This window comes from Pseudomonas sp. 1L-C-7-B-C1 (assembly GCF_057291635.1).
The window spans coordinates 1-115,343 of sequence record NZ_JBXAWH010000006.1 but is presented as its reverse complement, the minus strand read 5'-3'; the positions used below and the strand labels follow the sequence as shown (position 1 = coordinate 115,343).

Here is a 115,343-nt window from a genome sequence, read left to right as displayed (position 1 = left end):
TTCCATCACCCAGCTGGAGGTGTTATCGACTGCGAGCGATGTGGCGTTGGCGATGTTGCCGGTCAGGCTGGCGTTGTTGGAAAGCGTAAAGTGCCCGGTGGATCCCTGCGCGACCTGTACATCGCCAACCAGCTGGCTGTTGTCCACACCGACATAGCCCGTTGCGTCGTTTGTGATTTCCAGCGCAACGCCATTGCCCCCGGACAGCGTGGAATGGTTGCGGATATCCACAAACACGTCCTTGTCGGCGCTCCCTGAATGGGTGATGACAATCGCACTGCCATTGATCCCTGCAATCGTGGAATTATCGACTTCCGTACGTGGCGATACCTCCAGCGCCCCAGTTGCATCAGCCCAGGTGACCAAGCCATTGTTGTCGCCTTGCACCAGACTATTCTGGTTGATCGACGCGTAGGCCCCTGCCACCACCAGACCTGCCCCGCCAGTGACAAAGCCGCTACCGGAACTGCCTGCGTGCCCCTCTACGCGAGAGTTGCTCAGCACCAATGTCGCGCTGTCCGTCACGTTGATGCCGCGATCGATCCCGGACACGAAGCTGTTGCTGACCTGAGCGCTGGAGGCCTGCTCGAAGCCCGACAGGCGGATGCCGAAGCTGCTGGCGCCTGGGTTCGCTGGATTGGCGGAGGCGATGATGACGCTGTCATTGATGACAGCGCTGCTATTGAAAAGCGCAACGGCAGGTGCGCCTGTTGCGGTGATCTTGCCGCCGTCCATCTCGAGCCAGGACTTGTTATCGGCAAAAATGCGGCCAGTCTCACCGCCCGCACTGATCATCAGGCCCGAGGCGTTCAGATTGAACTCGAAGACCCCGCTTCCTTCGCCGATTTCAACGGTCTGCCCGGGCGGAACGGTGATAGGTGCCGCATTGATGTTCATCGATACCCAACTCAACGCCAGTACCGCCCAACCTACTTGCTTCTCTAACCGTTTCATGTGCCTCTCAATCCCGGGAATAATCGAGGGCACATTGGATAGAAAAGGACTACAGAACGAGTTCAGGCATTTCGTCAGCAGTTGTAGGAAGTTTCCCTAAATGACACACACCGTTACTCAAGTAGGCCCCAGCGGCTTCGCTGCTTCAACTCGGAATGCTCACCAAGGAAGTGCTCACCATACGTATCGAAGCCCTACGTTCACGCCCCATGGCTGATCGATATTCTTGCCGGTGCCGTAATCAACATCGGCATGCAATTGCATGACCTCAGTGATTTGCGCTGCAATGCCTGCGCCCAGCTCACCCCTACTCCCGGACAGATCATCGCTGAAGGTGGTGCGATTGACACGCACCTCATTGCTGCGGGCGAACTCATGGGCCAGCGCAACTTTTACGTATGGCTGGACAAAACCGCCCGACTTGATGGGAATATTGCGTCCAACATGAGTGCCGACCTTTCCGAGCAGCGAGTCAGCATTGTTGCTTCTGGCCTGCAGGCCGTTGTCCAGGCTGTAGTCCTCCCCGCTGACCCACAGCGCCGAGGCTTGGCCATAGGGCTCAACGAACCAGCCGTCACCCCAGTCGATATGCTTGCCGACCTCCACCGAGCCACCCACGCCGTGATTGTCATAATTGCCTTTGGCCTTGACCCCGTCGCTCATGCGCACATCGGCCTTGTTCCTGAAGCGGTTGGCCTTGATTATGGCATCGACGTAATAGCCGCTGTCTGACAGCCAGGTGCTGTAGACACCCGCGTAGTAACTGTCGACTTCGCCGTCGGTGCCGAGCCTCATGTCCAGGTCAGAACGGCTGTAACCGCCCAGTACACCGATCAGCCACTTGCCATCACTTTGGACGGCGGTATCGACACCCAGCGAAACCCCCTGCTGGATCTGGCTGTAATGCACCTGATCCTGAGCCGAGACGTTGTATTTGTTGCCATAGCTACGGGCCCAGAAACCACCGCCTTCATTGCCGTTACGCAGCTCGCCCATGCGGCTTCGCAATGTGCTGAGTTCGCCGTACCACACCGTTGGTGCCGCACTGAAGATTCCGATCACCGCCCGGGCACTGGGGCTGATGATCGGGTTGCCGCCCGGGGTTTCTCCGCCACCGCCGGGATCGACCGGAGTTTCGCCGCCTCCACCCGGTTCGCCAGGATCAACCGGAGTTTCGCCGCCTCCACCCGGTTCGCCAGGATCAACCGGAATTTCGCCGCCTCCACCCGGTTCGCCGGGATCGACCGGAATTTCGCCGCCTCCACCCGGTTCGCCAGGATCAACCGGAATTTCGCCGCCTCCACCGGTGTCGGTTCTGGCCTGTGCGAGGTACCAATTGGTCCCGCGCTGTTCCAGCCTATAAACGAAAGTCCCGACGTCCACCTGCCCCCCGACGACCGAGAAGGTGGCAGGGCCGCTGCCGGTGTGTACGACCTGCTGGGCGTAGGTTTCTTCGATTGGATCGACACCCGTATTGCGGATGCTAAGCGCATGGCTGCCGCTTGCCTGCCCGGTGATGTTAACCAGGTCGCTCAGATGGCCTGCCAGATCAGTGCCCATCGCGAACGTGCCGTTGCCTGCCAGCGTCGAGGCATTGAGCGTTCGGAATGCGCCATTGCCACCGCGTAAATTGACGGTGCCTCCGCCCATCGTCAGCGCCCCGACGTTCGAATCGTTGACCATGTCGAAGGTCGAGTTGGTGCCGACCGAGAGGCTTCGCGCGCCCGTCACAGTGCCTGTCAGACGTCCTCCGTTGGTCAACGTCAGGTAGGCAGGGGTCTGGGCATCCTGAACAATGTCACCGGTCATCTGGCTGTTATCGATGTTGAGGCTGCCGATATTGGTCATGGATCCGGTGAAGGACGAGCCCACAGCCATCGAGACAGGCGCGGTGGAGCCTGAAAGCTCGACCAGATTGCCCGCCACACTGCTGGCGTTCATGTCGAGGCTGCTGATGTTGCTCATCGTCCCGGTCAGCGTGGCACCGTTGAGCATCACAATGTCGGCAGTCGAACCGGCAAGGGCCTGGATGTTCCCGGTCAGATCGCTGTCGTCGACCGTAAAGACAGCACCCGTTGTCGAGCCGGCAGGTGACGTCGCAAGCCCAACCTCAAGCAACACGCCGTTACCTGCATTCAGCGTGGAGCCATTAAGCACTTCGATTGCGGCGTTCATGGGCGTAGCGCCGAGATTGCCAACCAGAATGGCACTGCCTGTACCCGAACTCAGCGTAGAGGCGTCGAGCACCAAATGTGGCGCGGTCGTGAATTCGGTATTGGAGAACACACCAGCGCCGCGCGTGCTTCCCGTGGCCTGACTGCCCTCAAGCAAGGCCTCTCCGCCGATGATGGAAATCCCCAGGCCATCCCCCGCAACCGATGCACCGACTGCACCGGTGCCCGTAATTTGAGAGCCGATGACCCTGGCTGTGCTGCCCCCCGAAACATTCAGCCCCCGACCCGCTGCGGTAATACGGCTGTTGGTGACGGTGGCCGTGGAGCCGCGGACGGTGTCGTCGACGCCGCGAACCACGGATAACCCGGTATTTGAGGTGGACACCAGGGTCGAGTCATTGATGACTGCATCGCTTTCGGTCAACACCAGCGCGCGCAACGACGTTGCCGAAACTGATGCGCCATTTAAAGTAACGGAGGAGCCGGCGTTGGTGAAAATATTCAGCGTCTGCCCGCCCGGATTCACAGTCAAACTCGCAGCGTTTAATGTCCAGGATTGTGCCGGTTCGCCAGGCTCAACTGTTGCGGATGTACCCGGCGAAAGCGTGACAGCACTCACCTGCTCACTGGATGTAAGTATTGTAAGTGCCAGCATCAGATTGGCACCTGAGCAGCCAGACTCGCGATAATTCATATTTCCTCCTCCCTGAGTGCAAAGCATTACTCCCATGGGCGCGACTTCGGAACGGTCGTCAGCGTTTTTCCAGCAGCAGTACAACTAACTAAGTTGACCAGGAGCTGACTGTCAAGTTAGAGCCCCCAGGTTAGCGACCCACTCGCCAACTGTTTCGCGATAACCGTTATCGCGAAACACTCTATCCAGGCTAATCAATTACTTAGCGCCGGACTGTCATTATTGACAGTGGCCTGATTCCAAACTTGTCGTTACTGTTAAACCGCTATAACCACTCCGACAATCGCAAATTGGATGACAAGGAGTCACAGCAATGGAGCAGAAAAAGAAGTTTAACTCGCTTAAATCAAGGGCTGATCTTCCGTCCGTGGAAGTCCCTGGCGTTCTCGAAGATGGAAGGGTGCCGGCTGAGATGCTGAACGCTGACCTGGATGTGTTGATACCGACCTTCGCTGGGCTTAAGAAGGACGACACCCTGACGCTGTATATCAACACTGTGCCGTCAGAGACGGTAACGGTGACGGAGTCTCAAGCACAGGACCCCGATTTCAAGGCAGCATTTACGATCAGCCAGGAGAATTACCCTGCCCCGGGTAAGTACTTTGAAGTTTCACTGGACTATGTGTACGTCGACTCTGCAACGCAGGAAAGTAGCCGCTCAGGCGCACCTCTGAAAGTGATATTCGACCGTGAGCCACCCGGAGGCGACTCACTGAGAGCCTTGGACTTCAGTCAAGTAGCGGGAGACGTGATCACCGAAGACGACCTTGTTGAAGGTAATCTGGTCGTCAAAGCTTACGCCTGGTATGGCATGGAAACGGGCGATGTGATCACTGGATGGGCCAGCGATTCCCCGCCGACACCAGAATCGATAGCGCAGTTTCTGATTCCCGACTCTGCAGTAACGGTTGGAGAACCAGGATCACCCTTTCCGCCGGGCAACTCCGTTGAGCTGAAGTTTCCTCGTGCGTCATTCGACGGAACAGGCACTCGCTACTTTGGCTACCAGCTCAAAGATAAATTAAACAACATTTCTGCGCTTTCGCCCTATGTCGAAAAGCCAGTCGATCTGGCACTTACGGACCTCAACTAACTTCCAGGCAGGACATGAACATGACAACCACCTCTGATTATGCACGTGCAATTAGCCCCAATAAGACGCTGGCCGACCTTCCCTCTGTCACGGTTCCGGTAGCAGATCCCGCAACAGGGATTATCAAAATCTCCGAGTTGACCAACGACATCGAAGTTATCGTTCCAAGATCAGACAACATGAGATCCTCTGACTCTATCGTTCTCACGTGGAATAAGGTAGAGGTAAGCGCGCGTCTGGACCTTTCTACAGTCGACTTGACTGACCCAAACCTTACCGAATTTACACTGCTCTTCCTCAAGGCAGAGTTTCCTGTACAGGGAACCGACGTGTTAGTCCCTTTGACGTATTATCTTTTCGATTCGGTATCTGAAGATGGCCAGTATGCACCAATCCCGACAACGGTTCGATTTGATCAACTCGCCCCCGGGGGCGCTCAGCTTCCGCCACTGTACTTTACACCAGCCCAGCAGTCCGGCATCACCGTCGCTGACATTGTTAACGGCGTGCTGCCATTTTGGGTCGATCCGTATTTTGGAAGTGAAACCCGTGACTTCGTAGAGCTGTGGCTTGGCACTGACGAAAACACGGGGGTTTACCTTGCCCCGACGGTCGAGGTCACTGACCCTAAAGGCCGGACCGCCGTCAGCATTTCAGAAACAGACTTGAATGTTACGCCGGATGGCGAAAAATGGTTTGGCTATAGAGCCACGGATTTCGCGGGTAACGTAAGTCAGTTATCCGAGCTGACCATGCTTCCGGTTTATCTGAATCTGCCGACGCTGGACGCACCGATTGTGCCGGAGTATGACGACACCTCCCTGATTACCTACACCGACGCCTATCCCGACGTCGGCGTGGATATCCCTACTTATGATGGCGCCGCCGTCGGCGACACCATTTACGTCATGTGGGGGACCACTACATTAGCGCCCTATACGCTTACGGCCAGCGATGTCGGCAACACTCCGATTCTGACGACGATTCTTGTGCCTTACGCGACCGTTTTGGCCGTCGGCAATGGCGCCAGTATCCCGGTGAGCTACTTCCTCCGGAGAGCAGATGGCCAGCGGGTCGACTCCCCCGCTACCACTGTTGCGGTGAACCTGGAAACACCCGGCGGCACTGACCCGGATCCCGATCCAGAGACCCCTGAGAACGACAACATCAAGCCGCCGGAACTGAATTGCGGATCAAGCCCGGTCAATACCATTCTGCCCGGTGACTTTGGCAAGGACGCAGTCGTCACGATTTATCGAGCCAGGGTTAAGGACAACAACCCCATTTGGAAGGTAGGTGACATCATCCAGTTTTACTATGGCAACATCGGAGATCCGCTGATTCCCGCTGTGCCGGTCACTACTCTCAATGAACCAGCGAATATCACCATCCCTGTTCCTTTTACCGACGTCATCGAGGCCCTAGGCGTGGGGGACATCCCTATCTATTTCACCGTGACCCGACAACTGGACCCGCAAAACGCTGTGACGGTTGAGTCGCCCAGACCGAACGTGGAGGTCACTTCTGCAGGTGAGTTGCCAGGCGATGGGGCACTTGCCCAAGGTGAGTTCCCTGAAGTGAAGGTTGGCACCAACACCATCATCCGCAGGGTGACATGGGACGGCACCACTTTCCAAATCCCGTTGGCCGGGGTCTCAAATATCGAACTCACCAAGTCTCCAAAATTGAGCTACAACTTTGTAGGCCTTGCAAGCGGCGATTCCGAAGTTCCTATTGGCGCCCCTATCGACGGGACGGAACAGGAGGGGGTTGATATCGCCATTACCCAGGCGATGATCACCACCGGATATTTTGAGTTGCTCCTCCCGTGGTCACTGCTTTACAAGATCTGCCGCAATGGGGCGACACTGGACTACTCGCTCAGTAATGATTCCGGGACGGTACAAGCTCCGACCAGATTTGTGCGCATGGCACTTAACCCGGGCGGAGGTACTTGCGAGCTTGATAATCCTCCGGCTCAACCCTAAGCACGTGCAGGGATTGCACTAACAGGTATTGAATCGCTCGATGCATGTCATTGAGCGATTCATAACTTTTCAATAAGAAAAACAGTTTTGCGTAATCGGAATCAGATTTGCTGCATGCTGTTTAGCGACGGAAAGTGGTCATATTCAATAGACCGGGGACAGATCAATTTACGGTGAAGCCTTGTTAATGGATCTGTCCCCATTTCCACGCAGCTTTATCCCAGCCATCGCCTGTCCAAGCGCTTTGAAGGATATCCACCCACTCGCAACATCAAGGACGATCTACATGAACATCAACAATCTCCCCACCCATCCTGCAGGCGGCAAGGCTCTGAATCCGTTGGTGTTCTCATCCATCGATGACTCGCCCAATAACCCGCGCCTCGGTTTGGGGTATGCGCAGTTGTTCGATGAAACCAGACCCGTACCGCTGGTGGCGAAGTTACCCGATGTCACACGCGTCGGCGACAGCATCACCTTGTATTGGGACGACGAGGATATTCAGAACTATTCGCTGGACGCCCTGACCATCGAAAAAGGCTGGCTGAGTTTCTCGGTTGCGCCGTCGTTGATCAAAGACCCGCAGGGCAAGGTGTATTACACGCTGTACGATCACGTTTCCGATAACCTGCAGACATCTGCAACGCGCACTATCGTAGTCAACCGCCAGGTACCCGGCGGGCTGGACCCAGACACCGATACGGTAATCAACGAAGACTTGCTTGCTCTCATCGTCAGGCCTGAGCGAATCGACAACGCCAATACGCCTGTGACGGTGGAAGTACCGATCTGGCGGCACATGGAACCTGGCGACGAGCTGACCGTGATGTGGAACGGCATCCGGGTTCAAGCGGCGCCGCTGAATCAAAAAACCCTGGGGCAACTGCTGCGAAATGTTGCCGGGGCGCGCTCGTTGAAAATACTGGTGCGCTCGTTGAAAACACTGATATTTCAAGGATTTACCCAGCGAATTCGGCGCAGGTCTGGCGCCCCGGCCGCCATCAACGAACCGCAAATCGTACCGATCCCCAAAGACGTGATCGAGCGAGGCGGCAACAGCAAAACCATTCTGGTCAATTACGAGATTCGCGACATCGTCGACAACTACTCGCTGATGTCCAACCCCGCCTACGCTGACGTGGATATCGATCCGGACGCCCTTCCGGCGCCACTGCTGCTGGACAAAGACCCGCTGACCGGCATGATTGACCTTGAAGTGCTGGGCCTGGCGGACGCCCGCGTGAGGGTGCTCACGGCAACTCTTTCGTATGGCAGCAGGGTGACGGTGACGTGGATCGGCAGAACCCCGAATCACCAGTACACCGAAACTTTGCCAACACAAACGGTTGGCATTCCCGGCGTCGAAGACCTGACGTTCACCATCGCCAACGACAAAGTGCTGGACATTGCAGGGGGCTGGCTCAGCGTCAGCTACAAGCTCGGAGACCGGTTCTCCCGAAACGCAGACGCCATGGTCAGCGAGCAAATCGTTCACCTTGCAGTTCCGACCATTCAGGGCGTGACAGGTGATGTGATCGATCTGGCGACAATGACCTCGAATCCGGTGATCGTTCACGCAGCGGCATACCTTGGGCAGGCTGTAGGGGACCGTATTTCGCTGACTTGGGCAGGCATCACTGGCGCTGGCGTACCCATGAACTACAGTGCCGAATACGACGTGCAGGCCGGACAGCAAGGGCGCGAGGTCAGTTTTCAGGTGCTGCGCGAAATTCTCGCACCTCTGGGTGATGGCACGTTAACGCTGACCTATACGGTGACGAAAACCGGCACAGGGTTGACCCTGACCTCACCTTCGACGCTCTGCACCGTCAAGGCCCTTGCCCTGGTTCTGCCTGCGCCCACCGTGCCCGAGGCCAACGGCAATGTCCTTGATCCAATGAACGTGCGTGCCGGAGCAACGTTCGAGGTCAGGTATAACGGCATGATGCCCCAACACGTGATTGTGCCGATTTGGAACGGAATAGCCGATACCATCCCATGGTCGCTGGGTTCTGTGACGGGCATGATTTACGCCATCGTGCCCCCCGCGATGATTGGCGCGGTCATCGGCAAAACTATCGACGTGCTGTATGACGTCTTGCAAGACGATCAAGGATTTGCCTCGGCAGTTCTGAGACTGACGGTGATGCCCATTTCGCAAACGGCCCTTCCCACACCGGTCATCTCCGAAGCTCAAGGCGCTGCCCTCAATGTCACTGATCTTTCTGCTGATGCCCACCTGACCGTGGACGCATGGCCCTACATCGCGACCGGGCAGCGGCTCTGGCTGCGACTGGAAGGGACCGCCGAAAGTGGCGCGGCGCACAACCTCGAACTGCCCGACTGGCAAGGCTATGCGATCACCTCGGACGGACAGCAGAGCACCCGCGTGCCGCTGGACTATCTGACTGCACTCAAAGACGGTTCGCCATTACGACTACTGCTTCACGTCACGTTCGACGGTTCGCTGGATCGACTCAGCGCACAGGCTTTCCCGGTGCAGAGCTACGCCGTGTTGCACAAGCCTGAGGTGGTGGTGCCTGTGATTACCGCGGTGACCACGCCGCAGGGGGCAACCATCCCGGATAACGGCTCTACCACCTCGACCACCTTGATAGTGGCCGGCGCCGCAGGCCCTGGCACTCAGGTCAGGATTTACGACGGCGCGGCGGCCTTGACTGTGGTTAACGTTGACGCTCAGGGACGCTGGACTTACCAGGCATCTGGCCTGGCGGTTTCAAGCCACAGCTTTACGGCCAGGGTGGTGGGCATGGAAGAAGTGGCATCTGACACGTGGGTGGTGCACATCGCCAACGTTCCACTCGTTATCGATACCAGCACACTTGTACTCAGCGGACACCTTGTGCGTTCGGGCCGCACGCCAACGCATCCGCCAGCAGGCACCACGGCCACGCGAGTGGCGACCGGTGGTACTCCGCCTTACCGGTATTCGGTCGACTCGAATGCGGTGGACATCAACATGAACACCGGAACTGTCATTTCCTATCGAAACCGGCAAGGCGTAGTCACCGTTACCGATAGCAAAAACCAGACAGCCCGTTACACGGTCAGCGTTTCCAATGTGCTGGAAATCGACGGGTGGAACGGGCAGCAGGTCTACCGGGACGCGGTCACTAACGCGGCTAACTATGGCGGCCGGGTTCCTACGCTTTATGAATGGCGTGACTTCCGCTCGGCATACGGCGGGGACCCGCAATTGCCTTCCGGCGCCAACGAGCATGCCTGGTCCAGCACCTCTGCCGGAGGGAAATACTATTACACCATCATCCCCAACAATGGCGCCGAGGGTACTCAGCCTAATCAATCATTCATTATCGGCGGCCGCGGCGCGGCGAAGGGTTGGGCCATCGTCGTGCGGTCCTGAGTTGACAGAGGTCGTTAATGGGTCTGGTTTATTTATACCTTTTAAATGAATCAGCCCCTTTATTGAGGAGACGTTTACATCCGTTTAGATCTTTTGTTCATAACTTCAATTTCGATCTGCGATAAGTAACAACACACCGCTGCTTTACCTAACTTATTCCATCGCGCATCAAAAAAGCACTGTCATTTCTGACAGCAGTCAACTCGTCAATCCGCGCTAATACTTAATTCAGAAACACTCCGATCAAGGACGATTCCCATGAAAATAGAAAACCTCACCCGCGCGCCCCGTCAGCCAAACGGCTCGGCTAGCCCCAGAGCAATTAACCCTCTGGTCTTCAGCTCTTTCGATGACACCCCAGACAACCCGCGCCCCGGTCTGGGTTATCAGCAACTGTTCGACCGCACCCGGCCAGTGACGCTGACAGCCAAACTGCCCGACGTCACGCGCGTGGGCGATACCATCAAGCTGTTCTGGGATGATGATGCGGTGCCCGTCCAGACCTACGACCTGGATCAGGCCACCATTGACAAAGGCTGGCTGAGTTTCAGCGTGAGCGTTGACGTCATCAAGGCGCCCGAGGGCAAGGCCTATTACACGCTGTTCGATCATCAAGCCGAGAATCTGCAGACCTCTGACACCCGTACGGTCAAGGTCAATCGCAACGTGCCAGGCGGGCTTGATCCCGACACCGACACCGCGATCAACGAGGCCCTGGCGCCACTGACGGTCAGCCCTTCAACCATCAACAGCCCGGACACCCAGGTGACTGTGACGGTGCAGCCTTGGGCGCACATGGAAGCAGGCGATGAGCTGACCGTGTATTGGAATGGCATCCCGGTCGTCGCCCCGCAACTCACAGCCCCAGCGATAGGGTATCCGCAAACGGTCCTGATTCCCAAGGCGGTGCTTGAAGCAGGCGGCAGCAGTGACCAGTTGATGGTCTATTACGAGATTCGTGACATCGTCGATAATTTCTCTCTGCCCTCGCCACCGACGTATGTGGCCGTGAACGTCGACCGCGATGCACTGGCAGCACCTCGCGTACAGGAAGCGAATCAAGCCACGCTGGTGCTGGACCTCGAAGCGCTGGGCGACGGGGACGGCCATGTGCTTATCCCCGCTTTTATTGGGGATGGCACGCCCTATACGGTCACGCTGGAATGGGTCGGCAAAACCCCGACCACCGAAATCCGGCTCACGCTGGACCCGCAGCCGGTTACCGACCCCGGCTTTGATCACGCCACTTTCGTCATCCCCAACGCTGACCTGAAAGACCTCGCCGGCGGCTCGGCGGTGGTGCGCTACAGTCTGGTTCAGACGGGCGCAACAAAGCTTTCAAAAACCACGAGTATTACCCTCACCGGGTTGCCCGTGCAGCTGGCGGCCCTGGAACTGATCGGAGCAACGGCGGGCGTCATTGATCTTGGCGTCGTGACCGGCGACCCGTTGATCGTCAGTGCCCCGGCGTACGTCGGACAAAAAGCCGGGGACAGGATTTTATTGTCATGGGCCGGCACCAGCGCAACGGGAGTACCGGTCAACTACCCAGACGAGTACACCGTGCAGGTGGGCGAGGAAGCGGAGGAAATTTATTTCGAAGTCCCGCGCCAGAACCTGGAACCTCTGGGCGGCGGCACGCTGCAGTTGAGTTATCAGGTGGTCAGGGCAGGCGGCGGTACGCAGAATTCTCCGGTCACGGAGTACAGCGTCACGGCTGTCGCGTTGGTATTCCCGGCGCCGGTGATTGTGCAGGCACCAGGCGGCGTGTTGAGTCCAATGGATGTGCAGGCTGGAGCGACCTTCCGGGTGACTTACACCGGCATGCGCGACGCCGACATCATCGTGCCCATCTGGAACAAAATCTCCGACACCATTCCGTGGATGGATGGCAAACCTGGTGGCGTTCCCCCGAATACGGTTGAGTCCACTGTTCCGGCTGCGCTGATTGGAGCGGTTATCGGCAAGACGATTGACGTGGTGTACGGCGTGCTCCGGAAGGAGCAGGGGGAGGATATGTGGTATTTCTCCGACGTTTTGAAGCTGACCGTTGACGCGATTCCCCTTGCATCACTGCCAACGCCGCAAATCACCCAGGCATCAAGCGGGTTACTGGACGTTGGGGCGCTGCAAGGCGATGCCGATCTCACGGTGCAGCCGTGGCCGTTTATCGCGGTAGGGCAAAAAATGTGGATGAGGCTTGAAGGCTCGAGCAATCTGGGTTTACCTGCTTGGCAGGAGTATGCGATCACCACAACTAATGCTCAAACGACCAAGGTGCCTCTGACTTTCCTGCAAGGACTTACAGACGGCTCGCAATTGCGGCTGGTACTGGAAGTCTCATTTGATGGAGGGCTGACGCGTCAGGCGTTTCCGGTGCAGAGTTATTCGGTGGTCGCTATACCCGATATTCAACCAGTCATAACCAACGTCGTTGATACCGATGCGGACGAGATCCCAAACAATGGAAGTACGTACAGCACCTCAGTAACCATTTCCGGAAAAGCGTCACCCGACAAGGATGTCGAACTATTCGACGGCGGACGTTCTCTGGGCACTGCCCAGATTAATGCTGCTGGTGATTGGAGCTTATTCATACCTGGGTTAGAAATAAAAAGCTATTCAATCACAGTAAAGGCCCTCTATGGATCACAGCCTATTTCCACACCTCGGGGTTTCACCAGAATAACGGCGCTATATGACTTTACCGACTTTCAGGACACTTTCCGGAACGGGTGGCAAGCCGGCTATGGCGTACCAAGCTCTAATGACTTGAGAATAGGATCACAGGGAACCAACATCTACCTATCCAATGCAACCGAGATAATCAATGCAAACGAAGGAGTAATACTACTCAAACTTATGCGCAACCTAATTATCGGAAAACGTTACCATTTTTCGATACGAGCGCAACGTAACGGAACTCTGGGAAGTGCGCCAACACTCTCATTAGTAACCGCTCAACAAGTGACAGGGGGCCACATATCGGTTACCGGACCCGTGACACTAAGTAACTCATGGGTGGAAATTTCCGGAACGGTTCAGGCATACGCCGAACAACTTTTCTTCATGGTATACAGCCACGTCTATACAGGAGCGGGTAACGACTACAATATGGATGACCTTCTCATTCGATCACTCTGATTTGGTTTAGAACGGCAAAGGCGGCAAAGGGGCAACAAAGGGGTCTGGTTTATTTAAATCCTTAAATACATCAGCCCCCTCACGTTAAGCCTTAGACCATTTCCTCCTAACGCTAATTCCGATCCGCGATAGACAGCCGCCAGGCCCTTGCTCTGTCTGGTGAATGTTCAATTAAGCCACGGCCGTACTGTCAGTTCTGACAGCAGACAGCTCGTCAATCCGCGCTAATACTTAAACCCGATATCACCGCTTCAAGGACGATTCCCATGAAAATAGAAAACCTCCCCCGCGCGCCCCGTCAGCCAGACGGCTCGGCTAGCCCCAGAGCACTTAACCCCCTGGTCTTCAACTCTTTCGATGACACCCCAGACAACCCGCGCCCAGGTCTGGGTTATCAGCAACTGTTCGACCGCACCCGGCCAGTGACGCTGACAGCCAAACTGCCCGACGTGACGCGCGTGGGCGATACCGTCGAGCTGTTCTGGGATGATGATGATGTGCCCGTCCAAACCTACAACCTGGATCAGGCCACCATTGACAAAGGCTGGCTGAGTTTCAGCGTGAGCGTTGACGTCATCAAGGCACCCTTGGGCAAGGTGCATTACACGCTGTTCGATCATGAAGCCCAGGATCTGCAGACCTCTGACACCCGTACGGTCAAGGTCAATCGCAACGTGCCCGGCGGACTTGACCCCGACACTGACACGGCCATCAATGAAGGATTGACCGCCGCAACGGTCAGGCCTTCGGCGATCACCGATCCTGCAACACCGGTCACCGTTATCGTCCCTGCCTGGTTGCACATGGAAGCGGGCGATGAACTGGTGGTGCTGTGGAACGGGATACGGGTGAGTGCCCCCGTCTTGACGCAGGCAGGCGTCGGCATGCCGCAGGTCGTCAGCATTCCTCAGACGGTGGTGGAACAGGGCGGCAGCAGCGAGAAGCTGCCGGTTAACTACGAGATTCGCGACATCGTCGATAACTATTCGTTGCTGTCACCCACCACCTTTGTCGATGTCAACATCGACCCCAACGCGCTGCCCGCGCCCCGTCTGGCGGACGCCAATGCGGCCACAAACCAGATTGACCTGGAGGTGCTGGGCGCCAAAGACGCTCGGGTGCAGGTGCAGACCGGTGCTTTGACCGCAGGCAATGTGGTCACCCTGACATGGACCGGCCGCACGCCCACTACCGAGTTGAGCGAAACGCTGCCGAGTCAAACTGTCACCGACCCAGGCTTTGAGGTACTGCTGTTCAACATTCCCAACGCCAAGGTTGTCGCATTCGCGGGCGGCTCTATCAGCGCCAAATACACGGTGGGTGCCAAAGTTTCAAAAAGCGCCAACGCCACCCTCAGCGGTCTGGTCATTCCATTGACCGCGCCGGAGCTGGAGGGCGCAGTGGGCGGCGTCATTGATCTTGGCGTCGTGACCGGCGATCCGCTGATCGTCAGTGCCCCGGCGTACGTCGGACAAAAAGCCGGGGACAGGATTTTATTGTCATGGGCCGGCACCAGCGCAACGGGAGTACCGGTCAACTACCCAGACGAGTACACCGTGCAGGTGGGCGAGGAAGCGGAGGAAGTTTATTTCGAAGTCCCGCGCCAGAACCTGGAACCCCTGGGCGGCGGCACGCTGCAGTTGAGTTATCAGGTGGTCAGGGCGTCGGGCGTTACTCAGAACTCGCCGATCACTGCATATCAAGTTAGAGCGGAGCCCGTCGTAGTCTTCGATGCTCCTCAAGTCAGAGAGGCGACTTTTTCCGCAATCGATACTCAGTGGCTGGACTACTATGAAGTCAACGATGACATACATATCATCGTTCCGATTACGCAACTAGCGCCTAATGACACCGTTAACGTATTCTGGGTTGGTAGGAATACAACGATCAAGTCGGAAACCTTGACTGTCGAAACATCACCTGAACCATTGGAGTTTGTTATTTCTAAATACGAAGTTATAGATGTCATCGGCTATGCCACCACCGACATCTACTACACCGTGAAAAAACAAGGAATTTCGGACACCTATACATCTAACCATTTGAAGCTAAGCGTTACCGGTCACAGCTTCACAATCAAGGCCCCCACGATAAATAGCAGTAACAAAAACCTCTTCGTCTGGAGACAAGATAAATTCAACGACACAACGACCGCTCGGGTCAGAGCAATTGGCGTAACAGATTGGGAAGTCGAGCACAACCAGAAGTTCGGCGCGGAAAAATATCTTAACTTTCCTATCGACCCCGCCTGGCTCGCCGCCAATCGTGGTCACTCGGTAGTGTTCGATTACAGTTTGCGTTTAAACACTGGTGATACTCGTTGGTTGTTTTCTCAATTATTGAGAGTCAACCCTCTATAGAAAAAAGCAATGGATAGCTCAACCAACGTGTACGCATATAGCGCCCTAGGCCACGTCGTTCTATGTGGGTACAACCTTATCAATAACAAAGTTGTACAACACTGCTCAAAGATAAATAAAGATGAAGGGGTCTGATTTATTTAAAACCCGGAACAGAACCATCGCGGCTACGCTGATCCTTCCCAAGGACGGAGGATCAGTCATGCCCCGCACTGCTCGTATCGTGTTGCCCGGTCACCCTCATCATATTGTCCAGCGCGGCTACAACCGGCAAACGGTGTTTGCCCATGAGGACGATTTCGCGCGTTATCTGGATGATCTGCAGGAACTCAAAGACGTGTTTGACGTGAAGGTGTTTGCGTTCTGCCTGATGACCAACCATGTGCACTTACAGCTAGCCCCTTCATGCGCTGAAGGGTTAGGGAAGTTGATGAAGGCGCTTGCTGCGCGCATGACGCGGTATCGCAATAAGCTGGAGGGGCGGTCTGGAACGCTATGGGAGAGTCGTTACAAGTCTAGCGTTGTGCAGTCCGTGGATATTTTCTGGCGTGCAGTCGGTATATCGAACTCAATCCTTTGAGGGCCGGAATGGTTGAGCGCGTGGAGGAGTATCGATGGTCAAGCTTTGGGTTGCGGTTCACAACGAATGTGCAGCACGACTGGCTGGATGTTCATTCCTGTTACGAGGCGTTGGGGCTGACACAGCTTGGTCGGCAACAGGCGTATCGGGCGTTTTTTGAGGCGCCGGCGGCTGATGGCGAGTTGAGACTGATTCGGGATGCAGTGCAGAGGGGGCAATTGACCGGGGGACGGCAGTTTACTGATGAGGTTAAACAAGTGTTGGGGCGACGGGTTCAATACCGGGGCCGGGGTCGGCCTCAGGGTGTATTGGGTACTTGATCAGGGATGGATCAGATCGGATTTGGCACGCGGGGACATGGCACGCGCGGCACTTGGGGACAGATTAATTTACGGTGAAACGTTGTAAATAAATCAGTCCCCTTTCCACTCTCTTTCCACTCCTACCTACTGTTATTGGCTGCGGAAGAGCTCGCCGGGGGTGAGTCCGAACAGGCTTTTGAATGCGGCGATAAACGCCGATGTTGAATCGTAACCGGACGCCAGCGCCGTACTGGTCACGCTAGTGCCCTCCTCCAGCGCGTTAAGTGAGGAAAGCAATCGGGCACGTTGTCGCCAGCCCCGAAAGCTCAGACCGGTCTCCCGCTGGAACAGGCGCATGAGGGTTTTCTCGGACATGCTCAGCCGCGCCGCCCACTCGGTCAGGGTGATGAGCTGGTGGGGTTGTTCTATCAATTCGTTGCACAGACTGAGCAAGCGCCCATGCCTTGGCAGCGGCAGTGAAAAACCCACCTCGGGCAGACTTGCCAATTGATCGAGCAGCACCTGCACGAGGCGCGTTTCTCGGGTGTCGGCCTGTGGATACTCCGCCGGCAGTTGGCAGAACGCTTTGATCAACTCCTTTGCCAACGGCGTGACCTCCAGCACACGGCAGCGGTCCGGCGCCCACTCGCAGTCTTCTTTGCGTACATACAGGCTGCGCATCTCGGCGCGGGTTGACGTGACCACCTCATGGTCGAGACCGGCCGGAATCCATACGCCCCACTGCGGCGGCGCGAAGAAGCTGCCATGCGGGGTGTGAACGCCAAGTACGCCACTGATCGCGTAGGAAAACTGCACCCAGTCGTGGCAGTGCGTGGGGGTCCATGAGCCTTGGCTCAGACTTTCGGCTCGGGCGTAGAGCGGGCGCGGGAGGGCGTCGAGCGCCGGGATTTGACGCTGGGTATCGGGGCTGCGTGAGGTGTGTATGTCAGTTGCCATCGCTAGAGCCTGTGCGGGGGATGACAGCTTATGCAAAATCGGGCTGCCGCAGTGTATTTCTAAAGGGGTCTGATTTATTTGATTTTCTTGAGACGGGGACAGATTAATTTACGGTGAAGTGTTGTAAATAAAGCAGTCCCCTTTTAGGCACCATGGTGTCCGGCATGTGGCGGACCCAGTGCGACTCGGTCATCCTGATAGCTGTCATCGGCAGCGCGGTGCTGCTGGCGGTGATACTGCTGATGAATACCAGCACCGCCAAACTGGTGAAATTCAATCACGCGGACAAAATCGCCCCGGTATTCTGCGCCAGGAAAAAATCCCTTCCCGCCGGTGCGCCCAGGGCCGCGCTGATCTTTCGCGACAACCCTGGGTTAGGCCTGATTCTGCTGCCGATCATGATCTGCCATCCGCTGCAGCTGATCGTGTGCTCGGTGATGGATGAGGCGTACCCCACCCGGCCAAGCAGCAGTTGTCAAAAGAAGCGATTGAGGATGCGCAGGCGGCGTAACGTGTGTCGGAGCGAGACTTGCCTGCGAACGGTGTGCGACTGAAGGTTGTTCCAATGTTTCGGGGACAATCCTTGCCCCGGTTCCAATCATCATCTCGGCGCAAAACGTCGGTCGCTCCTACATGTCGCTTATAGCGGGTTGTTATAAATGTAATCACTGCAAGTTGTCGCTTATCGCCGATACTGCTAACACTCTCTAACAACAAAGAACTATTGCATTACCACTGCAACTTTTACTGGCACCACTGTCACTCCTGACAGTAGCGCACGTGGAGACCAAGACCTAAACTAAACTTGTTAAAAAAAACCAGGGACAAAAGTCATGAAATGGATAGTTCTCGCATTATCAACAATGGTTGTATGCGCACCTGTTGCTCATTCTAAAACTCAAGACGCCCCGTCGCCCCGCTCTGCCTCTACAAATTTCTATACTGCTGACGGCCCTACGGTCGTGGCGCAATTGACTGATGCTTACTTTGACACACGGGAAAACTGCGGGAAGCTTTCAACCCCAGCTTTTTTATGCACCGGCGTTTTGCTTCGCGGAACTGGTCAGTCTGATTCACACCATGCGTGGAATCCAAGGCCAGGGAGCAAAGGTGTGTCATTCTCCTATATCAGGAAAGATGCGAACTTTGACCGACTCGTGTGGGGCATCGCGCATGGGTTTATTTTTTATCCCTATCTCAATGCGCCGGCTGGCAAAGTGCATCCTGAGGTACTGTGTTCATTTCCAATTGAGGCATATACATGGGTCAGAAATGGATGCGGCCCTACCAGCTACCATCCCGTTGACAGCGACGTCTGCCAGAAGCAAGGCATCACTACTGCGGCACAATGGAAGGTGCATATTGAAAAAGGTCCCCTTGGCGGCGGAGACGGCATTTATACCTATGTGTGTGGCTTTGACGTTCGGAATGCTTTGAATGAGGCAGGAGGTCCGGCCTTTTATCAATCATTGCGGGCAATGCATGAAATACCCAAGGAGGTGGCCAGTAGATATAACGAACTCTTGCTTCAGCCTTGGGCCCAGGATATCCCGACTTCTTTGCCCATACAGGCATTCTTCTACCTGGAGGGCGGACTCGCGAGGGCACAACTTGATCAGGCAGATTTCTATACCTCAACTGGCGGTATGGTTATTCCGATCATTAAGATCACCTTGCCTGCAGTGGTGACAGGCGACGCCAAGTTTGAGTACTTTCCTGCTGATCAAAAATATGGAGGTTAAGACAGTGGCTAGCGCGACCCGGCAAACTCCAGCTCTCCAAAAAAAGTGATCGAGGATGCGCAGGCGGCAAGGGAGTGTTGGGGCGAGGCTTTGATCGTGCCCACGCTCCGCGCGGGTATGCATCCGCGGAGGCTCCGCGTCGATACGGTGACGCGGAGCGTCACGGGCGGCGTTACCACGCAGAGCGTGGGAACGATCCATCCAGGATCGACTTCACCGCTCAATAATCGCCGTGACGCCCTGGCCACCCGCGGCGCAGATGGAGATCAACCCGCGCCCTCCCCCTTTCTTGCTCAGCAGTTTCGCGAGGTTCGCCACAATCCGCCCACCCGTTGCGGCAAACGGATGTCCGGCCGCCAGCGAGCTGCCTTTCACATTCAGTTTGCTGCGATCAATCGCTCCCAACGGCGCATCAAGGCCCAGACGAGTTTTGCAGTATTCGGGGTCTTCCCACGCCTTCAACGCACACAGCACCTGCGCGGCGAAGGCTTCGTGAATTTCGTAGTAATCGAAGTCTTGCAGCGTCAAACCGTTACGCGCAAGCAAACGGGGGACGGCGTAGACCGGGGCCATCAGCAGCCCTTCGTCGCCGCGCACGAAATCCACGGCGGCGGCTTCGCCATCCCGCCAATAGGCCAGAATCGGCAAGCCACGCTCACGCGCCCACTCTTCGCTGGCGAGCAACACCAGCGAGGCGCCATCGGTCAGCGGTGTCGAGTTGCCCGCCGTCAGTGTGCCCTTGGCGCTGCGCTCGTAAGCAGGCTTGAGCGAGGTGAGTTTTTCCAGGCTCGCGTCGGGCCGCAAATTGTTGTCCCGCGTCAGGCCGAGGAACGGCGTAAGCAGATCGTCCTGCCAGCCTTCAGCATAAGCCGCAGCCATTTTTTGGTGGCTCTCCAAGGCCAACTGATCTTGCGCCTCGCGAGGGATGCCCCAGGTTTGCGCCATCAGTTCGCAGTGCTGGCCCATCGACAAACCGGTGCGCGGTTCGCCATTGCGCGGCAGTTCCGGCTTGAGGTTATGCGGGCGCAATTGCGTCAGCGCCTTGAGCTTGTCGGCCGTGGTTTTGCTGCGATTCACCCGCAACAGGATCTGGCGCAGGTCTTCGTTGACGCCGATGGGCGCGTCAGACGTGGTGTCGACGCCGCCAGCGATGCCGCACTCGATCTGGCCAAGGGCGATTTTGTTCGCCACCAGCAGCGCCGCTTCGAGACCGGTGCCGCAAGCTTGTTGAATGTCGTAGGCCGGGGTTTGCGGCGACAGCCTTGAGCCGAGCACGCATTCACGGGTGAGGTTGAAATCACGGGAGTGCTTGAGTACCGCGCCGGCGGCGACTTCGCCCATGCGCAGGCCATGCAGGTTGAAGCGCTCGATCAAACCTTCCAACGTAGCGGTCAGCATTTCCTGATTGCTGGCCGTGGCATATGCGCCGTTGGAACGTGCGAACGGTATGCGGTTGCCGCCGACAATGGCCACGCGTCGTGTCTGAATCATCGAAATCTCCTTTCTCTTGTTTGGATCTTGCAGGCATCAGTTGCGCAAGCACGGCCGTTGCAGACCAAGCGTTGCTGTGCCGCCTAACGAAAAGCGATCGCGAGCAAGCTCACTCCTACAGGGTTTGGCAGCTGACAGCGTAGGACCTATTACCCACCCACGCGGTCCACTGATTCGAACCCAGACGCAAGGAGAGTGTTCCATGGCATCCGATCACTACATTGACTTCGTCAACTCTGACCTCGGCCGCAAGCTGGTCGGCGCCGTCGGATTGCCTGCTCCCGCACGGCTGGAGCGCTGGCAGGCGGGTCGGTTGCGTCCAGTGGAGGGCGCGTTGTTGCTGAGCACAGGGCCACTGGCCGAGCGGGTCAGCAACTTTGCGCCGCGCCTGACCGACGTGCTTCTCAGTGCTGGCGGCGAAGTCACTGGCGCTCACCCCTGGACTGCCGAGCAGAGCGCGAAGATCAAGGCCGTGGTGTTCGACGCCAGCGCGCTGCTGCACACCTCCCAACTGAATCAGTTGCGCGAATTCTTTCAGCCAGTCCTGCGTCATCTGGATAACAGCGCCCACGTCGTCATTCTCTCGCGAGCGCCGGAGGTTCAATCCGATCCATTGGCCGCGAGCACGCAGCAAGCCATCGAAGGGTTCAGCCGCTCGCTGGCCAAGGAAATGCGCAACGGCGGCACGGTTCAGCTGTTGCAAGTAAAGGACGGTGCCGAAGACCAGCTGGAAGGCGCGCTTCGGTTTTTCCTGTCGCCAAAGAGCGCGTTCATCTCCGGCCAGGTCATTCGCCTAAGTGTCTGCCGTCAGCAGGTTCAGGACTGGACCCGCCCACTGGCCGGACGCAAAGCGCTGGTGACCGGCGCAGCCCGAGGCATCGGCGCCGCTATCGCTGAAACCCTCGCCCGCGATGGTGCAGAGGTCGTCTTGCTGGACGTGCCCCAAGCCAAATCCGATCTCGATGCGCTGGCGGCGCGTCTGGGTGGACAGGCGCTGGTGCTGGACATCTGCGCGCCGGACGCGGCGGCTCAGTTGATTGAACACCTGCCCGGCGGCCTGGATATCGTCGTGCACAACGCCGGCATCACCCGGGACAAGACGCTGGCCAACATGCCGGCGGACTTCTGGGACTCGGTGCTCGACGTCAACCTCAACGCGCCGCAGGTGCTGACTCAGGCGCTGATCGACAGCGGCGCGCTGCATGAAAACGGCCGTGTGATTCTGCTGGCGTCGATCAGCGGGCTGGCGGGCAATCGCGGGCAAACCAACTACACCACCAGCAAAGCCGGCCTGATCGGCTATGCCCGGGCCATGGCGCCGACGCTCAAAGCGCGGGGCATCAGCATCAACGCCGTGGCGCCGGGCTTCATCGAAACCAGCATGACGGCGCACATGCCTTTTGCACTGCGCGAAGCGGGCCGACGCATGAGCTCGTTGGGCCAGGGCGGGCAGCCGCAAGACGTGGCGGAAGCAGTGGCCTGGCTCGGTCAACCGGGCTCCGGCGCAATAAGCGGCCAGGTGCTGCGGGTGTGCGGCCAGAGTGTGCTTGGCGCATGAGTGAGCGTCGACACGATCAGCGTTTGAACAGCTGCGCCGACGAATGGCGGCGTGCCTGATCTGCAGCATGACCACAGGAGAAGTTCGATGAGTGCGCACTGGCGGTATCTAGACACTCCCCCGGCCCTGCCCGGCCTGTTCATGCAAGCGGTGCTGCGGCGCAAAGTCAACGGCACGCAACTGCCCGATCAGGGGCTGCGGTGCTGGATGTCGGTGGACCCCGACAAGGTCAAGGCGTTTGCCGACGTCTGCGGGTTCGTGCCCGGCAGCCTGTTGCCGCCCACTTACCCCCACGTGCTGGCCTTCCCACTGCAGATGAAGCTGCTCACCGACAAGGACTTTCCCTTCCCGCTCCTGGGGCTGGTGCACCTGCGTAACCGGATCAGCATCCGCCGGCCCCTCGGCAGCGTGATCAAGGTGCAGGTCAGCGTGCGTGTCGACCGTCTCAAGCCCCACGCCAAAGGCGCGACGTTCAGTCTGATCACACAGATCGAGGATGCGCTGGGCCTGCTATGGGAGGAAGAGAGCACGATGCTGTGCCAGGGCGTTCACGTGGACGGCGAGATGGAAGGCGATTACGAACCCGCGCCCCTGCCGATGACGGAATTGGCAACGTGGTCGGCGCCGTCGGACATTGGTCGTCGGTACGCAAAGGTCAGTGGCGATTACAACCCGATTCACCTGAGTGACAGCAGCGCCAGGCTGTTCGGTTTTCCCAAAGCGATTGCCCACGGGCTGTGGATAAAAAGCCGGGCGCTGGCTGCCCTTGAAGATCACCTGCCGGCCTCGAATGTGGAGATATGGGTGGAATTTCACAAACCGGTGCGACTGCCCAGCGGGGTGACGTTTTCCGCCAGCGCGGCGGGGTCGCACGGGCAGTTCAAGCTGGAAGGGGCGGAAGGGATCGTGCATATGCTGGGGAATTGGCAGCCTGCGACGGAGTGATTCTCCAAGAGGTTCCCCTTCGTCCAGGCGCCGCGCTTTCGCGCCTCAAACACAATCCCGGTGGGAGTGAGCTTGCTCGCGAAGACTTTATGACTGCCGCAGAAAATTTAGCGGATTCACTAGCCTCTTCGCGAGCAAGCTCGCTCCCACCGATCGTGTATGGACAGATACATCTCCAACGTTGTCATGTTTGCTGAGAGCGTGCGCCCGCCACCACGCCAAGCGACTGCGCATCGCGCCCCCTTGCGTCTATCTCTTATCCCCCTGAAGCTACGCACCTTCAGGAGACCCCCATGAACCTCGACGAACTCACCCAACGCCTGCATCGCATCCGCGATAACAACGACTGGAACCAATTTCACAGCCCGAAAAACCTGGCCATGGCCGCCAGTGTGGAAATGGCCGAGCTGGTGGAGATATTCCAGTGGAAGACCGAGGATCAGTCGCGTCAGCTGCCGGCTGATGAGCTGGCCCACGCCGGGCAGGAAGTCGGGGATATCGTGCTTTACCTGCTGCTGTTGTGCAGCGAGTTGGGGCTGGACATGGATGAAGTGGTGCGCGCGAAACTGACCGACAGCGAACGGCGGTTCAGCCAATGAGCGACCGTCATTTCGATCAACTGGCGACGCGCTTCGCTGAAAAAATCTACGGCGGCGCCAAAGGTGCAATTCGGTTGGCGGTGCTACAAGCTGACCTTATCGAAAGCCTGCCGGACCGTCCGTTGCGCGTGCTGGACATCGGCGCCGGGCTTGGGCACATGTCGCTGTGGCTGGCCGAGCGCGGGCATGACGTGACGCTGGCCGAACCCGCCGCCCCCATGCTTGAAGGCGCTCGCCAGCGCTTTGCCGACGCGGGGCAGACGGCGAATTTCATTCAGGCGCCGTGGCAAGCACTGCCCGACATTCTGACCGAGCGGTACGACCTGGTGATCTGCCATGCCGTGCTGGAATGGCTGGACGAACCGTTCACGATTCTGCCGGTGCTGCATCAGTTGACCAAGCCCGAAGGCTGGCTGTCGCTGGCGTTCTACAACCGCGACGCGCTGATTTACCGCAACCTGCTCAAGGGCCACTTCCGCAAAATGCGCAAGAACACCCTGGCCGGCGAGAAACAGAGCCTGACGCCCCAAGAGCCCCTTGATCCCCGCGAATTGGCGGCGCAACTTGGCACCTTGTGGCGAGTCGAAACCCAGAGTGGCGTTCGGGTTTTTCACGATTACATGCCGGTCGAGTTTCAGGCCAGAGCCGACCTTGCGGACCTCTTGGAAATGGAGCTCGCCCATCGTCGCCACCCGGCATTCGCCGGACTGGGACGCTACCTGCACTGGATGTGCCGCCCCTTATAACAGACGCTGGTTTACTCGCTGCTTAACGCACGCTGCGGAGACCCTCATGAAACGCCGTCTCGCTTTGCTTTCCCTATGCCTGGGCCTCGCCGCCTGCCAGAGCCCCAACCCTTATCGCGCCGTGTCCGCGGCCATCCCACCGGCGCCGCCTCACGCCGCCAATGCTGTCGACATGAGCGCCTACCCTGCGGCGCCGCGCGATTATGGCCGCTATCGCAACTGGACCTGGCTGAACGGCCAACTGCCGCCAGGCACGCTCTGGGCTGACTCTGCTCAACTGGCCGAAGCCGTCAGCAACGGGCTGGACCAGCGCGGCTTGCGGCCTTCGCAGAACCCGCAGGTGGCAGACCTGCGCGTGGCCGCCGATGCACACGCCGAAACCCGCATTCGCCAGGTGCGCGATGACTATTACGATCCGTACTATGGCGGTTCAGGCGTGGGCTATTACGGCGGCAATGGCTACCGTAACGGTTACGGCGGTTATGCCAGCGTCCCGATCGTGCGCACGTATCAAGAGCAGGTGGTTGTGGTGCGCATCAGTCTGTTCGATGCGCGCAGCGGCCAGCCGGTCTGGAGCGCGAGCGCCGAAACCGCGGGCGGCGGCGATCAGTCGGCCCGCGCCAAAGCCCTGCGCCAGGCCGTTCAACAAGCACTGACGGCTTACCCGCCGTCCTGATTTCGCGCCCCTTGGCGTTTTGTTTTCACGCTGGAGAAATCCCATGTATCGCCGCATTGCTGTCCTCTGTGTCGCCCTGCTGCTCGGCGCCTGCCAGACCGACCGGGTCAACCGCGACTTCGACGCCCAGCGCGATTTCGGCGCCTACCGCTCTTGGGCGTGGAAGGAGCCTGGTTTGCAATATCAGCCCAACGATCCGCGCATCAAGAGTGACCTCACCGAGCAGCGAATCCGCCAGGCAGTCGGCGATCAATTGGAGCAGCGCGGCCTGCGCATGGCAGCGCCCGGCGTGAAAGCGGACGTGCAACTGCAGGCATGGCTGATCGTTGAAAACCGCCAGCAGACGGTCACCACCAACTATGGCGGCGGTGGCGGTTATTGGGGCAACCCGTGGGGCGGCTACTGGGGCGGCCCGATTGGCACCGAGACGCGTAATGTCGATTACAAGGTGTCGACCCTGCAGATCGACATGCTCGACGGCAAGGACGGCAAGCTGGTCTGGCGTGGCAGCACTGAACAGATGGTGAGCGACAGCAACGCCAATCCTGCTGCGCGCGAACAGGCGTTGCGCCAGACGGTGCAGAAGATCCTGCAGCAGTACCCGCCGCATTGAGGGGTTGGCCCATTCGCGAGCAAGCTCGCTCCCACAATCCGTGTTTGAACAGACACATCTGCGGCGTCCTCTGACACCGCGCTATCTCGCAGCCGACACATCGCATGTGGGAGTGAGCTTGCTCACGAAGACGGAAATGGAGTCCAAACCCCTGCCTTAATCCACCACACTGAACTCCACCCGGGCGGTCTGTCCGCTTTCATCCAGCACGCTGAGTTGGTAGCGCCCCAAGCGGGTGAAGGTGTGGGTGTAGCTGTCCTGACTGGCGGTGTCGCCCACCGGCGTGCCATCAATGAACCACCAACGTCGACCACTTCCGCCCAGCGCTGACAGCGTGAGCCGCAACAGCTGCTGACTGCCGGCTGGCAAGCGCAACTGATCGCCCTCTCGCACGCCCACCACCGACAACGGCGGCGCCAGGCTCAGTCCCTGGGGCGGGCATGAGGGGTCGACCTCCGGCAAACGTGCCTCGCGCCGCTCGTTCTTCGGCAGCCAGGGCTCAAGCGGCGCCGGCCAGAGGGCGATTTCTTTGGGTTGAGCCTGTGGACAACTTGCCGCGACACGCAGGCCCTTATCGTTCAGCCAGACTTTCTCCGTGAGCCCCAACCCCAGCGGCTGATCGGTCGCCTGCAAGGTCGGTGGCGTCGTGCCATCCAGAGTCCAGGCGAAACGCTGACGCCGGCAGTTCGGATCGCTTTTGCTCATCGGCTGCCCCAACGGCCAGCAGATCGCCGCGACACCCACATTGAGCGGCACCGGCAACACGGGCGGCAGGATGTTGCGCTGGGCGTCGCGATTCACCAGCAGATCGTGAACCTGCAGCATCAACGGCGCTGCCGACGCCAGCCCGAACTGCCCGGGCACCGGGGTGCCGTCGGGCCGGCCGATCCACACGCCAATCAGAAACCTCGGCCCCACGCCAATCGACCAAGCATCTCGAAAGCCGTAACTGGTGCCGGTTTTCCAAGCCAGTTGCGGGCGCTGCACCAGTTCCGCGTGAGGATCGAGGTCGGGCCGTGACTGGCCGCTGAGAATCCGCCGAATGATCCAAGCCGCGCCGGGCGACATCATCGGCCGGTCACGCAGGCGATCATCGGGCTGCAAGCGAATATCAGCGCTGCGCCCGCCCCGCGCGAAGGCGCTGTAGCCGCCGACCAGGTCTTCCAGCCGACTGCCCGCGCCGCCGAGAATCAGCGCCAGATTGGGTTCGGCCAGAGGCGGCAGGGTCAGCGGCACGCCGCCATTGCGCAACTCCGCCGCGAAGCGCTTGGGTCCATAGGCTTCCAGCAGCTGCACCGCCGGCAGATTGAGCGACATCGACAGCGCCGAACTCGCCGCCACCGCACCGTTGAACCCTGAGGAGAAATTGCCGGGACGATAGTCGCCATAGCGCCGCGGTACGTCCTGCAGCAAGGACTCGGAATGGATCAGGCCGGCGTCGATGGCCTTGCCGTAGAGAAAGGGTTTCAGCGTTGAGCCGGGTGAACGCAGCGCGCTGACCATGTCGACATGACCAAAGCGTTTTGCATCGCCGATGTCCACCGAGCCAACGTAGGCGCGCACGGCCATGTTCTGCGCCTCCACCACCAGAATCGCGGCGGACGTGCGCTCAGGCAGACGCGCGCGCCAGCCCAGCAGCAGGTCTTCGAGACGTCGCTGCAGACCGGCGTCCAGCGTGGTGCGGATCAGCGGCGGGCTGTTCGGGCGGTTCAGGCGCCGGGCCAGCAACGGCGCCAGGCTCGGTTCCTGACGAGGCGCGAGCAGCAGCGGTTCTTCCAGCGCTTCATCAACCGCACCCTGGGGCCATGTGCCGAACTCCGCCAGACGCCGCAGCACTTTGTCCCGTGCGGCTTGGGCACGTTGCGCGTGGCGATCCGGACGCAGACGACTCGGCGCCTGGGGCAGCACCGCCAACAGCGCCGCGTCGGCACGGGTCAGTTGCTGCGGGGACTTGCCCAGGTAGGCCCAACTGGCGGCGGCGACGCCCTGCAACGTGCCGCCAAAAGGGGCGCGATTGAGGTACAGCACAAGGATGTCCTGTTTGGACAGGTGCCATTCCAGCTGCGCGGTGCGCCAGAGCTGTCGAAGTTTGCCCGCCAGCGTGCGCGAATGGGGGTCGAGCAATCGGGCCACCTGCATCGACAGCGTGCTGCCCCCCGACACCACGTGGCCGCCGCTGAGGTTTTGCCAGGCGGCGCGCGCCAGCGCCATGGGGTTCACGCCGGGATGCTGATAGAACCAGCGATCTTCGTAGGTCAGCAGCGCTTCAAGGTAATACGGCGACACCTGATCGACCGTCACCGGGTAGCGCCAGACGCCATTGGTATCGGCGAAGCGCCACAGCGGCGTGCCGTCTTCGGCGAGCACCACGCGGGCCAGATCGTCCTTGGGCAAGGGCAGCGGCCAGATCCGGTCAGCGAGCCAGAGCAGCAGGCACACGCTGAGCAGGCTGCCGAGGAGCCAAGCGCACGCGCGGGCAAAGCGTCGCCCCATTCGCGAGCAAGCTCGCTCCCACAATCCCGAGGAGGTCGGCCGTAGCAATAATCGGGTGATCTTCACAGAAAGCCTTTACCCGACAGGGAACTCGCCCGGACAATCGACAGCCAAAGCGAGCAATGCCGTTTTTGGTCCACGCCCCTCATCAGGAAGCAGATATGCAGGTAGAAAGCGTTTTCGAATGGCTCGGCCAAGTGATTGGCGCCGTGATCCGCTTCGTCGTCGACGGCTTAAGCTGGTTGTTCAACATGTTCACTCACGCGGGCGGCAATTTCGTTGATGGCCTGTCGCGCACGCTGGGCATGGACACTTCAATCGTCAGCATCGTGGCCCTGATCGTCGGGTTGATGCTGCTGTATTCAGCGATCCGCGCCTTCATGCGCGCCTCGATCATCATGGGGATCATCTGGCTGTTTCTGGGGTTGTGGCTGTTGAGCTGGATTATTCATTGATCGCTTGATGCCGATCGTTCCCGAGCGGCGCTGATCGTCCGCTCGGCGCTGATCGTTCCGACGCTCCGCGTGGGAACGCAGCCCAAGACGCTCCGCGTCCCCTGACGCAAAGCGTCGACCGAGGTGCTACCACGCAGAGCGTGGGAGCGACCATCAGCGTAATCCCTATTTCTTGCCCTTCACCACCAACTGCGCCGGCGCTTCGCCCAAAGCCTGCCAGTTCGGCCGATACATCGACTCCACTTGCGGCGGCGGCACGCGGTACACGCCCGGCGTCACAGCCCGCGCCAGATACAGCAGGTGCACCGTGTTGAAACCCTCCAGATCCACCGCCGCCACATAACGATCGCCACGGAATTCCTGATGCTTCACGCCAGCGTTTTCCATCGATTCGCGCCACTGTTTCACCGACTCGCTGGCGTCCTCCAGACTGGCCGAACTCTGCGCCAGGTTCTGGTTTTCAATCTCCAGACCGGCCGGCAGCAGGTCCACCACCAATGCGTCAGGCACACGCTCCTTGGCCTTGAGCTCAAGATGCACCAACACCAGTTCGCCGCTTTTCAGCCCATTGAGGTTCAGTGCCTCCCCGTCCATACCCAGGTAATCACGGCTGATCGACAGGTTCTCGCCCCCGGCCGCAGGCGGCTGCGACGGATAACCGGAAATCGTCATCTGCTGATACAGCGTGTCGCCACCGGTGTTCTGCACCGTCAATGGCGCGGCCAGCACTGAACTGTCGAGTTTGACGCCCGGCTGATCGTTGCTCAGCTCGCGATTGTTGCTGCCGCTGGTCAAGGTCGCCGCCCATTTGGCTTCAGGCTTGCCGAGCAGATCTCGACCGGCAAGGAACAGGGAGTTGCGCTCTTGGGTCGACAGATAGCGGTTCGCCGCGACCTGATCAGACAGCGCAAACAGCCGCTCTTCGACCTTCTCCGGTGCCAGTTTGTTTTCTTCCAGCAGTGACAAAATCAACGCCTGATCACGCAACGGGCTGCCGTAATCGGCGAGCCAGTCGTTGGCCTTGCGACCCGCCGCCAGCCCGGCGAGCAAGGCTTGATCGGCGCGTGGCTTGTCGCCCATTTTCTCCAGCGCGATGGACAGCTGCACCAGTGGCAGCCCCGATCGCGCATCGCTGCGGCGCTCGAAGAGGCTGCGCAACGCACCCAGCGGCGCCTGCTGACTGCGCGACAACACCAGACCGGCGTAGGCCTGTACCGCGAAGCGGGTGTGCTCAGCGTTTTCGCTGTAATTGACCTCGATCTGATTGCGCTCCTGCAAGTAACGCAGCAGCCGCTCGTTGGCTTTCTTCAGCGCATCCGGCGGCACGGCAAAGCCTTGGTCGCGGGCGCGCAGCAGGAAGTCGGTCACGTATGCAGTCAGCCAGTATTCCTCTTCGCCGTCCGCCGCCCACAGGCCGAAGCTGCCGTTGTAGCGCTGCATACCGATCATTCGCTCGATGCCCAGCTCGATCTTGCGCTTGCGGTCGGCATCGGATTCGCCTTGCAGGCCCAGACGCTTGAGCGTCGCGGCGTCGGCGTACAACGACGGGTACAAGCCGCTGGTGGTCTGCTCCAGGCAACCGTAGGGATAGGCTTTCAGCGCGCGAATCTGTTCGCCGAGGTTGAGCGGCGGACGGCTCGACACCGACAGCAGCGCCTCGCGCCCCGCTGGCTCGAATGCCTCAAGGGCGCCCTCCGGCAGGCTCCATGCCTGATCCTTGAGCACCGCGCGGTACTGCTTGAGCATCGCCGGGTATGCAGGGCGCACGCCGATGGTCCATTCGCGGCTGAACGCCGGCAGGTTCTCGCCCGGCAGGTCCAGGCCATTGACCGTCACCCGAATAACGCCCTGACCGAAACCGCCCAGCGCTTTGACCGGAATCTGCAACGTGGTGCGTTGCCCCTGATTCAGGCTGACAGCTTTGGCGCTGTCGCCTTCGGCGAGACTCAACTGCCCTTCCGCCACGACCTGCACGTTAAGCTTCTGCGCCTTGCCGGACAGGTTCGACAGGTCCAGCGCCACCTTGGTCTGGTCGCCCCCCGCCAGGAAACGCGGGGCTGACAGCTCGGCAATCAGCGGCGCCGCCACCACGGTTTTGGCTTCCGCCATGCCGTAGCGCTCATCGGTCCAGGCTTGGGCCATGATGCGCAGCTCGCCGTTGAAATCCGGGATATCGACGCTAACTTCCGCGTCGCCCTGCTCGTTCAGGGTCACCGGCGCGCTTTGCAGGGCGACGATGGTGACGCTGGTTTCCGGCCGCTTGCCACCTTTGGCCAGGGCCGCGTCGCCACCGAACGCCAGGCTGGCGAGACGATTACGCCCGGCCTCGATCAACTGCCCGTAGATGTCCAGTTGATCGGCGCCATATTCCTTGCGCCCGAACATCGCCGCGAACGGATCCGGCGTGGCGTACTCGGTGATATTGAGGATGCCCACGTCCACGGCCGCGACCAGCACATGCACGCTCTTCGGGATCGTGCCGTCTGCATTCTTCGCGTTGACGTTGAGCTTGAGCGGCTGCTTGGGCCGCATTTTTTCGGGTGCCGTGACGGTCAGCGCCAGCTTGCGCTGCGAGCGGTCCAGCGGCAGGTGCAGGACGCCCACGGCGCGTTTCGGCGTCACATTGGCTTTGCGTTCGCCAGGACGAATCACCAGCGCGCTGACGTAGAGGTCATGCCGCGCCCATTTCTTGTCCATCGGGATGTCGTAGGTTTTACCTTCGGCGGGCACGTCGATCTCTTGCCACCACAGCGGCCCTTCGCTCGATTCCACCAACAGATAGCCCTTGCCCGCCGACGGCGGCGTCACCGTCACTTTCGCGGTGTCGCCGTCGGCATAGGCCGGTTTGTCCAGCGCCAGCTTGACCTGATCGGGACGCACGGCGCCGCCTTCGGCATTGTCCTGCCAGCGGTAACCGGCCCAGAAACGCACGCTGCTGATCAGGCCGGTGGCCGGATCTTCGACCTCGACGCGATAAGGCCCCCACTCGACCGGAAAGCTGATTTTCGCCGTCGAGTCCTTCTTCACGCTGAGGGTTTCTTCGGACAGGTTGAGAAACTTCTCGTTGAAGTGGTAGCTCCAGCCATCGCTGTCGGAGTAGTTCCAGTAGTAATCGCGGCGCTCGCGGACCAGTCGCACCTTGAGGTTGTCGGCGGCCAGCTTGTGGCCTTGGGCGTCGGCCATCAGCACTTCGAACTCAACCGGGCCGTCGCCGTCGGTGGCTTCATCGTCGAATAAACCGCGCAGGCCCGGCATTGCGTCAGCGGGCCAGACCGGCTGGGTCAGACGCCGCGTGATCGGACGCCCGCCCGATTCCTGCAGACTGGCCTGCAGGACCAGTTCCAGCGGTGAACGGGCCTTGGCCCACTGGCTGTCGATACTCAGGTCGAGCTTGCCGTTGGCATCCAGCGTGCTGTCTTCGATTTCCAGGTCCTGCTTGAGGTCTTCCTCGGTCACCGAGCCGAACTGATAACCCGGCAGCCCAGGCACCGCTTCACGTAGCGGGCGCACATAGAGCTGACCGTTCAGGCGATTGCCCGACGCCGGTGCGCCATAGAGGTATCGCCCGGTGATCGCCACATCGAACGGCGCATCGGGGGCCAGCGGGGTGTCGCTGCCCTTGAGCTCCAGGGCCATGCGTTCTGGCAGGAAGTCTTCGACCTGGAATTCATACAACTGCGGCTTGCCGTCACCCAGATCAAACACCAACTGCCAGCGACCTGTCGGTGCTTCTTCCGACAGCTGCAATTGATATTGATAGAGCCCGGTGGCGTCAGCGTCCCACACGAATTTGCGACTGACCTGCTCATCCGGACGACGCACTTCCACGGTGATCGGCTGAGGCTTCACGCTCTTGCCGTCGCTGTCACGCAGCAAGCCGTTAAGCAGCACCACTTCGCCCGGGCGATAGAGATCGCGCGGGCCGAAAATAAAGAATTGCAGCGGGTGGGCCTTGGGGCCGGTGATATCGAATTCGGCCAGATCCAAAGCAGCGCTGTTCAGGCGCAGCATGCTGGTCTGCTCACCCTGATGGGCCAGCAGCACTTCAGCCTTGGCCGGCAATGGCAGCTCGGCGTGGCCGGCGTTGTCGGTTTTGCCCTGGCCGATCACGCGGCCTTTCTCGTCATACAGCTCGACGTCAACGCCGCTCAGGGCTTTGCCGCCCTCCAGCGCCTGGGTGAATACGTCCAAGCGATTGGCGTAACGGTGCGCCGACAGGCCGATGTCGCTGAGGGTGAACAGCGTGGCAGGTTGGGTGTAGTTGTAGGTCCCGGAGGCGCGCATCACGGCGAGATAAACGCCCGGCTGTTGCAGCGGTTTGAGGCCTGAGATCGGCAGCAGCACGGTCTCGCGGGTGTTGCGCGCAGGATTCAGGTCGAAACGGCCGCTGTAGACCAGATCGGCCAAGGGCAACAATTCTTTGGATTGGTAACTCTCCAGACTGGACGAGCCTTCCCACGAACCCAGAAACGCCGGCAATGACTCAGGCTTGATGCGGAAGAATTCGACGTCGACTTTATCGACGTTGAGGGCGATTACCGGCAGGCCTTCAGCGAGCCGGGTCGGCAGCAGACTGCCACGACTGGCGAATCCCACGGTCGCTTGCAGGTCAGCCGTTTCGATCCGCGCGGAATACTCGGCTGCCAAGGTGTTGTTGTTCACCGCCACCAGACCCGGGTCGATGGTCAGCACCAGCTTGCGCTTGGGTTCGAGGTGACGAAGGCGCAGCTCCATGAGGTTGTCCGACAGCTCCCAGGCCCCATCCACCTTGCCGTCCTTGCTGTCGACCAGATGCACTTTTTCAGCGAATTTCTGATCAGGGTTCAATGGCACCGAGAAGCTCAACGACAGCGTGCTGGCGCCATCGAGCTGAACTTCGGAAACGTTCACCACCGTCAACTCGCGCCCGGCGTAACGCTTGCTCAACGCGGGAATGTCCACCGCAGGCTTGGGCTTGGCATCGGCGGGGCCCGGTTGCGCAGCTGTAGCAGCCGGCGAAGCGGGGACAGGGACGGGTTTGTCGGAGGAAGAGGAATCGCAGGCACTGAGCAGTACCAGCGCGCAGGCCAGGAACAATCCTTTGTTTAGCATGAGGCACTCATTTGGACGGCAGCGATGAGGGAGCAGAAGTTATAGCACCGCTTTGGCAATCGTAAAGCGCGGCGCGCAGATAGACCGTGGGTTTGTGCGTTTGTTCTCGCTACACTCGCGCGCTTGCCCGGGAGCCTTCATGTCCAACTTTTTCAACGACTGGTGTCAGCGTGCGACGCATCGGCAAGTGTGGGCGCTGGCGGCGCCGATGATCCTGTCGAATATCTCCGTGCCGCTGGTTTCACTGGTGGACAGCACGGTCATCGGTCACCTGCCCCACGCACACCAGCTCGGCGCTGTGGCGGTCGGCGGCACGCTGTACAGCTTTCTCGCCTGGGCCATGGGTTTCCTGCGCATGGGCACGACCGGTTTCGCGGCCCAGGCCGCCGGGCGCAACGACGGCGCGGCGCTGCGTCAGGTGCTGTTGCAGGGCTTGCTGCTGGCGATGGGATTTTCCGTGCTGCTGGGGCTGATCGGCCTGCCGTTCCAGCACCTGGCGCTGGAAATGATGCAGCCCTCGGACGATCTCAACGAGCTGACCCGCGACTTTTTCCATACCCGCCTGTTCGGGTTACCCGCCGCGCTGGCCAGTTACGCGCTGGTCGGCTGGTTCCTCGGGCTGCAGAACGCCCGAGCGCCGCTGGCCATTCTGCTGACCACCAACCTCGTCAACATCGCCCTGAACCTGTGGTTCGTCATGGGCCTGGACTGGGGCGTGGTGGGCAGCGCGCGGGCATCGGTCATCGCCGAATGGGCTGGCGCGCTGCTTGGCCTCGCCCTCACCCACAGAGGCCTGCGCGCGTATCCGGGGCACTTGGCGTTATCTGCCCTCAAGCGCTGGCAGAGCTGGCGGCCGCTGCTCACGGTCAATCGCGATATCTTCATTCGCAGCCTGATCCTGCAATCGGTGTTCTTTTTGATCACGGTGCAAGGCGCGCGACTGGGCGATGCCACTGTGGCGGCTAACGCGCTGTTGCTCAATGGCCTGTTGCTGATGGCCCACGCGCTCGACGGCCTGGCCCATGCCGTCGAAGCCCTCTGCGGGCACGCCATCGGCGCACGGGATCGCGACGCGCTGAGGCGCTCGTTGAATGTCTCCGGAGGCTGGTCGCTGATCTGCAGCGTCGCGTTTGTAGGGCTGTTCCTGCTCGGCGGGCACCTGTTCATCGAGATGCAAACCGACATCACCGCAGTGCGTGACATCGCCTTCGTTTATCTCCCTTATCTCGCCGTGCTGCCCTTTGTCGCGGTCTGGAGTTATTTGCTCGACGGCTTGTTCATCGGCGCCACCCGTGCCCGCGAGATGCGCAACGCGATGGGCGTCACGGCATTGATCACCGCACCGTTCGCCTGGCTGGCAAGCGGGTTCGGCAATCATGGTCTGTGGCTGGCTTTTTTGCTTTTCATGGCATTAAGGGCGCTGACGCTGGGGTATCTGGCGTTGAAGCTCAACCGCAGCGGCGCCTGGTTCAATGGCTGACCGAGACGCTCGACACCTGCGCCTGATCCTGGGCGTGGATAAACGCTGCGACCTCCTCCAGTACCGGCGCCAAGCTGCGTAATGGGCGGGCAAGTGCACCCACCAGCGTGCGGTGACTGGTGCGGGAAAAATACACCTCGCGCACTGACACGCCCTGAGCGCCCAACCGACTGGCCATGCCCCCCGTGTTGCGTTGCGGGTTGACCTCCGTGTCGTCGACGGAAGCGATCAGCAATGCCGGCGGTGACGCTGCGCTGACATGGTTGATGGGCTGGGAGTCGGGTGGTGAATTCGGGAAGTAAAACACTGGCTTCACTTCCGGATCTTCGATGGGCAGAAAATCATAGGGTCCGGCCAGACCGATCCAGCCCTTGATGATGGAAGGTGTCGTGCCCGCCGCAGCCAGCCACTGCGGATCCAGGGCCAGCATCGCCGCGTTGTAAGCCCCGGCACTGTGACCCATCACGTACAACTTTGCCGGATCACCGCCGAACTGACGAATGTGCGCGTGGGTCCAGCCCACCGCCTGGGCGCTGTCCCGCAGCAGCTCCTGATAATGCACTTGCGGGTACAACCGGTAATCGGCAAGTACCGCAACGATGCCCCGGGACGCCAGCGCCTCACCGACGAAGGCGTAATCACCCCGCGATCCGCTGATCCAGCTGCCGCCATAGAAAAACACGACGACGGGCGCGTCCGGCGCTGCATCTTTGGGCGTGTAGATGTCGAGTTCATTGCGCGGGTCCGGGCCGTACGCCAGATCGGACGTTCTGCTGAACGTGTCGCCCGGGTTAAACGCGTTGAGCACCTTCAATGGCGAGCAGGCCATCAACAAGGTCATCAGCCAGGCGGCGAACACTGCTTTGAGCGCCAGTTTGATCATCGTTCATGCTCCCGAAACAGTGAAAGACGCCTGACGGTGGAGACAACGAAAACGGGCCACAAGGGCCCGTTTTTTGGAGTCGCTACATCATCACGACGACAGGTAGGACGACCGCGTCAGGCCCAGACGCAAGGCGTCCAGAAACTGGGTGCGCTCGCGCGGGGTGATCTTGGCGCTAGCGACTTTGTCCCGGTAATGGGTCATCAGTTCTTCCGGCGACAAGTGCACGTAGCGCAGCATGTCTTCGATGGTGTCGTGGGTTTCGATCCCTGCCGAATACGCGCTGCCATCCTGGTTCTGATAGATATTCACCGAGTCGGTGTCACCAAACAGGTTGTGCATGTCGCCCAGAATTTCCTGATAGGCGCCGACCAGGAACACGCCCAGCAAGTAATCCTCGCCTTCCTTCAATGCGTGAACCGGCAGGCTGGTCTCGATGCTCTGCTCGTCGACGTACTGATTGATCTTGCCGTCGGAGTCGCAGGTCAGGTCTTGCAGCACGGCGCGACGCAGCGGCTCTTCGTCCAGACGATGCAGCGGAATGATCGGCAGCACCTGATCAATCGCCCAGGTGTCCGGCAGGCTCTGGAACACCGAGAAATTGCAGATGTACTTGTCGGCCAGCTTGTCGTTGAGCTCGTCGAGCACCTGACGATGAGAGCGCTGACGGGCTTTCAGCGAGTTGTGCAAACGGCGGCACACCGCGAAGTAGCACTGCTCGCCCAGGGCCTTTTGCGCCAGGGTGATCTTGCCATCGGAATACTGGGTAGCGATGTCACTCATGTAGTGCGTGGCGCGCCAGTAGGTCTCGGTGACCATTTCGATGTCGGTCGGGCCGAGCAGGTCGATCAGCCACTGCAGGGTTTCCGGCAGGCTTTCCTTGTCGGTGATTTCCGGCACTTCGTCGTTGTGACGCTCGACGTCCGTGACCTGGATCACCAGCATGGCGTGGTGCGCGGTCAGCGAGCGGCCGCTTTCCGAGAAGATATGCGGATGCGGCAGGCCCTGCGCGTCGCAGAACTCCTTGAGCATCCCGACCACGACACCAGCGTAATCGTCCATGTCATAGTTGATCGAACTGGCGTTGCGCGAATGCGTGCCGTCGTAGTCGACACCCAGACCGCCGCCCACGTCGATGTGATCCACCGGCAGGCCAAGGTTACGCAGCTCGCCGTAGTAACGAATTGCCTCCTTGAAACCATGCTGGTAGTCGGCCAGGTTGGCGATCTGCGAACCCATGTGAAAGTGCAGCAGACGAATGCCCTGATCGAGCCCTGCCTTGGTGAAGCGGTCGACGACCGACAGCAATTGCGCGGCGGACAGGCCGAACTTGGACTTCTCGCCACCGGTGTCGGCCCACTTGCTGGACGCCAGGGACGACAGGCGCACGCGAAGACCCACTTGCGGCGCTACCTTCAGCTCGGCGGCTTCTTCGATGACCAGTTCGACTTCGGATTCTTTCTCGATGACGATAAAGACGTTGTGGCCCAGCTTCTGACCCATCAAGGCCAGACGGATGAACTCGCGGTCCTTGTAACCGTTGCAGACGATGGTGCCGCCCTTCGGCGCCAGGGCCAGCACGGCCATCAGCTCAGGCTTGGAGCCGGCTTCGAGGCCGATGGACACGTTTTGCGTGGCGATGATGTTTTCCACCACCGCCTCTTGCTGGTTGACCTTGATCGGGTACAGCGCGGTGTATTTGCTCTGGTATTCCAGGCGGGCGATGTTTTCGTCGAACGCACCGGTCAGTTGGCGCACCCGGTCCTGCAGAATGTCTGGGAAACGCACCAGCAATGGCAGGGACAAGCCGCTCTTGCGCAGCTGATCGACCTGCTCGTAAAGATCGATGGGCGAGCTGGTCGGCCCGTTGGGCCGAACTTCAACGCGGCCGGCCTCATTGATTGCGAAATAACCGGCCCCCCAATGACGGATCCCGTAGACACTGCGGCTGTCTGCCACGGTCCATTGGCTGCCATCGTCTTTGCGTGTGCGTCGTACGGACATCAAAGTCCCCTATAGAAAAGTCATAAAGCCCCGGCCTGACCGGCTGGGCGCAGTGTAGAGCGTGGAAATGACGGTTTGGCGCCTGCTCGCTGTGGGGCAATAGACCCGCATTGCGCAGCAGAGTTTGCAGGGATGACTGCGGCCAGACCGACGACAAAATAAACGGGCTTGAAACCGATGGCTCAACCGCCTGACTTTTTCGCCTTGAAACCCTGCTTGACCAACTCGGCCAACAGCGTTTCGACGTGGTCACCCTGGATTTCGATCACACCATCCTTCAGCGCGCCGCCGGTTCCGCAACGTTGCTTGAGGGTCTTTGCCAAGTCCTTGAGCGCGTCTTCGGCCAGCGGAACGCCGGTGACAGTCGTGACGGTCTTGCCGCCACGGCCTTTGCTTTCACGGCGCACGCGAGCGATGCCATCACCTTCCGGGATGAGCGTGCGTTTGCAGGTGCAGGCGTCGACGGGCTGACGGCAGTCGGGACAATGTCGACCGGCGTCGGTTGAAAATACCAGGCCACCGAGGGCGGCGAAGGATGCGGCTTTTTTGGCCACCGGCAATCCTCTTGTTGAGGAGCGAAGTCTGGCCGACGGGAGCCGACCGCGAAGCCCCACTCAGGCAGGGGCAGCGCAACCGGATCGCGAGGGCGGTCCGGCGTGAAAAGTCGCGCAGTGTAACGGCAAATGTCGCAGATGCTAAGTGCAAATATGCGCCAATTTACGGGACATTTGCGACGCCTTCCAAATAGCGCTTGAAGGCAGCCAGCGAGTCCGGGCAGTAGGGCTTTTCAGTGGTTTCGCGCAGTACTTGCTCGATGCGCAGAAAGCGCGCTTCCAGCACCTCTTCCGGTTGCAGTTTCAGCGGCCCGTCCCAGACCGCCGAGAACACCGCGCACCACAGTCGATTGTCCGGCTGATCGAAGAAGAAACGTTCGTGAGGGGTAAGCGGTACGCCAGAGACGCCCAGCTCTTCTTCAAGCTCGCGCGCCGCCGACAGCTCGTAGCTTTCATCGGCCTGCACCATGCCGCCCGCCGCCACATCCCAATACCCGGGATAGATAGCCTTGCTCAGCGTGCGTCGATGCACACACAGCTCGCCCGTCGAATTGAACAGAAGGATGTAGGTGCCGCGGCCGATGAGTCCGCGCTCACGCAGCTCTGCCCGGGGCAGCGCGCCGAGGACTTGATCGTGACGATCAACCCAGGCAATCAGCTCGGCATCGGAGGCTGCACGGTGCGCAGCCTCTTGATTGGAAACATTCACCGATCAGCCTTGGGACAGCAGCTGACGCAGGTCAATCACCGCCGCGTTGGCACGGGACAGGTAGTTGGCCATGACCAGCGAGTGGTTGGCGAAGATACCGAAAGGGCTGCCGTTGAGGATCATTGGGCTCCAGATCGGCTCTTGCGAGGCCTCCAGTTCACGAATGATCTGACGCACGCTCACGGTTGCATTCTTCTTCGCCAGAACATCGGCAAAATCGACCTCGATCGCGCGCAGCAAGTGCGACAGCGCCCAAGCCTGACCGCGTGCTTCATAGAAGACGTTGTCGATTTGCATCCATGGGGTTTCGACAATCTCTTCGTCAACCTGCGGGACTTCTCCCGGCTTGACCGTGACCGTGGACTGCGCCTCGGTTTTCAGGGTGCTGTTCAGTTTGACCCGACCCACGCTGGCGGACAGCCGCTGGGACAAGGAGCCCAGACGTGTACCGACGTCGCCCAGCCAGTTGTTCAGGTTGTCGGCACGTGTGTAGAACAGTGCGCCCTTCTGATTCGGGTCAGACAGGCGCGCCTGGTAGCGGCTCAACGCAGCGATGCCGTCGCGGTATTGAGACTCGCTGGAAGGCAGCACCCAGCTTTTGTTGTCGAAGTTGAACAGCGGCTCGGCGCGCGCCAGGTCGCCATCTTCGGCGGACTGCGACTGCGAGCGGGCGAAGTCTTTGCGCAAGGCACGGCTCAGGTCGCGGACCTGAACCAGCACGCCGTATTCCCAGCTCGGCATGTTGTCCATCCACAGGCCAGGCGGCGAACGATCGTTGGAAATGTAACCGCCCGGTTTATCCAGCAGGGTAGACGCGACGGTCTTGAGGGTCTCGACGGTGGTGTAGCCCAGCACCATCTGCTTGCCTTCACTTTGCGCAGCAGCCTGGGCTTGTTGCTGGACCGGAAACAGGGGCGGCTCGCTGCTCCACCAGATGCCGAGCACCACGGTGACAACCAGATAAATACCCACCACAGCCCCAACGGCGCGACTGAACAACAGGCCGCCCCAATAACCGCGCGACGCCTTGCCCATGGGCTTTTCGTCAGCGCGTTCAGTTCCCGCGCTGCCCGAGCGCTTCTTCCAATCCAGCATGGCCTTGTCCTTTCAATCACGGAATTCAGTGCTTCTGACCGCAACCTTACAGCAAGGTGCGTTTGGCAGGAATGTGGTGGCAAGTGCATTTGTTTAGCAATCGAGTCAATCGGACTCTGAATCCTGCATCGCCTTTTCCGACGCCTCCCGGGGCTATGCCGGTCCTGCCTTCCACCCGGCGGTTCGCATTGGCTGCAAACTAACCAGGTACTTCAAAAGCTAAATATTTGACGGTCATAACCGTCAAAAATAACGAGAAATTGACCTGCGGCATCCTGACTGGAGAAAACTAGTGCTAGCATAGCGCCAGCATTGGCATTGGGGTTTCCCCATTAAAGAAGTCAGAGCATGACTGAAGCAGCAGATCCGAGCCGGGACCGGCTCAAACACCACTTTGCCCAGCGGGTAATTCATCAGGCTCGCCAGATTCTTGAGGTGTGGCAACGCCTGCAGCAAAGTGAATGGTCGGCAACGGACATGGCTGAACTCATCGAGGCCAACCGGCGGCTGTTGCGATTCGCCGAACGTTTCGAGCAAGCCGAACACACGCAACTGGCTACCGCGATCGACTTGGCATTGCTTGACGTCGAGGCCAACCGTGGACGGTTGAGCAGCGCCCTGATTACCGACCTCAATCGCCTGATGCAACGCCTGTCCCGCACCGGCCTCCGGCATGGCGACCGTCTGGAACAAACAGCCCTGCCGCCCCTGCGAAAGCCAATCTACCTCGCGCTGCAGGATCATGAACGCAGCGAGCGCCTGGCCAGGCAGCTGGAATTCTTCGGCTTGAGCGCGCAGTCCTTCGCAAGCATTGAGGCCTTCCACATGACCATGGCCGAACGCTTGCCCGCCGCCGTCGTCATGGATGTGGACTTCGGTGGCGCGGGCCAGGGCCTGAAGCTCGCTACCCGGATGCAGGAAGGACTGGAGCAAAAACTACCGCTGCTGTTTTTCAGCCATCACGAGACGGACACGCCCACGCGCCTTGCCGCCGTGCGCGCCGGTGGCGAAGAGTTCCTGACCGGCACGCTTGAGGCGTCCAGTCTGCTGGAGAAGATCGAAATTCTGACCCGGGTCGCGCAATACGCACCGTACAAGGTGCTGATCATCGACGACTCGCGCGCCCAGGCGACGCACACCGAGCGCTTGCTCAACGGCGCCGGCATCGTCACCCGCACCCTGCTCGACCCGATCAAGACCATGTCGGAGTTGGCCGACTTTCAGCCTGACCTGATCATCCTCGACATGTACATGCCAGCCTGCACCGGCACCGAGCTGGCCAAGGTGATCCGCCACAATGACCGCTACGTCAGTGTGCCGATCATTTACCTTTCGGCCGAAGACGATCTGGATAAACAGCTGGATGCGATGAGCGAGGGCGGCGACGACTTTCTCACAAAGCCGATCAAGGCTCGCCACCTGATCACCACCGTGCGCAATCGCGCGGCACGGGCGCGCAACCTTAAAGCGCGCATGGTCCGCGACAGCCTGACCGGCCTGTACAACCACACCCACATCCTGCAATTGCTCGAAGATTCCAGCTTCCGCGCGCGGCGTGAGAACAAGCCTCTGAGCTTTGCCATGCTGGACATCGACCACTTCAAGAGGGTCAACGACAGCCACGGCCATCCCATGGGCGACCGCGTCATCAAAAGCCTGGCGCTGTTCCTCAAGCAGCGTCTGCGCAAAACCGACTACATCGGTCGCTACGGTGGTGAGGAATTTGCCGTGGTCATGCCGGACACTGATCTGGCAGACGCCCACGGTTTGCTCGACGAAATCCGCCAGCGTTTCGCCGAAATTCATTACCCTGCGCAACCTGTGGATCTGTTCTGCACGTTCAGCGCCGGGGTCGTGGAGATCGCCGAAGACGACGACGCGCTGATGATGGCGTCGCAGGCAGACGAAGCGCTGTACCGCGCAAAAAAGGCAGGCCGCAATCAAGTGCATGGGCTGGCGGAGCGCGTTGCAGCGTCGCCATCAAGCAAATACCCCCAGCCGGACACTGTTTGACTGCTGCTTTCTACCTCATTTTCAGACTGAAGTTCAGACCGAAGAACGCTAGCCCTCCCTGCACGCCCGCAGCCACTCCGTTATCATGCGCGGACTTCTGTGATGCGAGACCGCCATGCGCCGCCTGCTTTGTCTGTTACTGCTGATCTGTGCCCTGCCCGCCGTCGGCGCGAGCTTTCTGGAGAACAGATCAAGTCCCACACTGGGCGGCGCATCAGTCGACAACAGCAAGGATTTTCTCCCGGTTCGCCAGGCGTTCCAGTTGAACCTCAGCGACACCACTTCGGAGTCCATCAAGCTGCAGTTCGTCGCCACCGAAGGCTACTACCTGTATCGCCATCGCTTTCAGTTCCGCACCGAACCCCCTGACATCGGCCTAGGCGCCGCGCAACTGCCGGATGGCGAAAAGAAACACGACGAGTATTTTGGCGACGTCGAGGTCTATCACGGCATCCTCGACGTCAACCTGCCGCGCAAAGCCGGGGACACCCGCCCTTTCACGCTTGTCGTCACCTACCAAGGCTGCGCAGACAAAGGGCTCTGCTACCCGCCCGAAACCGAGCGACTGAGCATTGGCGGCGCGAGCCCCGCAGCGTCCGATACCCCACTCGCGGGCGATGTCACCAACGTCGAATTCAGCTGGAAACAACTGGCCCTGTTTTTCCTCGCCGGCGTCGGTCTGACATTCACGCCGTGCGTGTTACCGATGCTGCCGATCCTGTCGGGTGTCGTCCTGCGTGGGCAGATCGGCGGGCTGCGCGGTTTCTCTTTGTCCCTGGCCTACGTGCTGCCGATGGCGATCTGCTTCGCCATCCTCGGCGCACTGATGGGCATCTTTGGCGCCAGCCTCAATCTGCAAGCACGTCTGCAATCGGCGTGGGTCCTCGTGCCGTTTTCCGGGTTCTTTGCGCTCTTCGCCGTCGCCATGTTCGGCGTGTTCGAGCTGCGCCTGCCCCGTGCCCTCAATGACCGGCTGGACCGCATCGCCGGCAATACCCAAGGCGGGTCTCTGTGGGGAGCGGCAGTTCTGGGCGTGGTGTCGAGCCTGTTGGTGTCGCCCTGTGTCTCGGCGCCACTGGCCGGTGCGCTGCTTTATATAAGCGCCAGCGGCGATGCCATTGGCGGGGCCTTAAAACTGTTCGTCCTGGGGCTGGGCATGGGCGCGCCGCTGGTGCTGGTGGCAACGGGCGGCGCGGCGTGGCTACCGAAAAGCGGTCCGTGGTTGGTCTCGGTGAAGAATGCGATCGGCGTGCTGTTGCTGGCGCTATCAATCGGCTTGCTCAGCCGGGTGATTCCGGGGCAAGCCACGCTGCTGTTGATCGGGCTGCAGGGGGCCGGCGTTGCGATCTTTCTAGGCGCGCTGGAGTTCGGCGAAAAGACCGCACGAGGTCGCCTCGCTCAATTGTTGGGCCTGTTAATGCTGGTGTACGCCCTCGCGTGCTGGTACGGGGCGCTGAGTGGTCAGACGGACCCGCTGCGACCGCTGGGTCAATCCCGGATCATTTCAGCTTCTGCTCCACCTGCGTCAGAAAGCCGCTGGCAGACCGTGACTCAGGCCAGCGAACTGGACCGAATCCTTGCGGAATCCAAAAGCGCTGGCCAACCCGTTCTGGTCGACTGGTACGCCGACTGGTGTATCAGTTGCAAGGTCATCGAGCACGAGGTTCTCCCTGATCCGAAAGTCGTCAGTCAGTTGGGCGGTTTCAGGCTGATTCGCTTCGACATGACCGACAGCGACGCCGAGCAACGCGCCTTGCTGGACCGCTACAAACTGTTTGGCCCTCCCGCACTGCTGTTCTTCGGAAAAAACGGCAACGAGCTCGGAAACGCGCGTGTCGTCGGCGAAATCGACGTCGAAGCGTTCGCAGAGCGGCTTTCTAGAGCAAATGACCAAATTTAGCGCCAGAGTCACAAATTTCGCGCGAACATCGGGCATCGTGCTGAATATTGTGGGTAACTGGACAGTCCATCGTACTTTCCGGCATAGTCGCTGCCCATCAGCGGCTCACTCTGTGCGTGAGCGTCGAAAACGCGAACAACAAGGAACACTCGATGGCGACTTTTCTGGTTCTTCACGGACCTAACCTGAACCTGCTGGGTACCCGCGAACCGGGGATCTATGGCTCGATCACGTTGGTCGACATCAACCAGGATCTGGAACAGCGTGCGCGCGAAGCCGGTCACCATCTGATGTACCTGCAGAGCAACGCTGAATACGAGTTGATCGACCGCATCCACGCTGCACGCGATGAAGGCGTGGACTTCATCCTGATCAATCCGGCTGCTTTTACGCACACAAGCGTTGCGATACGTGACGCGCTGCTGGGAGTGAGCATCCCATTCATCGAAGTGCACCTGTCAAACGTGCACAAGCGCGAACCTTTCCGCCATCACTCCTACTTTTCAGATGTTGCTGTAGGCGTGATCTGCGGCCTTGGCGCCAGCGGTTACCGACTGGCCCTGGAGGCCGCACTGGAACAATTGGCCAAGCGTTCGGAGGCGTGAACGGCACAGTCCCGTACTGAGCCAGACCGCCGGAACCGGCTACCAAATCCCCCTGACCGTCCCTTGGGAGTTGATGATTAATGGATATCCGTAAAGTCAAGAAACTGATCGAATTGCTGGAAGAGTCCGGCATCGACGAATTGGAAATCCGTGAAGGCGAAGAATCCGTACGGATCAGCCGTCACAGCAAGACTCCAGCACAGCAGTACTACGCGCCGGCTCCGGTCGCCGCTCCGGCTCCTGCCCCTGTTGCAGCGCCAGTGGCCGCCGCCGCTGAAGCACCTGCTGCTCCACAGCACGCCGGCAATGTCATCAAGTCGCCAATGGTCGGTACGTTCTACCGCACCCCGGCCCCTGGCTCGCCAGCGTTCGTTGAAGTCGGCAAGACCGTCAAGAAAGGCGACACCATCTGCATCGTTGAAGCGATGAAAATGATGAACCACATCGAAGCCGAAGTCAGCGGCACGATCGAATCCATCCTGGTAGAAAACGGTCAGCCGGTTGAGTATGACCAGCCGCTGTTCACCATCGTTTGAACCGGGGAGAGCCTGCGATGTTGGAAAAAGTCCTGATCGCCAACCGCGGCGAAATCGCCTTGCGCATCTTGCGTGCCTGTAAAGAACTGGGCATCAAGACCGTCGCGGTCCATTCCACGGCAGACCGTGAGCTGATGCACCTTGGCCTGGCAGACGAAACCGTCTGCATCGGACCGGCGCCAGCCAACCTGTCGTACCTGAACATTCCGGCCATCATTTCGGCTGCAGAGCTGACCGGCGCCACGGCGATTCACCCGGGCTACGGTTTCCTCGCGGAAAACGCAGACTTTGCCGAGCAGGTCGAGAAGTCCGGCTTCGCGTTCATCGGCCCGAAAGCCGAAACCATTCGCCTGATGGGCGACAAGGTCTCCGCCAAGGACGCCATGAAGCTTGCCAAGGTGCCGACCGTTCCCGGTTCCGACGGCCCGCTGCCGGAAGACGAAGAAACGGCATTGCGCATTGGCCGCGAAGTCGGCTATCCGGTGATCATCAAGGCCGCTGGCGGCGGCGGTGGTCGCGGCATGCGCGTGGTGCACAAGGAAGAAGACCTGATCGAAGCAGCCAAGCAGACCCGTGCTGAAGCGGCTGCCTGGTTCAGCAACCCGATGGTCTACCTCGAGAAATACCTGACCAACCCACGTCACGTGGAAGTGCAGGTGATTTCCGACGGCCAGGGCCAGGCGATACATCTGGGCGACCGCGACTGCTCCTTGCAGCGCCGTCACCAGAAGGTCCTGGAAGAAGCGCCCGCGCCATTCATCGACGAACAAGCCCGCAAGGACGTGTTCGCGGCCTGTGTCAAAGCATGCATCGACATCGGCTACCGTGGCGCCGGCACGTTCGAGTTCCTGTACGAGAACGGCCGCTTCTACTTCATCGAAATGAACACCCGTGTTCAGGTGGAGCACCCGGTTTCGGAAATGGTCACCGGTATCGACATCGTCAAGGAGATGCTCAGCATCGCCGCCGGCAACAAGCTGTCGTACACCCAGGATGACGTGGTCATCACCGGGCACGCGCTGGAATGCCGGATCAACGCCGAAGATCCGAAGACCTTCGTCCCGAGCCCGGGCCTGGTCAAGCATTTCCACGCGCCTGGCGGCAACGGCGTGCGTGTGGATTCGCACCTGTACAGCGGCTACAAGGTTCCGTCCAACTACGACTCGTTGATCGGCAAGCTGATCACCTGGGGCGCAACTCGCGATGAAGCCATGGCGCGCATGCGTAACGCCCTGGATGAAATCGTGGTCGACGGCATCAAGACCAACATCCCGCTGCACCGTGATCTGACCCGCGATGAAGGCTTCTGCGAAGGCGGCGTCAACATCCACTACCTGGAACACAAACTGGCTGCTGACAAGCATTGATCCGCCAGTAAGTGCTGCAGATCAACAAAGCCGCTCTCGAGCGGCTTTGTTGTTTAGTAGGACCGGCTTTAGCCGGGAACAGGTCGATGTGATCGCCATACCGTTTGCGGTGAGACGCCCGACGCCTTCCCGGCTGAAGCCGGTCCTACCGATTCACCACCCCACCTGAATCACAGGCACGCCACAGATCGCCACACCTCCTTTGTTGTTTCACCGCGAACCCCGTAAACTTGCCGGTCTTTCGTGGCCGTCGGCCGCTTCTCATTTTTCAACTCGAAGGTCATCCGCCATGCCTTGGCTGCAAGTCCGTCTCGCCATTAGCCCAGAACAAGCCGAAACCTACGAAGACGCCCTGCTCGAAGTCGGCGCCGTATCGGTGACGTTCATGGACGCTGAAGACCAGCCGATCTTCGAGCCAGAGCTGAACACCACGCCGCTGTGGTCGCACACGCACCTGCTGGCATTGTTCGAAGCCGATACAGATGCCGATCACGTGCTCGCTCACCTGCGGCTGCTCACCGACGCCGAGCTGCCGGAACACACCCATGAAGTGATCGAAGATCAGGACTGGGAACGCAGCTGGATGGACAACTTCAACCCGATGCGCTTCGGCCAGCGCCTGTGGATCGTACCGAGCTGGCACGCCGCGCCGGAACCCGAAGCGGTGAATCTGTTGCTCGATCCGGGCCTTGCGTTCGGCACCGGTACCCATCCGACCACCGCGCTGTGCCTTGAGTGGCTGGACGGCCAGGACCTCGCCGGCTGCAACGTGCTGGATTTCGGCTGCGGTTCCGGCATCCTCGCCATCGCCGCGCTGCTGTTGGGCGCCGAACAGGCGGTCGGCACCGACATCGACGTCCAGGCCCTCGAAGCCTCGCGCGACAACGCCGGTCGCAACAACGTCCCGGCCGAGAAATTCCCACTGTACTTGCCTGAAGACCTGCCCCAGGTACAGGCCGATGTGCTGGTGGCCAACATCCTGGCGGGCCCGCTGGTTTCTCTGGCGCCGCAGTTGGCAAGCCTGGTCAAACCCGGTGGCCGCCTGGCGCTGTCAGGCATTCTTGCCGAGCAAGGCGAAGAAGTCGCTGCTGCTTACGCCGACGCGTTCGAACTGGACCCGATTGCCAACCGCGAGGGCTGGGTACGGATCACCGGTCGTCGCCGCTGACAGCCAGTTGTCCTAAGATCCAACCATCAGGCGCTCTTTAACCCGGATACCCGCATGACCGACAGCTTCGTCACTCAGTGCCCGCATTGCCAGACCAGTTTCCGCGTCAGTCACGCTCAGTTGAGCGTGGCCCGAGGCATGGTGCGCTGTGGCTCATGCCTGCAGGTGTTCAACGCCGCGAAACAGTTGCTGGAACAACGCGGCGGGAAGACACCGGTAGCGCCGCTGACGTCGGGACCCAACCCCGAGAGCGCCGAGAAAAAACCTGAAATCCTGGCGCCGCAGTCACTCGTCGTGACCCAGCCAGCGCCGCTGCCGGTCAGGCGTGAAGAGCGTGATGTGGACCTGGACAGCCTGGATCTGGACGATCTTGACGTGGAACTGGCCCGTCTCGAACAGCGCGAGATTCAGCGGCCCGAGTCTTTCGGTCGGGTCAGCAAGACGCGTGATCACGACGAAGTCGAGTCCTTCAGCGCCCGACGCGACGAGCCTGACGTCGCGCAGGAGTCGTGGGCCCACGGCATGAGCCACGACGATGTCGACCGGCTGCCCGAACTGCGCGCCGAAGTCGTCGAGGAACACGAAGCGCATACCGACCACACGATAGACGAAGGCCCGCTGGAAGAGCCCGTCAATCAGCAGGACCGCCATCGTACCGAGCCGTCATTCTCGCGGACGCCGGACGATCTGGACGACCTGAATGACGAACCGGCTCGCCCCCACTCGTTCAAGCATCAAGCCGAACCCGACGATGAACCGTCGTCGGAACGCTTTTCCGCCCTGGATACCCACGACGATCAGGATCACCTCAGCGCCCGCCCCGATGATGAAGACGATGAGGCCCCGCGCGCTGCTGCCGACGGCAAGCGTGGCGGCCGAAACGAGCCGGGCCTGCGGGACAGAGCGCTGGTCGACATTACGGATGACCCGCTGCAGCTGTCCTGGCAAAAGCCCAAACCGCGCCGGGGTCGGCGTCTGCTGTGGGTGCTGTTCGTCCTGATTGCGCTGGGCGCACTGGCCGGGCAGTACGTTGCGTACCACTTTGAAGAACTGGCGCGGCAGGATCAGTACCGCCCCCTCTTCATGGAGCTGTGCCCGACCCTCGGCTGCAAGGTCCCGTCCAAGGTCGATATCAAACTGCTCAAGAGCAGCAACCTTGTCGTGCGTAGCCACCCCGAATTTCAGGGGGCTCTGGTCGTTGACGCGATCATCTATAACCGAGCGTCCTTTTCACAGCCCTTCCCGCTGCTGGAACTGCGCTTTGCCGATGCGACGGGTCAGTTGATTGCCAGCCGTCGATTCAAACCGGGTGAGTACCTGAGCGGAGAGCTCGCGGGCAAGGACGAGATGCCGCCGCAGACGCCGATTCACATCGCACTGGACATCCTCGACCCGGGCCCAAAGGCGGCGAACTACAGCCTCAGCTTCCGCTCGCCGGAGTAAAGACGCCACGCACACCGGTTTCTCCGCACCGAAATGCAGCACCCTGCGCGGGAGGAGATGCCCGAATTTCGACGACGCTTTTATGACAATTCCGTCCTAAACCTAAACGTTTGCGATAAGAACGGAGCTGTTCAGATTTTATCCAATTCAGCCTTTATCCAGTCATCGAGAGCGGGTATCATGCCCACCCTTTTTCATACTCTGGGTCCCGTCTGAATTGGCGCTGAAGCACTTTTCGGACCAGACCTCGTGATTCGGCCCCACAACAGGTCACCCTATGTCGGCGGTACGCATCGGCCCTTACACATTGCAAAACGGCTTGATTCTCGCCCCGATGGCGGGTGTCACCGACCAGCCCTTCCGACAACTCTGTCGCCATCTCGGCGCAGGCCTGGTGGTCTCGGAAATGGTCACCAGCGACATGAGCCTCTGGAACAGCCGCAAGTCGCGGTTGCGCATGATTCACGAAGGCGATCCCGAGCCCCGCTCGGTACAGATCGCTGGCGGGGACCCGCAGATGCTTGCGGACGCAGCACGCGCCAACGTCGAACTGGGCGCGCAGATCATCGACATCAACATGGGGTGCCCGGCAAAAAAGGTCTGCAACAAGGCCGCCGGCTCCGCGCTGTTGAAAGATGAACAGTTAGTGACCGAAATCCTGCACGCAGTGGTTGCGGCAGTCGAGGTACCGGTCACGCTGAAGATTCGCACCGGCTGGGACCGGGCGAACAAGAATGGTCTGACCGTCGCCAGAATCGCCGAGCAAGCCGGCATTCAGGCACTGGCGGTGCACGGGCGAACCCGTGCAGATCTCTACACCGGTGAAGCCGAGTACGACACCATCGCCGCCATCAAGCAGGCGGTGTCCATCCCGGTGTTTGCCAATGGCGACATTGATTCACCGGAAAAGGCCCGCTACGTCCTTGACGCGACCGGCGCCGACGGGCTGTTGATTGGCCGGGCTGCCCAGGGGCGCCCATGGATTTTTCGCGAGATAGAACACTACCTGCAGACCGGAGAGAAACTTCCGGGCCTGCCCGTCGGTGAAGTGGAACGCATTCTGCTAGAGCATCTGGCTACGCTTCACACGTTCTATGGCGACGTGATGGGCGTGAGAATCGCCCGCAAACACGTCGGCTGGTACCTCGCAACGTTGCCGGGCGCCAGGGAGTTTCGCGCCCTTTTCAACCGTTTGGACGATACAGAAGCACAGTGCGCCAACGTTCGGGAGTTCTTTTCCCAGCGCGATAGATCCCGCCCAGCAGGGAACGAAGAAGAGGTGGCCGCATGACGATGATGACTGAGACTTTAGTGAGTGGAACAACACCCGTGAGCGACAACGTCAATTTGAAACAACACCTCAATACGCCGAGCGAAGAGGGTCAGACCCTGCGCGGAAGCGTCGAGAAGGCGTTGCACAACTACTTCGCTCATCTGGAAGGTGCGGCCGTCACTGATGTCTACAACCTGGTGCTCTCGGAAGTCGAGGCGCCGTTGCTCGAGTGCGTGATGAACTACGTGAAGGGCAACCAGACCAAGGCCTCCGAGCTGCTGGGACTGAATCGCGGCACCCTGCGCAAGAAACTCAAGCAGTACGACCTGCTGTAAGCATCCGAAAAACAAGCGACCTCACTTCAATGCGGTCGTTTTTTTTGCAAAATTCTTTTGCTTTTGATGGAAGTTGAGATGACCGACCAGACGACCCGCCTGCCGATCCGCCGCGCCTTGATCAGCGTATCCGACAAGACCGGCATCCTTGAATTCGCGCGTGAACTCGAAGCCCTCGGTGTCGAGATCCTCTCCACTGGTGGTACGTTCAAGCTGCTCAAGGACAACGGCGTTGCTGCAGTAGAAGTCGCCGACTACACCGGCTTCGCTGAAATGATGGACGGCCGGGTCAAGACACTGCACCCGAAAATCCACGGCGGCATCCTGGGCCGTCGCGGCATCGACGACGCCATCATGAGCGAACACGGCATCAAGCCGATCGACCTGGTCGCCGTGAATCTCTATCCGTTCGAAGCGACAGTTTCCAAGCCGGGCTGCGACCTGCCGACCGCCATCGAAAATATCGATATCGGCGGCCCGACCATGGTGCGCTCCGCCGCTAAAAACCATAAAGACGTCGCCATTGTCGTCAACGCCAGCGATTACACCAACGTGCTGGAAAGCCTCAAGGCCGGCGGTCTGACCTACGCGCAGCGCTTTGACCTGATGCTCAAGGCTTTCGAGCACACCGCAGCCTACGACGGCATGATCGCCAACTACCTGGGCAGCGTTGACCAATCCGCTGAAACCCTGAGCACCGAAGGCCGCAGTGAATTTCCACGCACCTTCAACACTCAGTTCGTCAAGGCGCAGGAAATGCGCTACGGCGAGAACCCGCACCAGAGCGCGGCGTTCTACGTTGAAGCCAAGCCTGCCGAAGTGGGTATCGCCACCGCGACCCAACTGCAAGGCAAAGAGCTTTCCTACAACAACGTCGCCGATACCGACGCGGCACTTGAGTGCGTGAAGAGCTTCGTCAAACCCGCGTGCGTGATCGTCAAGCACGCCAACCCGTGCGGCGTTGCAGTAAGCCCGGACGCGGAAGGCGGCATTCGTCAGGCCTACGAGCTGGCCTATGCCACTGACAGCGAATCGGCGTTCGGCGGCATTATCGCCTTCAACCGTGAACTGGATGCCGAGACGGCCAAGGCCATCGTCGAGCGTCAGTTCGTCGAAGTGATCATCGCCCCGAGCGTCAGCGCCGAAGCCCAGGCCATCATTGCCAGCAAAGCCAACGTGCGCCTGTTGACCAGCGGCCAGTGGGACGCAGAACGCGCGCCGGCCTGGGATTACAAGCGGGTCAACGGTGGTCTGCTGGTGCAGAGCCGCGACATCGGCATGATCGGCGCCGACGACCTTAAAGTGGTCACCCAGCGCGCGCCGACCGAGCAGGAAGTCCACGACCTGATCTTCGCCTGGAAAGTCGCCAAGTACGTGAAATCCAACGCCATCGTCTATGCCAAGAATCGCCAGACCATCGGCGTCGGCGCGGGCCAGATGAGCCGCGTGAACTCCGCGCGCATTGCCGCGATCAAGGCCGAACACGCCGGTTTGCAGGTGCAGGGCGCTGTCATGGCTTCCGATGCGTTCTTCCCGTTCCGCGACGGCATCGACAACGCGGCCAAGGTCGGCATCACGGCAGTGATCCAGCCAGGCGGCTCGATGCGCGATGCTGAAGTGATCGCCGCAGCGGACGAAGCGGGTATCGCGATGGTCTTCACCGGCATGCGCCATTTCAGGCACTGAGTGCAGCGGCAAGCATCAAGCTGCAAGCGGTAAGTAAAAGCAGAGTCGCGTCGCTTTACTCGCCCTTGCAGCCCTATTAATTCAGAGCAATGAGCCGTGATTAAGAGTTGTGCTATCCGCTTTTACTTGCCGCTTGTAGCTTGCAGCTTCTCCGAAGGAGTCCTTCTTTGAATATTTTGATCATTGGCAGCGGTGGCCGTGAACACGCTCTGGCCTGGAAGGTCGCGCAGGACGCTCGTGTCGAGAAAGTCTTCGTCGCCCCGGGCAATGCTGGCACTGCCACTGAAGCCAAGTGCGAAAACGTTGCCATCGACGTACTGGCGCTGGAGCAACTGGCGGATTTCGCCGAGAAGAACGTCGCGCTGACCATCGTCGGTCCGGAAGTCCCGCTGGTGGCCGGTGTCGTTGATCTGTTCCGCGCCCGTGGCCTGAAGTGCTTTGGGCCGACCAAGGGCGCCGCGCAGCTGGAAGGCTCCAAGGCATTCACCAAGGATTTCCTGGCGCGCCACAGTATTCCCTCTGCCGATTACCAGAACTTCACCGAAATCGAGCCGGCTCTGGCGTACCTGCAAGAAAAGGGCGCGCCGATCGTTATCAAGGCCGACGGCCTTGCAGCGGGCAAAGGCGTCATCGTCGCAATGACCCTCGCGGAAGCGGAAGACGCCGTGCGTGACATGCTGGCCGGCAATGCCTTCGGCGACGCAGGTTCACGCGTGGTGATCGAAGAATTCCTCGATGGCGAAGAAGCCAGCTTCATCGTCATGGTCGACGGCAAGAACGTGCTGCCCATGGCCACCAGCCAGGACCACAAACGCGTCGGCGACGGCGACAGCGGCCCGAACACCGGCGGCATGGGTGCGTACTCCCCGGCCCCGGTGGTCACCGCCGAGGTTCACCAGCGCGTGATGGATCAGGTCATATGGCCGACCGTCAGGGGCATGGCGGCCGAGGGCAACATTTACACCGGTTTCCTCTATGCTGGTCTGATGATCGACAAGGCCGGCAACCCGAAAGTCATCGAGTTCAACTGCCGCTTTGGCGATCCTGAAACCCAGCCCGTGATGCTGCGTCTGCAATCGAGTCTGGTGGCGCTGGTCGAAGCCGCTCTGGCGCAAACGCTGGATACAGTGGATGCTCAGTGGGACCCGCGACCGAGTCTGGGGATTGTGCTGGCAGCTGGCGGTTATCCGGCTGATTACGCCAAGGGCGACGAGATTCACGGGCTGGACGCTGCGGCCGCGTTGCCCGGTAAAGTGTTTCACGCCGGCACGGCGTTGCAGGATGGCCGCATCGTGACCTCCGGGGGTCGGGTGTTGTGCGCGACAGCGCTGGGCGACACCGTTGGCGATGCCCAGAAACAAGCGTATGCACTGGCTGCAAAGATTGACTGGCAAGGTTGTTTTTACCGCAAGGACATTGGCTACCGCGCCATTGCCCGGGAACGCGGCGAAGATCTGGCGTGAATTTCGGCCCACTGGCGGCTCCTCTGGAGCAGCCATTGGGACCGGCTTTAGCCGGGTAGGCCCAGGATGAGCAATCAGCCAGTGCGCCAGAGTTAAACAGGCTTCATTCACGAAGGGATTTCGCCGTGCGCTGGCTCAGGATTGCCACTCGTTTGACCGCCACATTGCTGACCCTGCTCTGGATATCCTCGGCCACCGCCGAGGTCAGTGCAGGCTGGTCAACCCTTGTCGACGATCAGGCGAACCTGAACCTCAGCGACATCCGCTCCCCCCATTACGAATCCCAGTTCAGCCCGGTCGAACTCGACAAGGTGCGCGCGACCAACCGCGACGCCGCCCTGTGGCTGCACTATCGCCTGCCCCCGACCACCCATGAACAACTGGTGCGGATCTTCGCGCCGGACCTGGCAACCGTGGACATGTACGTGCTCGACGGCGACAGCCTGATCGATCACTCGCGCTCCGGTAACCGGGTGCCGCGAGAAGCACAACCCCTGCCGTCACTGGACTTTTTGCTGCCAGTGCCCCACAGCGACAAGCCGCTTGACCTGTATCTGCGCCTCAAGTCCGAGCAGGAACTGCGCCCGAACATCACCTTGCAGTCAGCGGTCTCCAGCGCTGCAGACGAGCGCCGACCGCTGCTGCTCGGTCTGTTCTTCGGCTCACTCGCCATGTTGATCGTGCAGAACATCACGCGGTTCGCCCAGTCCCGCTCGATCAGCAGCTTGTGGCTGGCAGCCTGCGAGGCGTTTCTGGGGTTGAGCGCGCTGCTGTTGCTCAACCTTCAGGCGCCGTGGCTGCCGCGCTGGCACCTGGCGCAGACGCCGAGCGCTCACCTCGCCCTGCTCCTCGCTGCCGCGACGGGGCTGATGTACACGTACTGTTTCTTCATTCAGCGCGGGGTCGAGATGCTCAACCGGCTGCTGATGGGCGTGCTACTGGTGGTCGGCTTTGGCGCGTTGCTGGTGCTGTTCGTCGAAACGCTGCCGCTGAACATCATGACGTTCCTGCTGGTGGCACTGACCACGGTCAGCATCACGCTGGTTTCGATCTACCACCTGCAGAAGGGTTACTCCCCTGCCCGGCCGTTCGTGATCGCCATGATCGCGTTCAATCTCGGCAACCTGGTGGTGCTGCCGGCCATGCTCTGGCTGACGAGCATTCCTGCGCAGACCCTGATCATCGGGGTGCTGGCGGTGTTTTGCCTGTGCGGCTTGCTGATGAGCATCGCCCTCAGCGAGCGTCATCGCAGCATCACCGAAGACAACTTCAGCATCAGCCGTGAGCTGGCGGCCAGCACGGCAGAAATCAATGCCAAGGCCGAGTTTCTGGCGAAGATCAGTCACGAAATTCGCACCCCCATGAACGGCGTTCTAGGGATGACCGAGCTGCTGCTGGGCACGCCGTTGTCGGTCAAACAGCGCGATTATGTGCAGACCATTCACAGCGCCGGCAATGAATTGCTGACCCTGATCAACGAAATCCTCGACATCACCAAACTGGAGTCCGGGCAGATCGAGCTGGACGACGTGCAGTTCGATCTCAACGCAATGATCGAAGACTGCCTGAGTATCTTCCGCGCCAAGGCGGAGCAGCAAAGTGTCGAGCTGATCAGCTTCATCCAGCCCCAGGTACCGCGCGTTATCAGCGGTGACCCGACGCGCCTGCGGCAGACGCTGCTCAGTTTGCTGGAGAACGCATTAAAGAAGACCGACGAGGGCGAGATCCTGTTGGTCGTCGCCCTCGACTCTCGCGGTGGCAAGCCACGACTGCGCATCGCCGTACAGGACAGCGGCACGCCGCTGACGCCCAAGGAACGGGACGCGCTGCTGCACGCCGAGCTGCATAGCAAGAACTTCCTGGCGGCCAGCAAGGTCGGCGGTCACTTGGGGCTGGTCATTGCCCGGCAACTGATCCTGTTGATGAACGGCGAGTTCGGCATCCAGAGCGGCACTAATCAGGGCAGCACGCTGTGGCTGAGTCTGCCTCTGGATGCGGAACGACTGGAGCAGCCGCCCGCTGATCTGGACAGCCCGCTCCAAGGGGCGCGGGTTCTGGTGGTCGACGACAACGACACCTGTCGCAAGGTACTGGTCCAGCAGTGCAGCGCCTGGGGGCTGAACGTCAGCGCAGTGCCATCCGGCAAGGAGGCCCTGGCGTTGCTGCGCACAAAAGCTCACTTGCGCGACTATTTCGATATTGTCCTGCTCGACCAGAACATGCCCGGCATGACCGGCATGCAACTGGCCGCCAAGATCAAGGAAGACCCGAGCCTGAACCACGACATTCTGCTGATCATGCTCACGGGCATCAGCAACGCGCCGAGCAAGATCATCGCGCGCAATGCAGGGGTCAAACGCATCCTCGCCAAACCGGTCGCCGGGTACACGCTAAAGACAACACTGGCGGACGAGCTCAATCAACGCAACAAAGGCAATGCGCCCTTCTCTGCCGTACCCGGGTTGATCAGCGATATTAACGTGCCCAGCGACTTCCGCATTCTGGTCGCCGAAGACAACAGCATTTCCACCAAGGTCATTCGGGGCATGCTCGGCAAGCTCAACCTGCAGCCGGACACCGCCAGCAACGGCGAAGAAGCGCTGCTGGCGATGAAGACCCAGCGCTATGACCTGGTGCTGATGGACTGCGAAATGCCGATCCTCGACGGCTTTTCGGCGACGCAGCAGTTCCGCGCCTGGGAAACCGGCAACCAACGCATCCGCACCCCTGTGGTGGCGTTGACCGCGCACATTCTGGCGGAGCACAAGGATCGCGCACGCCAGTCCGGCATGGATGGCCACATGTCCAAGCCGGTGGAGATGTCACAGCTACGCGATCTGGTCGAATACTGGGTGGAGCAACGCGCTCGGGATGAGGCCACCCGCGGCGAAGACCGTTATGAGCAAAACTGACCGCCAAGTCGCCGTGACGGGCTGATAGACTTGGCGCCGTCCCAGTCTGCTGCCATGAGCTCAAACCATGCTTCACGTGCTGTTCAGCGTTTACCTGAAGATGCTGGTGCTCTATAGCCCATTCTTCGTCCTGTCCTGTTTCATTTCCCTGGGCCGCGGTTATTCGCGCAAGGAACGTCGGCACCTGGCGTGGAAAATCGCCCTGGCGACTCTGGTTTCCAGCGTCTTGCTGTACCTGTTCGGACGGGTGATTTTCGGGGTCTTCGGCATCACCGCCGACGCCTTCAGAATAGGCGCCGGCAGCGTGCTGTTCATCTCAGCCCTGGCCATGGCCCAGGGCAAATCCGGCGTGCAGACCGACAACGTTCAGCAGGACGTCGCCATCGTGCCGCTGACCATCCCCATCACCGTCGGTCCGGGCACCATTGGCGCGCTGCTGGTCATGGGCATCAGTCAGCCGCACTGGGATGACAAACTCACCGCCATCGTCAGCATCGCGCTGGCCAGTCTGACCGTCGGCGTCATTCTTTATCTGTCCAACAGCATCGAGCGGATTTTGGGGGATCAGGGGCTACAGATTGTCAGCCGCCTGATGGGGTTATTTGTGTGCGCACTGGCTGCGCAGATCATTTTTACGGGCATCAAAGGCTATCTGCTGACCTGAGACGCGCTCAAAGCGCAAACGTCTGGATAGCCCGCGCGCCATTGGCATCCAGCTCCCTTGCCACCGCATCGCGATGCTTTGCATAGTCTCTACGATCAAAACGATAGGCCCCTCCCGTGATGCGCAATGTCAGCTCACTGCGTGAGTCAGACCAGAAGTCGAAATCCCGCGTCTCGACGATTCCTGTCATCTGGATGCCGCACAGCAGCACCATCACAGCACCTGTTGAATCCACTGCGCACGGTATGACCTGGAAACCTGCGATGACGCTGTGCCCGTTGATGCTTTCAAAAAAGTGCTCCGCGTAGTGGTGAATCTGCATGGCCTGAAGCGACGCCTTCGCCTGTCGCGCCAACCGAGCGGAGCCGCGTGATTCGATAACACTGAAGCTGATTTCCTCCAGTTCCGATGCGCTCCCGATCACCATCGGTTCATGAATGATCGGGCTCAGTTTCCTGAAGCTTCGCTGCTCCAGTGCCTTGCCATACCGGTATGCCCAGTAGGTGAAATGTTCATCCCGACTGACTTTACCCGCCACACGCTCGGCTCGCAGCAGGCAGTCAAATAGATCCGCGCGGTCCTGCTTCTTGATATCGGCGGACAACGACACCAGACCATTACCAACCACCGCGCCTGTAGCGCTCATGTGTCATCTCCTGCCAATGCACACACTAACGTGGGGCGACGATCTTCCAGTGCCTGGCTGACGTTTTTGCGCAGGGGCGTGTAAACCAGGTCCATCAGCCGCAGCGAATAGAAGCGCAGGTCGATATTGCCAACGATGTCGGCGGGATGCAGTGTTTCGAACAGAAAGTCATTCTTCAGTGCAGTCCGGTGAGCAAAACTGATGAGGGCAACGGACAGCGCTGCGTTCTCGTTCAGGAAAGCGATCTGCAGCACCACCTTCTGCCCAGGTTGCACATCGCCGGATTTCGGAACGATCGGTTCAAGCGCATGACCGGCAAGCAGTTCGACCGCTGGCTGAATGGGCTGGCTTGATAATGAGCGCTTCAGGACAGACTCTCCGTCAACCAACATGTCGTTGGGCATTAAAAGCGGCCAGTTGCTCTTCACCCATGTCCACACCGAACCCGGCCCGAGCTCCAGCGCTGTGCAACTCAGCGTTTCATGGGTGTTCAGCGCCCAGCCGAAGCGGATCAAGGCAGCCAGCCAGGTGTCGTTCCACGCGGAGGATGCTGCGAAGCGGGGGTGTCTTTTGGTCGCTGCAAGCTGTGCATAGAGTGCGCAATCAGCTGCGTCACTTTTCTGTAGATCAGTGCAGGCACGGTGCATGAACAACAAGCACCCTGCGCTGACCTGCGTTTCGATCATTCCCTGATGCATGGGACATCTCCTTGAGAAGGAGGCGACGAGCGCCTCCTGCCAACTGATCAAATCTCGAATTCCTCGATGGCGGCGGAGGCGCTCTTGTTCAAACGCTGCCGGATCTGTGTACGCAGTGACGCGTAGAGGCGTGTGTCCAGCACCAGATGGTTCTCACCCCGGAAAGCGGTGACTTCAGCACTGTTCCATTCCCAGAAGAGGACGTTGGTGACCGCCGAATCGGTGGAGAAACTGACCGCACCCATTGCCAGATTGACAGTGCCGTCGCTGGATTCGGAACAGGCGCCGATGCGGAAATTCGCGCCACGGTGGGTCTTGGTCTGACGCTCGAAAATTCGCAGCGGTTTTTCCTGAGCCTTCAGCGCGGCCACGGCATCACCCGCGACTTTCAACATGGCGACGGACGCGGGACCTGGCAGCGCCGCGGCTGCGATGGCGGAAGAGATGATCTCCAGCCCCGCTTGCTCCATGCTGAATCGACGGTGCGTCGAGTAATAGCGACTGTACCTCCAGTTGGTGGAAAACCAGCCCAGCGCCGTCAACACATCGTTGTACTGCTTGTACCACTGCTCGCTTTGCTTCTCCGGGTTGAACGCTTTGTTGGCGACCAGCGTCGCGAATAGAAGGGAGTCCATGACGTCTTCTTTGTTCTGCCGCGAAACGCCTTCTGCGAAGGCCAACAAGTTGCTGCCTACAACTGCAGCCTGGCTCGGTTCTTCCAGCAGGCGTGGCACCGGGTCATCCATTGCCGAGACGTGCTCGATCAACGAGTGGGTGCAGTTGGCCAACTCGCAATGGTTGATGAAAGCGCTACGTTGAGCGGAGGTCATGCTTGTTTCGTGTTTCATTCGTCAATCCTTTAACTGGTGGGTACGTCCGTCGTGGACACCTCCGAGATTAACGAACATTTCCCGGCGCGCCACCCGTGGTTCTGGAGACGGTTCGGCACATTCAGACAAGTGTTGATACGTAGCGGCTGCACCGTGCCCTAAGCCTTGGAGAAGCAAAATTCAATCAAAGCAAAGGGTTAGGAAAGGCGCCATGGGAAGCTGCAGAAGCGGGCGACGCGCACAGTCGCCTCCCGCCTGACGCTTCTGCAAGCGGCTGGATCGGTTTCGCCATCGACTGGCTGATTGGCCTGCGTCAGCTATGAGACAAATCCCACAGCGCCAACCGAACCGTCGCTCAGGTCGGCTTGGCGCCGTACCAACGCGGCGTGTAGACCCACGACTCACCATTGGCGCGCGGGAACACGCAGGTCAACGACGACCCCACCAGCACCATCGTGCGCATGTCGACGTGCTCCGGCGTCAGCTCGCCGAGGGTGATGACCCGCAACGTCTGCGCTGGCCGCCCCACGTCACGTCCCAGGGTCACCGGGGTTTCCGGGCCGCGATGCTGGCGCACGATTTCCAGGGCACGCCCCAACTGCCAGGGCCGGGCGCGCGAGATCGGGTTGTAGAACGCCAGGGCCAGATCGGCCTGACAGGCGAGATCCAGGCGCTTCTCGATGATCTCCCAGGGCTTGAGGTTGTCCGACAGGGACATGACGCAGAAGTCGTGGCCCAACGGGGCACCGGCCAGCGCCGCGGTTGCCAGCGATGCCGACACGCCCGGCAGTATGTGCAAGTCCACCCGGTGCCAGTCGGGATTATCCGATTCGTGCAGCGCTTCCAGCACCGCTGCAGCCATGGCGAACACGCCGGGGTCGCCCGATGAAACCACCACCACCGAACGGCCTTCAGCGGCCAGCTCGAAGGCATGCCGGGCGCGGAGCATTTCTTCGCGGTTGTCAGTGCAGTGCAGCACTTGGTCGGCGCGGAACGGCCCGGCCATGCGTACGTACGTCTCATAGCCGAGCACATCGTTGGCACGCGCCAGCTCGGCCTTTACGGCGGGAATCATGAAGTCGGTCGCGCCGGGGCCGAGGCCGATGACCGCCAGCCGCCCCCGTGCAAAGCCGATGTGTGAAATGTCCAAAGGTTGCGGCGCGACGGCAATGGCGATGCCCGCCGCCGGGGTGAGCGGTGGCAACAGCTGCGGCAATACCTGCTGGGTCATTTCCGCAGGAGTACCGCCGGCGGTGAAACGCAGCGCAACGCCCAGTGATTCGGCAGCCGCGTGCAGCGAAGGATTGGCCATTTCGGCCTTGCTGGCCAGCAGGCAGCCCAGCGCCTGCACGGCAATGCGCGAATCATGCAGCGCGGCTTTCACGGCATCGGCCACTGCCTCGCCGGAATCGGCCAGATCCCCGCTCAGCGCCACCAGCACGTTGCGTGGGTAGATCAACAATTCGTGGTCGCTGAGTTCTCGCTCGGCATAGCCGACGTGGATCGCCAACTGCGCCTGATCATCCTCAGGCAACTGCGCTTGCGCCAACCACGGCGCCGCGCCCTCGACGCGCACGCTTTCACCCGACAGCAAGTCGCTGACAAAGCGCTTGCCCAGCTCCAGATCCCCCAACGCATAGCCAGCAGGCGGATTGAGCAGGCAGGTGCCGAAACGCAACTCGCCGCTGGTGGTGATAGCCGCTGCAGTGTTCAGCGCGGCCGCGATTTTCCGGGCCATCACATTGACGCCCCCCAGTCCTCCCAGCAGCGGCACGACTGCGCTGCCATCTTCAGCGACGGCCAGGACCGGCGGCTCGACGCCCTTTTCCAGCAGCACCGGCGCCAGCGTGCGAATGACGATGCCCGCTGCGCACAACGCGATGATCGGCGTGTCTTGCTGATACAGCTGGCGCAGCGTCGCGCCAAATTCCGAGTAGCTGCGGTCGGCGTCTTCGACGCGTCCGGCCAGCCCGTAAATCAGCGCTTGGGGGTACATCTGCTGGATACGTTGCGCGGTCGCCAGCGCGCCTTTGCCCAGAATGACAATCGCCGGGGCCTTGATGTTGGTCGTGCCCATCAGCCTTGCCACCGTTCGCCGGGGACAATGATCAGAGAAAAATAGGGCGACGACATCGGGTCAACCTCGGCCAGCGGCACGATCTTCTGATTGGCCATGGTTGCGCGCTCGACGTACAACGCGCGATCCGCCAGGCCGGTTTCAATCAGCACCTGACGCACTTTCGGCAGGTTGCGCCCCAGTTTCATGATCACCGCAGCGTCGGCATCCTGAAGCTTGCGTTTCAGCTCGTCGGCAGACAACACACCGGACAGCACCGACAGGCTTTGATTGCGGTACACCAGCGGCGCGCCCAGCACCGACGCGCCGCCGAGCATCGAACAGACGCCCGGGATGACTTCGGCGTCGTAGTGATTGGCGAGACGATCGTGCAAATACATGTAGGACCCATAGAACATCGGGTCGCCTTCGCAGATCACAGCCACGTCGCGTCCGGCGTCCAGATGCGCCGCCACTTCGGCGCTGCTGCGGTCGTAGAAATCGCTGATCACTTGCTCGTAAGACATGTGAACCGGCAACGCCTCGGTGGTCACCGGGTACACCAGCGGCATCAGCGTCTGAGCCTGCTGCAAATGGCCTTCGATGATGCCGAACGCGTTGCCCTTCTTGCCCTTGGCGACGAAGTACGCGACCACCGGCGACTCTCGCAGCAGGCGCAGCGCCTTGACGGTAATGAGTTCCGGATCACCCGGCCCCACGCCCAAGCCAATCAGACGACCGCGTGGTGCCATCATTCGATCTCCGTGGCGAGTGAGTTGACCGCCGCGGCAGCCATGGCGCTGCCACCGCGACGGCCCTGCATGATCACGTAAGGCACGCCGCGACTGTCGGCAGCGAGCATGTCCTTGGATTCAGCGGCGCCGACGAAACCCACCGGGAAACCCAGGATCAGCGCAGGTTTCGGCGCGCCGGCGTCGAGCATTTCCAGCAGATAGAACAGCGCAGTCGGTGCGTTGCCGATCACCACAACCGCCCCTTCCAGGTGCGGGCGCCAGAGCTCCAGCGCCGCCGCCGAGCGGGTGTTGCCCAGCTCACGGGCCATCTCGGGCACGCGTTCGTTTTTCAGGGTGCAGATCACCTGGTTGTTGGCGGGCAGCCGCGTGCGCGTGACCCCTTCGGCCACCATGTGCGCATCACACAGAATCGGCGCACCGGCGGCCAGCGCGCGGCGGCCTGCCGTGCCTGCACCGGGCGAAAAGCGCAGGCCTTCCACTGCATCGACCATGCCGCAGGCATGAATCACCCGTACAGCGAGTTTTTCCAGGTCGGCCGGGATGGAGTCGAGCCGGGCTTCGGCACGAATGATCGCGAAGGAGTTGCGGTAGATCTCCTGGCCGTCGCGGATGTAATCAATCATGGGTGTTGCTCCGTGAGTCGGCGGTCAACAACGCGCCGACTGCTTCAATAGTGAGGTCACGTGCATGCAGATCGCCGAACCCGGACATTCCTGCATGACGAAAATAAAGGTCGTAACGACCGGGCGACGCTGCCAGCAGGGTCACCGGCATCACGTGCGCAGCAGCGCATGAACGCGCGCAGCCGGACAGATGTACCGCGCGGCTGATGGCGTTTTCTTGCAGCAACGTCGCCAGACGCAGCCCGTCGGCCTTGGTGTCGGCCAGCCCTTTAGCGCAGGCAGCGGAGCCGGTGCAGGCGACAATTTTTGTCAGCGACTGAGCAGCATCGACGAGCAAGCCCGCGTTGCTCAAGCCATCCATCACGGCTGCCGACTTGGCTGTCGGGACATTTCGCAGCATCAGGCTTTGCCACGGTGTCATGCACAACTGACCGTCGCCAAACGCAGTCGCCAATCGGGCGGCTTCACGCAACATGGAAGGCCGCAGACGCCCCAACGGCACGCCCGCGCCTACAGCCACGATGCCGGCTGATGCCTGGGAATAGGTGCCGATGTGCGCAAAAGACCGTGCAGGCGCGCGCCGCCAGTTGGTTACTTTTCGATCAATCACCAGTCGCTGCGGCAAATGCCCGGCAACGTGTTCGATGAATTGCGCAACGGTTACTTCTTTCAGCAAGTCCCGCATGCGTGCCTGATCGGGGCGAGCGAGAGCCAGGAATGTTTCCAGTACCGCAACGACCAACGCGTGCGCTGCATCCGGCGCCACCGCAGCCACCGGCGACTCGGTGGCCGAACAGCCCGCCAGCCCAAATCCCAGCAGCGTCTGGCCGTCGACCTGCAACGCGGACAGCCAGAGATCATGGGGATGCTCAAGCATCGCCAAGCCCTCGCCGCCGTCCAGCGACAGCGCGAACTTGGGCGACAGTTCATGGAAACGCGGGTGGTGCTCAAGAGAATGCAGGATTTGCCCGGCCAGCGGACGCACATCCAGCAGCTGCTGCGGATCGAGGCCTGCGGTGGGGCTGAGCATCAGGTTGCGCACGTCGTCACTGACGGGATTGCTCGGCCCCAGACCGGCATCGAGCAGGCTGGCAATCAGCCCGTCGTGGTCGGCGCCGATGCCGCGAATCTGCAGATTGCCGCGATTGGTCGCCTCGATCACGCCACCTGCGAACCCCTCGGCGGCACTTGCCACGGCCAGCGCCTGATCCGCTGAAAGCACCCCGCCCGGCAGCTTGATCCGGCAGATCCCGCCATCCAGCGCCGGGACGATACGCAGCAACCCCGGACAAGCCGAGGGGCGAAGGGGCGTAGCGGATAGGCGAGCGGACAACGGCTCGGTCAATGGGTCACCTGGTGCGAACGGGCGGACGCGTAGAGAAACGAAAAGTTACAGGGGCCGTATTATGCCTGCTTTGGCGGCGGGCATGAAAAGACGGTCTGTCGGATTCATAAAGCCATACGAACCGGGCCCGCCAGCGCGGTATCATGCCGGCCACTTTCACAGGCCGATATGACAGGCCTGTCGCACGTATTTGGTTGAGGGCAATTCATGTCACCGTGGCTGACAGTCGTGGGAATCGGTGAGGACGGCTATAAAGGTCTGGGCCGAAACGCTCGGCACGCGCTGTTGCAGGCGCGGCAGGTGTTCGGCGGCGCACGGCAGCTGGCCTTGCTGCCGCCGTGCATCCAGGCCGAGCAGCGCCAGTGGCCGAGCCCGTTTTCCCTGAGCCCGGTGCTGGAACAGCGCGGCGCCCCGGTCTGCGTGCTGGCCAGCGGCGATCCCATGTTGTTCGGCGTCGGCGCAAGCCTGTCGAAACACGTCCCCCTCGCTGAGATGCGGGTAATTCCCGCGCCCTCTTCCTATTCGTTGGCGGCGGCGCGCCTGGGTTGGGCGTTGCAGGACGTGGTGACGCTGTCGGTGGTCGCCCGCCCCGTCGCCGCGCTGAACGCCCACTTGCAGCATGGCCTGCGCCTGCTGGTGCTGAGCAACGACGGTTCGAGCCCGGCGGCCATCGCGGCGCAGCTCAAGGAACGCGGTTTTGGTCCGAGCCCCATGATCGTCCTCGAACACTTGGGCGGCAGCGCCGAGCGACAGATCGAGGGCAGTGCGGGTGAGTGGAACGCCACCGACATCGCGGCGCTGAATCTGGTCGCCATCGAGTGCCGCGCACAGCCTGATGCACTGCGCCTCTCTCCGCTGGGCGGTCTGCCGGACGAGGCGTTTCGGCATGACGGCCAGTTGACCAAGCGCGACGTGCGCGCGATTACCCTGGCCCGCCTCGCCCCCATTCCCGGTGAATTGCTGTGGGACGTGGGCGCAGGCTGCGGTTCCATCGGCATCGAGTGGATGCGCGCGCACCCGACCTGCCGCGCCATCGCTGTCGAGGCAGATGAGAGCCGGCAGCACTTGATCGAATTCAACCGGGATGCGCTGGGGGTGCCCGGCCTGCAATTAATTCGCGGACGTGCGCCGGATGCGCTTGAGGGCCTTGAGCAACCTGACGCGATCTTCATCGGCGGCGGCGTCACCCGCGAAGGTGTGCTGCGCGCCTGCTGGCAAAACCTGCGCTCGGGCGGTCGACTGGTGGCCAATGCCGTCACGCTGCAAAGCGAGGCGATGCTGGTGAACTGGCGCGAGCAATACGGCGGCGAACTGACCCGCATTCATCTGGCCCACGCCAAGCCGCTGGGCGAGTTCGACACCTGGCGTCAGGCGCTGCCGATCACCCTGCTCGAAGTGATCAAACCCTGATGCGCGACGAAACCGCCGAACAACCCGCGCCATTGCGCAGCGGCTTGACCACCGGCAGTTGCGCAACGGCGACGTCCCTCGCTGCTGCGCGCCTGTTGCTGGCCGGCGAAACCAACGATGCGATCGAAATCACGCTGCCCAAAGGCAAGTGCGTGCAGATGCGCCTGGAATTCTGCCGCCTGATTGCGGGCGGCGCCGAGGCCGGCACGCTCAAGGATGCCGGGGACGATCCGGACGTGACCCACGGCGCGCTGGTGTCTGCCCAGGTCAGGCTGATCCCGGAGCCCGGCGTGCGCTTTGTGGCGGGCGAAGGCGTCGGTACCGTCACCCGACCGGGTCTGGTGCTGGGTGTTGGCGAGCCGGCGATCAATCCGGTGCCGCGCAGGATGATGGCCGAACACCTCACGCAACTGGCGCAAGAGGTCGGCTACGGGGGCGGGTTTGAAGTGACGGTCTGCGTCGAAAACGGCAGCGAGCTGGCGCTGAAAACGATGAACCCGCGGCTGGGGATTCTCGGCGGCCTGTCGATTCTGGGCACCAGCGGCATCGTCCGGCCCTTCTCCTGCGCGGCGTACATCGCGTCCATCCACCAGGGCATCGATGTCGCGCGCACCAACGGTTACCAGCACATCGCCGCCTGCACCGGCAACGCCAGCGAAGACACGATGCGTCGGGTGTATCAAATCCCCGACATCGCACTGATCGAGATGGGGGATTTTGTCGGCGCCGTGCTCAAGCACCTGCGCAAAACCCCGGTGGAGCGGCTCAGCGTCTGCGGCGGCTTTGGCAAGATCAGCAAGCTGGCGGCGGGCCACATGGACCTGCACAGCCGCCATTCCAGTATCGATCTGGTTCAGCTCGCGCGATGGGCCGCCGATGTGGGCGCGGACGCCGAGCTGCAACAACGCATTTGCGGGGCCAATACCAGTCAGCAAGCGCTGGCCATGGCCTCGGCCGCCGGCATCGCGCTGGGTGATGCGGTGTGTCAGCACGCGCTGAATTTCGCCCGCAGCGTGGTGCCGACACAGGTTCAGGTCGAGGTCTTTGCCATCGACCGACAGGGCGGGATCGTCGGCCACGCGGGAGGCTTCATTTGAAACCACACACCATAAAACGCGTGTTGTTGCTCGGCGGCGTCACCGAAGCACTGGCGATCGCCCGCACACTTGGCCCTCAGCATATTTACAGCCTGGCAGGCGTGGGCCGCGTGCCCACCGACTTGCGCTGTGAAGTCCGTGTCGGCGGGTTCGGCGGCGCTCAGGGGTTGGCAAACTTCGTACAGCAGACAGGCATCGATCTGATCCTGGATGCGACTCACCCTTACGCTGCGCAGATCAGCCAGAACGCAGTGGCTGCTTCAAAGATGACCGGTGTCCCCTGCTGGGCATTGCGTCGCCCGGCGTGGCAGGCAGGGCCGGACGATGACTGGCGCGAAGTCGCTGACTGGGCAGAATTGATCGCCGCCCTCGCTCCCTTTCAGCGCCCCCTGTTCACCTTGGGCCGCGAACCTTTGCAGCATCTGCACGAGATTCCACCCCATCAGTTCTGGACGCTACGGGCCCTGGACATTTACCCCGGCAATGAACGCTGTGAAGTGATCGGCGCCCGCGGGCCTTTCCGCCTGGAGGATGAGCGCGAGCTGTTCGAGACTCGCAACATCGACGTCCTCATCAGCAAGAACAGCGGAAGCACCGCGACCGAGCCGAAGCTGGAAGTGGCGCGGGAGCGCGGGATGCCGGTGTTGGTATTGAAGCGGCCGGTGTTGCCGGAGGTGGATCGGGCGTTCTGGAGTGTGGGTGAGGTGCTGGATGCGTTGCGGGACGTGGGCTGACGCGGGTCGAAGATACCGTGAAAATCGTCTGGGTTTGCGGATCGGTCTGACTCTACCGCCTGAACCCTTCCTGAACCAAACCCGCCGCGCGACATAACGTCGCGGGCGGGGTTTTTACATCTGGCGGCCGATCAGGCTAAATGGCCGACATGAAAAAACAACAAGATCAAATCATCACGCAGAAGCGGCGCCGGGCCTTTGCCTGGGTGGCCTGTTTCACGTTGCTGTTCGGCGTGCTGGCGATGCCGATGACGCCCACCATGCCGCGCCCCGAGGGTGAGCGGCTGGTCTGGGGAAGCGCCTGCACTGGCGCTGCGTCGCGACTGGCCATTACGCCCGTTGAAGTCATCGACAGACAAACGCCCCATCACCCCGACATCGCATTCATGCAGCACTGCGCCTGCTGCACACACGCCACGCCACTGGTTGCAGTGCCGACTCGCATCGGTTTCGGACTGTTCGCCCTGGTCGAGCCGGTGCGTTTCCCTGTCGCGGTGCTGGTGCTGCGCGCGGCACCACGTCAGCACTGGCCTGACCGTAATCCTCACGCATCGCCCAAGGTCTGATGTCCCGATCGTGCCGTCGCGTACCTGAATGAACCCGGAGACCTGCGTAGATGCTGAACAAAATCTTCCTGCTGATCGCCCTTGCGCTGCCAGCCGCTTGCGTTGAAGCCCAGGATTACGCCAAGGGGCAACTGCGTGTTGCGCAACCATGGTCCATGGCATTGCCGCCCAACGCGCCCACCGTCGCGGCCTATTTTGTGATCACCAACAGCGGCCCTGACACCGATAGGCTGGAAGCGGTCGACAGCCCCATCGCCGGTGCCGCCCAGTTGCACGAGCACATCAATCAGAATGGACTGATGAAGATGCAGCACGTGGAGACGGTGGATGTCCCTGCCGGGGGCACCGTGACATTCGCGCCCATGGCCTATCACGTCATGTTGCTGGACCTAAAAGACCGCAGCCGACTTATCGACGGCCAGACCTTCCCGCTGACCCTGCATTTTCAAAAAGCGGGCGACCTCACCGTCGACGTTGTGGTACTGAAACAGCCACCCGATGCTGCCGCTCCGGCCCACGCCCACTGACCCGCCGAAGACCGACACCGCCCACCTTGAACCGCCTGCCCGCGATCCGCGCCAGATCCGCCCCCGCCCCTCGTCATCCGCAGGGCGCCTGGCTGAGCCTGTTCGCCATGCTGATGATCTTTATCGGCCCGCTGATCTCGCAATCCATGCCCATGGAGCATCACAGCGGCATGGCGATGCCTGCGTCGGCATCCATGTCGATGTCGATGCACGGCGAAATGGACATGTCGGCGTCGATGGACCTGGAGATGGGCGCGGGTGAGCACAGCGGCCATGCCAAGGTCGAGCAGAACGCAGGCGTCGATCACATCATCTGGGCAAAGTGCGGGTATTGCACGCTGCTGTTCAGCTGCCCGGCGCTGACCAAAACCGTGGCCGTCTTGGCGCCTGTCCCGCCGAGACCCGCCGAATTCTACAACGAGGCCACCCAACTCGGCCACGCCCGGCGCAGCGTCTTCCTTAACGCCCGCAGTCGCGCACCGCCCTTCTCGTCAGTCGCCTGAATACCAAATTTAATCGCACCCGCTGACGGCTTTATGGCCGTCCGCGGGTTGCGCCGTGTTTTCCCTGACGGGAGCGTTGCACCATGTCCAAACCGAATGTGTCTTTCTACAACCTGGCGTGGCGATGGCATTTCTATGCCGGCCTGTTCGTCGCGCCATTCATGATCCTGCTGGCGGTCACCGGGATCATCTACTTGTTCAAGCCGCAGCTTGACGCGCTGATGTACAGCGACCTGCTGACGGTCAAACCCGCTCACCACTCACTCAGTGCCGACGACCTGCAAAAGCGCGTGCTGACGGCTTATCCGCAGGCCCAGGTGAGCAAATACCTGCCGCCGCTGAATGCCGAGGGCAGCGCGCAGTTCGTGGTCAACAATGACGGCCGCGAGGTGAACGTGTTCATCGATCCGTACAGCGGCACGGTGCTTGGCACTCAGGACGCAAAGCAAAACCTGCAAGCCATCGCGCGCGAACTGCACGGCGAACTGATGATCGGCACGGTCGGCGATCGGCTGGTGGAACTGGCCGCCGGCTGGGGCATCGTGTTGGTGGTTTCAGGTGTGTATCTGTGGTGGCCGCGAGGTCGATCACCGGCCGGCGTGCTCTGGCCTCGCGTCAGCGCGCGAGGTCGCATTCTCTGGCGTGACCTGCACGCGGTGACCGGATTCTGGGGGTCGATGGCGCTGCTGTTCATGCTGCTGAGCGGCATGACCTGGACCGGCATGTGGGGAAAGGTCTACGCCGATGTCTGGAACACTTTTCCGCCGGCCATGTGGAATGACGTGCCCACGTCGGACAAACAGGCTGGCGCCTTGAACAGTGCCAGCGCGCAAACGGTTCCGTGGGCCGTGGAAAACACGCCGATGCCGGTGTCGTCGGGGGATCACGCCGAGCACATGAATCACGCGCACATGTCCAGCGCTCCTGCGGCGCCGGGCATTTCCCTTCAGCAAGTGGTGGACATCGCCAGGGCGCGCAATGTCGAACCGGGCTACAGCATCACCCAACCGAAAACGGCTGACGGCGTGTTCACCGTTTCCGTGTTCGCTGATGACCCGCGCAACGACGCCACGCTGCATGTGGATCAGTACACCGGCAAGGTGCTGGCAGATGTGCGTTACAGCGATTACAGCACGGTGTCCAAAGCCACCGAACTGGGCGTGATGCTGCACGAAGGCAAGATGTACGGCTGGGTAAACCAGCTGCTGATTCTGTTCATCTGCCTGATGGTGCTGTTGAGTTCGGTAAGCGGGATCGTGATCTGGTGGAAGCGTCGCCCGCAAAACGGCTTCGGCGTTCCGCCCCTGCGTCATGACCTGCCACGCTGGAAAACCGCAACAGTAGTGATGATCCTGCTGGGCCTCGCGTTTCCGCTGGTGGGCGTTTCAATGCTGGCGGTGTGGCTGCTCGATCGAATAGTGCGTTCGCGCTTTGCCAAAACAGCGACAACAGCTTAGATTGCGTCTCGCGGGGCCTGGAACCCTCTTTGGGTGGTTTAGTGATGAATTCCTCCTCATTTCGGGTTTCAGGTTCCGCACCTATTTTTTCTGTTCATTAGATGCCCACCTCCTCCGCGAAAAATCCTACCTGCCTGGTTGCGTTTCCTTCACGTCCAGAGCTGTCCCCACCTACAGACGCACGCCTCACGCCTTGACTACATGAAACGAGTCGCCGAACCCGTCGGTTCTGCGAGTCATCCCTCATGTATATGAACAGGCGCCATGAATTCCACGAACGTTACCGCTACACCCCTGCTCGACGTCGACAGCTCTGCCTTGACGATTTACACCCTTCCCGATTTCAACCAGGCCCTGGAGCAGACGCTCACTGACTGCCTTCGCCTGAGCCACCCCGAGCTCGCGTTTGATTACGCCAGTGCATGGCTTGTCTGCCAGGAGCGAAGCATCGAACCCGGCGTCACGGAAGTCACCACCCACAGCCCGCTGCTTGCCAGCCTGACAGCGCACTTCACCGGGTTCTTTCGATGGCAGAACATCGTGTCCGCCGGGCTCTACACCAGTGAGTTTCCTTCGCCTGAAACGTCCCCCATTGGCGGGCTGGACCGCGACGCACTGGCTGCTCTTTATGCCGCCGTCGCGCAAGATCTGCCCGATCGCTATAAACAAACACTCTCGGATCACTGGGCAGAGGTTCAGCCCTCCGGAAAAACGCGGCGTGAGGACTTCCTCGCGGACCGGGTCAAACTGCTCAGGCTGGAAGGCCAGATGCGGGTCGAAAAAGCCGAGTTTCGTCCGCATCTGTTCAGCATGCTCAATGCCACACTGGATTACGGCATGGACACCTCGGCTGATCCCCTGCAGAAACACGACGTGTTCAACCTGTGGCTGGGGACGAGCTCTACTGCGCTTTTTCCCCTGACCGGGGCATTTGTGATCACCGAGCAACGCACCGATCAGGTGCCGGCAACCGACGACGAGTCAGTCGGCGAGGTCGTTCTTTACACCCCTGCTGGCAGTCTGGAACGTTTCGATTCAGTGCATCAGCTCACCGACACCCTCACCCGTCGGCTTGCCGACACAACTCAACGCCGCCAATTGCTGGGCCATCTCAGGCTGGACGACGTTGTCGCAATGGCGCTTCCCAATCCTGACAGTGAGCAGCCCCCTATACGCTGGGGCTTGCAAAAGCTGGGCAATAATTTCATGAGCCTGCTGCTGACGTCGCAGGTCATCAAACAGAAGGCAGATTTCGATCACGCGGTGAACATCGCTCAGTCCCTGAGTCTCAATCCACCGTCCTTTCAGCGCCTCATTCTAGACTTGATGGCATCGGATCAACTGTTCGATAACCACCGCATCGAGCAACAGCTGGACTGTGATGTGGTCCGCGAACAGATGCCCGACTGGTGGGGAAAAATGAGTGAGGAGCAGCAGGTCGAATGGACCCGCGATGCGACGGCTTACGCTCAGTCTATCCAGTCCATTCGGCGCATCAGCCTGGACCACTTCAACACGCCGCAAGCTGACAGCGCCCACGTCATCACCGCATACGTCGATGCAACGGTCACCGCCGCACTGGCAGAGAAAAACATTCAACTGTCGCCCCGACAGATTCTGGTAAAGGCGATGTTCCACCAGCCCATCCCGGCGCGCTTTTACCCTATCACTGTGCTGGAAACCGAGACTCACTCGCAGACCTTCTCGCTGCACGCACTGGCCCACGACAACACGCTGCGGGCGACAGCTCAGGATGCCAGCGAGTTGCGGGTTGCAGACGAACACGGTGTAGCGATACCGGGACTCTCAGAGGCGTTCGTGAAAGAACTACTGGCGCGAATCGAGATTCCAAAGCGGCTGGATGACTACCTTGCCGAACACCTTGATCACTCCGAGTACGCTGTGCAGTTGAAGCAACAGCACCGCGAGTTGCTGTTGGCACGACTGGGCATGGCGTATAGGGAGAGTCAGCTCAACGGATTTCCCGAGAATCGTCTGCGCTGGATCAAAGCGGCACTGGACGGCCCCGATTCGGAGCAGCGTCAGAAGGTGGACGGGGTCAGCATCGAAGTACGATTACTGCACATCGGTGGGGTCAAGATCCCGGACGTCATGCTGATTGCCCCGGCCGGCAGATTCGACAAGGGGCCTCTGGCCCTTTGCACCCTCAATGCGCCAGATAACGTGGTGTTCCGCGCCTTCAATAGCATGTTCCACCTCACACAGACTTTTCTGGAACACGACACGTACAAATCCTACATGGCGAGGCTGCTGCCCCTGTCGGACAGGCGCCAGGCTCGGCAGATGCTCGATTATGAGGAGTGGCTCAAGCACTGGCGTCTCCCTGACGTACTGACGTCGCTGCCGGGGCCGGTTCCCGTTCCGTCCCACTTGACGCACCCCGTGGTGTTTGTGCCGCAGAAGGGCGATCTGTTGGACGAGTATTTCGCCGTCAGGATCCGCCAATTGAAAGAGCAGGCGAAATCGCTGCTGACCCCGCCCGGCGATGGCGGGTCCCGCTGGCAAAACTTCGACATGGCCGTGAGCGTGTCGCTGTTGCTGTTGCCCGCCCCGATCATGATTCCCCTCGCCCTCGGAATGGGACTGGCGAATGCCTGGAGCGGCTTTCAGAAAGTGAACGAAAATGACTGGGACGGTGCCGCACAGGAATTCCTCGACGCCGCCGGTTATTTGCTGACGGCGGGTCTCGGCAGGGCAGGTGGTGCGGCCTTGAAGGGCCGTCAACTGGGGATGATAAAACGTCCGCATTTGGTCCGTCGCACCGGACGCGGTGGACAGGTGCAGATCGGCTATCTGATGTCCCCCGCCGGAGCGCCCTACTTTGCCGAGTCCGGCATGATCACGCGGCTGGACCCGAATAAATTCACCGAGATTACCCTCGGTTCCGAAACGGGTTACGTGAGTCGACGCTTCAACCTGTTCGGACGGTCTCGCCTGTATCGCCTCCATCCTCGGGACCCCGCGCTGCTGATCCATGAAGACGAGTACGTCGTGCGATCAAGCGCCGGTAGCTGGAGGAAACTTTCGCAGCCGTTCGCTCGCCTGAGCCCGCAGGCCGATCGACAGGCCCGGCGTGAGCTGAGGCTGTTGCTCACCGGATGGCCGTTCCCGTCTGAAGGCATCACCCTCGTTGAGCCATCCCTTGATGAACCCCGGTTCCTGGCCCTGGCCGAGCGAGCGCGAGCAGAGCTGTACCCCGACTTGTTGGACTACATAGAAGGCGGTTCTGCTGAGATCAACCAACTCCTGAGAAGCGGAGCGCGAACGCCCAAGACGAAAGCGTTTCTCAACCAGTTCTACCGCCTGCGGTCCTGGAAAGGCGATGCGTTTCGTGCCGCGCGCATCACGGACGAGGGTCTGCAGCAGCTGCGCCGCGAGCTGGGTGCAGTATTTGTCGACGCAGGGGTGCAGTCGGCTTCCATCAGCCGGGGAAATGCCGTGCGATGGAGCCTCGACGCATTCGTGACGGACCAGGCACCGAGCAATACGCATCCAGTGTTTCTGATCTTTGCGCCGTCTGTACCGAAGAAGAACATGTTCTCGGGCTTTCTCGCCGACCACGTCGCTATCCCGCCCGGCACTCGCCTGCAACTCAGGGCATTACACGAAGTGAACGGACAGGCATTCGCCTACTTCACCGCGCCGGACACGATGGTGTACGAAACCTTTGATCTATTTACCGGGGAGCGCGAGCTGTTCGTGAGATAGCCGCGTTATCCGGGTGCCTCAACCCCCCACCCCGCGGCACCGAACGGTGTCGCACCACTTGAGCGCGCAGGACGCACCAGCCGCCGTACACCGATCCACGTTGGTGCGCGGCGCCCGTTGCAGGCGACGTTTTCATTCCATTTCGCGACGTAGGCAGCTTTGGCCCAGCGTTTGCTAAAGCCTAAGCAGACTCAACTCTGCACCGCCAACAGCCGTCATCTAAAAAAATCAAAGAATGGAGCTAGCCAATGAAGCGTCGTAGTTTGCTGAAAGCGTTCACTTTGTCTGCATCGATCGCAGCGATGGGTTTGACCTGGACCGCTCAGGCGGCCGAGACCATCAAGGTCGGCATTCTGCATTCTTTGTCCGGCACCATGGCCATCTCCGAGACCTCGCTCAAGGACATGGCGCTGATGACCATCGATGAAATCAACGCCAAGGGCGGCGTCAACGGCAAGATGCTTGAGCCTGTGGTGGTCGACCCGGCGTCGAACTGGCCGTTGTTTGCGGAGAAAGGGCGTCAGTTGCTGACTCAGGACAAGGTCGCCGTGGTGTTCGGCTGCTGGACCTCGGTGTCGCGCAAGTCGGTATTGCCGGTCTTTGAAGAGCTGAACGGCTTGCTGTTCTACCCGGTGCAGTACGAAGGCGAAGAGATGTCGCCGAACGTGTTCTACACCGGTGCTGCGCCTAACCAGCAGGCCATTCCTGCGGTTGAATACCTGATGAGCGAAGACGGCGGCGCGGCCAAGCGCTTCTTCCTGCTGGGCACCGACTACGTCTATCCACGCACCACCAACAAGATTCTGCGCTCGTTCCTGCACTCCAAAGGTGTCGCGGACAAGGACATCGAAGAGGTCTACACCCCGTTCGGTCACAGCGATTACCAGACCATCGTGTCGAACATCAAGAAGTTCGCGGCAGGCGGCAAGACGGCGGTGATCTCCACGGTCAACGGCGACTCCAACGTGCCGTTCTACAAAGAGCTGGGCAATCAGGGCCTGAAAGCCACCGACGTACCGGTGGTGGCGTTCTCGGTCGGCGAAGAAGAACTGCGCGGCGTCGACACCAAACCGCTGGTAGGCAACCTGGCGGCGTGGAACTACTTCGAATCGGTGAAGAACCCCGTCAACACCAAGTTCGTCGCCGACTGGAAGGCCTACGCCAAGGCGCACAACCTGCCGAACGCCGACAAGGCCGTGACGAACGACCCGATGGAAGCCACGTACGTGGGTATCCACATGTGGGCGCAAGCGGTCGAGAAAGCCAAGTCCACCGATGTGGATAAAGTCCGCGAAGCCATGGCCGGCCAGACCTTCGCCGCGCCGTCGGGCTTCACCCTGACCATGGACAAGACCAACCACCACCTGCACAAGCCGGTGATGATCGGCGAAATCAAGGCCGACGGTCAGTTCAACGTGGTCTGGCAGACCAAAGAGCCGATTCGCGCCCAGCCGTGGAGTCCGTTCATTCCGGGCAACGACAAGAAGCCTGACTATGCGGTGAAGAGCAACTAAGCGACACAGGGTAAACGGTCGGCTGAAATGTTCCGGCTGAACCTATCCCTGTAGGAGTGAGCTCGCTCGCGATTGCGATCAGCCTGTGACGATGATGTCCGCTGGCATACCGCCATCGCGAGCAAGCTCACTCCTACAGGTTCCCCGTCTGACGTTACGTCATGCGGGTGCTCCCAGGACTCGATATGCCCAGATACTTCCACCACCTCATTCTCGCGCTGTGCCTGTGGCTGCCCTTCGCCGCCCACTCCAGCGATGCCGGCGACTTTGTCGCGGCCGACTCCTCCGCGCGCGCCCAACTGCTGGAAAGCTGGGCCGCTAGGCCTGATCCGGCGCGCGTTGAATTACTGGTTGCCCTGCAGGATGGCCGCGTTGCTGCCGACAGCAGCAACCGGGCGTTCATCCAGAACGGCGACAGTTTCATCGCCGTCGACCCTGACGCCCCCGCGCTGGCCGATGCGCCCAACCCAGATACACCCCAGGCCATCAGCCTGAACAACCGTCTTCGCGGCCTGATCAACACTGCGCTCGCCAGCCATCAACTGCTCGCTGCCGACCCCAAGGTTCGCCTGGCGGCCGCGCAAGTCCTGCAGAAAAGCGCCCGCCCGGCACAGTTGCCCTTGCTGGTGCAACAAGTGGCGAGCGAGCAGGACGACAGCGTTCACTCGGCGCTGAACCTGGCGCTGGCCAATCTGCAGCTGGTCGACGTCAGCCCCACCGTGCGCCTCGCCGCGGTGCGCCTGCTCGGTGAAACCGGCGATCCGCTGGCCCGCACCCGTCTCGAAACCCTGCTCGAACCCAACGTCGAAACTGACCCCAGCGTGCGTCTGGCGGCGGAGACGAGTCTGGCTCAGGTCAAACGCAAATTGATGTTCGGCGAGATCCTCGGGCAAGCCTTCGCCGGCCTGTCGCTCGGGTCGATTCTGCTGCTGGCGGCGCTGGGACTGGCGATCACCTTCGGCCTGCTCGGCGTGATCAACATGGCCCACGGCGAGATGCTGATGCTTGGCGCCTACGCCACCTACGTCGTGCAGATGATGTTCCAGCGGTACGCCCCCGGCGCCCTTGAGTTTTATCCGCTGGTGGCGCTGCCGATCGCGTTTTTCGTCACCGCCTGCATCGGCATGGCACTGGAACGCACGGTCATTCGCCACTTGTACGGTCGCCCGCTGGAAACCCTGCTGGCGACGTGGGGCATCAGCCTGATGCTGATCCAGCTGATTCGCGTGGTGTTCGGCGCGCAGAACGTCGAAGTGGCGAACCCGGAATGGTTGTCGGGGGGCATTCAAGTGCTGCCCAATCTCGTGCTGCCCTGGAACCGCATCGTCATCATCGCCTTTGCGCTGTTCGTCGTTGTGCTGACCTGGCTGCTGCTGAACAAAACCCGCTTGGGCCTGAACGTGCGCGCCGTGACCCAGAACCGCAACATGGCCGCCTGCTGCGGCGTGCCCACCGGGCGTATCGACATGATGGCCTTCGGGCTCGGCTCTGGTATCGCCGGGCTGGGTGGCGTGGCGCTGAGCCAGATCGGTAACGTCGGTCCTGACCTGGGCCAGAGCTACATCATCGACTCCTTCCTGGTGGTCGTGCTCGGCGGCGTCGGTCAACTGGCCGGCAGCGTCACGGCGGCCTTCGGGCTGGGCATCGCCAACAAGATTCTCGAACCGCAGATCGGCGCCGTACTGGGCAAGATCCTGATCCTGGCGCTGATCATTCTGTTTATTCAGAAACGTCCGCAAGGCCTCTTCGCACTCAAAGGACGGGTGATCGACTGATGAATCAGCCACTGATGGTCACTGCCGCGCAACGCGCCGGCACCCACGTTACGGTCGCGGTCGGCGTGGTGATTCTCGCCCTGCTGATCGCTTTGCCGCTGCTTTCCCTGCTGCCTGAAAGCAACAGTCTGCAAGTCTCGGCTTACACGCTGACCCTGGTAGGCAAAATCCTCTGCTACGCGATCGTTGCGCTGGCACTGGACCTGGTCTGGGGTTACGCCGGTCTGCTGTCCCTGGGCCACGGACTGTTCTTCGCCCTGGGCGGCTACGCGATGGGCATGTACCTGATGCGTGAGGCGTCGGGCGATAGCCTGCCGGCGTTCATGACCTTTCTGTCGTGGACCGAACTGCCGTGGTACTGGGTCGGCACGCAGCATTTCCTCTGGGCCATGTGCCTGGTGGTGCTGGCGCCGGGGTTGCTGGCGCTGGTGTTCGGCTTCTTCGCCTTCCGCTCGCGGATCAAGGGCGTGTATTTCTCGATCATGACCCAGGCCCTGACCTTCGCCGGCATGCTGCTGTTCTTCCGCAACGAAACCGGCTTTGGCGGCAATAACGGTTTCACCAACTTTCGCAGCATTCTGGGTTTCAGCATCACCTCCCAGGGCACCCGCGCGGTGTTGTTTCTGCTCACGGTCGCGTTGCTCGCGGGCAGTCTGTTCGTCGGCTGGCGTCTGGCGTGCAGCAAGTTCGGTCGTGTGTTGACCGCCGTGCGCGATGCGGAAAACCGCCTGATGTTCTGCGGCTACGACCCGCGCGGCTTCAAGCTGTTCGTGTGGGTGTTGAGCGCGGTGTTGTGCGGCTTGGCCGGGGCGTTGTACGTGCCGCAGGTGGGCATCATCAACCCCAGCGAAATGTCGCCGACCAACTCCATTGAAGCGGCCGTCTGGGTCGCCCTGGGCGGTCGCGGCACGCTGATCGGCCCACTGCTCGGCGCCGGTGTGGTCAATGGCATGAAGAGCTGGTTCACCGTGGCCTTCCCTGAATACTGGCTGTTCTTCCTCGGCGCGCTGTTCATCGTAGTGACGCTGTACCTGCCCAAAGGCGTGATCGGCCTGATCAAGAAAAGGGGCGACCAATGAAAAGCACTCCGACGCCCGCATTCGATCCAGTGCTCGACCCGAACAGCGATGCCGGCACCAGCCGCGACGCCATCGGTCTCGGTCAGGTGGCTGGCAAAGGGCTGAACACGCTGCACGGCACGATCCTCACGCTGGAAGACATCAGCGTCAGTTTCGATGGCTTCAAGGCCCTCAACGATCTGAATCTGTACATCCGTGTCGGCGAGCTGCGTTGCATCATCGGCCCCAATGGCGCGGGCAAGACCACGCTGATGGACGTGATCACCGGCAAGACCCGCCCCAGTCACGGCAAGGCCTGGTTCGGCGAAACCCTCGACCTGACCAAGATGAGCGAAGTGCAGATCGCCCAGGCCGGGATCGGCCGCAAGTTTCAGAAGCCCACGGTGTTCGAAGCCCTGAGCGTGTTCGAGAATCTGGAGCTGGCGCAGAAGACCGACAAATCGGTATGGGCCAGCCTGCGGGCGAAGCTCAACGGCGAACAGCGCGACCGCATCGACGAGGTGCTGGAAACCATTCGCCTGACTTCATCGATGTCGCGCCCCGCCGGGCTGTTGTCCCACGGTCAGAAGCAGTTTCTGGAGATCGGCATGTTGCTGGTCCAGGACCCGCAACTGCTGCTGCTCGACGAGCCCGTCGCCGGCATGACCGACGCCGAAACCGAATTCACCGCCGAGCTGTTCAAGCGCCTGGCCGGCAAGCACTCGCTGATGGTGGTCGAGCACGACATGGGCTTCGTCGGCACCATCGCCGACCACGTCACCGTGCTGCACCAGGGCAGCGTGCTGGCGGAGGGATCACTGGAAGACGTGCAGGCGGATGAACGGGTGATTGAGGTGTATCTGGGGCGGTGAACCGCCCAGCGGCAAGCTTTTAGCGGCAAGCGACAAGCTAGAAGCGCGCACTCCGATCGGCTTTTTCTTACAGCTTGAAGCTTGGGGCTTACAGCTTGTGAGAAACGAACGCTTTTTCTTGCAGCTTGCAGCTGATGAATCCGAGGAAATCAAATTGTTAACCGTCACTCAGCTGCATCAATTCTACGGCGGCAGTCACATCCTCCGGGGTCTGTCGTTTGACGTGAAGATCGGCGAGGTCACCTGCCTGCTCGGTCGTAACGGCGTGGGCAAGACCACGCTGTTGAAAGTGCTGATGGGGCTGCTACCGGCCAAAGAAGGCGTTGTGCAGTGGGACGGCAAGCCGATCACCGGCTTCAAGCCTCACCAGCGCGTGCATTCCGGGATCGCCTACGTGCCCCAGGGCCGGGAAATTTTCGGCCGACTGACCGTTGAAGAAAACCTGTTGATGGGCCTGTCGCGGTTTCCGGGCGCGGAGGCCAAGGAAGTTCCGGCCTTCATTTACGAGCTGTTCCCGGTGTTGCTGCAGATGAAGCATCGGCGTGGCGGTGACTTGTCCGGCGGCCAGCAACAGCAACTGGCGATCGGTCGCGCTCTGGCCAGTCGCCCTCGCCTGCTGATTCTCGACGAGCCCACTGAAGGCATTCAGCCCTCGGTGATCAAGGAAATCGGCGCGGTGATCAAAAAGCTCGCCGCCCGCGGTGACATGGCGATCCTGCTGGTCGAGCAGTTCTACGACTTTGCCGCCGAGCTGGCGGATCAGTACATCGTCATGTCCCGCGGCGAGATCGTCCAGCAGGGCCGCGGCGAAAACATGGAGGCCGAAGGCGTTCGGGGTCTGGTCACCATTTAATTAATGCGCCGATCAGCTAAGGTACTGACCTTCGATAAAACGATAATCGACTTATGAATCTTCCTGCCCACACCGCCCTGTTCACCCCCAGCTGGCATGCCGAGCTGGAGCTGGCGTATGGGCGTTTCGGCGACAGTACGCGCCCGACCCAGCGACGCCACAAAGGTCCGTTGCGGGTGCAAAAGCATCTGTACGCCGAAGGCCCGCAGGTCTGCCAGCACATCATCGTTCACCCGCCGGGCGGCATTGCCGGCGGCGATCGGCTGGACATCAGCGCCAGCGTCGGCGCCAATGCCTGGGCGCAACTGACCAGCCCCGGCGCCGCGAAGTGGTACCGCGCGGCTGGGCCGGCTTATCAACAGCTGGACATCAAGGTCGCTGCAGGCGGCACGCTGGAGTGGCTGCCGCAGGAGAGCATCGTGTTCAGCGAGGCCAAGGCTGAACTGACCACGCGGATCGATCTGGAAGGCGACGCCCGGCTGTTCTACTGGGACGTGGTGGCGCTGGGCCGGCCGGCCAGTGGCGAGCGTTTCGATCAGGGGCATTTTCAGGCGCATCTGGACATTCGGCGTGACGGCAGCCTGCTGTGGCACGAGCGCCAGCGCATCGTCGGCAATGACGGTTTGCTGGATTCGCCCATCGGCCTGGGCGGCAAGCCAGTATTCGCGACGCTGATCGTGACCGGAGAAATCGACGCTGAATTGATGGAACGCTGCCGCGAGCTGGCGGAGCATTCATCCGTGCGCGGCGACCTGAGCCAGTTGCCCGGCCTGATCATCGCCCGTTGCCTGGCAGACGAAGCACTTCACGCGCGGGCCTGGCTGATCGAATTATGGAAACTTCTGCGCCCTGCCCTGTTGGGCCGGGAAGCGGTGGCGCCGAGGATTTGGAGCACTTGATGGGGCGTTCCCCAATTCGCTCCCTCGGGGCACGCATAGACATCCTGTAGGAGTGAGCTTGGTCTGGGCCGCATCCGGACGATTGCGATCCGTCAGATAGGAATATGTCTCTGACACACCGCAAATCGCGAGCAAGCTCACTCCTACAGATACATTGCAGCGCTGACTCATTCAGTTATTTAAGACGGACAAAACCCATGGACCTGACACCACGCGAAAAAGACAAGATGTTGATCTTCACCGCAGGCCTGGTGGCCGAGCGGCGGCTGGCACGCGGTGTGAAGCTCAATTACCCGGAAGCGATGGCCTTTATTTCCGCCGCCTTGCTGGAAGGTGCGCGGGACGGCCAGACCGTTGCCGACCTGATGCACTACGGCACCACCCTGCTGACCCGTGACCAAGTGATGGAAGGCATCCCGGAAATGATCCCGGAGATCCAGGTCGAGGCCACCTTTCCGGATGGCACCAAGCTGGTCACCGTGCATCAGCCCATCGCCTGAGCTGCCCATTGAACCTGAGATGTCCACTGAAACAGCCACACAGGAACCCGTGGAAACGAACATGACCTATTCGATTCGTGACGCTCTGCTGACTGACATGCCAGCCGTGCTGGCCATCTACAACGATGCCGTGCTCAACACCACGGCGATCTGGAACGAGCAACCGGTGGATCTCGCCAACCGCGAAACCTGGTTCGCTGCGCGCCAGGCCCAGGCGTACCCGATTCTGGTGGCGGTCGACGACCAGGATCAGGTGCTGGGCTATTCATCGTTTGGCGACTGGCGGCCGTTCGAAGGGTTTCGCCACACGGTCGAGCACTCGGTTTACGTGCGTGCCGATCAACGCGGCAACGGCCTGGGTCCGCTGCTGATGAAAGCGCTGATCGAACGCGCCCGCGCCTGCGACAAGCACATGATGGTCGCGGCCATCGAAAGCGGAAACGCAGCGTCGATCCACCTGCACGCGCGCGAGGGTTTTATCACCACCGGGCAAATGCCTCAGGTGGGCACCAAGTTCGGCCGCTGGCTGGACCTGACATTCATGCAGCTGGACCTGTCGCCCGGCGCCGCTGCTCCACCGTCGCAAGCGCCCGGCATCACGCCTGACGCCTGAATGTTCATTCTGAAAGGATTTCGCCCATGAATGCCGCCCACTTACGTCGTGTCACGCCAGAAAGTTTTGCCCACTACCGCCCCGGCCTGGTGGCGCTATTGCTCGACGCCGTGCGAGACGGCGCGTCGGTCGGGTTCATGGCGGATCTAGGCGCCGAGGAGGCTGCCGACTGGTGGGACGGCGTCAAAGCCGAGGTCAAGCAGGGCAACGTGCTGCTGTGGGTGGTGGCAGAAGAAGACCAGGTGCTGGCCACGGTGCAACTGGCGCTGTGCCAGAAGGCCAACGGCCTGAATCGCGCCGAGGTGCAGAAATTGCTGGTGCTCAGTCAGGCGCGTCGGCGCGGGCTGGCAACGCAGTTGATGACCGCCGTGGAACAGGCCGCGCAGCAGCATCAGCGCGGACTGTTGTTTCTGGACACGCTGGCAGGCTCCGATGCGGAAGATTTCTATCGCGCACTGGGTTACGAGCTGTCTGGCCTGCTGCCGGACTACGCCTGCAACCCCGACGGCGAATACAAGGCCACGGCCATTTACTACAAGTTACTGTCGAGGAAGAGCGCATGATTCCTGGTGAATACCAGATCCAGCCCGGCGACATCGAGCTCAACGCCGGTCGCCGTACCATCACCCTCAGCGTCGCCAACAGTGGTGACCGGCCGATTCAGGTCGGCTCGCACTTTCATTTTTTCGAAACCAACGACGCGCTGACCTTCGATCGCGCCGCCAGCCGTGGCATGCGCCTGAACATCCCGGCCGGCACCGCCGTGCGCTTCGAGCCGGGGCAGGCGCGGGAAGTGGAACTGGTGGACCTGGCCGGGTTGAGGCGGGTTTTCGGGTTTGCAGGAAGAGTCATGGGTGAACTGTAGAACGCGTTCACTTTACAGCCAGGTCAAGCTGCAAGCGCCAAGCCACAAGCGCCAAGCACAGCAGTCCGCGGCGTACACAACATTCGCTTTTACTTGCCGCTTGCCGCTTGAGGCTTGCCGCTTTGATTCGAGGAACGAAGTATGAAGATCAGCCGACAAGCCTACGCCGACATGTTCGGCCCCACTGTCGGCGACCGTGTGCGTCTGGCCGACACCGAGCTGTGGATCGAGGTCGAGCAGGATTTCACCGTCTATGGCGAGGAAGTGAAGTTCGGCGGCGGCAAGGTCATTCGTGACGGCATGGGCCAGGGCCAGGGCGTGGCCGCGGAAGTGGTCGACACGCTGATCACCAACGCGCTGATCATCGATCACTGGGGCATCGTCAAAGCCGACGTCGGCCTCAAGGACGGGCGCATCGCGGCGATCGGCAAGGCCGGCAACCCGGACATCCAGCCCGGTGTGACCATCGCCATCGGTGCTGCGACCGAAGTCATCGCTGGCGAAGGCATGATCCTCACCGCCGGCGGCGTCGACACGCACATCCATTTCATCTGCCCGCAGCAGATCGAAGAAGCGCTGATGAGTGGCGTCACCACCATGATCGGCGGCGGCACCGGCCCGGCGACGGGCACTAACGCGACCACGGTCACGCCCGGCAAGTGGCACATGATGCGCATGCTGCAGGCCGCCGAAGCGTTTCCCATGAACATCGGCTTTACCGGCAAGGGCAACGTCAGCCTGCCAGAGCCGCTGATCGAGCAGGTCAAGGCCGGCGCCATCGGTCTCAAACTGCACGAAGACTGGGGCACCACGCCCGCGGCCATCGACAACTGCCTGAGCGTCGCCGATCAGTACGACGTGCAGGTGGCGATCCATACCGACACCCTGAACGAATCCGGCTTCGTCGAAACCACCCTGGCGGCTTTCAAGAACCGCACGATCCACACCTACCACACCGAAGGCGCCGGTGGCGGTCATGCGCCGGACATCATCAAGGCGTGTGGCTTCCCCAACGTCCTGCCAAGTTCGACCAACCCGACCCGGCCGTTCACCCGCAACACCATCGACGAGCACCTCGACATGCTGATGGTCTGCCATCACCTGGACCCGAGCATCGCCGAAGACGTCGCGTTCGCCGAAAGCCGCATCCGACGCGAAACGATCGCCGCCGAGGACATCCTTCACGATCTGGGGGCGTTCTCGATGCTCAGCTCCGACAGCCAGGCCATGGGCCGCGTCGGCGAAGTGATCATGCGCACCTGGCAGACCGCCGACAAAATGAAACGTCAGCGCGGGCCATTGCCGGGTGACGGCGAAGGCAACGATAACTTCCGCGCCAAACGCTACATCGCCAAATACACCATCAACCCGGCGATCACCCACGGCATCAGCCATGAAGTGGGGTCTGTGGAGGTGGGCAAATGGGCCGACCTGGTGCTCTGGCGCCCGGCCTTTTTCGGCGTGAAACCGACCCTGATCCTCAAGGGTGGCTCGATTGCCGCCAGCCTGATGGGCGACGCAAACGCCTCGATTCCGACCCCGCAACCGGTTCACTACCGCCCGATGTTCGCCAGCTACGGCAGCTCACTGCATGCCAGCAGCCTGACTTTCATCAGTCAGGCGGCATTCGATGCGGGCGTTCCGGAGCAGCTGGGCCTGAAGAAACAGATCGGCGTGGTCAAGGGCTGCCGCAACGTGACCAAGGCCGACCTTATCCACAACGACTACCTGCCGAACATCGACGTTGACCCGCAGACGTATCAGGTCAAGGCCGACGGCGTGCTGTTGTGGTGCGAACCGGCCGAGGTCTTGCCGATGGCGCAGCGGTATTTTCTGTTTTAAGCGAAGAACTCAATGTCTTGTGGAAGCGAGCTTGCTCGCGAAGGGGCCGGCGCATCCGCCCTCTCTCTCAGCGGCTGAAAAGGCGTCTTCTTGAGCACACTCACTCCACATGGCTGGTTTCCTGCCCGACACTGCTCCAAATGGACGGCACGCCGACGCTCAGGGGAAGCGCACGCAAATGCGTGGTGCTTCCTGCAACAACATGGCGGTACTATGCGCGCTCTCATTCAGCGCCACGCCAGCAAGGTAGTTCCCCATGCGTCTTTCGGACTTCATCGTTCAGAATGTGGATCGCATCGTCGATGAGTGGGAACGGTTTGCGGCCACGCTGACGCCCGCAGCCGCCCAGATGAGTTCAATGGAGCTGCGCGACCATGCCGAGGCAATCCTCCTCGCTGCGGCCCGTGACATGAACACCGCCCAGACCAAAGCCGAACGCATCGCCAAAGCGCAGGGCGAAACCATCGGCAAAACCCCGACACTCGATCAGGCTGCCTCCAGTCATGGCGAGTTACGGCATATCGTCGGGTTTGATCTGGTGCAGATGACTTCAGAGTTCCGCCACCTCCGGGCAACGGTGGTGCGCTTTTGGGCAGAAAGCCATATGGAGCCGAAGACCAGTCACATCACCGATATGATCCGCTTCAACGAGGCCATCGATGAAGCCCTGGCCGAATCGACTGCGGCCTACGCTGATCGCGTGACACGGTCGCGGGACATCTTTCTCGCCATTCTAGGTCACGACCTGCGCGCCCCCTTGCAGGCCATCGGCATGTCGTCCGAAGTGCTGATGCGCAAGACCACGCTGGCAGAGGCCGATCTTGCTTACATCAAGCGCATCAAGAGCAGCAGCCTGTTGATGGGGACGATGATCAGCGATTTGCTGGAATTCGTGCGCAGTCGCCTTGGTGTCACCTTGCCGGTCGAGCGCAAGCCGATGGAGATGACCCTCGCCTGCCGCGAAGCCATTGATGCAGCCACGGCGGGGCAACCCGACTGCAACGCGGTGTTCACCAGCACCGGTGACACCCGGGGCGAATGGGATCAGGCACGTATCGCGCAGTTACTGCAGAACCTGATTGGCAACGCCTTGCAGCATGGCGCGGCAACGCGTCGGGTGAACGTGACACTCACCGGCAGCGAAAACCACGTCAGTCTTTCGGTGCAAAACGACGGCGAGCCGATTGCAGAAGAAGCCATCGGCAGTATCTTCGATCCGCTGGTGCGCTCGGCCAACGAAAAAGCCGGCATTCACAACCCGTCCACCAGCCTGGGCCTGGGGCTGTTCATCGTGAAGGAAGTGGTGAACGCCCATGATGGCAGCATCACCGTTGTATCGAATGTCGGAGACGGCACGACGTTTACCGTGGAATTGCCGAAGAAAGCCTAAACAGCGGTGGGGCAGCAAACACAGCCCATGTGGGAGTGACCGGGGCGGCGCTCCACCTTGCTCACGAAGACGGCATTTCAGCCACCGGAGATGTAGCGACTGCACCGGCATCTTCGCGAGCAAGCTCGCTCCCACAGGTTCGTGATCAGCAGGAAGATCAGCAAGTCGATTCGATCCCTGATAGTACGCACCAGGCCGGCTCCTTCAACTCGCTAAGGCGGCCCTTCACTCGAGAAATCGCCTCAACCGCTGCCTGAGCATGCGGTTTTCCGCCCTCACGCGTTCAAGCTCTTCGAGCAGGTTGAGCGCCAGGGCGACGCCGTCCCACTCCAGCTGCAATTCGTGATGCAATTTAACCGCACGCCTGGCGATCGACAGCGCTGCACTGTCGAACAGCCATTCCTCCGGCTGCCGTCCCTGGGGTTCGAGAATGCCGTGCTCGACAATCTCGATGACGTAGGCGGCCGGTAGATCGACCACCTCACAGAACTCCTGCATGTCGATGACCAGGGTGTTGCTCATGATCAGTTACTCCATTGAGCCCTCGGATCGAACGCGGCCTGCGCGGCCAGCTTCTCCCACAGCGCTTTGGTCGCCTCATCGGTGGATTTGGGCATGACGATTTTGAGCTGCGCGTACAGATCGCCGCGCTGGCCCTGCTTGTTCAAAAGACCGTTGCCTTTGACCCGCAGCCGCTGCCCGTTCTGACTGTCTGGACGGATGGTCAGGTTGATCTTGCCGGTCAGCGTCGGTACGGCCACCTTGGTGCCGAGCGCCGCTTCCCACGGCGCGATCGGCACCGTGATGATCAGGTCATGGCCCTCGACGTCGAACATCGGGTGCGGCGCCAGACGGATGATCAGATACAGATCGCCCTTCTCGCCGCCGGCCACGCCGGGAGCGCCCTGCCCCTTGAGGCGAATGCGCTCGCCATCGGTGACGCCTGCCGGGATCTTCACGTTCAGCGTCTTGGTGATGTCCGCCATGCGCTGTCCGTTGGCGCTGTGCTGCGGCACCTTGAAGCTGATCTGCTTGGACTCGGTGGAGAGCGTCTCCTCCAGAAACACCGCCAGTTCCATCTCCACATCCTGCCCTCGACGCCCCGGGCTCTGGGCCCGACCGCCTTGCTGACCCCCGCGATTGCCGAAGATGGAACTGAAGAAGTCGGAGAAATCGCCGTCCTCGAAGCCACCGCCACCAAAGCCCGGACCCGCACCCGCGCCACCGCGGCCCTGCCAGCCAGGCGGCGGTTGGAACCGGCCCTGACTGCCGTATTTGCGAATCTCGTCATATTCAGCGCGTTTTTCAGGATCGCTGAGCGCTTCATACGCTTCGGAGGCTTCTTTGAATTTGTCTTCCGCGCCAGGCTCTTTGCTGACGTCGGGGTGATACTTGCGCGCGAGCTTGCGATAGGCGGTCTTGATTGTCTTCTCGTCCGCCGTCGGCTCGACGCCAAGGATCTTGTAATAGTCTTTGAAGTCCATCTGACGGTCACCCAATTCTGGAATATCCAGCCCAGTTCGCACCGCGTTTCACAGGTGAACGCTGGCTGCGTTGAACGTTGCAAGGTTATCGGCACGCAGTCGCGCGAAATGAAACGCTGTCCAGACCGGCCAAAAGCATTAAGAGTTGCCTGCTAGATTGGGGCTAGACGCCGCAGTTCAAGACACGCACGCGAAATAGATGCCGGGCGGGCGATAAACCGACGTTTCGCGCTACGCATCCGGCGCGCACTCGCATACACTGCGCGGCCGTTTTTTGACTGGTATGCAAAGCAGATGAGCACTCCATCCCCGGCCCGTGCCCGTGCCCTTGGCATCGACTTCGGCACGTCCAACTCCACGGTCGGCTGGCTACGCCCTGGAGTGGAAACGCTGATCGCCCTGGAAGACGACAAGATCACGCTGCCTTCGGTGGTGTTTTTCAACATTGAAGAGCGCCGCCCGGTCTACGGTCGCCTCGCCCTTCACGAATACCTCGAGGGCTACGAAGGCCGCCTGATGCGCTCGCTCAAGAGCCTGCTGGGTTCCAAGCTGATCAAGCACGACACCAGCGTGCTGGGTACGGCGATGCCGTTCAAGGACTTGCTCGGGCTGTTCATCGGCGAACTGAAAAAGCGCGCCGAAGCCGCTGCCGGCCACTCCTTCGAGCAAGTCGTGCTGGGCCGCCCGGTGCATTTCGTCGATGACGACGCTGCCGCCGATCAGGAAGCCGAAGACACACTGGCCGACGTCGCGCGCAAGATCGGTTTCAAGGACGTTTCTTTTCAGTTCGAGCCGATTGCAGCGGCGTTTGACTACGAGTCGACGCTGGACCGTGAAGAGCTGGTGCTGATTGTCGACATCGGCGGCGGTACGTCGGACTTTTCGCTGGTGCGTCTGTCGCCGGAACGTCGTCTGATCGATGACCGTCATAGCGACATCCTCGCCACCGGTGGCGTGCACATTGGCGGTACCGACTTTGACAAGCAACTGAGCCTGCAGGGCGTGATGCCGCTGTTTGGTTATGGCAGCCGGATGAAAAGCGGCGCGTACATGCCGACCAGCACGCACATGAACCTGGCGACCTGGCACACGATCAACTCGGTGTATTCGCAAAAGTCGCAACTGGCGCTGGGCAGCATGCGTTATGACATCGAAGACACTCAGGGCATCGACCGGTTGTTCAAGCTGATCGAGCAACGCGCCGGTCACTGGCTGGCGATGGAAGTGGAAGAGACGAAGATCCAGCTGACCGAAGCGGACCGCCGTCTGGTGCCAATGGACCGCGTGGAGCCTGGCCTGAGCGTCGACCTCACTCGTCAGTTATTCGAATCGTCCATCGATGCATTGCTCGAACGCGTGCGCGGCAGCGTGACGAACCTGCTGAATCAGGCAGGGGTTGGCGTCACCGATGTCGACACCGTGTTCTTCACCGGCGGTTCCAGCGGCATCCCGGCCCTGCGCAACAGCGTTGCCGCGATGCTGCCCAAGGCCCGCCACGTTGAAGGCAACATCTTCGGCAGCATCGGCAGCGGCCTGGCGATCGAAGCGAAGAAGCGCTACGGCTGATTCGCGGCTGTCCCGCTTTTTTAGTGGGACCGGCTTTAGCCGGGAAGGCGCCGGGCGTCACGCCGCAAATCTTATGCTGTCCTATCTGGCCTCTTCCCGGCTGAAGCCGGTCCTACTGACTGACCGCGTGCACTCAGTGGGACCGGCTTTAGCCGGGAAGGCGTCAGGTGTCACGCCGCAAATCTTGGGGTATTCAAACCGGCCTCTTCCCGGCTGAAGCCGGTCCCACTAATCACCGCGTGCACTTAGTGGGACCGGCTTTAGCCGGGAATGCGTCAGATGTCACGCCGCAAATCTTGGGGTATTCAAACCGGCCTCTTCCCGGCTGAAGCCGGTCCCACAAAAACACCGCGTGCCGCCGTGAAACGGGGTGCACATCTTTTGAGCACCAATCGCTAAACCAACTCCGCCCGGCGCAGTTCGCTCTTCAGGTACGCGTAATAAATCGGTCCAGCCACCACCCCCGGCAGGCCGAACGCGGCTTCGAAGATCAGCATCGCCAGCAGCAATTCCCACGATTTGGCGCTGATCTGCCCGCCGACAATCCGTGCGTTGAGGAAATACTCGACCTTGTGGATCACGATCAGATACCCCAGCGCCGCCACCGCCACCCAGATCGACAACGACATGCCGACGATAAAGATCAGCGTGTTGGACATCAGATTCCCGACCACCGGAAGCAGGCCCAGCAGGAAGGTCAGCACGATCAGGGTTTTGGTCAGCGGCAAGTGGACGCCACACAGCGGCAGGATCACCGCCAGAAAGATCGAGGTGAACGCCGTGTTCAGGAGCGAGATCTTGATCTGCGCGAAGACGATATTACGGAAGGCCTGACTCAGCAGGTGCAGACGCTCGAACAGCGCCGCCGCCAATGGCTTGCGCTTGGTGACATCGGGGATGCGCTGCAGGGCGATGATCGCGCCCAGCACCATGCCGATCAGCAGGGTGACGAACATGTGCGCCGCGCCTTTGCCGAGCAACTGGAGCTCACCGAGGTGCTTGGTCAGCCAGGCGCTGAGCGACACTTGAAACTCGGTGGCGCTGGCCGGCAGGTAGTTGTCGATAAAGGGCGGCAGCTGACCGCGGGCGCGGTCCACCAGAATCATGAATTTATCCAGCGACGCGCCGGGGTTTTCCGCTTCGTGCAGCAAAAAACTGATCGCGCCGGCAAACAGCAACGCCAATACGGTCACCACCAGAGTGCCCAGCAACGCCACCGCCAGCCACCGCGCGCGTTCGCCGGCAATCAGCCGTTGCAGCTGCGGCGTGAGCATGTCGACCAGTTCGTACACCAGCAAACCCGCCAGCAGACTGGGCAAAAGATTGAGCGGCAGCACCAGCAGCAGCCCGCCGAACACGAGAATACAACTGGCCAGATAGACTTGACGGGGCGTAAACGTTGGCATACAGCCTCAAAACGAGCGGCGTGAAGGATGGGCAGTCTGCCAGCGTTCTGAGTGGAGAACCAGCGACGCGAAAGCCCTTGAGAGCTCAAGCGTTGGGAGGCTGCGATTGCAGGCCAGATCATCGGCCGCAATCGCTGAAAGTGCAGGGGCTGGCGCCGGAAGTCGACGCCCGCCATTGGCTCGGAAAATTATTTCTTTTTAAGACAATCGCTCATGAAAGCCTTGCGTGCATCGCCCTTGAGCGCCTGAGTGCTGGCCGTGGCGTTGCAGGTTTTCATCTTCTCCTGCTGGGTCGCGGCAGGCGCAGGCGCGGCCTTTAAACAGGTGCTCATGAATGCCTTGCGCTCATCGCCCTTCAGCGATTTGGCCGAGGCATCGGCGTTACAGGTGGTCATCTTGTTTTGTTGCGCGGTAGCGGCAAAACCCTGGGCGCTCAACAGCAAGCCCATCACCAGCAGAGGAATACGCAGCATCGTCATCGGTTTTCTCCGGAAGCGCCACGCACCGGCATGGCTCTAAAGCCAGTGTAGCCAAAGAATGTTGCTGCATATTTCTGCAAATGCGCAGTGTGCGCTGGACGTGCGGACTGGCAGGCCGATAATGGCGCCTCATTTAACAGCCGGTCCGCTCATGCAATACCTCTATCCACTGCTCACCGTCATGATCTGGGCGGGCAACAACGTCATCACCAAAGCCGCCGCCGGGCGTATTTTCCCGGCCGAGATCGGCTTTTATCGCTGGCTGTTGGCGGGCTTGCTGTTCACACCGTTTCTGCTCGGCCCCGTGCTGCGCAATCGAGCGAAAATCAGGCCGATTATTGGCAAAGTCGTGGTGCTTGGCGTGCTGGGCATGGCGATTTATCAGAGCCTGGCGTATTACGCGGCGAACATCACCACAGCCACGAACATGGGCATCATTCTGTCGCTGGTGCCAGTGATGACCCTGGGCATGTCGATCGCCAGCCTTGGCACACGGCTGACAGCCGGCGCGCTGGTCGGCGCATTCGTGTCATTTGCCGGTGTGTTGTGGGTGGTGTCGCAGGGGAGCTGGAGCTTGCTGGTTGCCCATGGCATCAACGTGGGCGATGTCATGATGCTTGTCGCGACGCTGGCGTATGCGACCTACAGCACGCTGCTGAAGAAATGGCAGTTGCGCATGCCGCCGTTGCAGCTGCTTTATCTGCAGATTCTGGTGGCGATCATTGCGCTGTTCCCGCTGTTCCTGATTTCACCGAAAACCGGTTTGAACGCGAGCAACATTCCGTTGGTGCTCTATGCGTGTATTCCGACTTCAATGCTCGCGCCGTTGCTGTGGATGAAAGCGATTTCCATCCTCGGGCCAAGTCGTACCACGTTGTTTTTCAACCTGGTGCCGATCTTGACGGCGCTGGTTGCCGCACTCGCGCTGGGCGAGCAGCTGGCGTCGTATCACTTCATCGGCGGTGCCCTGACGCTGGGCGGAGTGATCCTGGCAGAACGCTGGACCACACCGCTGCGCAAGGCCGCGATCCGTTAAACCTGCCCGTCGGATGAACCCGACCGTCAGGCCTTGTCGTGACCCTCGGCAGCGTGAATCGACACATCGGTAATGCCCAGCACGTGGGGCAGACCGATGGTGTCTTCACCGGTATCGAACGGGTCATCTTCAACGGCTACGTTGTGCTTGAGCGCCAGCTCGTGCACGACCTCGATGATTGGCACGTCGAGGTTTTCAATCAGATCGACATGGTGCTCACCGGCCAGCGTGTACTCGATTTCATAAAGCTCTTTATCGCTCATCGCATCACTTCCTACGCGACCTCACGGGTCGACAGATCACGAACTACGGCCAAATAAGTCAAAGACCGGCGGCTTTGAGGCGCACGGCATGTTCAAGGAACAACCCCACGGGATCGGCTCCCTTGCCCACCAGACCGAAGTGCTGGTTGACGATGTCGAAATGGTCGAGGGGGTAGTCGTCACCGATGACTTTGCCCAGGTGAGAACTGAATCTCCCGACCATGCCATCAGATTGACCTCGCTCTTTCGTGAACGTGCGAGCAAATATTCGGCAGGTGAGATTTGACGTATCGAAGAGGTTTTTACCCCGGTTGGTGCGTCCTGATTGCAGCGTCCCGGACCACGAGTAATAGCGCACGCCGTTGACCTCTTCGTCACCCTCCGCGCCCCAGTGTTCAGGCAGTCCTTGCGGGAACAGCCGGTTGAATCGCGCTGCGCCGCTGGTGGTCAGCGAATGGTGCGCGGCGTTGACATCCACCGGCAGGCGCGAGCCGCGATAACCGGTGTCGAGCAGGCTGGTGATGAGGGTCGTGAGACGAATGGCAGCGTTGACCGCACGCCCTTTCATGGTATGAGGCCGGTAATGCTCCTCGAAGTAATCGGCCAGTTCGGAACCATGATTGGGCCCGGCGATTGAGGTAACTGAGGCGACCAGGTCCGGACGAACGCCCGCGACATACCGAATGGTCAGCGCACCCTGACTGTGACCGATCAGGTTGACCTTGGCCGCGCCGGTTTGCGCGAGGATTTCTTCAACGCGGGCCAGCAGTTGCTCTCCGCGTATCTCGGTGGAATTCACCGCCGAGACCCTGACCGGAATCACCTGCGCGCCGCCCCGACGCAGGGCCGGTACGATGCCAAACCAATAGGGATAGATCACCAACTTCACGAAACCCATTAATCCCGGCACCAGGACGATCGGGTAACGCGTGGCCTGTTCTTGCGGCATATGAGAGGCGATTCCTGAGGGGCGTCGTTGATCAAGGCAGTCGGGTGACGGTAGCCGGGAAACATTCATGAAACATGACAATCAACGGTAATGCCCCATCGCCATCAATTTGATCGAACTCTTTTGCCACTTCAACGCTCCTAACAGCAACGGGCCAACAATGGCCTTTTCGCGGAGCGATTCGAATGTTCAAGCAATCCCTGGCAGTAGTGATTTCCATGGCCGCATTGGCTGGTTGTGCATCGACCACCCTGCCGAACCCGGTTGATTACGCGACCTATCGCAATGAGCCGCTGGTCAAGCAAGTTGAAGAAGGCATGACCAAGGAACAGGTTCTAACCATCGGCGGTACGCCATCGACGACTATTCAACGTCGCGCCCACCCAGGCACCTGCAACAACTATGTGCTGAACCGCGAAGGCCATCAGCAGGCTTACTACGTTACCTTCGACAACAATGGCCGCGTCAACAGCAAGGGTTTCATGACCTGCGAGCAGCGTGACACCAACGAACGCGCCATGTGATCTGACGCCATTCGTTTGAATGGTTGATCCCGCCCGCGATCACGAGCGCAGGGGCATCGCAAGGATGCCCCGTATCGCTACGAACGCGGGCGGTCCGCTGTAAGGGACCCTTCCCCGGCTCCAGCGACAACCTGCCCCCCGCGTCAAAAAGTCCCCGAACAAAAATCAAACTTTTGCCAGTTCCCACCACTCACACCTTAAGACCCGATCCTGCCGGGCGCCTGCTTTACGCATGGCGCGACAGAGCGCGACGGAAAAAACCGTAAAAGCCCTGGAGAAATCTGATGATCAATCTGCACCCAATGACCGACGTCGCTACGCTGCGAGAGCGCGCGCGCAAAAACGTGGAAGACGGCGCCGTCACTGAAAGCTATAACGCTGACCGTGAAGAGGTCCTGCGTTTGCTGAACTCTTCGCTCGCGACTGAACTGGTCTGCACCCTGCGTTACAAGCGTCACTACTTCATGGCCAAGGGCATCAAGTCCCACGCTGCGGCGGATGAGTTTCTGGAACACGCCAATCAAGAGCTCGAACACGCGGACAAGCTGGCCGAGCGCATCGTGCAGCTGGGCGGCGAGCCGGAATTCAACCCGGACCTGCTGAGCCAGAATTCCCACGCGCAGTACGTGGCTGGTAACACGCTGAAAGAGATGATCACTGAAGACCTGGTGGCCGAGCGCATCGCAATCGACAGCTACCGCGAAATCATTCAGTACATTGGCGACCAAGACCCGACCACCCGCCGCATCTTCGAAGAAATCCTGGCGCAGGAAGAAGAGCACGCCGACGACATGGCCGACTTGCTCGACGGCCTCTGATACGCACCACGCAATGCAAAAAGCCAGGGCTCATGCCCTGGCTTTTTTGTGGGTAACTTTCAGGCGGGATGTTTAGCGGATACCGAGCTCTTCGCGAGCAAACTCGCTCACACAAGGGCCAGATCAACCTGACGCTGAATCAGGCACCGAACGCGGTTCTGTGGGAGCGAGCTTGCTCGCGAAGAGGCCCGCACATCCGACGCATGTCATTCGGCCGTGATGCCGCCTTCGTGAGCAAGCTCACTCCCACAGGACCGGGTACCACGCAAGCCTGCGCCGAACCCGGGAATATTGTGTGAGTGAAGACGGCACAGAATCCTGTGCCGACCTCACTTCACAGTCTTCGGCGCCTTGCCCGAGCGCATCTGCTCCAGCAATGCGGTGCACTGGTTAGGCGCATCCCCGCTGCTGGGCGCTACGAGTGCAAGCAATCCCGCCGCCGGTCCGACGGCCGCGCCCAACAGCACCATGCCTGCGCCACGCAGCAACAGCGGACCTGACTCGACACCCGCATTGGGCTTGCTGAACGGCCCGCGCACATACAGCGGCGAACGCAGGGAGAAGACCCGGAAGCCTTTGGACTCGGGCGTGATCTTCATGTCCAACTGCTCGCTCTTCAGGTTCGCCGTACCATCGACATAAATGATCGCGTTCTCGGTATCGAACACAAACACCTTGGTGCTCGCCAAGCCGTCCTTGAAGCCGACATCGGTGGCCGCACAGTTGATCTTCACGTCCTTGTCGCCAAACAGCTTGCCGACCACGTAATTGCCCACGTTAAGCCCGGCGATCTCCATCAGGCCGCGGCTGACAGCGCCGTCATTGACCAGCATTTTCAACTCGCCATTTGAGGTGCCCAACAACGCCGCGACCGAATTGCCACGACCGCTGAGGTCCGCGTCACCGTTAAGCTCGCCAAAGCTGGTCTTCATCGGTTCGAAGGTCGGGAACAATTGCTTGAGCTTGAAGCCGCGTGCCGACAGCTTTGCGCGTCCTTCCAGTGGCTGAGTGTGACCATTGAGCTTGATGTCCGCGTCGAGCTTGCCGCCCGCCACACCGAAACGCAGAGGCTCCAGACTCAACACGCCGTCGTTTAGCACCACATGGGTATAAAGGTCGGTGAATGGCAGGTCGGCGCTCTGCACGATGCGCTTGCCAGTGAACTCTACATCGGCGTCCATGGCCGCCCAGCGATCGGTCTTGAACTCCTCGACCGGCAGCACTTTGTCTGTGGGTTGCTTGCTCTCGCCGCCCCGGGTTTTCTGCTCGGCGTTGGAGTCGGCGCCGATCAGCGGCTTGAGGTCCGCCATCAGCAACTGATTGGACACCAGCGCGCCGGTGAGCTTGGGACGGGGTTCGCTGGCGACAAAGCCCAGGTCGCCATGGATATCGCTGTCGCCGATCTTGCCGTTGAAGCCCTTGTACTGGAACGACGCACCTGAGGGGTCGTGCAGTTTGGCGATCAGACGGCCATCAGTGGAGTACGGCGGGGAATCCGGCAAGGTGACCCCCGTCAGCGGATACAGATTGCTGAGGCTGTCGCCGGAGAGTTTCAGGCGCAGGTCCAGTTCTCCCAGGTTCTGCGGATCGGTCACGGTGCCCGCGACGGCAACACGCAAGGCCCCTGCGCTGACGTCCGCCTGCACCGGGAATGGCAGCGCGGCGTCTTTCAGCGCCAACAGCCCGCCTACCTTGCCGCTGCCGTTGAGTTTCTGGCCGTGGTACTGGCCTTTGGCGGTGAAGCCGAAGGCGTAGTCCTGCGCCGAAGCGCCCTTGTCCTGGACTTTCTTCGCCTCGCTACTGCCGACGATGTCGCTATACGGAATCGGCTTGCCCAGCATATCGATGACGACATCGACGGCCGTATTGATCTTCTGGTCGTTGTAGCTCACGAAGCCTTTATCGAAGCCGATCGAGCCGATGTCGATCACCCAGCTCGATGGCTTGGCGTTCGGGTCGCTCTTGGGCAGATCAAACACCCAGTTGGCACGGCCATCGGCCAGACGCTCGATTTTCGCGTTCGGCTCGGTCAGGTTGATGCGCGGAATGACGACGCGCTGGGCGAGCAACGGCAAGGGAGACAAGCGTAGATCGACGCGTTTGAGCGTGACCATCTGCGGCGTCTTCGACCATTCCGGGTTGCCCAGTGCGATGTCTTCCGCCGACATGTGCGGCCACGGCACCCAGGCGCGCCAGCCGCCTTCATCCGGCTCACGGTGCCAGCTCACGGCCAGATTGCCGTTGATGGCAAAGGGGCGATGCAGTTCGGCAGACACCTTCTCATTGATGGTCGGCTTGAGCCGGTTCCAGTCGAAAGTCGCGATCACAATGATCAGAATCACCAGCAACAGCAGCAGGATTGCGGCTGTCCAGGCAAAGATTTTACGGCCTCGCGTCATTGCGTTGTCTCCCCAAAAACCGACGCGCCGTCCAGGGCGCGTCTCGTACGTCGTAACGGTTCGACTAAGAAAACCCGCGTCGGTTTGATGAAATCTGTATTCAGGGTCAGAAAAGTTCCGCCCCCTGCCTATACCGTACGTCCAGAGGGGCTCGGCGATCGACCTGAAACACGTTGAAAGGCCCGCCGTGCAAGGGGTCGTAATTCGCATCATTTCTGTCGATGGTCACCATCAGCCCGCTGAACTTCTTTATCGAGGGGGCAGGGGTAAAATCGCCAGCACGTTCACACAACCCTTTACACCCGAGCATCCTTCCATGAAACGCCAATTGATTGCCCTGACCCTTTCCCTACTTGCCTCGAGTGCGTTCGCGATGCCTGCCAGCGAACAAGCGATCCTCGGCGAAGCGAAGGCGACGCAGCATTCCGGTTTGCCGACCGTTGCGCAGGACGGCCCGGATCGCTTGATCAATCAATACCAGCGCGTCGCCGACAACGGCCCGGATCGGCTGATTCAGCAGTATCAGCGGGTCTCCTGAGCGACACGCGCTGGGATCAAAAGCTTCCCGGCTAAAGCCAGTCCTACGGAAACAATGCGGCGCTTGATTAGTGGGACGGTTTTAGCCGGGAAGAGCCGGTTTGAGCGACCTCAATCTGCCGGCATGAGCATGAGAACAGCCCGGCCCTGATCGCCGGGCTTTTTATTGCCCGACGCAAAACCGGGTTCGACGTCACGCAAACGCATTTGCTAAAGTTGCGACCCATGCCTTCATCAGATACACGCCCCATGCTGCCCCGTGCCGAACAGAAACAGCAGACCCGCCACGCCCTGCTTGATGCAGCCCGGGGCCTGATGGAGAGCGGGCGGGGTTTCGGCAGTCTGAGCCTGCGCGAAGTGGCGAAAACCGCCGGCATCGTGCCCACCGGTTTTTATCGGCATTTCGATGACATGGACCACCTGGGCCTGGCGCTGGTCAGTGAAGTTGGCCAAACCTTCCGCGAAACCATCCGCCGCGTGCGCCACAACCACAACATCGACAGCGGCATCATCGACGCGTCTATCCGCATCTTTCTGGATGTGGTCGCTGCCAACCGCTCGCAGTTTCTGTTTCTGGCGCGCGAGCAATACGGCGGCTCGCTCAAAGTCCGCCAGGCACTCGGCGCGCTGCGCGAAGGCATCATCGCCGACCTCGCGACCGACCTGGCATCGATGCCCAAATTCCAGCACCTGAACACCGACGACCTCTCGGTCATGGCCGACCTGGTGGTGAAGAGCGTGTTCGCCATGCTTCCGGAACTGATCGACCCGCCGCCCCCGGCCTTGGCCAAGCACCTCACTCCCCGGGCGAAAATAACCCAGCAGCTTCGCTTCATTTTCATTGGCGCCAAGCGCTGGCAGGGCTTGGGCAGTACCGAGTGAATCGCGAAGCTTCGACGCGCTGCTTCAGTCTCTGATCAGCGCATCCCCGCACCACGGCGGTGCATCGCCACAACCGGCGCACCGATAAATCGCACCTTCGTGATCAGCCCTCCCCTGACTGCACCGTATTCTGGCAATTTCTGTACTGCGCGCCTGTTGGCAAGCCACTTGCTCTAGCACCTTGCATCGCACATTGCTGGAAGCTTTCTGATGCTGGTGATTCATCAACGGACCGAACCTCAGGCTGAATGGGCCGCAGAGCTGCATTTGATATTTGAGGCGCGCAGCAAAAGCCGACTGCGCTGTTTCAGTGCCGAGGGCGAAGACGTGGGGCTTTTCCTCGATCGGGGTCAGCCGCCGTTGCGTGACGGCGACTTTCTCAAGGCTGAAGACGGCCGAATCGTCCGCGTCTGCGCACGCCCTGAGCAGTTGATGCACGTGACATGCAGCAGCCCGTTCGAGCTCACTCGCGCGGCGTATCACCTGGGCAACCGCCATGTGGCGCTGCAAGTGGGTGATGGCTGGCTGAGACTGCTCGACGACTACGTGCTCAAAGCCATGCTTGATCAACTGGGCGCCACCACCGAATCCCTCGAAGCGCCCTTCCAACCCGAGCACGGCGCCTACGGTGGCGGCCATCACCACTCCCGCGCCGGGGAAGAAGACTTCAATTACGCGCCACGCATTCATCAATTCGGCGTCCGCACGTGAACGCGGCCTGGGCGCTGCTGCGTCTGGCGAGCCCCCAGCTGCCAATCGGCGGCTACAGCTATTCCCAAGGCCTGGAAATGGCGGTCGAGCAATCAACTGTCCACGATTCGGCCAGCGCCGCCCGCTGGATCGGCGATCAATTGCTGCTCAACCTCGCGCGATTCGAAGCGCCGCTTTTACTGGCGCACTGCACCGCGGCTGCCCAAAACGACTGGGTGGCCTTGCTGCAATTGAGCGAGGCACACCGCGCCAGCCGCGAGACCCGTGAGTTGCACCTGGAAAGCCGACAGATGGGCTATTCGCTGCAGCAACTGCTCAACGGCCTGCCGGAAATGGATCAGCCCGCGCGGGACTTCCTGCAGCGTGTGGGCGAGCCACATCTGGCGCTGGGTTGGGCACTGGCTGCGCGCGCCTGGCAGATCGGTCCTCAGGACGCCCTCGCCGCCTGGCTATGGAACTGGCTGGAAAATCAGTTGGCAGTGCTGATGAAGACCCTCCCGCTGGGACAGCAAGCCGCCCAGCGCCTGACCAGCGAATTATTGCCGCTGCTGCAAAACGCCCAGCAACACGCGACCGCGCTGAACCCTGACCACATCGGCAGCGCGCCATTTGGTCTGGCGCTGGCGAGCATGAACCATGAGCGGCAGTACAGTCGCCTGTTCCGATCATGAGGTGGCCGCCATCGGCGCAGCACCTCGAACCGCACAACATGCTTAACGGAGAGAACGAATGAACAGCCAACCTTTACGCGTCGGCATCGGCGGTCCGGTCGGTTCCGGCAAAACCGCGCTGACCCTCGCGTTGTGCCTGGCCCTGCGCGATCGCTACAACCTGGCGGTGGTCACCAACGATATCTACACCCGTGAAGATGCCGACTTTCTGGTGCGCAACGAAGCCCTGGCTCCAGAGCGCATCATCGGCGTGGAAACCGGCGGTTGCCCGCACACGGCGATTCGCGAAGACGCTTCGATCAATCTGGAAGCCGTTGACCAGCTCAATCGTCGCTTCGAGGGGCTGGACCTGATCATCGTCGAGTCGGGCGGCGACAATTTGTCTGCGACGTTCAGTCCGGAGCTGTCGGACCTCACCATTTATGTGATCGACGTGTCGGCGGGCGACAAGCTGCCGCGCAAGGGCGGCCCCGGCATTTGCAAATCCGATCTGCTGGTGATCAACAAGATCGACCTCGCGCCGCTGGTGGGGGCATCGCTGGAGATGATGGACCGCGACACGAAGAAGATGCGCGGCGACAAGCCGTTCGTGTTCAGCAACCAGAAAACCGGTCAGGGCCTGGAGCAGATTATTGCGTTCATCGAGCGTCAGGGCCTGCTGACTGCTGCCTGATTCGTACATCCACAGGACTCAAGGAATTCATTTATGAACGGCAAAAAAGTATTCGGCGCGTTGGCGCTGCTCCTCGTACCGGCAATCGCCTTCGCTCACCCCGGCCACGATGAAAGCGGTCTTGTGGCCGGCATCAGCCATCCATTGGGCGGCATCGATCACCTGCTGGCGATGATCGCTGTCGGGCTGTGGGCTGCACAGCAAAAAGGCGCCGCGCGCTGGGCGCTGCCGTGCACATTCGTCGGCACCATGCTGATTGGCGGCTTGCTCGGATTTGAAGGCCTGGAACTGCCTGCACTGGAAAGCGGGATTGCGGCATCGGTGTTTGCGTTGGGCCTGGCGGTGGCACTGGCGGTGCGTCCGCCACTGTTCGTGGCCGTGGCGGCGACTGCACTGTTTGCGATGTTCCACGGCGTGGCCCACGGTCTGGAACTGCCGGAGATGTCGAGCCCGTGGGGTTACGCCCTCGGTTTCGTCGGCGCGACCGCTGCGCTGCATGCGGCGGGTTATGCCGTGGTGCGGTTTCTGCCGACAGCGGCGGCGCCGGTTGTTCGGATCGCAGGCGCACTGTCGGCCGCCACCGGCGTCTGGTTGTTCGCGGGGTAAATGACGCTGCGATAAAAACACATCGCAGTTATATCTACCGATAGGCCAATTGTGGGAGCGAGCTTGCTCGCGAAGAGGTCCGAATATCCGCTAAATCTCCAGCGGTTGAAATGCCGTCTTCGCGAGCAAGCTCACTCCTACAGGGATCGCGTTGCGCGTTGGACGGCAGGCAGTTTCCGAACGGGTTCGGCGGGGATCAATCGATCCCCGCTGCCCCGCCTGCCTCACCTCCTGCTACCATGTCGCGCAATTTGCCACTGCCGTGACGCCATCCAATGCCTGACGCTTCCCTTCCCACCGCCAAGTCTGAACTGTCCGCCCTGTTCACTGAGCTGCAGCAGCACTTCATGCGTGTGGTCGTGCCGTTGTGGCAGGGCCCAGGATGGAATGCCGAGATGGCGCTGCCGTTCGAGGCGGTCGACGCTCAGCATCGGCCTCTGCCGCCCCAGCGCTACCGGGCCATGGCCTGTGCGCGTCAGCTGTTCCTGTTTTCAAGCCTGATCGATCACCCCGACGTGCCCGACGCCGCCACCCGCGCGGCTGCGCTGTTTCGTTCGCTGCAACAGCATTTTCACGATGCCGAGCACGGCGGCTGGTTCTACAGCATCGATCCACAGGGCTCGCCGCTGGACCGTCGCAAGGATCTCTACACCCACGCGTTCATCGTTTTTGCCTGCGCGCATTACTGGGGCAAGGTCCGCGAGCCGTTGGTGGAATCAGTGCTCAACGCCGCGCTGAACGTGGTCGCCGAACGCTTCGCCGATGGCGATGGCCTGTATGAGTCCGTGCTGGCCGAGGATTGGACTTCGCTGAACGCCGGCCCGCTGCAAAACCCGCTGATGCACCTGGCCGAAGCATTTCTCGGCACGCTGGCCGTACGTGATGACGCTGACACGCAGGCGGCGCTGGATGCGCTGGTGGAAGGCATGCAGCGACGTTTTGTGGATGTCGAACACGGGGTAATGCTGGAGAAACCGCTGGACGCTGTGGATAACTGGTCCGAGCCGGGTCATCAGTTTGAATGGTTCTACTTGCTGGCGTCGTCCGCGCGGCTGCGGGGCACGCCGCTGTACCGTTCGCTGGAGACTGCGTTCGCCCACGCCGAGGCACAGGGCGTCGGTCAAACGACCGGCGCGGTTGCGGCGATGCTGGAAGTGGACGGTTCGGTGAAAGACGGCACGCAGCGCATCTGGGCCCAGGCCGAATACCTGCGCGCGTTGACCTTGCGGCCTGATAGCGAGCACCTGCTGGCGCGCCAATTGAAGGCGCTGCAAGCACAATTCCTGCACTCCACCGGCTGGAACGAGTGCCTCAACAGCCAGGGGCAGATCAGCCGCAGCGACATGCCGTCGACGACGCCGTACCACTTGGCGACCTGCTACATCGGGCTGGCCGAGTATTTCAGCGGCTGATCTGATTTGCCTGGAATGTCTACTCACTGGCAGCCGCCAAAATGTGGCCACTCCGATCTTCCCGCAGATAAACGAACTGTGGGAGCGAGCTTGCTCGCGAATGGGCAGGTACATCCGCTAAAGATTCAGCGGTTGAAATGCCGTCTTCGTGAGCAAGCTCACTCCCACAATTTGATCGCGTTCGGCACCTGATTCTGCGCCTTACTCAGCCCGGCAATGACCGTCCCCACGCGGAGCGTGGGAACGATCAACACCAGTGAAACTATTTACTTCTCACCACGACTGCGATCAATCGCGAACCCGGCCCAGGTCTGGCTCACGGGCATCAGTTCCAGGCTGTTGACGTTGACGTGGGCCGGCGTGTTCATGATCCAGAAAATGGTGTCGGCAATGTCCTGAGGCTGGATAGGTTCTGCACCTGCATAGGTCGCATCGTACTTGGCCTGATCGCCACCGAAACGCACCAGCGAGAACTCGCTCTCGCACAACCCCGGTTCAAGGTTGGTCACGCGCACGCCGGTGCCGACCAGGTCATTGCGCAGGTTCAGCGAGAACTGTCCGACGAATGCTTTGGTGCCGCCGTAAACGTTACCGCCCGGGTACGGATAATTCCCCGCGACCGAGCCGAGGTTGACGATGCTGGCACCGCGGCCGTAAGCGATCAGACGCGAAAGCAGCGTGCGCGTCGTGTACACCAGCCCTTTGATGTTGGTGTCGATCATGGTGTCCCAGTCATCCAGATCGCACTTGGGTGCAGGATCGATCCCCAGCGCCAGACCCGCGTTGTTGATCAGGCCGCGGATCTTCGCGAACTCTGCCGGCAGGCTTTCCACAGCGCGCTCCACGCCCGCGCGATCGCGCACGTCCAGTGTCAGCGTGTGCACCTTGGTCTGCTTCGACAATTCGGCGCTCAGCGCCTGCAAGCGGTCTTCACGGCGACCGGTCAGCACCAGCGACCAGCCCGCCTCTGCAAAACGACGGGCGCAGGCTTCGCCAAACCCGGAAGTGGCCCCGGTAATGAATACGGTAGAGGTCATTTCTTTCTCCTGACTAACGATGCGGGCTTATCAAGCCAAGCGGGAATGTCACGCAAGCAGCGTTGCGTGTAGGAAGGTTCTGGAGAATGCCCGCGCAGACAGGCCGGGATCAAGCACCATCAGCAACATCGTCATACAACTGCTTTTCTGTATAAAAAACAACCAACTGCTCCAAAGCCTTATACCGTCTGGCCTACAGACACTTTTGCCCACCTTATCCACAGTCAGGCAACCTTTTTCTGGGGGCAACTCAAAACGCCAAGAGTCCCGGCATACGGGACGTGTGGGCAACTTGAACGATGTTTTTACTTGACCGGCCATGGGCCATCCGCCGTCGACTTCGCCCAGGACTTGGGCGCATGGACAGGAATACGCGGGCGAGGCCACAGATTGCGCTACCTGCGGCGGTCTTTCCAACGGTTGCGCACAGACTTATCCACAGGCAGGCGCCGAATAAAGACTGTATAAAAAAACAGCCACAAGAACGTTGACAAACCCCATTAAAATACCGGCCGAAATAACTGGTCAAATATTGATCAACAGGCTGTAAGCCCCGTAAATAAAGGCCTCCAGCTAGCTGCTCCCAACTTATTCACAGTCACTTCCACAGTAAAACTGAACAAGTCAAAAGCGTGACAAAACAGCGATTTGCAGCGGCTATATGTCGCGTTTTCACTGCTCTTCAAAATTGTTTTCCACAATTCGGGTATGCCATAAAAAAGCCCCGGAAGTTATCCACCCGGGGCTTGTTTTTACAGCAGTGATCAGGAATCAGTGCCCGCCAAGATAGGCGTTCCTGACCTCCTCATTGGTGAGCAATTCCTTACCCGTGCCCGTCAGCCGAATCTCGCCGTTGACCATCACGTAAGCACGGTCCGACAGCTTCAGCGCATGGTTGGCATTCTGCTCGACCAGGAAGATCGTCATGCCGGTCTGCGCCAATTCACGCAGTGTCGCGAAGATCTGTTTGACGATGATCGGCGCCAGACCCAGGCTCGGCTCGTCCAGCAGCAGCAACTTGGGACGGCTCATCAGCGCGCGAGCGATGGCGAGCATTTGCTGCTCGCCGCCGGACATGGTCATCGCCCGCTGATTGCGACGCTCCTTAAGGCGCGGGAACATCTCGAACATGCGCTGCATGTCTTCGCTGGCATGTTTGTCGCCAATGGGGATGGTGCCCATCATCAGGTTTTCTTCCACTGACATGTCCGGGAACACGCGGCGGCCTTCCGGCGACTGCGCGATACCGTTGGACGCAATGTAGTGCGACGACTTGTGGGTGATGTCAGTGCCCTGATAGATGATCTGGCCACTGGCCGCGCGCGGCTGGCCGAAGATCGACATCAGCAGCGTGGACTTGCCCGCGCCGTTGGAGCCGATCAGGCTGACCGTCTCGCCCTCATCAATGTGCATCGAGACTTTCTTGAGAGCCTGGATCGGCCCGTAATACACATCGATCTCTTTCAGTTCGAGGATCGGCTTGCTCATACCAACTCCTCTTCATCAGCGCCCAGATACGCCGCGATCACTTTCGGATCGTTGCGAATCTGCTCCGGTTTGCCCTTGGCGATCACGTTGCCATGGTCGAGCACGACGATGTCGTCGGAGATGCCCATGACCATGCCCATATCGTGCTCGATCAGGACGATGGTCATGTCGTGATCGTCGCGCAGGTGGCGAATCATGCCGCTCAGCGCCTCGGTTTCCTGAGGGTTCAGGCCAGCGGCGGGTTCATCCAGGCAGATCACCTGAGGGCGCGTGCACATGGCGCGGGCAATCTCAAGACGACGTTGCTGGCCGTAGGAAAGCTCACCGGCCAGACGGTTGGCGCAGTCCACCAGATCCACCACTTCGAGCCAGTAGAACGCCGTGTTCATCGCGTCCTCTTCGGCCTTGCGATAGGCCTTGGTGTTGAGGATGCCGGCCAGCATGTTGCGGTTGACCCACATGTGCTGTGCGACCAGCAGGTTCTCGACGACGGACATTTCCTTGAACAGGCGAATGTTCTGGAAGGTACGCGCCAGCCCTGCACGGTTTACCAGGTGCGTGCCGCCAAACATCTTGTAGTACAGCCGGCTGCCGAAGCGCTTCGGCGACGCGAAGTCCGCGGCGCGAAATTGCTCTCCGAGCAACTGAATGACGTTGGTTTTCTTGCCTCGCGCATGGAGCTCGATACGCCCGCCGGTGGCTTTGTAGAAGCCGGTCAGGCAGTTGAACACGGTGGTCTTGCCGGCGCCGTTCGGGCCGATCAGGGCGAAGATCGAGTTGCGCCGCACTTGCAGGCTGACGTCGCTGAGGGCCTTGATGCCGCCGAAGTGCATCATCAGGTTTTCGACGGACAGAACGATTTCTTCGCTCATTACGCGCCCTCCACTTTGGCCAGCACGCCTTTGCGTGGCTGCACGCCGGTACGGCTGATGCGGATCAGGCCACGGGGACGCCAGATCATCATCAGCACCATGAGGATGCCGAACAGCAAGACGCGGTATTCCGCGAAGCTGCGCAAGAGTTCCGGTGCGACGGTCAGCACGAATGCCGCGATGACCACGCCGACTGTCGAGCCCATGCCGCCGAGCACGACGATGGCGAGAATCAACGCCGACTCGAAGAAGGTGAACGAGGTCGGGTTGACGAAGCCTTGATAGCTGGCGAAGAACACGCCCGCCAGACCGGCCGTCGACGCGCCGATGGTGAAGGCCGACAGCTTGACCAGCACGTGATTCAGGCCCATGGAGCGGCAGGCGATTTCGTCTTCACGCAGGGCTTCCCACGCGCGGCCGACCGGCATGCGCGTCAGGCGGTGCTTGACGTACAGCACAGCCAGCACGACCAGGAACAGCACGGTGTAGATGAAGATGAATTTCAGGTCCGGGTTGTATTCGAAGCCGAAATACTCGTGGATCGGGATGCCGCCGTCTTTGGCGCGACGCCCGAACTCCAGACCGAAGAAGGTCGGCGCAGGCACCGGCACGCCGTTCGGTCCGCCGGTGAACGACAGCCAGTTGTTGAGCACCAGACGAATGATCTCGCCGAAGCCCAGGGTCACGATCGCCAGGTAATCCCCATGCATGCGCAGCACTGGAAAGCCGAGGATGCACCCGGCAAGCGCCGCCGCAATCGCTGCCAGCGGCAGCGCCGACCAGAACCCCAGGCCCAGATACTGATAGCCGAGCGCCAGGCCGTATGCGCCGATTGCATAGAAGGCCACATAACCCAGGTCGAGCAGACCGGCGAGGCCCACCACGATATTAAGGCCCAGGCCCAGCAGCACGTAGATCAGACCGAGAATGACCACGGTCAGCACGTACTTGTCGGCGAAGATCGGGAAGATCACCGCGATCAGGATCATCAGCGGAATGATGAAGCGCAGCCGCGTCTTGTAGCCCGGCGGCAGCACGTGCACGCCGGAGCCCGAACTTTCAAAGCTCTGCGCGATGGCCACGCCCTTCGGCGTCTGCAGGAACAGGCTCATGAAGAAACGACCGACGACGACCACGCCAACGAGCACGGCCACGCGTCCTGGTTGCAGGTTGAAGCCGTAGCCGTCCAGTACGATGCCGACGATCGGACCGAACACGATCAGCGCCAGCAAGCCGGCGATCACCGCGTCGATCAGGCTTTGTTTGATATCAATGGGTTTAGTAGGTGCAGACATGGTTATACCTTCGCCACGAGTGGGCGACCCAGCAGGCCTTGGGGACGGAAGATCAGAATCACTACCAGCAGGCCGAAACTGAACACATCTTTGTAGTCGGAGTTGATTAGACCGGAGAATTGCGACTCGGCAACCCCCAGGATCAGGCCGCCAAGCATGGCCCCCGGCAACGAACCAATGCCGCCGAGTACCGCTGCGGTAAACGCCTTGATGCCGATGACGAAGCCGGCGAAGAAGTCGAAGGTGCCGTAGTTCATGGTAATCAGCACGCCAGCCAATGCCGCCATGGCCGCACCAATGACGAATACGTAGGAAATCACCCGGTCGGTGTTGATGCCCAGAATCGAGGCCATCTTGCGATCCTGTTGCGTGGCGCGGCACATCCGGCCCAGCTTGGTGTACTTGATGATGTAGGTCAGTACGCCCATGCCGACGAAAGCGGCGATCAGGATGAAGATCTTGGTGTAAGTGATCTGTACGAAACCGCTGCCGACATCGAAGCGCATGGCGCCTTCGAGCAGGGTCGGTACGCCTTGCTGGCGTGGGCCCTGAGCGATCTGCGCGTAGTTCTGCAGAATCAGGGAGATGCCAATCGCACTGATCAGCGGCGCCAGACGGGTCGAGTTACGCAGCGGTTTGTACGCCACTCGCTCGATGACGAAACCGTACACACCGGTCACCACAATGGTGAAGATCAGTGTGCCGAGAATCAGAAAGGGGAATGACTCAACGCCGAAGAACGACAGCACGGCGAGACCGATGGCTGCGAGGTAGGCGGAGATCATGTAAACGTCGCCGTGGGCGAAGTTGATCATGCCGATGATGCCGTAGACCATCGTGTAACCGATGGCGATCAGGCCATAGACCGAGCCCAGTGTCAGGCCGTTGACCATTTGCTGCAGGAAAATACCGTCCATCACGCACGCTCACGAACTTGAAAGGCCAACCTGGCGCGCGCGACCATTCCCTCGTGAGGAATAGAGCGGCGCACACAGTGGCAACAGAAGAAATCCGGCGCCGCCGTCAGACAGCGCCGATTACCGGATCAGGCTGTTTCCCGGCTCACCCCCGGGAAACAGCCGATCCGACTAAGCGCTTAACTCACTTCTGCTTTTCGAGCTGGTGGTATTTGCCGTCCTTGTCCCACTGGTACACCACGTAGTCGGAGACTTTCAGGTCGCCCTTGGTGTCCCAGGCTTTCTCGCCCATGACGGTTTTGACCGGGTGAGCCTTGAGGAACTTGGCAGCGTCTTCGCCTTTGTTCGACTTGGCGCCATTGAAGCCAGCGGCCAGGGCCTGAACCGAAGCGTAAGCGTAGAGGGTGTAGCCTTCTGGCTCGTAGCCGGATTTGCGGAACTGCTCAACCACGGCCTTGCTGTCTGGCAGCATGCGCGGGTCGGCGCCGAAGGTCATGTACACGCCATCGACGTATTGCGCGCCGCCAGCGGTGGTCACCAGTTCGTCAGTGACAACGCCGTCGTCAGACATGAACTTGACGTCTTTCAGGCCTTGCTCACGCAGTTGACGAACCAGTGGACCGGCTTCCGGGTGCAGGCCGCCGAAGTAAACGACGTCAGCGCCAACCGAACGGATCTTGGTGACCAGGGCGCTGAAGTCTTTCTCGCCACGGGTCAGACCTTCTTCCAGCACCGGCTTCACGCCGCGGGCGGTCAGCTGCTTGGCGGTGGCGTCTGCCAGGCCTTTGCCGTAGGTGTCTTTGTCGTTGATGACGGCAATTTTCTTGCCCTTGAGCACGTCGACGATGTAGTCGCCGGCCACGATGCCTTGCTGATCGTCACGGCCGCACATACGGAACATGGCGCTCAGGCCGCGCTCGGTCACGGTCGGGTTGGTGGAGCCAGGGGTGATCGCGATGATGCCGGCTTCGTCATAGACTTCCGACGCAGGAATGGTCGAGGAGGAGCAGAAGTGACCGACAACGCCGGCAACTTTGTCGGACGCGGCCTTGTTGGCAACGGCAACGGCCTGTTTCGGTTCGCACGCATCGTCGTAGGCGGTCAGGACGATCTTATCGCCGTTGACGCCGCCCGCAGCGTTGATGGCATCGGCAGCTGCTTGAGCGCCCTTCATGTATTGCTCGCCAAACGAGGCGTTGGCGCCCGTCATCGGACCTGCAACGCCGATCTTGATGTCGGCTGCCTGCGCAAATGAAGCCGCACCCATGGCAGTAGCCACTGCGAGTGCGAGAAAGCCTTTTCTGTAGAACGTCTGCGACATGAGTTGGTGCTCCTGGGTTTTTTAATTAGCACTGCGACCACAGAGCTGCTGCGAGCAAGTGGCGTGCCATCGGTTTTTTATTCTTGAGAAACTGGTCGTTTTGTTGCTATCCGACTGATTTCTGCCCTTTTTCATAAGGCGTGCAACCGTCTAAACCGCGCAAGGTGCAACCTCACGACTTTAAAAGAGCAACCCTGGCGACACGGGCGCGCAACCGCTTCATCCGCACCTGTACAACCCTGTTGTAACAACACGCGTCACCGAACTGCACACCGTCGGTGCGGTTCCGCTACGGGCCGCACCATTTGAGGGTAGTGGATGTAGGAGAAAGCGTTGTTTTGGAGAGAGAATTCTTCTCAGATCACGATTCTGAGGCATTGGCCCGCATGGTATAGCGAGAAGCCAGCCTCGTACAAAGAGCTGCGCAGTCCGACGGCCGCTAGCGGCTGCATTCGCGCAAAGGGGATGGGTAGGACACTGGCGTTGCCGCTGCACAGATAATCGGCGAAAGCTTTGCCGACGACTGTCCCTGTGGTATTGCCCCGGCCGTTGTAACCGGTGACAGCGACCAGTCCTGGTGCAGGCTCGAACATACGCAGGAGGTGATCGGGCGTGAACGCGATGCAGCCGGTCCACGTGCATTCCCACTCAACCGGTTTGAGGTACGGGAAATAATGCTGCTGCACCCGATCGGCCCACGCCTTGAGAAACCAGCCGGGCTTCTGATTGCCATTGCCCAGACTGCCCAGCAACAGACGGCCATCGGCATCGCGACGAATGCTGCTGAGCACTTGCCGCGTGTCCCAGGAGCCCTGCCCGCCCGGCAAAATCTGCCGGGCAGCGTCTTCGGCCAGGGGCGCCGAGGCCACTTGATAGTAGTAGCCGGGGAAGAAGTTACGCCGAAGCTCGGTCCACTCGCCCTCGGTGTAGGCGTTGGAGGCGATGACGACTTGCTCGGCAAGCACCGCGCCGTTTTCGGTGACCACGCACCAGCGCGCACCTTGTCGCTCAAGGCGTTTGACCGGCGAGTGATCGAAACGCTGGCCACCCAATTGCGTGACGGCCGCCGCCAGCCCGCTGGTGTAGGCCATCGGGTTGATGGTGCCCGCGCGGTGATCGAGTAAAGCGGAGGTAATCTCGGTGGTGCCGGTCGCTTCCTGGCAGGCTTTGCCGGTGAGCAATTCCACAGGCGCGCCGCGACGTTTCCATTGTTCTTCACGGCTGCGCAGGTCCTGCTCGCCCTTGGCGTTGTGGGCCATGTGCAGTGTGCCTTTACGCGTCGCCTGGCAGTCGATGGCGTATTTTTCGATCAGGCTGAACACCAGTGACGGCGCATTTCCGAGCATGGTGTTGAGCTGGCTGCCGACTTTTTCGCCGAAGCCGACTTCGATTTCGTCAGGCGGAATCCACAGGCCCGCGTTGACCAGTCCTACGTTCCGTCCCGACCCGCCCTGCCCGGTGCGATGGGCTTCAACAACCGCGACCGTCTTGCCCTGTTCAAGCAGATGAATGGCCGCCGACAAACCCGTGATGCCTGCGCCGATGACGCACACATCGACCGTCACTTCCCCGCTCAACGCAGGCGCTTCCGGCCTTTGCGGCGTCAGCGTTTCCCACAGACATTCTTCGCGTAACGGCATCGCAAAACCTCGGAAAGAGACAGCCAGACCTGATCGTTCCCACGCTCCGCGTGGTAATGCAGCCGATGACGCTCCGCGTCACAGAAACCGGGCGCAGAGCGCCTGGGATGCGTACCCACGCAGAGCGTGGGCACGATCATCTGTCAGAACGCGCTCGACCAGATGGCATCAATCAAACGTAATCCCTTGCGCCAGCGGCAGTTCGCGAGAGTAGTTCACGGTGGCAGTCTGGCGACGCATGTAGCCTTTCCACGAGTCCGAGCCGGATTCGCGGCCACCGCCGGTTTCTTTCTCGCCACCGAACGCACCACCAATCTCTGCACCACTCGGGCCAATATTGACGTTGGCAATGCCGCAATCGCTGCCCAACGCCGAAATGAACTGCTCGGCCTCGCGCACGTCGGTGGTAAAGATGCAGGACGACAAACCCTGGGGCACATCGTTATTCAGGCGCACCGCCTCGCTGAATTCCTCGTAGCCCACCACGTACAGAATCGGCGCGAAGGTTTCGCTGCGCACCACATCGCTCTGCTCCGGCATCTCGACGATGGCCGGCGAAACGTAATAAGCGTTCGGGAATTTCTCCTGCAGCTGGCGCTTGCCACCAAACACCTTGCCGCCTTCGCTCAGCGCCTGCTCCAGCGCTTCCTGCATGTTTTCGTAGCTTTGCTTGTCGATCAGCGGACCGACCAGATTGCCTTCCAGCGGATGCCCGATGCGCACTTTGGCGTAGGCCGCTTTCAGGCGCTCGACGAACTCGGCCTTCACCGACGAATGCGCGATCAAACGGCGCAGGGTGGTGCAACGCTGACCGGCCGTGCCGACGGCACTAAACAGCACCGCGCGCACGGCCAAATCCAGATCGGCACTTGGGGTCAGAATCATCGCGTTGTTGCCGCCCAGCTCCAGAATGCTGCGGGCGAAGCGTGCAGCGAGTTTTGGCGCCACTTCGCGACCCATGCGCGTACTGCCCGTGGCGCTGATCAACGCGACGCGGGCGTCCTCGACCAACGCCTCGCCGGCTTCGCGGCCGCCGACGATGCATTGGGTGAGGTACTGAGGCGCGTCGGAAAATTCAGCGGAGACTTTATCGAACAATGCCTGGCAGGCCAGCGCCGTCAGCGGGGTCTTTTCCGACGGTTTCCAGATCACCGAGTTACCGCAGACCAGCGCCAACGCGGTGTTCCACGACCAGACCGCGACCGGGAAGTTGAACGCGCTGATGACGCCGACGACGCCCAGCGGATGCCAGGTTTCACGCATGTGGTGGCCCGGGCGCTCGGACGCGATGGTCAGGCCATACATCTGCCGCGACAGGCCGACGGCGAAGTCGCAGATGTCGATCATTTCCTGCACTTCACCCAGCCCTTCCTGAGTGATCTTGCCGGCTTCCCACGACACCAGCTCACCGAGATCGGCCTTGTGCTTGCGCAGGGCTTCGCCAAACAGGCGGATCAGCTCGCCGCGACGGGGCGCAGGCACTTTACGCCATGCCTCGAATGCGTGGTCGGCGCGAGTAATGCGCTGCTCGACTTCGGCGGCGCTTTCCCAATCCACCGACGCAACCTGGCTGCCATCGATCGGCGTGTGAACAGGCTTGTCGCCCTGTTGATAAAGCGCGGCATCGACACCGAGTCGGGTAAGCAGGTCGTTGAGCATGGTTTCTCCTGAAACTGATCGTAAGCGCGAAAGCGGAATGCCAAATACTGGTTATTTCGTCAGCCTCTAGTAATAGCTGGCCTGCGACACTGCAACAAACGACGATTAAGCGAGATATCATTCCGTTTTTTCATGCTGATGCTGAACGAGCCGATTATGCTGAGCAAACGCCATCTCCCGTCGGTCACCGCGCTGCAATGTTTTGAAGCGGTGACCCGTCACCTGAGTTTCACCCGCGCGGCCGAGGAACTGAACCTCACCCAGAGCGCCGTCAGCAAGCAGGTCGCCCAGCTGGAAGAATTGGTGCAGCACCTGTTGTTCCGCAGGGTTCGTCGGCGCCTGCAACTGACGCCAGCGGGCGCGCTGTACTTGGGCGAGGTGCGCAAAGTGCTCACGCAGATGGAAATGTCGACGCACTTCCTGCGTTCCTACGGCGGCGAAACCGAAGTCCTGCGCGTGTCGACGCCTTCGACCTTCGGCGCCCGCTGGCTGGTACCGCGACTCAAAGGCTGGCGGTTGCGCCATCCGCATATTCATCTGGATTTGGTCAACGAACAGGAAAGCGATGACCTGGCCCAGAGCCGTTGCGACCTGTCGTTCTATTTCGGCGGTGGCGCCCGGCCCGGTGCCGAAAGTGTGAAGCTGTTCAGTGAAGAGCTAGTGCCGGTATGCGCACCCGGCAGCGTGCCAAAAGAGCCCTTCACCGACCCTACGCAACTGACCGATCTGGTCCTGCTGCAAAACGCGCATCGTCCCCAGGCCTGGCATGACTGGTTCGAAAGTCAGGGCTACCAGACCGAACACAGCTATCACGGCCCCCGCTTCGAGACGATCTATATGTGTATTCGTGCGGCGCAAGTGGGTTGCGGCGTCGCGCTGTTGCCCCGGTTTCTGGTGGAAGAAGAGCTGGCGGACGGCAAACTGATCATCCCCTGGCCCCACGCATTGCCGAGTCAGGACGCCTATTACCTCGCCTACCCGGAGCACGCGGCCGAAGTGCCGAAAATTCGCGTGTTTGTGGAATGGATGCTCGAACAGCTCAACGAACCAACGCCGCAGTAAAAACATTCCCGGCTAAGACCGGCCCCACCAGTTGGGACCCAGTCAGTCCCTTTGGATGCACGCGATGTTCGTAGGACCGGCTTCAGCAGGGCAGAGGCCCATTTGCTCACCATCAAATCTGCGGCGTGACCACCGACGCCTTCCCGGCTAAAGCCGGTCCTACAAGTGAACGCGATCCCACAGTTGGGACCCATCCAGTCCCGTTGGATGCACGCGATGTTCGTAGGACCGGCTTCAGCCGGGAAGAGGCCCTGTTGCTCACCATCAAATCTGCGGCGTGACCACCGACGCCTTCCCGGCTAAAGCCGGTCCTACAAGTGAACGCGATCCCACAGTTGGGACCCATCCA

General features: G+C 60.6%; 92 protein-coding genes and 2 pseudogenes (1 of these 94 running past the window's edge). 61 read left to right on the top strand and 33 right to left on the bottom strand.

The window, feature by feature from the left end:
- Nucleotides 1-954: the 5' end (the start) of an autotransporter outer membrane beta-barrel domain-containing protein gene (locus tag AC0Z8Z_RS11345; protein WP_485619168.1), read on the bottom strand. It extends 1,293 nt beyond the left edge of the window; 954 of the gene's 2,247 nt are visible here — the first part of the coding sequence; it begins with the start codon at nucleotides 952-954; its stop codon lies off the left edge, out of view.
- A gap of 174 nt (nucleotides 955-1,128) precedes the next feature.
- Entirely contained in the window at nucleotides 1,129-3,822 is a 2,694-nt protein-coding gene (locus AC0Z8Z_RS11340) for an autotransporter outer membrane beta-barrel domain-containing protein (RefSeq protein WP_485619167.1), read from the bottom strand.
- Nucleotides 3,823-4,135: 313 nt separating this feature from the next.
- Here AC0Z8Z_RS11340 and AC0Z8Z_RS11335 point away from each other — a divergent pair, with 313 nt between their 5' ends.
- The 6 genes and pseudogenes from AC0Z8Z_RS11335 to AC0Z8Z_RS11310 all read left to right on the top strand — a co-directional run bounded on the left by AC0Z8Z_RS11335 (nucleotide 4,136) and on the right by AC0Z8Z_RS11310 (nucleotide 16,692).
- Nucleotides 4,136-4,915 carry a hypothetical protein gene (locus AC0Z8Z_RS11335; RefSeq protein WP_485619166.1) on the top strand — a complete coding sequence of 260 codons (780 nt, stop codon included), beginning with the start codon at nucleotides 4,136-4,138 and terminating at the stop codon, nucleotides 4,913-4,915.
- A 20-nt stretch (nucleotides 4,916-4,935) separates the two neighbouring features.
- Nucleotides 4,936-6,903 (top strand): hypothetical protein, encoded by a 1,968-nt coding sequence (locus AC0Z8Z_RS11330; protein ID WP_485619165.1) that lies wholly within the window; start codon nucleotides 4,936-4,938, stop codon nucleotides 6,901-6,903.
- A 286-nt stretch (nucleotides 6,904-7,189) separates the two neighbouring features.
- Nucleotides 7,190-10,288, top strand: coding sequence for a hypothetical protein (locus AC0Z8Z_RS11325; RefSeq protein WP_485619164.1), 3,099 nt, complete (start codon nucleotides 7,190-7,192; stop codon nucleotides 10,286-10,288).
- A 258-nt stretch (nucleotides 10,289-10,546) separates the two neighbouring features.
- On the top strand, nucleotides 10,547-13,432 hold the full coding sequence (locus AC0Z8Z_RS11320) for a hypothetical protein (RefSeq protein WP_485619163.1): 2,886 nt from the start codon (nucleotides 10,547-10,549) through the stop codon (nucleotides 13,430-13,432).
- 266 nt (nucleotides 13,433-13,698) lie between these two features.
- The gene (locus AC0Z8Z_RS11315; protein WP_485619162.1) at nucleotides 13,699-15,792 is read left to right on the top strand and encodes a hypothetical protein; all 2,094 of its coding nucleotides are present in this window, start codon (nucleotides 13,699-13,701) and stop codon (nucleotides 15,790-15,792) included.
- A gap of 202 nt (nucleotides 15,793-15,994) precedes the next feature.
- A pseudogene (locus AC0Z8Z_RS11310) lies at nucleotides 15,995-16,692 on the top strand (transposase).
- Nucleotides 16,693-16,824: 132 nt separating this feature from the next.
- On the opposite strand, the gene AC0Z8Z_RS11305 reads toward AC0Z8Z_RS11310, so the two are convergent.
- Nucleotides 16,825-17,631 (bottom strand): AraC family transcriptional regulator, encoded by an 807-nt coding sequence (locus AC0Z8Z_RS11305; protein ID WP_485619161.1) that lies wholly within the window; start codon nucleotides 17,629-17,631, stop codon nucleotides 16,825-16,827.
- 149 nt (nucleotides 17,632-17,780) lie between these two features.
- Here AC0Z8Z_RS11305 and AC0Z8Z_RS11300 point away from each other — a divergent pair.
- A pseudogene (locus AC0Z8Z_RS11300) lies at nucleotides 17,781-18,142 on the top strand (bile acid:sodium symporter); the annotation flags it as partial.
- Nucleotides 18,143-18,464: 322 nt separating this feature from the next.
- On the top strand, nucleotides 18,465-19,373 hold the full coding sequence (locus AC0Z8Z_RS11295; RefSeq protein ID WP_485619160.1) for a halovibrin HvnA: 909 nt from the start codon (nucleotides 18,465-18,467) through the stop codon (nucleotides 19,371-19,373).
- Nucleotides 19,374-19,586: 213 nt separating this feature from the next.
- Here AC0Z8Z_RS11295 and AC0Z8Z_RS11290 read toward each other — a convergent pair whose 3' ends face one another.
- Complete coding sequence (locus tag AC0Z8Z_RS11290) at nucleotides 19,587-20,864, bottom strand: acetyl-CoA C-acetyltransferase (RefSeq protein WP_485619159.1); 1,278 nt, start codon at nucleotides 20,862-20,864, stop codon at nucleotides 19,587-19,589.
- A gap of 202 nt (nucleotides 20,865-21,066) precedes the next feature.
- On the opposite strand from AC0Z8Z_RS11290, the gene AC0Z8Z_RS11285 reads away from it, so the two are divergent.
- From AC0Z8Z_RS11285 to AC0Z8Z_RS11260, 6 genes are all read left to right on the top strand, one after another.
- Complete coding sequence (locus tag AC0Z8Z_RS11285; RefSeq protein ID WP_485619158.1) at nucleotides 21,067-22,422, top strand: 3-oxoacyl-ACP reductase; 1,356 nt, start codon at nucleotides 21,067-21,069, stop codon at nucleotides 22,420-22,422.
- A gap of 87 nt (nucleotides 22,423-22,509) precedes the next feature.
- Nucleotides 22,510-23,367 carry a MaoC/PaaZ C-terminal domain-containing protein gene (locus AC0Z8Z_RS11280; protein ID WP_485619157.1) on the top strand — a complete coding sequence of 286 codons (858 nt, stop codon included), beginning with the start codon at nucleotides 22,510-22,512 and terminating at the stop codon, nucleotides 23,365-23,367.
- A 293-nt stretch (nucleotides 23,368-23,660) separates the two neighbouring features.
- Nucleotides 23,661-23,966, top strand: coding sequence for a MazG-like family protein (locus tag AC0Z8Z_RS11275; RefSeq protein WP_485619156.1), 306 nt, complete (start codon nucleotides 23,661-23,663; stop codon nucleotides 23,964-23,966).
- Nucleotides 23,963-24,712 (top strand): methyltransferase domain-containing protein, encoded by a 750-nt coding sequence (locus tag AC0Z8Z_RS11270; RefSeq protein ID WP_122535332.1) that lies wholly within the window; start codon nucleotides 23,963-23,965, stop codon nucleotides 24,710-24,712. Before AC0Z8Z_RS11275 ends, AC0Z8Z_RS11270 begins: the two co-directional genes overlap by 4 nt.
- 46 nt (nucleotides 24,713-24,758) lie before the next feature.
- On the top strand, nucleotides 24,759-25,388 hold the full coding sequence (locus AC0Z8Z_RS11265; protein WP_485619155.1) for a DUF4136 domain-containing protein: 630 nt from the start codon (nucleotides 24,759-24,761) through the stop codon (nucleotides 25,386-25,388).
- Between the two features lie 43 nt (nucleotides 25,389-25,431).
- On the top strand, nucleotides 25,432-26,001 hold the full coding sequence (locus AC0Z8Z_RS11260; protein ID WP_122625683.1) for a DUF4136 domain-containing protein: 570 nt from the start codon (nucleotides 25,432-25,434) through the stop codon (nucleotides 25,999-26,001).
- A gap of 156 nt (nucleotides 26,002-26,157) precedes the next feature.
- Here the strand turns inward: AC0Z8Z_RS11260 and pbpC are convergent, their stop codons facing one another.
- Nucleotides 26,158-28,494: a peptidoglycan glycosyltransferase PbpC gene (pbpC, locus tag AC0Z8Z_RS11255; RefSeq protein ID WP_485619154.1), complete on the bottom strand. Its 2,337-nt coding sequence runs from the start codon at nucleotides 28,492-28,494 to the stop codon at nucleotides 26,158-26,160.
- Nucleotides 28,495-28,655: 161 nt separating this feature from the next.
- On the opposite strand from pbpC, the gene AC0Z8Z_RS11250 reads away from it, so the two are divergent.
- Nucleotides 28,656-28,949 (top strand): hypothetical protein, encoded by a 294-nt coding sequence (locus AC0Z8Z_RS11250; RefSeq protein WP_074890469.1) that lies wholly within the window; start codon nucleotides 28,656-28,658, stop codon nucleotides 28,947-28,949.
- A gap of 165 nt (nucleotides 28,950-29,114) precedes the next feature.
- Here the strand turns inward: AC0Z8Z_RS11250 and AC0Z8Z_RS11245 are convergent, their stop codons facing one another.
- Nucleotides 29,115-34,040, bottom strand: coding sequence for an alpha-2-macroglobulin family protein (locus AC0Z8Z_RS11245; RefSeq protein ID WP_485619153.1), 4,926 nt, complete (start codon nucleotides 34,038-34,040; stop codon nucleotides 29,115-29,117).
- Nucleotides 34,041-34,179: 139 nt separating this feature from the next.
- Between AC0Z8Z_RS11245 and AC0Z8Z_RS11240 the strand changes: the two genes are divergently transcribed.
- On the top strand, nucleotides 34,180-35,520 hold the full coding sequence (locus AC0Z8Z_RS11240; RefSeq protein WP_485619152.1) for an MATE family efflux transporter: 1,341 nt from the start codon (nucleotides 34,180-34,182) through the stop codon (nucleotides 35,518-35,520).
- Here AC0Z8Z_RS11240 and AC0Z8Z_RS11235 read toward each other — a convergent pair.
- From AC0Z8Z_RS11235 to AC0Z8Z_RS11215, 5 genes are all read right to left on the bottom strand, one after another.
- On the bottom strand, nucleotides 35,510-36,403 hold the full coding sequence (locus AC0Z8Z_RS11235; RefSeq protein WP_485619151.1) for an alpha/beta hydrolase: 894 nt from the start codon (nucleotides 36,401-36,403) through the stop codon (nucleotides 35,510-35,512). The two genes, AC0Z8Z_RS11240 and AC0Z8Z_RS11235, sit on opposite strands and share 11 nt — an antisense overlap.
- Before the next feature lie 90 nt (nucleotides 36,404-36,493).
- On the bottom strand, nucleotides 36,494-38,407 hold the full coding sequence (gene speA, locus AC0Z8Z_RS11230) for an arginine decarboxylase (protein WP_172610598.1): 1,914 nt from the start codon (nucleotides 38,405-38,407) through the stop codon (nucleotides 36,494-36,496).
- Between the two features lie 182 nt (nucleotides 38,408-38,589).
- Nucleotides 38,590-38,961: a translation initiation factor Sui1 gene (locus AC0Z8Z_RS11225; protein WP_122533743.1), complete on the bottom strand. Its 372-nt coding sequence runs from the start codon at nucleotides 38,959-38,961 to the stop codon at nucleotides 38,590-38,592.
- A 163-nt stretch (nucleotides 38,962-39,124) separates the two neighbouring features.
- The gene (locus tag AC0Z8Z_RS11220) at nucleotides 39,125-39,670 is read right to left on the bottom strand and encodes an NUDIX hydrolase (protein WP_485619150.1); all 546 of its coding nucleotides are present in this window, start codon (nucleotides 39,668-39,670) and stop codon (nucleotides 39,125-39,127) included.
- A 3-nt stretch (nucleotides 39,671-39,673) separates the two neighbouring features.
- Nucleotides 39,674-40,705 (bottom strand): DUF2333 family protein, encoded by a 1,032-nt coding sequence (locus tag AC0Z8Z_RS11215; protein WP_485619276.1) that lies wholly within the window; start codon nucleotides 40,703-40,705, stop codon nucleotides 39,674-39,676.
- 408 nt (nucleotides 40,706-41,113) lie between these two features.
- On the opposite strand from AC0Z8Z_RS11215, the gene AC0Z8Z_RS11210 reads away from it, so the two are divergent.
- The 13 genes from AC0Z8Z_RS11210 (at nucleotide 41,114) to AC0Z8Z_RS11150 (ending at nucleotide 58,130) form a co-directional block, all read left to right on the top strand.
- Nucleotides 41,114-42,778 (top strand): diguanylate cyclase, encoded by a 1,665-nt coding sequence (locus AC0Z8Z_RS11210; protein WP_485619149.1) that lies wholly within the window; start codon nucleotides 41,114-41,116, stop codon nucleotides 42,776-42,778.
- A gap of 115 nt (nucleotides 42,779-42,893) precedes the next feature.
- Entirely contained in the window at nucleotides 42,894-44,678 is a 1,785-nt protein-coding gene (locus AC0Z8Z_RS11205) for a protein-disulfide reductase DsbD (protein WP_485619148.1), read from the top strand.
- Between the two features lie 152 nt (nucleotides 44,679-44,830).
- A complete protein-coding gene (gene aroQ / locus AC0Z8Z_RS11200; RefSeq protein ID WP_485619147.1) occupies nucleotides 44,831-45,283 on the top strand; it encodes a type II 3-dehydroquinate dehydratase in 453 nt (150 codons plus the stop codon).
- Nucleotides 45,284-45,363: 80 nt separating this feature from the next.
- Nucleotides 45,364-45,819 (top strand): acetyl-CoA carboxylase biotin carboxyl carrier protein, encoded by a 456-nt coding sequence (gene accB / locus AC0Z8Z_RS11195; protein WP_074890450.1) that lies wholly within the window; start codon nucleotides 45,364-45,366, stop codon nucleotides 45,817-45,819.
- Nucleotides 45,820-45,836: 17 nt separating this feature from the next.
- Nucleotides 45,837-47,186: an acetyl-CoA carboxylase biotin carboxylase subunit gene (gene accC, locus AC0Z8Z_RS11190; RefSeq protein WP_172610592.1), complete on the top strand. Its 1,350-nt coding sequence runs from the start codon at nucleotides 45,837-45,839 to the stop codon at nucleotides 47,184-47,186.
- 289 nt (nucleotides 47,187-47,475) lie between these two features.
- On the top strand, nucleotides 47,476-48,354 hold the full coding sequence (prmA, locus tag AC0Z8Z_RS11185) for a 50S ribosomal protein L11 methyltransferase (RefSeq protein ID WP_172610591.1): 879 nt from the start codon (nucleotides 47,476-47,478) through the stop codon (nucleotides 48,352-48,354).
- Between the two features lie 54 nt (nucleotides 48,355-48,408).
- Nucleotides 48,409-49,797, top strand: a complete 1,389-nt coding sequence (locus AC0Z8Z_RS11180) for a DUF3426 domain-containing protein (RefSeq protein WP_485619146.1) — start codon at nucleotides 48,409-48,411, stop codon at nucleotides 49,795-49,797.
- 277 nt (nucleotides 49,798-50,074) lie between these two features.
- The gene (gene dusB, locus AC0Z8Z_RS11175) at nucleotides 50,075-51,088 is read left to right on the top strand and encodes a tRNA dihydrouridine synthase DusB (protein ID WP_485619145.1); all 1,014 of its coding nucleotides are present in this window, start codon (nucleotides 50,075-50,077) and stop codon (nucleotides 51,086-51,088) included.
- On the top strand, nucleotides 51,085-51,405 hold the full coding sequence (gene fis / locus AC0Z8Z_RS11170; protein WP_007907419.1) for a DNA-binding transcriptional regulator Fis: 321 nt from the start codon (nucleotides 51,085-51,087) through the stop codon (nucleotides 51,403-51,405). The genes dusB and fis overlap by 4 nt, the downstream gene beginning before the upstream one ends.
- A 78-nt stretch (nucleotides 51,406-51,483) precedes the next feature.
- Nucleotides 51,484-53,091, top strand: a complete 1,608-nt coding sequence (purH, locus tag AC0Z8Z_RS11165; RefSeq protein WP_205484859.1) for a bifunctional phosphoribosylaminoimidazolecarboxamide formyltransferase/IMP cyclohydrolase — start codon at nucleotides 51,484-51,486, stop codon at nucleotides 53,089-53,091.
- Nucleotides 53,092-53,258: 167 nt separating this feature from the next.
- Complete coding sequence (gene purD, locus AC0Z8Z_RS11160; RefSeq protein ID WP_172610588.1) at nucleotides 53,259-54,554, top strand: phosphoribosylamine--glycine ligase; 1,296 nt, start codon at nucleotides 53,259-53,261, stop codon at nucleotides 54,552-54,554.
- Nucleotides 54,555-54,679: 125 nt separating this feature from the next.
- Nucleotides 54,680-57,466, top strand: coding sequence for a hybrid sensor histidine kinase/response regulator (locus AC0Z8Z_RS11155; RefSeq protein WP_485619142.1), 2,787 nt, complete (start codon nucleotides 54,680-54,682; stop codon nucleotides 57,464-57,466).
- A 67-nt stretch (nucleotides 57,467-57,533) separates the two neighbouring features.
- Complete coding sequence (locus AC0Z8Z_RS11150; protein ID WP_485619140.1) at nucleotides 57,534-58,130, top strand: MarC family protein; 597 nt, start codon at nucleotides 57,534-57,536, stop codon at nucleotides 58,128-58,130.
- 7 nt (nucleotides 58,131-58,137) lie between these two features.
- Here AC0Z8Z_RS11150 and AC0Z8Z_RS11145 read toward each other — a convergent pair whose 3' ends face one another.
- The 7 genes from AC0Z8Z_RS11145 to cobG all read right to left on the bottom strand — a co-directional run bounded on the left by AC0Z8Z_RS11145 (nucleotide 58,138) and on the right by cobG (nucleotide 65,083).
- Nucleotides 58,138-58,776 carry a hypothetical protein gene (locus tag AC0Z8Z_RS11145; RefSeq protein ID WP_485619139.1) on the bottom strand — a complete coding sequence of 213 codons (639 nt, stop codon included), beginning with the start codon at nucleotides 58,774-58,776 and terminating at the stop codon, nucleotides 58,138-58,140.
- A complete protein-coding gene (locus tag AC0Z8Z_RS11140; RefSeq protein ID WP_485619138.1) occupies nucleotides 58,773-59,474 on the bottom strand; it encodes a hypothetical protein in 702 nt (233 codons plus the stop codon). The genes AC0Z8Z_RS11145 and AC0Z8Z_RS11140 overlap by 4 nt, the downstream gene beginning before the upstream one ends.
- Nucleotides 59,475-59,521: 47 nt before the next feature.
- On the bottom strand, nucleotides 59,522-60,322 hold the full coding sequence (locus tag AC0Z8Z_RS11135) for a hypothetical protein (protein ID WP_485619137.1): 801 nt from the start codon (nucleotides 60,320-60,322) through the stop codon (nucleotides 59,522-59,524).
- A 337-nt stretch (nucleotides 60,323-60,659) separates the two neighbouring features.
- Nucleotides 60,660-62,381, bottom strand: coding sequence for a precorrin-3B C(17)-methyltransferase (gene cobJ / locus AC0Z8Z_RS11130; protein ID WP_485619136.1), 1,722 nt, complete (start codon nucleotides 62,379-62,381; stop codon nucleotides 60,660-60,662).
- Nucleotides 62,381-63,115: a precorrin-2 C(20)-methyltransferase gene (locus AC0Z8Z_RS11125; RefSeq protein WP_205484867.1), complete on the bottom strand. Its 735-nt coding sequence runs from the start codon at nucleotides 63,113-63,115 to the stop codon at nucleotides 62,381-62,383. The genes cobJ and AC0Z8Z_RS11125 overlap by 1 nt, the downstream gene beginning before the upstream one ends.
- Nucleotides 63,112-63,738 (bottom strand): precorrin-8X methylmutase, encoded by a 627-nt coding sequence (locus AC0Z8Z_RS11120; protein ID WP_108119017.1) that lies wholly within the window; start codon nucleotides 63,736-63,738, stop codon nucleotides 63,112-63,114. Before AC0Z8Z_RS11120 ends, AC0Z8Z_RS11125 begins: the two co-directional genes overlap by 4 nt.
- On the bottom strand, nucleotides 63,731-65,083 hold the full coding sequence (cobG, locus tag AC0Z8Z_RS11115; RefSeq protein ID WP_485619135.1) for a precorrin-3B synthase: 1,353 nt from the start codon (nucleotides 65,081-65,083) through the stop codon (nucleotides 63,731-63,733). Before cobG ends, AC0Z8Z_RS11120 begins: the two co-directional genes overlap by 8 nt.
- Before the next feature lie 207 nt (nucleotides 65,084-65,290).
- Here cobG and cbiE point away from each other — a divergent pair, with 207 nt between their 5' ends.
- From cbiE to AC0Z8Z_RS11015, 20 genes are all read left to right on the top strand, one after another.
- Nucleotides 65,291-66,493 (top strand): precorrin-6y C5,15-methyltransferase (decarboxylating) subunit CbiE, encoded by a 1,203-nt coding sequence (cbiE, locus tag AC0Z8Z_RS11110; protein WP_485619134.1) that lies wholly within the window; start codon nucleotides 65,291-65,293, stop codon nucleotides 66,491-66,493.
- Nucleotides 66,493-67,590, top strand: a complete 1,098-nt coding sequence (locus AC0Z8Z_RS11105) for a cobalt-precorrin-5B (C(1))-methyltransferase (protein WP_485619133.1) — start codon at nucleotides 66,493-66,495, stop codon at nucleotides 67,588-67,590. Before cbiE ends, AC0Z8Z_RS11105 begins: the two co-directional genes overlap by 1 nt.
- Nucleotides 67,591-67,601: 11 nt before the next feature.
- On the top strand, nucleotides 67,602-68,324 hold the full coding sequence (locus tag AC0Z8Z_RS11100) for a cobalt-precorrin-6A reductase (protein ID WP_485619275.1): 723 nt from the start codon (nucleotides 67,602-67,604) through the stop codon (nucleotides 68,322-68,324).
- Nucleotides 68,325-68,473: 149 nt separating this feature from the next.
- Nucleotides 68,474-68,890 carry a DUF2946 family protein gene (locus AC0Z8Z_RS11095; protein WP_485619132.1) on the top strand — a complete coding sequence of 139 codons (417 nt, stop codon included), beginning with the start codon at nucleotides 68,474-68,476 and terminating at the stop codon, nucleotides 68,888-68,890.
- A 50-nt stretch (nucleotides 68,891-68,940) separates the two neighbouring features.
- Complete coding sequence (locus AC0Z8Z_RS11090) at nucleotides 68,941-69,417, top strand: copper chaperone PCu(A)C (protein WP_485619130.1); 477 nt, start codon at nucleotides 68,941-68,943, stop codon at nucleotides 69,415-69,417.
- 35 nt (nucleotides 69,418-69,452) lie between these two features.
- Nucleotides 69,453-69,920, top strand: coding sequence for a DUF2946 domain-containing protein (locus AC0Z8Z_RS11085; RefSeq protein ID WP_485619274.1), 468 nt, complete (start codon nucleotides 69,453-69,455; stop codon nucleotides 69,918-69,920).
- Nucleotides 69,921-70,003: 83 nt separating this feature from the next.
- A complete protein-coding gene (locus AC0Z8Z_RS11080) occupies nucleotides 70,004-71,377 on the top strand; it encodes a PepSY-associated TM helix domain-containing protein (RefSeq protein ID WP_485619129.1) in 1,374 nt (457 codons plus the stop codon).
- A gap of 264 nt (nucleotides 71,378-71,641) precedes the next feature.
- Nucleotides 71,642-75,106 (top strand): dermonecrotic toxin domain-containing protein, encoded by a 3,465-nt coding sequence (locus AC0Z8Z_RS11075; protein ID WP_485619128.1) that lies wholly within the window; start codon nucleotides 71,642-71,644, stop codon nucleotides 75,104-75,106.
- A 248-nt stretch (nucleotides 75,107-75,354) separates the two neighbouring features.
- Complete coding sequence (urtA, locus tag AC0Z8Z_RS11070) at nucleotides 75,355-76,620, top strand: urea ABC transporter substrate-binding protein (protein WP_122533769.1); 1,266 nt, start codon at nucleotides 75,355-75,357, stop codon at nucleotides 76,618-76,620.
- Nucleotides 76,621-76,805: 185 nt separating this feature from the next.
- Nucleotides 76,806-78,395, top strand: a complete 1,590-nt coding sequence (urtB, locus tag AC0Z8Z_RS11065) for an urea ABC transporter permease subunit UrtB (protein ID WP_485619127.1) — start codon at nucleotides 76,806-76,808, stop codon at nucleotides 78,393-78,395.
- Nucleotides 78,395-79,474 carry an urea ABC transporter permease subunit UrtC gene (gene urtC / locus AC0Z8Z_RS11060; RefSeq protein WP_485619126.1) on the top strand — a complete coding sequence of 360 codons (1,080 nt, stop codon included), beginning with the start codon at nucleotides 78,395-78,397 and terminating at the stop codon, nucleotides 79,472-79,474. The genes urtB and urtC overlap by 1 nt, the downstream gene beginning before the upstream one ends.
- Nucleotides 79,471-80,325, top strand: a complete 855-nt coding sequence (gene urtD / locus AC0Z8Z_RS11055; protein WP_172610571.1) for an urea ABC transporter ATP-binding protein UrtD — start codon at nucleotides 79,471-79,473, stop codon at nucleotides 80,323-80,325. The genes urtC and urtD overlap by 4 nt, the downstream gene beginning before the upstream one ends.
- 154 nt (nucleotides 80,326-80,479) lie before the next feature.
- Nucleotides 80,480-81,178, top strand: a complete 699-nt coding sequence (gene urtE / locus AC0Z8Z_RS11050; RefSeq protein ID WP_272635193.1) for an urea ABC transporter ATP-binding subunit UrtE — start codon at nucleotides 80,480-80,482, stop codon at nucleotides 81,176-81,178.
- A 53-nt stretch (nucleotides 81,179-81,231) separates the two neighbouring features.
- Nucleotides 81,232-82,077, top strand: a complete 846-nt coding sequence (locus tag AC0Z8Z_RS11045) for an urease accessory protein UreD (RefSeq protein WP_485619125.1) — start codon at nucleotides 81,232-81,234, stop codon at nucleotides 82,075-82,077.
- A gap of 197 nt (nucleotides 82,078-82,274) precedes the next feature.
- Nucleotides 82,275-82,577, top strand: a complete 303-nt coding sequence (locus tag AC0Z8Z_RS11040; protein ID WP_065987752.1) for an urease subunit gamma — start codon at nucleotides 82,275-82,277, stop codon at nucleotides 82,575-82,577.
- A 61-nt stretch (nucleotides 82,578-82,638) separates the two neighbouring features.
- Nucleotides 82,639-83,190 (top strand): GNAT family N-acetyltransferase, encoded by a 552-nt coding sequence (locus AC0Z8Z_RS11035; RefSeq protein WP_485619124.1) that lies wholly within the window; start codon nucleotides 82,639-82,641, stop codon nucleotides 83,188-83,190.
- Nucleotides 83,191-83,216: 26 nt separating this feature from the next.
- Entirely contained in the window at nucleotides 83,217-83,753 is a 537-nt protein-coding gene (locus tag AC0Z8Z_RS11030; RefSeq protein ID WP_369303819.1) for a GNAT family N-acetyltransferase, read from the top strand.
- Entirely contained in the window at nucleotides 83,750-84,055 is a 306-nt protein-coding gene (locus AC0Z8Z_RS11025) for an urease subunit beta (protein ID WP_065987755.1), read from the top strand. Before AC0Z8Z_RS11030 ends, AC0Z8Z_RS11025 begins: the two co-directional genes overlap by 4 nt.
- 141 nt (nucleotides 84,056-84,196) lie before the next feature.
- On the top strand, nucleotides 84,197-85,897 hold the full coding sequence (gene ureC / locus AC0Z8Z_RS11020; protein WP_485619123.1) for an urease subunit alpha: 1,701 nt from the start codon (nucleotides 84,197-84,199) through the stop codon (nucleotides 85,895-85,897).
- A 256-nt stretch (nucleotides 85,898-86,153) separates the two neighbouring features.
- Nucleotides 86,154-87,287, top strand: a complete 1,134-nt coding sequence (locus tag AC0Z8Z_RS11015) for a sensor histidine kinase (RefSeq protein WP_485619122.1) — start codon at nucleotides 86,154-86,156, stop codon at nucleotides 87,285-87,287.
- 225 nt (nucleotides 87,288-87,512) lie between these two features.
- On the opposite strand, the gene AC0Z8Z_RS11010 is transcribed toward AC0Z8Z_RS11015, so the two are convergent.
- Together AC0Z8Z_RS11010 and cbpA are read right to left on the bottom strand one after the other, a co-directional pair.
- Nucleotides 87,513-87,809 (bottom strand): chaperone modulator CbpM, encoded by a 297-nt coding sequence (locus AC0Z8Z_RS11010; protein WP_485619121.1) that lies wholly within the window; start codon nucleotides 87,807-87,809, stop codon nucleotides 87,513-87,515.
- 2 nt (nucleotides 87,810-87,811) lie between these two features.
- Nucleotides 87,812-88,771 (bottom strand): curved DNA-binding protein, encoded by a 960-nt coding sequence (cbpA, locus tag AC0Z8Z_RS11005; protein WP_205484886.1) that lies wholly within the window; start codon nucleotides 88,769-88,771, stop codon nucleotides 87,812-87,814.
- Nucleotides 88,772-89,065: 294 nt separating this feature from the next.
- On the opposite strand from cbpA, the gene AC0Z8Z_RS11000 reads away from it, so the two are divergent.
- Nucleotides 89,066-90,337, top strand: coding sequence for an Hsp70 family protein (locus tag AC0Z8Z_RS11000; RefSeq protein ID WP_485619120.1), 1,272 nt, complete (start codon nucleotides 89,066-89,068; stop codon nucleotides 90,335-90,337).
- A 395-nt stretch (nucleotides 90,338-90,732) separates the two neighbouring features.
- Here AC0Z8Z_RS11000 and AC0Z8Z_RS10995 read toward each other — a convergent pair whose 3' ends face one another.
- Together AC0Z8Z_RS10995 and AC0Z8Z_RS10990 are read right to left on the bottom strand one after the other, a co-directional pair.
- Entirely contained in the window at nucleotides 90,733-91,743 is a 1,011-nt protein-coding gene (locus tag AC0Z8Z_RS10995; protein ID WP_122533783.1) for an AI-2E family transporter, read from the bottom strand.
- A 188-nt stretch (nucleotides 91,744-91,931) separates the two neighbouring features.
- Entirely contained in the window at nucleotides 91,932-92,222 is a 291-nt protein-coding gene (locus tag AC0Z8Z_RS10990; RefSeq protein WP_122533784.1) for a PsiF family protein, read from the bottom strand.
- Nucleotides 92,223-92,373: 151 nt separating this feature from the next.
- Between AC0Z8Z_RS10990 and AC0Z8Z_RS10985 the strand changes: the two genes are divergently transcribed.
- Nucleotides 92,374-93,258 carry a DMT family transporter gene (locus AC0Z8Z_RS10985; protein ID WP_485619119.1) on the top strand — a complete coding sequence of 295 codons (885 nt, stop codon included), beginning with the start codon at nucleotides 92,374-92,376 and terminating at the stop codon, nucleotides 93,256-93,258.
- 26 nt (nucleotides 93,259-93,284) lie between these two features.
- On the opposite strand, the gene AC0Z8Z_RS10980 is transcribed toward AC0Z8Z_RS10985, so the two are convergent.
- Complete coding sequence (locus tag AC0Z8Z_RS10980; RefSeq protein WP_485619118.1) at nucleotides 93,285-93,521, bottom strand: hypothetical protein; 237 nt, start codon at nucleotides 93,519-93,521, stop codon at nucleotides 93,285-93,287.
- 58 nt (nucleotides 93,522-93,579) lie between these two features.
- Nucleotides 93,580-94,470, bottom strand: a complete 891-nt coding sequence (locus AC0Z8Z_RS10975; protein WP_485619117.1) for an esterase/lipase family protein — start codon at nucleotides 94,468-94,470, stop codon at nucleotides 93,580-93,582.
- Nucleotides 94,471-94,655: 185 nt separating this feature from the next.
- Between AC0Z8Z_RS10975 and osmE the strand changes: the two genes are divergently transcribed.
- On the top strand, nucleotides 94,656-94,994 hold the full coding sequence (gene osmE / locus AC0Z8Z_RS10970) for an osmotically-inducible lipoprotein OsmE (RefSeq protein ID WP_485619116.1): 339 nt from the start codon (nucleotides 94,656-94,658) through the stop codon (nucleotides 94,992-94,994).
- A gap of 284 nt (nucleotides 94,995-95,278) precedes the next feature.
- The gene (locus tag AC0Z8Z_RS10965; RefSeq protein WP_122533788.1) at nucleotides 95,279-95,812 is read left to right on the top strand and encodes a ferritin-like domain-containing protein; all 534 of its coding nucleotides are present in this window, start codon (nucleotides 95,279-95,281) and stop codon (nucleotides 95,810-95,812) included.
- 329 nt (nucleotides 95,813-96,141) lie between these two features.
- Here the strand turns inward: AC0Z8Z_RS10965 and AC0Z8Z_RS10960 are convergent, their stop codons facing one another.
- Complete coding sequence (locus tag AC0Z8Z_RS10960; RefSeq protein ID WP_485619115.1) at nucleotides 96,142-98,211, bottom strand: AsmA family protein; 2,070 nt, start codon at nucleotides 98,209-98,211, stop codon at nucleotides 96,142-96,144.
- A gap of 316 nt (nucleotides 98,212-98,527) precedes the next feature.
- Between AC0Z8Z_RS10960 and AC0Z8Z_RS10955 the strand changes: the two genes are divergently transcribed.
- From AC0Z8Z_RS10955 to AC0Z8Z_RS10925, 7 genes are all read left to right on the top strand, one after another.
- Nucleotides 98,528-98,749 carry a hypothetical protein gene (locus AC0Z8Z_RS10955; RefSeq protein ID WP_122533791.1) on the top strand — a complete coding sequence of 74 codons (222 nt, stop codon included), beginning with the start codon at nucleotides 98,528-98,530 and terminating at the stop codon, nucleotides 98,747-98,749.
- Nucleotides 98,750-98,997: 248 nt separating this feature from the next.
- Entirely contained in the window at nucleotides 98,998-99,630 is a 633-nt protein-coding gene (locus AC0Z8Z_RS10950; RefSeq protein WP_122533792.1) for a TetR family transcriptional regulator, read from the top strand.
- A gap of 210 nt (nucleotides 99,631-99,840) precedes the next feature.
- Complete coding sequence (gene ureE, locus AC0Z8Z_RS10945; RefSeq protein ID WP_485619114.1) at nucleotides 99,841-100,341, top strand: urease accessory protein UreE; 501 nt, start codon at nucleotides 99,841-99,843, stop codon at nucleotides 100,339-100,341.
- Nucleotides 100,338-101,012 (top strand): urease accessory protein UreF, encoded by a 675-nt coding sequence (locus AC0Z8Z_RS10940; protein ID WP_485619113.1) that lies wholly within the window; start codon nucleotides 100,338-100,340, stop codon nucleotides 101,010-101,012. The genes ureE and AC0Z8Z_RS10940 overlap by 4 nt, the downstream gene beginning before the upstream one ends.
- 58 nt (nucleotides 101,013-101,070) lie before the next feature.
- Nucleotides 101,071-101,685 (top strand): urease accessory protein UreG, encoded by a 615-nt coding sequence (gene ureG / locus AC0Z8Z_RS10935; protein ID WP_485619112.1) that lies wholly within the window; start codon nucleotides 101,071-101,073, stop codon nucleotides 101,683-101,685.
- A gap of 33 nt (nucleotides 101,686-101,718) precedes the next feature.
- Nucleotides 101,719-102,291, top strand: coding sequence for a HupE/UreJ family protein (locus AC0Z8Z_RS10930; protein ID WP_485619111.1), 573 nt, complete (start codon nucleotides 101,719-101,721; stop codon nucleotides 102,289-102,291).
- A 275-nt stretch (nucleotides 102,292-102,566) separates the two neighbouring features.
- Complete coding sequence (locus tag AC0Z8Z_RS10925) at nucleotides 102,567-103,703, top strand: AGE family epimerase/isomerase (RefSeq protein WP_485619110.1); 1,137 nt, start codon at nucleotides 102,567-102,569, stop codon at nucleotides 103,701-103,703.
- 266 nt (nucleotides 103,704-103,969) lie between these two features.
- On the opposite strand, the gene AC0Z8Z_RS10920 is transcribed toward AC0Z8Z_RS10925, so the two are convergent.
- The 8 genes from AC0Z8Z_RS10920 to amaB all read right to left on the bottom strand — a co-directional run bounded on the left by AC0Z8Z_RS10920 (nucleotide 103,970) and on the right by amaB (nucleotide 113,932).
- A complete protein-coding gene (locus AC0Z8Z_RS10920; RefSeq protein ID WP_065987776.1) occupies nucleotides 103,970-104,740 on the bottom strand; it encodes an SDR family oxidoreductase in 771 nt (256 codons plus the stop codon).
- Nucleotides 104,741-105,511: 771 nt separating this feature from the next.
- Nucleotides 105,512-106,228, bottom strand: coding sequence for an ABC transporter ATP-binding protein (locus tag AC0Z8Z_RS10915; protein ID WP_065987777.1), 717 nt, complete (start codon nucleotides 106,226-106,228; stop codon nucleotides 105,512-105,514).
- Complete coding sequence (locus AC0Z8Z_RS10910) at nucleotides 106,225-107,100, bottom strand: ABC transporter ATP-binding protein (RefSeq protein WP_485619109.1); 876 nt, start codon at nucleotides 107,098-107,100, stop codon at nucleotides 106,225-106,227. The genes AC0Z8Z_RS10915 and AC0Z8Z_RS10910 overlap by 4 nt, the downstream gene beginning before the upstream one ends.
- Complete coding sequence (livM, locus tag AC0Z8Z_RS10905; RefSeq protein WP_122533799.1) at nucleotides 107,100-108,395, bottom strand: high-affinity branched-chain amino acid ABC transporter permease LivM; 1,296 nt, start codon at nucleotides 108,393-108,395, stop codon at nucleotides 107,100-107,102. The genes AC0Z8Z_RS10910 and livM overlap by 1 nt, the downstream gene beginning before the upstream one ends.
- Nucleotides 108,396-108,397: 2 nt before the next feature.
- The gene (locus AC0Z8Z_RS10900) at nucleotides 108,398-109,312 is read right to left on the bottom strand and encodes an ABC transporter permease subunit (RefSeq protein WP_037015668.1); all 915 of its coding nucleotides are present in this window, start codon (nucleotides 109,310-109,312) and stop codon (nucleotides 108,398-108,400) included.
- Between the two features lie 184 nt (nucleotides 109,313-109,496).
- On the bottom strand, nucleotides 109,497-110,633 hold the full coding sequence (locus AC0Z8Z_RS10895) for an ABC transporter substrate-binding protein (RefSeq protein WP_122625637.1): 1,137 nt from the start codon (nucleotides 110,631-110,633) through the stop codon (nucleotides 109,497-109,499).
- Between the two features lie 356 nt (nucleotides 110,634-110,989).
- Nucleotides 110,990-112,273 carry an L-pipecolate oxidase gene (amaA, locus tag AC0Z8Z_RS10890; RefSeq protein WP_485619108.1) on the bottom strand — a complete coding sequence of 428 codons (1,284 nt, stop codon included), beginning with the start codon at nucleotides 112,271-112,273 and terminating at the stop codon, nucleotides 110,990-110,992.
- A gap of 168 nt (nucleotides 112,274-112,441) precedes the next feature.
- Nucleotides 112,442-113,932, bottom strand: a complete 1,491-nt coding sequence (gene amaB, locus AC0Z8Z_RS10885; protein WP_485619107.1) for an L-piperidine-6-carboxylate dehydrogenase — start codon at nucleotides 113,930-113,932, stop codon at nucleotides 112,442-112,444.
- A gap of 156 nt (nucleotides 113,933-114,088) precedes the next feature.
- Here amaB and AC0Z8Z_RS10880 point away from each other — a divergent pair, with 156 nt between their 5' ends.
- Nucleotides 114,089-114,994: a LysR family transcriptional regulator gene (locus AC0Z8Z_RS10880; protein ID WP_485619106.1), complete on the top strand. Its 906-nt coding sequence runs from the start codon at nucleotides 114,089-114,091 to the stop codon at nucleotides 114,992-114,994.
- Nucleotides 114,995-115,343 lie beyond the last annotated feature (349 nt).

What these genes read in the sequence shown, in the direction of transcription:
- urtB (WP_485619127.1), top strand. Translation starts at nt 76,806, where the DNA reads ATGCCCAGATACTTCCACCACCTCATTCTCGCGCTGTGCCTGTGGCTG.
- AC0Z8Z_RS11125 (WP_205484867.1), bottom strand. Translation starts at nt 63,115, where the DNA reads ATGATGGCACCACGCGGTCGTCTGATTGGCTTGGGCGTGGGGCCGGGT.
- AC0Z8Z_RS10980 (WP_485619118.1), bottom strand. Translation starts at nt 93,521, where the DNA reads ATGAGCGATAAAGAGCTTTATGAAATCGAGTACACGCTGGCCGGTGAG.
- AC0Z8Z_RS10985 (WP_485619119.1), top strand. Translation starts at nt 92,374, where the DNA reads ATGCAATACCTCTATCCACTGCTCACCGTCATGATCTGGGCGGGCAAC.
- AC0Z8Z_RS10920 (WP_065987776.1), bottom strand. Translation starts at nt 104,740, where the DNA reads ATGACCTCTACCGTATTCATTACCGGGGCCACTTCCGGGTTTGGCGAA.
- prmA (WP_172610591.1), top strand. Translation starts at nt 47,476, where the DNA reads ATGCCTTGGCTGCAAGTCCGTCTCGCCATTAGCCCAGAACAAGCCGAA.
- AC0Z8Z_RS11135 (WP_485619137.1), bottom strand. Translation starts at nt 60,322, where the DNA reads ATGAAACACGAAACAAGCATGACCTCCGCTCAACGTAGCGCTTTCATC.
- AC0Z8Z_RS11205 (WP_485619148.1), top strand. Translation starts at nt 42,894, where the DNA reads ATGCGCCGCCTGCTTTGTCTGTTACTGCTGATCTGTGCCCTGCCCGCC.
- AC0Z8Z_RS11030 (WP_369303819.1), top strand. Translation starts at nt 83,217, where the DNA reads ATGAATGCCGCCCACTTACGTCGTGTCACGCCAGAAAGTTTTGCCCAC.
- dusB (WP_485619145.1), top strand. Translation starts at nt 50,075, where the DNA reads ATGTCGGCGGTACGCATCGGCCCTTACACATTGCAAAACGGCTTGATT.
- AC0Z8Z_RS11250 (WP_074890469.1), top strand. Translation starts at nt 28,656, where the DNA reads ATGCAGGTAGAAAGCGTTTTCGAATGGCTCGGCCAAGTGATTGGCGCC.
- AC0Z8Z_RS11335 (WP_485619166.1), top strand. Translation starts at nt 4,136, where the DNA reads ATGGAGCAGAAAAAGAAGTTTAACTCGCTTAAATCAAGGGCTGATCTT.
- AC0Z8Z_RS11235 (WP_485619151.1), bottom strand. Translation starts at nt 36,403, where the DNA reads ATGATCAAACTGGCGCTCAAAGCAGTGTTCGCCGCCTGGCTGATGACC.
- AC0Z8Z_RS11025 (WP_065987755.1), top strand. Translation starts at nt 83,750, where the DNA reads ATGATTCCTGGTGAATACCAGATCCAGCCCGGCGACATCGAGCTCAAC.
- AC0Z8Z_RS10925 (WP_485619110.1), top strand. Translation starts at nt 102,567, where the DNA reads ATGCCTGACGCTTCCCTTCCCACCGCCAAGTCTGAACTGTCCGCCCTG.
- AC0Z8Z_RS10910 (WP_485619109.1), bottom strand. Translation starts at nt 107,100, where the DNA reads ATGAGCGAAGAAATCGTTCTGTCCGTCGAAAACCTGATGATGCACTTC.
- amaB (WP_485619107.1), bottom strand. Translation starts at nt 113,932, where the DNA reads ATGCTCAACGACCTGCTTACCCGACTCGGTGTCGATGCCGCGCTTTAT.
- AC0Z8Z_RS11315 (WP_485619162.1), top strand. Translation starts at nt 13,699, where the DNA reads ATGAAAATAGAAAACCTCCCCCGCGCGCCCCGTCAGCCAGACGGCTCG.
- AC0Z8Z_RS11015 (WP_485619122.1), top strand. Translation starts at nt 86,154, where the DNA reads ATGCGTCTTTCGGACTTCATCGTTCAGAATGTGGATCGCATCGTCGAT.
- AC0Z8Z_RS11145 (WP_485619139.1), bottom strand. Translation starts at nt 58,776, where the DNA reads ATGAGCGCTACAGGCGCGGTGGTTGGTAATGGTCTGGTGTCGTTGTCC.
- AC0Z8Z_RS11305 (WP_485619161.1), bottom strand. Translation starts at nt 17,631, where the DNA reads ATGGCAACTGACATACACACCTCACGCAGCCCCGATACCCAGCGTCAA.
- purH (WP_205484859.1), top strand. Translation starts at nt 51,484, where the DNA reads ATGACCGACCAGACGACCCGCCTGCCGATCCGCCGCGCCTTGATCAGC.
- fis (WP_007907419.1), top strand. Translation starts at nt 51,085, where the DNA reads ATGACGATGATGACTGAGACTTTAGTGAGTGGAACAACACCCGTGAGC.
- AC0Z8Z_RS11150 (WP_485619140.1), top strand. Translation starts at nt 57,534, where the DNA reads ATGCTTCACGTGCTGTTCAGCGTTTACCTGAAGATGCTGGTGCTCTAT.
- AC0Z8Z_RS11270 (WP_122535332.1), top strand. Translation starts at nt 23,963, where the DNA reads ATGAGCGACCGTCATTTCGATCAACTGGCGACGCGCTTCGCTGAAAAA.
- AC0Z8Z_RS11095 (WP_485619132.1), top strand. Translation starts at nt 68,474, where the DNA reads ATGAAAAAACAACAAGATCAAATCATCACGCAGAAGCGGCGCCGGGCC.
- pbpC (WP_485619154.1), bottom strand. Translation starts at nt 28,494, where the DNA reads ATGGGGCGACGCTTTGCCCGCGCGTGCGCTTGGCTCCTCGGCAGCCTG.
- accC (WP_172610592.1), top strand. Translation starts at nt 45,837, where the DNA reads ATGTTGGAAAAAGTCCTGATCGCCAACCGCGGCGAAATCGCCTTGCGC.
- AC0Z8Z_RS11285 (WP_485619158.1), top strand. Translation starts at nt 21,067, where the DNA reads ATGGCATCCGATCACTACATTGACTTCGTCAACTCTGACCTCGGCCGC.
- AC0Z8Z_RS11210 (WP_485619149.1), top strand. Translation starts at nt 41,114, where the DNA reads ATGACTGAAGCAGCAGATCCGAGCCGGGACCGGCTCAAACACCACTTT.
- AC0Z8Z_RS10995 (WP_122533783.1), bottom strand. Translation starts at nt 91,743, where the DNA reads ATGCCAACGTTTACGCCCCGTCAAGTCTATCTGGCCAGTTGTATTCTC.
- AC0Z8Z_RS11045 (WP_485619125.1), top strand. Translation starts at nt 81,232, where the DNA reads ATGAATCTTCCTGCCCACACCGCCCTGTTCACCCCCAGCTGGCATGCC.
- ureE (WP_485619114.1), top strand. Translation starts at nt 99,841, where the DNA reads ATGCTGGTGATTCATCAACGGACCGAACCTCAGGCTGAATGGGCCGCA.
- AC0Z8Z_RS11120 (WP_108119017.1), bottom strand. Translation starts at nt 63,738, where the DNA reads ATGATTGATTACATCCGCGACGGCCAGGAGATCTACCGCAACTCCTTC.
- AC0Z8Z_RS11010 (WP_485619121.1), bottom strand. Translation starts at nt 87,809, where the DNA reads ATGAGCAACACCCTGGTCATCGACATGCAGGAGTTCTGTGAGGTGGTC.
- AC0Z8Z_RS11215 (WP_485619276.1), bottom strand. Translation starts at nt 40,705, where the DNA reads ATGGGCAAGGCGTCGCGCGGTTATTGGGGCGGCCTGTTGTTCAGTCGC.
- cobJ (WP_485619136.1), bottom strand. Translation starts at nt 62,381, where the DNA reads ATGGGCACGACCAACATCAAGGCCCCGGCGATTGTCATTCTGGGCAAA.
- AC0Z8Z_RS10990 (WP_122533784.1), bottom strand. Translation starts at nt 92,222, where the DNA reads ATGACGATGCTGCGTATTCCTCTGCTGGTGATGGGCTTGCTGTTGAGC.
- AC0Z8Z_RS11280 (WP_485619157.1), top strand. Translation starts at nt 22,510, where the DNA reads ATGAGTGCGCACTGGCGGTATCTAGACACTCCCCCGGCCCTGCCCGGC.
- osmE (WP_485619116.1), top strand. Translation starts at nt 94,656, where the DNA reads ATGTTCAAGCAATCCCTGGCAGTAGTGATTTCCATGGCCGCATTGGCT.
- AC0Z8Z_RS10895 (WP_122625637.1), bottom strand. Translation starts at nt 110,633, where the DNA reads ATGTCGCAGACGTTCTACAGAAAAGGCTTTCTCGCACTCGCAGTGGCT.
- AC0Z8Z_RS11340 (WP_485619167.1), bottom strand. Translation starts at nt 3,822, where the DNA reads ATGAATTATCGCGAGTCTGGCTGCTCAGGTGCCAATCTGATGCTGGCA.
- accB (WP_074890450.1), top strand. Translation starts at nt 45,364, where the DNA reads ATGGATATCCGTAAAGTCAAGAAACTGATCGAATTGCTGGAAGAGTCC.
- AC0Z8Z_RS11260 (WP_122625683.1), top strand. Translation starts at nt 25,432, where the DNA reads ATGTATCGCCGCATTGCTGTCCTCTGTGTCGCCCTGCTGCTCGGCGCC.
- AC0Z8Z_RS11325 (WP_485619164.1), top strand. Translation starts at nt 7,190, where the DNA reads ATGAACATCAACAATCTCCCCACCCATCCTGCAGGCGGCAAGGCTCTG.
- AC0Z8Z_RS11290 (WP_485619159.1), bottom strand. Translation starts at nt 20,864, where the DNA reads ATGATTCAGACACGACGCGTGGCCATTGTCGGCGGCAACCGCATACCG.
- AC0Z8Z_RS11140 (WP_485619138.1), bottom strand. Translation starts at nt 59,474, where the DNA reads ATGCATCAGGGAATGATCGAAACGCAGGTCAGCGCAGGGTGCTTGTTG.
- AC0Z8Z_RS11240 (WP_485619152.1), top strand. Translation starts at nt 34,180, where the DNA reads ATGTCCAACTTTTTCAACGACTGGTGTCAGCGTGCGACGCATCGGCAA.
- AC0Z8Z_RS11320 (WP_485619163.1), top strand. Translation starts at nt 10,547, where the DNA reads ATGAAAATAGAAAACCTCACCCGCGCGCCCCGTCAGCCAAACGGCTCG.
- AC0Z8Z_RS10955 (WP_122533791.1), top strand. Translation starts at nt 98,528, where the DNA reads ATGAAACGCCAATTGATTGCCCTGACCCTTTCCCTACTTGCCTCGAGT.
- AC0Z8Z_RS11330 (WP_485619165.1), top strand. Translation starts at nt 4,936, where the DNA reads ATGACAACCACCTCTGATTATGCACGTGCAATTAGCCCCAATAAGACG.
- AC0Z8Z_RS11080 (WP_485619129.1), top strand. Translation starts at nt 70,004, where the DNA reads ATGTCCAAACCGAATGTGTCTTTCTACAACCTGGCGTGGCGATGGCAT.
- AC0Z8Z_RS11245 (WP_485619153.1), bottom strand. Translation starts at nt 34,040, where the DNA reads ATGCTAAACAAAGGATTGTTCCTGGCCTGCGCGCTGGTACTGCTCAGT.
- AC0Z8Z_RS11295 (WP_485619160.1), top strand. Translation starts at nt 18,465, where the DNA reads ATGAAATGGATAGTTCTCGCATTATCAACAATGGTTGTATGCGCACCT.
- AC0Z8Z_RS10915 (WP_065987777.1), bottom strand. Translation starts at nt 106,228, where the DNA reads ATGAGCAAGCCGATCCTCGAACTGAAAGAGATCGATGTGTATTACGGG.
- AC0Z8Z_RS11040 (WP_065987752.1), top strand. Translation starts at nt 82,275, where the DNA reads ATGGACCTGACACCACGCGAAAAAGACAAGATGTTGATCTTCACCGCA.
- amaA (WP_485619108.1), bottom strand. Translation starts at nt 112,273, where the DNA reads ATGCCGTTACGCGAAGAATGTCTGTGGGAAACGCTGACGCCGCAAAGG.
- AC0Z8Z_RS11105 (WP_485619133.1), top strand. Translation starts at nt 66,493, where the DNA reads ATGCGCGACGAAACCGCCGAACAACCCGCGCCATTGCGCAGCGGCTTG.
- AC0Z8Z_RS10900 (WP_037015668.1), bottom strand. Translation starts at nt 109,312, where the DNA reads ATGGACGGTATTTTCCTGCAGCAAATGGTCAACGGCCTGACACTGGGC.
- cbiE (WP_485619134.1), top strand. Translation starts at nt 65,291, where the DNA reads ATGTCACCGTGGCTGACAGTCGTGGGAATCGGTGAGGACGGCTATAAA.
- AC0Z8Z_RS11090 (WP_485619130.1), top strand. Translation starts at nt 68,941, where the DNA reads ATGCTGAACAAAATCTTCCTGCTGATCGCCCTTGCGCTGCCAGCCGCT.
- AC0Z8Z_RS11275 (WP_485619156.1), top strand. Translation starts at nt 23,661, where the DNA reads ATGAACCTCGACGAACTCACCCAACGCCTGCATCGCATCCGCGATAAC.
- AC0Z8Z_RS11180 (WP_485619146.1), top strand. Translation starts at nt 48,409, where the DNA reads ATGACCGACAGCTTCGTCACTCAGTGCCCGCATTGCCAGACCAGTTTC.
- AC0Z8Z_RS11000 (WP_485619120.1), top strand. Translation starts at nt 89,066, where the DNA reads ATGAGCACTCCATCCCCGGCCCGTGCCCGTGCCCTTGGCATCGACTTC.
- AC0Z8Z_RS10975 (WP_485619117.1), bottom strand. Translation starts at nt 94,470, where the DNA reads ATGCCGCAAGAACAGGCCACGCGTTACCCGATCGTCCTGGTGCCGGGA.
- AC0Z8Z_RS10950 (WP_122533792.1), top strand. Translation starts at nt 98,998, where the DNA reads ATGCTGCCCCGTGCCGAACAGAAACAGCAGACCCGCCACGCCCTGCTT.
- livM (WP_122533799.1), bottom strand. Translation starts at nt 108,395, where the DNA reads ATGTCTGCACCTACTAAACCCATTGATATCAAACAAAGCCTGATCGAC.
- AC0Z8Z_RS10880 (WP_485619106.1), top strand. Translation starts at nt 114,089, where the DNA reads ATGCTGAGCAAACGCCATCTCCCGTCGGTCACCGCGCTGCAATGTTTT.
- AC0Z8Z_RS11035 (WP_485619124.1), top strand. Translation starts at nt 82,639, where the DNA reads ATGACCTATTCGATTCGTGACGCTCTGCTGACTGACATGCCAGCCGTG.
- urtA (WP_122533769.1), top strand. Translation starts at nt 75,355, where the DNA reads ATGAAGCGTCGTAGTTTGCTGAAAGCGTTCACTTTGTCTGCATCGATC.
- aroQ (WP_485619147.1), top strand. Translation starts at nt 44,831, where the DNA reads ATGGCGACTTTTCTGGTTCTTCACGGACCTAACCTGAACCTGCTGGGT.
- AC0Z8Z_RS10965 (WP_122533788.1), top strand. Translation starts at nt 95,279, where the DNA reads ATGATCAATCTGCACCCAATGACCGACGTCGCTACGCTGCGAGAGCGC.
- ureG (WP_485619112.1), top strand. Translation starts at nt 101,071, where the DNA reads ATGAACAGCCAACCTTTACGCGTCGGCATCGGCGGTCCGGTCGGTTCC.
- AC0Z8Z_RS10930 (WP_485619111.1), top strand. Translation starts at nt 101,719, where the DNA reads ATGAACGGCAAAAAAGTATTCGGCGCGTTGGCGCTGCTCCTCGTACCG.
- cbpA (WP_205484886.1), bottom strand. Translation starts at nt 88,771, where the DNA reads ATGGACTTCAAAGACTATTACAAGATCCTTGGCGTCGAGCCGACGGCG.
- speA (WP_172610598.1), bottom strand. Translation starts at nt 38,407, where the DNA reads ATGTCCGTACGACGCACACGCAAAGACGATGGCAGCCAATGGACCGTG.
- AC0Z8Z_RS11265 (WP_485619155.1), top strand. Translation starts at nt 24,759, where the DNA reads ATGAAACGCCGTCTCGCTTTGCTTTCCCTATGCCTGGGCCTCGCCGCC.
- urtD (WP_172610571.1), top strand. Translation starts at nt 79,471, where the DNA reads ATGAAAAGCACTCCGACGCCCGCATTCGATCCAGTGCTCGACCCGAAC.
- ureC (WP_485619123.1), top strand. Translation starts at nt 84,197, where the DNA reads ATGAAGATCAGCCGACAAGCCTACGCCGACATGTTCGGCCCCACTGTC.
- AC0Z8Z_RS10960 (WP_485619115.1), bottom strand. Translation starts at nt 98,211, where the DNA reads ATGACGCGAGGCCGTAAAATCTTTGCCTGGACAGCCGCAATCCTGCTG.
- urtC (WP_485619126.1), top strand. Translation starts at nt 78,395, where the DNA reads ATGAATCAGCCACTGATGGTCACTGCCGCGCAACGCGCCGGCACCCAC.
- AC0Z8Z_RS11075 (WP_485619128.1), top strand. Translation starts at nt 71,642, where the DNA reads ATGAATTCCACGAACGTTACCGCTACACCCCTGCTCGACGTCGACAGC.